Origin of the sequence: Pseudomonas fluorescens (genome assembly GCF_001623525.1) — a bacterium.
GTDB lineage: Bacteria > Pseudomonadota > Gammaproteobacteria > Pseudomonadales > Pseudomonadaceae > Aquipseudomonas > Aquipseudomonas fluorescens_Q.
On sequence record NZ_CP015225.1, the window covers coordinates 3722365 to 3837707 of the forward strand.

The following is a 115343-nucleotide window of genomic DNA, read 5'->3' on the forward strand; positions in this document are numbered from 1 at the left end:
GGTCGCTTCGATGATGTTGATGTCACCGGTCATGTCTGCGCCGCCGATGTTGACGGAGGTGAACCCGTCGCCCAGTGCGCCGATGTCGGTGCCGGTCAGTTCCAACGAACCGGGGGCATCGCCCGTGCTGCCGCCCACTGCGATGTCTTTGCTCGGCGTGTTGGTCTCAAGGGTGATGTTCCCATTGCCGGTGACACTGCCGACGCCGCCGTTGAAGTTGATGTCGTCCGCCTTGATGGCCAGGTTGTTGTCGGTGCTGTTGAGGCTGCCATTGAACGTAATGGAACTGCCTTGCAGGCCCTTGCTGCCCGAGGTGTCGGTCTTGATGTTGTCAACGTACAGCGAGCCACCGACCTGCTTGCCGGCGGTCTGGTCGAAACTGCCCGAGACGAAGACGAATTTGTACGTGCCGGCCTTGTCCGCCGTAGCCGTGTGGCTTTGCCAGTTCACCGCCCCCGTGCCGTTACCCGTTTCATTCAGGATGATCTGGTATTCGCCGGTATTGACGTTCAACAGGTAGCCGAAGACATCGTAGGTATCGCCGCCCGCGACCGGTTTGTAATCGAAGCTGACCTTTTCCCCGGCGGCCAGGGAGACCGTGCCCTCGCTCACGACCGAAGGGCCACGCATGATGCAGCCGGCGGGGGCGTTGAGGCAGTTGGAGGTATTCTCGGTCCCCAGCAGCAGCGCGGCGCCGCCATCCTCGCCTTGGCCAACGGCAGCGACCGGAGTGAGGGGTTTGTAATTCATGTCGCCCTGGTCGCCAGGGGAAACGCTCGGCGCATTGCCGTTCGTTGGCGAGGTCGTCGGCAACGTCGGATCATTCGGCGAGACCACGCCATCCACCACGGTGACGCCCGTGAAGAACTGGTCGATGGACGTCTTCCAACCGACCAGGCCATTTTCGAAGTCGGCGTTCAGGAATTGTGAAGTGCCCAGCTCAACCGCACCGGTGTAGACCTGCTCGCCGCGGGTGAAGACTTTTGCGCCGTTGATAAACGTCTTGCCGGTGCCACTGGTGGTCGCATACAGGGCGCCCAGCGCGCTGTTACCGCCGACCATGTCGCTGAAGATGATCGAGCCCGAACCGGCATCGACGCGCAGTTGGCGGTTGTTGGCCACCGCATCGGAGTCCACCACGCCGGCAAATACGACATTGCCGCCGTTGCTCTTCAAACTGACGTCGGTGTTGAGCGCGATTTTGCCGTTGAGAATCAACGCCAGGCTGTTGCCATTGCCTGCGCCGCTGGCGTCGATGTCACCGTTGAGGAAGATATTGCCGAAGACATAACGGCCTGTTGCGCCGTCGTCGTGTCCCGACTGCAACGTCAGCGTCCGGTCACCGCTGACGCTCTGCGGTGTGTAGTCGCCGTTCCAGTGAATGGTATTGTCGGCCTTGATTGCCACATCGGTGCCGCCGGCCAGGGCGGTGTCGATCGCGTCGAAACCGACCGTGGCGGCTTGGCCGTTGGCGCCGCCCGTCAGCCCTCCATTACCCGGCCCCACGGTGACACTGTCCGGGTCGAGCAACCACAAGCCACCCTTGCCGTTCTTGGCCGAAGCATCGGCGGCTTTGCTCACCGCCAACTTGGCACCGCTGGTCTCGATCTTGCCGCCGTCGCCGCCCTTGGCACCGCCGGTGGCTTTCAGCGTGCCATCCACCCGCGTCACGCTGCCCGGCTTCTTGGTATCCGACCAGGCCACCACGGTACCGCCCTTGCCGTTGTCGGTCGCCGATGCATCGAGCACGGCACCGGCGGCGATGGTGGTCTGGCTGGCCTGTTTGATCGCCGGGTCCTTGCCTTGCCAGCTACCGCCCACATAAATGTCGCCGCCGCCCTTGGCGCCGGTGGCGTCGAGCTCAGCGCCGCCGTTGATCGCGACATGCTCACCGGTCACGACAATCTTGCCGCCCTTGCCGGTCTCGGAGGACACATCGATTCGCCCGGCGACTTGCACACCGCCCTGATCCCCCATCAGCGTCACCACGCCGTTTTCACCGATATCCAGGGAACGGGCTTCGATCAAACCGGTGTTGTTGATCACCGTGCTCGCCAGGGTTTCCGCCGCACGGGCGGTCAGCAGGATCCGGCCGGCATCGGCACGAATGGCGCCGCCGTTTTCGATCAGCGCTTGAAGCGCACCTTCTTTCACTTCCAACTGCACCGGCCCGCCCAGATCGAGCGTCACGACACTGCCGGCGCCCAGCAGCACATTACCCTTGTTCGCGGTGATGCTGCCTTCGTTGACGATTTTTGCGGCGATCAGGGCAATGGTGCCGCCTTGCGCGGCATTGATGTTGCCCTGGTTGACCACCGAGGCGGCGCTGGTGCCACTGAAACGGTAGTTGCCCGCGAGGAAGTCTTCCGTGGTCATGCTGAGCGTGGACGCGACCAGGCCGCCTACATCAACCTGAGCACTGGGTGTGAACAGGACGCCGTTGGGGTTGACCAGGAACACCTGGCCGTTGGCTTTCAGCGCGCCCTGAATCACCGATACATCCGAGCCCAACACGCGGTTCAATGCGACAGACGCCGCGCCCGGCTGGACGAACTGGACGGTGTTGCCTTTGCCGATGGAGAAGCTTTGCCAGTCAATCGCGAGCTTATCGCTGCCCTGATGAATGGCCATGTTGTTGCCGTTCTGATGAATGCTGCCGTTACCCGCCACGATGTTGCCGCCGGAAGGCAACGCCCCCGCCGCGGCGACCGAGGCGAAGACACTGCCGCCTACGCCGATGACGAGACTGAGCGATGTACGGCTTTTGTCTTTGCCGTGACTCTTGACCAACTCGGATGCTACCTGCCACGCGCCCATCACGGCATTCCAGACGACTCGGTAAACTCTATTCATTTTTGTTCACTCATCCTTAATACGACGGGTCGTGCCATGACGACCAGGCGGTTCGCGTCGACAAATCAATGGAAAACCGCATCCGGACGGATGACGGCTTGAAAATCCCACAATGCTCCGTGCCATCATCTCTGCGGCTTGCCGATCGCGCTTTTGCTTGAGCGCCCGCGGCTTTTGATTGAAGGGATCGAATGAACTTTTTTCACGATGGGTGGGTAACGTGCATCGGGTGGAGGCTGGTCGCCTTCGTGGGCGAGCTATGCTGGAACGCTCCCATTTCGACCGGAAGTTCGGCAGCGTTCGATCGTTCCTCACACTCGGCGTGGGAATGCCGCCAGGGACGCTCCGCGTTCCGCTTCCGGTGGCGACGCAGAGCGTCACGGGATGCATTCCCAGCAGAGCGTGGGAACGATCGGATGGTGGGGGGTGATTGTCCATTTCGGTAGGGGTGCGGCTAAGATGACGCGCAGGGAAATCACAAGGAAGACAGGCGTGATGCAAGCGCAATTCGATCCGTTGGTTCATATCGATTGGAAAACACCGGGCGGCGACCTGCTCGGGCTGTTGCAGCATTACTATCCCGATATCGGTGTGTTTGCCGGTCCGGGGTTCGAGGCGTTGTTGGATGAGCTGTCCAACGAGATGCCCGAGGTCTGTTTCGAGGCACTGGCGCCGGTGTTGGCGGGCCAGGGTTATGACTTGTGGAACCTGGACGCCGGTGGCGATGATTATCGGCCGGTGATTGTCCCGGTCGCTCAACGCGAGGCGTTTGCCCGGCATTGGCAGGGCCAGCGCGGCGAGCCGAGGTTCACCGCGAGTTTGATCGAGCCGCCCAAACCTGCCGCCGTTGAACGCAAACCGGCCAAAGCCAAGCGCGGCAAGGTGAAGTGGCTGCAGGAAGTCCATGACTATCCCGGCGCCACCTATGTGCATGAATACAACTACCGCAACGGTTGGGCCGCCATTACCGAGCAGGACGAAGACCAGTGGCTGTGCTTTCTGATCGATTACAACCAGTGGCCGCCCATCGAGCAGGACATGCTCGAACACCGCACCGACGGCGTGGACGCCGCGGACTTGCAGCTCATCGATGCCGATGCCCAGCGCAGCCTGTGGAAACGTCGGGTGATGCGCGGCGATTACAGTGCGGATGACCGTTACCAATACGAGATTCGTCACGGCGATGAGATCACGGCGTTCGGACCTGCCGGGGTGCAGTGGCCGGAATTTGAACAGCCTTGCGTGGTGGTGGGCTCGGCGATATTCGAACGTCAGCGTATCTACGAACCCGAGCATTTGACGCTGATCTGGCGGATCACCGCCGACAGCAGCGAGGTGATTTTCGAGCACGCGGATGAACTGACGATCCTGCCCGTCGGCCCGCGCCGCTTGCTGTTCATGCAGCACAACGGGCCGTTGTGCTGGATCTGGAGTCAGGACGCTCCCCAGCAAACCATCGCCGCCAAACCAATGCCCGTCGAGGCTTATAAACTCAGGGCGGCAAGCGCGTATCTGGGGGGCGATGAAATTTTGCTGTTCAGCGAAGGCGCGCGGCAGAACGTCGAGCATTCGGGGTATCAGGAGACGGTGCTGTTGGCGTGGCGCTTCAACTTCGTGACCGGCGCTTCGACGAAGGCGCCGTTGGACGGTTTCGGCAGTGAGCTACGCCAGGACACGCGCCTGCTTGTCACGCAGCCCAAGCAGGTCATTACGTTGCGCACCTTTCATGGGCAGCTTCATGTTGCCCGGGGGCATGGGGATTGGTGGGTGTGGAACTACAGCGCCAATACGTTTGGTACACACACCCTGGCCTGGTTTTGGAATCAGGACAGCCATGAGGTGGTGAAGCTGTCTTCCAAGGATATTGCGCGGGTGAAGCCGGAGATTCGTTACTTGGCGGCGCAGGATCGGTATCTGGCGTTCGAGACGGAGTTTGTCGCGCGGTTGCCGGGGTTCAGTGAGATGGTCGAGGCCAAGGGGGGCGAGGTTTTGGTTTTTGAGTGAGGGACCTTTCCGCGCTCAGAAACACCGCAGCAGGTTGCCCCGCTGCGGTCTGTGGCGAGGGAGCTTGCTCCCGCTCGGCTGCGCAGCAGTCGTAAAACCTGCCGGCGCCGTTTTTCCTGATGCACCGTGGTGGATGGCCTTGGGGCTGCTGCGCAGCCCAGCGGGAGCAAGCTCCCTCGCCACGGGGTTCGCGGTGATTTCGAAGGCTCAGACCCGCAGCAACCCACGAAAGCCCCGCGCCGCGTAATACGACTGCACGCCATTGTGGTAGATGAACACCCGGCCATAACGGTAGTCGCCAAAAATCGCCCCATCGAGCGAGCGAAGCTCTGGAGGGGTTGCCAGCCAACTGGATGTCTTGGCATCAAACTCGCCGAGCGTTTGCAGGGCTCGGTACTGCTCTTCCGTCAGCAGGGCGATGCCCATTTCTTCGGCCATTTCGACGGCACTGCCTTTGGGCTTGTTCTCCTTGCGTGCGTCCAGGGCGGCGCGGTCGTAGCAGAGGCTTCGGCGACCGGACGGGCTTTCTTTGGCGCAATCGCAGAAGGTGACAACACCGGTTTTCGGATCGAGGCCGATCACGTCTGGCTCGCCGCCGGTGGCGTCCATGGCTTGGAGGGACGCCAGGGCATTGGGGTTGTTTTCGAGCCGGTTCTGGACGTCGGCCCAAGGGATGTCTGGGTGACGATTCAGGTTTTGTTCGAAGCGGGTTTTCAGGGTTTGGATGAGGTTGTCTTGTTCTTGTTTTTTCATGGTGTGGAAGTCCGTGGGTGATCGGTTGCCAATTCCGCGTCTGGTTCAAGAATACCTAGGATAGACATACGGCAGATTTCCCACAGACATGGTCGCTCCCACAGGGGGTCAGGCGTTGAACTGCTTGATCCAATCAAGGCCTGCCACGGTAGAGCTGATGGGACGGTACTCACAGCCGATCCAGCCTTGGTAGCCGCGCCGCTCCAGGTCTGCGAACAAGGCCGCAAAATCCATATTCCCCGTCCCCGGTTCATGACGCCCCGGGCAGTCGGCAATTTGCACATGGACGGTTCGGTCATAGAAGCGAGCCAGGACGTCCGCCGCGTCCCCGGTCAGCCGTTGGGCGTGGTAAAGATCGAGGATCAGCCCGACACTCGGGAACGTCTCCAACACCTGTTGTGCCTTGCTGAAGTCGGACATGTAGTAGTCCGGCATTTCCTGCACGCAGATGACTTCGATCAGCGGCCGCAAACCCTGGTCCTCAAGGTATTTGACGGCGTACTCCAGGTTGCGCCCATAGATAAGCGCGGCGTCTTCCTGGACCGTAACGCCCGACATGATGTGGACATCCGAACATGCCAGCGCCTTCGCATAGCGAGCCGCCTGGAGCAAGCCGCTGCGAAACGCCTCTTCCTGGCCGCGCAAAGCCGCGATGCCTTTGGTCACGCCAGCCGGTGCGGCGAACTGGATCAACGGCAGGTTATGTTGAGTCAGATGATCGGCTAGAAGACTGGCGTCGAACTCATAGGGCGACGGGAATTCCACCGCGCGAAAGCCCGCAGCGGCGGCAGCTTCGATGCGTTGTAGAAAAGGCACTTCATTGAATTGAAAACCGAGGTGAGCGTTGAACTTGGGCATTGGGTAAATCATCCATCCTGGGAAGAAACGAAATCATCCGTTTAGAACAACTTGCGCAGCGCCAGCACGGCACTGTCGGGCGTGGTCAATACTGGCAGACCGGAGCGAGCCCCGGCCTGTTCGGCAGCACTGGTCATCGAAAACTGGGCGAAACAGATCAGGTCGCAGCCCTCGACCCGGGCGGCCATTTCCACAATGGCAGCATCGTGAGCTTGTGGGTTGCCGTCTTTCAACGCCTGCAATGCCCCCGGAACGAAATAAGGCACCACTTCCACCGCGCGCCCACTGCGCTCTGCCGCTTGCTTGAACTCGGGCATCATCGAGGTAATGGTGGGTTCGAACGTTGCCAGCACAGCAATGCGCGATGCCTGGCTCAGCGCCTGGTCGATCATGGCTTCGTTCGGCTTGAGCACGGGAATGGCCACCTCGGGTTTAACCAGGTCGATGGCATCGCCAAACGCCGAGCAAGTAAACAGAATGGCATCCGCCGCGCTTTGTACGGCGTAGTGGGACAGCGCCAGGAAGCGCGCTTTCATGCTCGTGGTCAATTCCCCCTCTTCCACCCGGTCCTGGGGTAGCGAGTCCTCGAGCAGATTGATGATCCGTGCCTGCGGCCAATGCCGGGCAAAAGCCGCCGTGATGGGCTCGATCGCCAATGGGGTCGCGTGGATCATAAAAATGCGTGGAGCCTTCATGCTTATGCCATTCTCCAGATCATGTTTTTTGCACGGTATCAGAAGGCCCGATAGCGTGTGGAATTCCTGTGGCAATAAACAATGCGGCACTGAGCACATGAGGCCCGTATGAAGAACTTCACGATTCAACGTATCGACCACATCGTCCTGCGCGTAAAAGACCTCGAGCGCAGCCTCGCTTTCTATACGTCGGTGCTTGGTTGCGAGCTCAAGAAGCGCCGGGACGATCTTGGCATGCTTCATCTGGGCACCGGTGTTTCGATGATTGACCTGGTTGCCGTCGACGGGCCTCTCGGTCGCCAGGGTGGGCCGGCAGCGGGAAAGCAGGGGCACAATGTCGATCACCTCTGCCTGCGTATCGAGCCGTTTGATGAACCTGCCCTCCTCGCTCATTTGGCTTCAGCTGGACTGGAGGTCGAGAAAGCGCAGATGCGCTATGGCGCGGAAGGCAAGGGCTGGTCGATCTACTGCTTCGATCCGGATGGCAACCAGATCGAGTTGAAGGGCCCGGCGCTGGAGCCCTGAGCTTCAACTGGCAGGCAATCCCCTGTGCGGGCTTGCTCGCGAAGCGGTCTATCTGGATCGGTGATGTTGACTGTGCCGGCGTCATCGCGAGCAAGCTCGCTCCCACAGGAGGTCGGTGGTGGACGCAGTAGTGGCACTTCAGTAGCATTCACCCACTTTATCGATCCTTCAAGGATGCCTCATGCTCGCCCTGCCTCGCCGTCTTGTCCCGTCGTCAGCATTGTTCGCGTTATTCGTATTGCTCGGCGGTTGCAGCGTCAATGGCAGTTACCCCGATGCCATCGAACCGGACGCCGCCAAGTTGCGGTTCGTCGCCAATACCAGCAACGCCACGCTGGACTATTTCGACGCGGCCCATTGCGACGGGCAAACCACTGGCATCCTCAATAATATGCTGTTGAGCGATACCGCGCGGCGGGTGGGGATGAGCGTTCCGGCGCCCAAGGATGCCAGGGGTTATTTGGAGGTCAAGCTCAAGCCGGGTGAGCAGATTCACCTGCGCACCAACATGAACAGCGGTTATGCCGTGTGCGGCAAGGGCTTCAACTTTACCCCCGAGGCCAATGCCGAATACGAGGTGACCTTCAAGTCCGAGAAGAACCTCTGCCTGACTCAGTTGCAACGCCTGCAACGGGTCGACGGCAAGGACGTGCGCACACCGATCCCGATCCTGAAAAAGGACTTTCCCGCCTGCGCCGGTCGCAATGCGCTGTTTCCCAAAACCTACCCGGACACGCCCCATCGCCTGGAGCTGATGAACCGCGTCATCGAGAAAAGCCTGGTCGTCACCGTGAAAACCGATCCGGCCAAGGAAAAAGTCGAGAGTTATTCGCCAGAGAAACTGGACACCCTGATCAGCGAACGCAAGGCCAAGCTCGGCTTCGAGCTGCCGGCTGACTACTGGACCCTGTACCGGGAAAACCTGAAGACGTTTGGCGATGACATGGCGCAGAACAAGGCGCGCTCGATGGAACGCTTCAGGGACGAATACCAGGTGCGCCTGCGGCAGTTGAAGGACGAGCAGTTGGAACAGTGGGCGTTGCCCAAAACCGCCAATGCCAAGCCGGAAAAAGCCGAGATCGACCTGGACGTCGCGATGATGGTGGAGTACTTCCGAATCGGGAATGGGGTGACGGTCGAAGCGGTAGGTCATCACCTGGAGAGGATGGCGCAGATGGATGAGCGTTACGGGGTATGTGCAAAGTTTGCGGAATGCTGGAAGCGCAACTAGCAAGAGGATAGGCCACCGTCATCGCGAGCGGGCTCGCTCCCACAGGGGCTCGGTGGTGGACGCAGAAACCGTGGGCACCTGGGATCAAAACTGCGGTGGAGGTTATTGCGCCGTCAACTCGACCACACCCCGAACCCGTTGCAGCATATTGATCAAATGCAGGCGCATCGAAGCCCGCGCCGCTTCGGCATCACACCGCGCCAACGCCGCGTAGATCTGCTCGCGCTCACGCACCACCAACGCCCGATTTTGCCCCGTCACTGCCGGTCCGGCCTGTTGCACGACCGCGATCAAGCTATTGCCCACATGGGCCATGGCGTCGATGAAAAAACTGTTGCCCGTGCACCGGGCGATCTGCAGATGAAATTCAAAATCCGTCCGGGCGCTTTCATCATTGGCCGCCTCAAGGGCGTTCGCCGCGTCGAGCGCTTCGCGCATGGCCTGCAACTGTTGCGGCGTGGCCCGTTGTGCGGCGATGCCGGCGGCTTCCACTTCCAGGCTCAGGCGCAGTTCGATCACGGCCAGCGCGTCGTAGGCGCCACCCTTGACGTGTTTGCTGCCCTGGAAATCTCCTGGGCGAGCGGTGTCGACCACGAAGGTGCCGATGCCGTGGCGGGTCTCCACCAGACCTTCGGCCTGAAGCCGCGACATGGCTTCGCGAACCACCGTCCGACTGACGCCGCGCTCCTTGATGATGACCTGTTCGGTGGGTAACTTGCTGCCCGCAGGCAATTCGCCGGCCAGTATCTGCTGCGTCAGGTCGACCACCAGTTGCTGGGTCATGCTCAGGCGTCGATCGGGTGTGACACGGTCCATTGCACCTATCCATAAAAGCCAGACGATCGCGCATTATAGCCGCGACCTCGCGGCGAAACGCACTATAATGCCCGCTGATCACCCAAGAGCACGCCGATGACGGATCAAGCGTTATCTCCACTGAACAAGCCGCGACGCCTCGCCGAAACCCTGGTCGACCGCTTTGCCCAGCGCATGCGCGACGGCATTCTCAAGTGCGGCGAAAAGCTCCCCACCGAAGTGCATATCATGGAGGCCGAGGGCGTCAGTCGTTCGGTGGTGCGTGAGGCGCTGTCGCGCTTGCAGGCGGCGGGGCTGGTGGAGACGCGCCATGGCGTCGGTACCTTTGTGTTGGACATGCCGGCACCCGAGGGCTTTACCCTGGGGCCGGCGACGATTGCCACGTTGTCGGACGTGCTCAGCCTGCTGGAGTTTCGCCTGAGCCTGGAAGTCCAGGCCGCCGGCATGGCCGCCGAACGCGCAACGCCCGAGGCCCTGGCCGAACTGGCCCAGGCGCTGGAGGCGTTGCTGCAAGGGCCGGAAAAATCCGGCACTACCATCAACGCCGATTTCCAGTTCCATCTGAAAATCGCCAAGGCGGCCGGCAATTACTACCTGATCGACATCATGAAGCACCTGGGCACGAAGCTGATCCCACGTACCCGCATGAACTCCGCCTACTCCGGGCAAAGTGATCGCAGCGCTTACCTGCAAGGGATCAACGCCGAACACCAGCAGATCTTCGACGCCATCGCCAGCGGCAATGTCGACGCCGCGCGGGCGGCCATGTACCTGCATCTGAGCAATAGCCGCATGCGCCTGCGTGAAACCCAGCAACGGCAGGCGTTCTACAACGAGTAAGCCCAATGCTGTTCACTTAAGGTTTGCTGACTCACTGTGGCGAGGGAGCTTGCTCCCGCTGGACTGCGCAGCAGGCCCATTTTTGTGAGCGCTTCGCACTCAAGCGGGAGCAAGCTCCCTCGCCACGGATTCATCGCCCCCTTGAACGAGCAGTGCTGTCTGGGGGCGCTTGCTCTCACAATTTAGAAGAAGCTGTATTTAACACCGACCCGCAGCCGCAATTGGCGATCACTGTCGACCGAGTTGACTTTGATATCGCCCACTTCAAAGAACGGCGCCCAGCGTTTGTCCCACTGGTATTTAACCACGGCATTCTGTTCATAGTCGTCGGTACCGCCGTTATAGCGAATGTAGTCGGCATCGAAATAAGTCAATTGATATTCATAGGCCCACGGTCCTTGAGGGCCATAGTTGATATAAACATCGTAACGGTTGACCTTCTGATCGTCCTGGCCATTATGCGGCACGTCACGGTCGATCTGGTCGCGGTCAAGCTTGGCTGAATCAAAACGGTAGCGCCCGGCGATGCTCAGCTCTTTGGTCACGCGGTAACCCAGGCGCAGGCCCAATTTGTAGGTGGTGGACTCCTCGTCGCTATCCAGGGCCAGCGAAGGCGTCAGCGTCCAGCGGTCATCGATCTTGTGCTGGTAGTTGACGGTGAATTCATGACCACTGCCAACGGTATTGTCGAAGGCGACGTCTTGCCGGTCACCGGCGGTCTTGTATTTGAGTTCACCTTCCAGGCCCACGCCGTTGTCCAGTCGTATACCAAACTTGGCGCGGTCGGCGTGCATGCGAGTTTTCTCCGCATATTGGTGACGCACATTGATGTAGCCGGTATCGGCCACTGCAACAACCGAAGTGAACAATGAAGCGAGGGAAACTAATACAAGTGTCTTTTTCATGTTTTTTATTCTTGTTGGTTGAAAGGTTAGTTAGGGCAGACGCTAAATCACAGGCGAGCGCGTGCGCGGCATTGATACCTGGGCTCCAACGTTTTTTACGGGTTAAAACAAGTACAACTAATTAATAGAACCTCAAACAGCGATGGGCACGCGTTGTATATCCCGACTGGCTTGCACCAACAAACGGGTATACGCATGGGTGGCACCATCGCTCGCCAGCAGATGACTGTCGAGCGTCTCCACCACCCGGCCCTGCTGCATCACCGCCAGCCGATCACACAAATGCGCCACCACCGCCAGATCATGGGTGACCATCAGGTAGGTCAGCCCTTCCTGGCGACGCAAGTCGGCCAGCAGGTTGAGGATTTCCGCCTGCACCGAGACGTCCAGCGCCGAGGTCGGCTCGTCCAGCAACAGCACCCGGGGACGCAGGATCAGCGCCCGGGCGATCGCCACGCGTTGGCGCTGGCCACCGGACAACTGGTGCGGATAACGGAAGCGAAAGCTGTCGTTCAAGCCGACCTTGCGCAGGATCTCGCTGACCTTCTGCGCACGCCCGTCGATGCCGTGGATGCGCAGCGGCTCTTGCAGCGCGGCATCGATGGTGTAGCGCGGATGCAACGAGGCGTACGGGTCCTGGAACACCATCTGCACCGTGCGATAGTGATTCAGCGGCAGGTTGCGCGTCACGGCTTGGCCGGCGACCCGCAGTTGTCCGCTCCAATGCTGGTACTGCCCGGCCAGGCAGCGCAGCACGGTGGTCTTGCCCGAACCGGACTCCCCCACCAGGCCGAATGCCTCGCCTTCGGCGACACTCAAATCGACGTCGTGCAACACCGCGTTCAGTGCCGCGCCCGTGCCAAAACTGAGGTTCAGGCCGGCGATTTCAATCATGCTCATGACAGGCTCCTCAAGCATTCAACCAGTGTGGGTCGCGCTGCAGCACCGGCAACGTGGCGCGCGGATGGTCCAGGCTCGGCAATGCGGCCAACAGGCCTTGGGTGTAGGGATGGGTGGCGTTATCCAGGTCGGCGGCGGCAATCGACTCGACCACACGACCGGCGTACATCACCAGCACGCGATCACAGAAATGCCGTACCAGATTCAAATCGTGACTGATGAAAATCAGCCCCAGGTCACGTTCGCTGACCAACTCCTCCAGCACATTGAGCACCTGGCGACGCACTGACACGTCCAGCGCCGAAGTCGGTTCGTCGGCGATGATCACCTGGGGATCGGTGATCACCATCATGGCGATCATGATCCGCTGGCCCATGCCGCCCGAGACCTCGTGCGGGTACAGATCATAGACCCGCCGTGGGTCGCGGATATGCACCTTGGCGAGCATGTCCAAGGCGCGTTCGCGGGCTTCGCGATGGGGCACCTTGTGATGGGCCAGGTAGGCCTCGGCGATTTGTTCGCCGACGCGCACCACCGGGTTCAACGAGTACTTGGGGTCTTGCATGATCATCGACATGCGCGCGCCGCGAATCGCCTGGATCTGCTTTTCGCTGGCGGCCAACAGGTCGATGTCAGCGAAGCGCAAGGTCTTGGCGGTGACCCGCGCGGTCGGCGGATGCAGGCGTAAAAGACTGCGGCCAACGGTGGATTTTCCCGAGCCGGATTCACCAACGATGGCGAGTTTTTCCCGGCCCAGGGTGAACGACACGTCGCGCACCGCCAGGGAAGTTTTGCCGGCGTTGCGAAATTCCACGCACAAGTCCTGTACCGCAAGTTTTATCTCAGTCATGGCCTGTTCCTCAGGATTGGCTGCGTGGGTCGAGGACGTCGCGCAAGCCGTCGCCCAACAGGTTGAAGGCCAGGCTGACCAGCATGATCGCCGCACCGGGTGCCGCCACCAGCCACCAGCTTTCGAGCATGTAGCGCCGCCCGGTGGAGATCATCGCGCCCCACTCCGGCAGCGGTGCCTGGGCGCCGAGACCGAGAAAGCCCAGGGCGGCGGCGGTGAGGATGATGCTCGCCATGTTCATGGTCAGGCGGATGATCACCGACGACAGGCACATCGGGATGATGTGGCGCAGGATGATGCGGGTGCTCGACGCGCCCTGGAGCTGCACCGCAACAACGAAGTCAGCGTTGCGCAGCGGCAGTGTTTCGGCGCGGGCAAGCCGGGCAATCGGCGGCCAGGCCGTCAGTGCGATGGCGATCACCGCATGCTCCAGGCCCGGGCCGAGGGCGGCGATGAAGGCCAGCGCCAGGACCAGGCTGGGGAACGAGATGAAGATGTCGGTGATGCGCATGAACAGGCTGTCGACCCAACCGCCGAAGTAGCCGGAAACCGTGCCGACCAATAGGCCGATGGGGCCGACAATCACGGTCACCAGCAAGACGATGTACAGGGTGATGCGCGAGCCATACACCAGCCGCGCGAAGACATCGCGACCGTATTCGTCCGTGCCGAACCAGTGCACACCGCTGGGTGCCTGCAAGGCCCCGGCGAGGTTCTGCAACAGCGGATCGTGGCCGGCGATCCAGGGCGCGAAGACCGCGACCAGCATCAGGGTCGCGACGACGATCAGGCCGGCGAAGGTCATCGGGTTGCGCAGCAGGAAACGCAGCAGGCGCAAGGTACTGGCGGCCATCGCTGCGGTACTGGAGGCGGGCAGCGCGGCGGGTGCGCTGGAAGCCAGGGGCAGGTTCATTAGCGAGTCCTCGGGTCGAAGATCTTGTACAGCGCGTCGCTGATCAGGTTCAGCGTCACGAAGATGAGGCCGATCAGCAGCACGCAAGCCATCACCGCGTTCATGTCACCGAGCAGCAAGCTGCTGGTCAGGTACTGGCCGAAACCCGGCCAGGCGAACACGGTTTCGATCAGCACCGCGCCTTCCAGCAGGCCGCCATAGGCCAACGCGACGATGGTCAACAACTGCACGCGAATGTTGCCGAAGGCATGCCCCCAAACGATCCGCCGCTGGGACAAACCCTTGACCCGGGCGGTGATGATGTACTCCTGGGACAGTTGCTCAAGCATGAAGCTGCGGGTCATGCGGCTGATGTAGGCCACCGAGTTGAAGCTGAGGATCACCGCCGGCAACAGGATGTGCCGCAGGGCGCTGCGAAAGGCCTCCCAGTCGCCGGACCAGGCGGTGTCGATCAACAACAGCCCGGTGTGTTTCGGGATCAGCCCGTCATAAGCCAGGCCAATGCGCCCGACGCCACCGGCCCAACCCAGCCAGGCGTAGAACACCAGGAAGGCCATCATGCCGATCCAGAAAATCGGCGTGGAGTAACCGAACAGCGTGATCAGCCGGGCGACATGATCACCGGCACGGCCCTGATGCGTCGCGGCGTAGACACCCAGCGGCAAGCCCGCCAACACGCCGAACAGAATCGCCAGGGTCGCCAGTTCCAAGGTGGCCGGGAAGACCCGGGCAATGTCGGTGATGACCGGGTTGCCGGTCAGCAAGGCCATGCCGAAGTCACCGTGCAGCAGGTCGCCGAGGTAGATCGCGAACTGGGTCCACAACGGTTTGTCCAGGCCCAGCTCTTTGTACACCTGGGCGTAGGCCGAGGCGTCGGCGTCCGGGCCGACGATGGCCAGCACCGGGTCCAGGGGCATCACTCGCCCGATGAAAAAGGTCAGTAGCAGCAACCCCAGCAGCGTCACCGCCACCGAGCCGCCGCGCCGGGTCGCCGAAGCGGCCCGGGTGGTCCAGATTGAAAAGGATGCAGTCGACATGTTCATTCCTGCCTTGGCCCTGTGGCCGTCGATTTCAGCGCTGCTTGTAGACGTCCCGAAGACGCGTGGTGGCGGCGGTGTGGCCGATGTAGTTGCGCACGTCGGCGTGGATCACCACTTCGTCCACCATCTGTGAGACCGGCATGATCGCCCCGGCCTGTTGGTCGTAGAGGGTCTGGATCCGTGCGTAGATTTGGCGCTGGCGCTCGGGATCACGCTCGCGCTCGGCCTGCTCGATCAACTGATTGAGCTGCGGGTCGAAGAACGAGGTACGCCAGCCCTGGAAGTTGCTCAGCTTGGCTTCGGTGCGGTTGTCCGGGTTGTACACCAGGGCCCGCAGGCTCGAATGCGGATGACGCTCCGCCCCACCGCCGCCACGACCGACGAGGATGTCGAATTGGCGGTCGCGCATCGCGCCATAGATCTGGTTGCCGGTGCCGGTGATGATCGTCGCCTGGATACCGGCCTGGGCCAGCGTCGCTTGCAGGCTGGTGGCGATGTTGATGAACGGCGGATCGGTGAGCGATCGAATGGTCACTTTAAAGCCGTCGGCGTGACCGGCCGCCGCCAACAGGCGCTTGGCCTCGGCCACGTCCAGGCGATAGCCCGGGTCTTCCAGGCGTGCCGGCAGCCCCAACTGCAAGGGCCGCTGATTGATCACACCGTAATGCGGCATCACCACATCGTTGATGCCCTGGTAGTCGATCAACAGGCGAATGGCCTGGCGCACGCGAATGTCCTGGAACAACGGCTGTTGCATGCTCATCGCCACGTAGTACAGCGTGCCCCGGGCGATGCTCTGGATGCGCACCTCATCGACCTTGCCCAGGGCCTTGATGTCGGTGGCCGCCATGCCCCGGGCGACATCCAGGTCGCCGCGCTCGACCATCAGCCGCAGCGCCTGGGACTCGGTCATGTTGCGCATGATCACTCGGCGCAACTTCGCCGCGCCGCGCCAATAGTCGTCATTGCGACTCATCAGGATCACGTCGTTGGCGCGCCAGATATCGAGCTTGAACGCGCCGGAGCCGGCTGTGTGAGTCGCCAGCCAGGCCGCGCCCTGATCGTCGCCAACCTGATGTTGCAAGGCGACGCTGCGATCGATGATGAAGGCGCTGGGAGAAGTCGCCAGGGTGTTGAGCACCAGCATCGGGTCCGTGACGCGTGGCAGCTCCATGACAAAGGTGTGCGGCCCTTCGGCACGCATCAACTTGACGACGTTGTCGGCGGTGAAACCGTAGGCTTTCCAGGTCGAAGCCAGGGCGCGGTTGAGGGTGACCACACGCTGCAATGACCAGGCGACGTCCTGGGCAGTGAGCGGTGCGCCGGAGTGAAAACGCACGTCATCGCGCAATTGGAAGGTCAGGCGCATGCGGTCGGGGCTGATGTCCCAGGTTTTCGCCAGGGCCGGAATCAGCGTGTCCGGCTGCGCCGCATCCTGCTCCAGAAGCATGTCGTAGACGTTGGCGTTGACCTCGGCGACCTCCAGACCCGTCGCCGCGGCAGGGTCCAGGGACAGCAGGTTGATCATGCTCATGCCCACCACCAATTGGTCGGGGGGCGTTTCGCCTTGGGCCAGGCTGACGGGCACCTGCACTGCGTACAGGGCCACGGCGACACACAGCAGCCTGGTCAGGCGCTTGGGCCAGAGATTCATGGTTCAGTCCTTTCTTATATTTATAAAGACTTGTCGCCCGGGCAGCCATCGACCTCAGGCGTGGAACAGGATCAATGTCGAGACAGGGTGTTGGCTTCGATATACGCGAAGTTGATGTCCTCGCCCAACCCCGGTCGGTCGGACAGGTGTACAAAACCATCGGCGTCCATCGGGTCGACAATGCTGTTGAGGTGCGCCGGGACTTCTTCATAGTCGAGAAATGGGTGCAGCAGGCCGCGCTCGTACCAGCGGCAATTGCTGATCGCCCCGACCACCGCCAGGTTCGCCGCGCCGTTGCCGTGCACTTCGCAGTCCATGCCGAACGACTCGGCCAGGTGCGCCACCTTCAGGCACGGCCCGATGCCCCCGACCCCGGCCACACCAGCGCGCAGGATGTCACAGGATTTCTGGGTCACCCAACTGGCGCGGCTGTGGAACTTGCCGGCGATGCTTTCCGGGCCCAACACCGGGATGTCCAGGTTGGCGGCCAGCCAGGCATAGGACTCCGCCGAGTCTTCCATCATCGGCTCTTCGAACCAAGCAAAATTCAGCTTTTGCAGGGCCTTGCCGATGGTCAGCGCATCCATGCGGCTGTACCAGTGATAACCGTCGAGCATCAGCGCGATGTCCGGCCCCACCGCCTCACGCACGGCAGCGCAGGCCTGGATGTCCATTTGCGGGTTCGGCGCGAAGGAAATCGGCGGCATCCAGGTGTGCAGCTTGATGGCCTTGTAGCCGCGCTGGACCAGCTTTTCGGCGAACTGGCCGTACTCGTCCGGCGTGGACAACCCGCCCGGCAAATCGTCGCCACACATCGTCGAGCCGTAGGCCGGAACCTTATCGCGATAGCCACCAATCAACTTGTGCACCGGCAGCTTGAGCGCACGCCCGGCCAAGTCCCACAGCGCTTGCTCCACCAGGGCCAACGCCCGGTCGGTGAACTGCCCGGCACTGCCGCGCTGCCAGTGCGCGAGGTCTTGCCAGAGGCTTTCGCGATCCATCGGATCGCGACCGATCAGCACTTTGCGCACGAAGGATTCGATGATGTGCGGACGAATCAACTCAGGCGGGCCGAAGGCATAGCCCTCGGAGCCATCGTCGCAACCGATTCGCAGCAAAGCCATTTTGATCATGACCTCATCGCCTGGATGGGCATGGCCGGCGCTGTCCTGGGCACGGCGCGAAGGGGTGGAAAAGACTTCGACGTGAACGCCTGTGATTCTCATAGGGAGGAGTACCCAATTGTTATTGTTTATTTGTATGTCGTCATACAACGCGTCGGATTATTCTGACGTTCACGCCAGCCTGTCAACCCTGAAATTCAATAAAACATGCACCAAAATGAGAACCTCTTGAAAGAAGAGTTTATTTTTCGTGAAGAATTTTAATATGTCGTCATACCACAAGACACAAAAGAGAGACCACTTATCACGGGAGGGGATGATGACTTGAAGGGATAACAGATAGAGCTGAGGGCTAGAAAACCCCGTGGGAGCGAGCTTGCTCGCGATAGCGGTATGCCTGGGCCGATGAGGCTGAATGGGCCACCGTCATCGCGAGCACGCTCGCTCCCACAGGGGATTTGTAGCGAGCACAGAGTCTGTGAGCGCTACAAAAAATCAGGTCAGGAGGAGGTTGAAAATCAACTGGGAAATTTCGCCGATGTTGGTCTTGCCGGTGAATTCGAATTTCTTTTTGCCCAGGGAGGATGCCCCTGGGCTCCCCCGCCACACGTTTCTGCAACGCTGTGGCCGCCGTTAGATTCGGGGGTTGCGCCGGCGATTCCAGAGGACGCCGACCACCGCCGCGATGATCGCCACCCCGGCATTACCGAACAACCAGATTGCAAAGTTACGGCTCTGATCCGCCTCACTTTCGTAGAACGGTCCAAAGTAATTGCCGACCGCCACGAACACCAGATTGAACGCCCCAACGGCCAGGGCAATGATCAGGAGGACAAACAACGCGCCCTTGATGAAGTTCATATGACCCTCCAGAACCATATGTCTTTGGAGTCATGGAAATCTGAGAACGTCCCATCGATCGAAAAACCCATCTGTATGCGCACGTAGCTCATCCAATCCGTCAGGCGCCGGCCATTCCACAAGTCGATGTGATCACCACTGCGACCCGCGGTGGTTTCATTTGCACAACGCCAGAAGTCCTTGAAAAAAAAACGCCCTGCTGCGGCGTAGCCTAGCAGACGCCCGGGGCCCTCTCTTGGATAGGCATCCTGCAGCCGGCGTTTTTTCCCCTAGACTTGCCGTTGTCCGCTGTACGCCGGGTTTTGAATGAGCCCGTACGATAAAGACAAATAAAAAGGGAACCTCGCAATGCTCAAGCCAATATGGAAAACGCTCCTCTGCACCCTCGCCCTCAGTGCAGGGGGCAACGCGCTGGCGGCTGAACCGATAGTGATCAAGTTTTCCCATGTGGTGGGTGAACAAACGCCCAAGGGCCAGGGCGCGTTGATGTTCAAGAAGCTGGCGGAAGAACGGCTGCCGGGAAAGGTGAAGGTCGAGGTGTATCCCAACTCCACACTGTATGGCGATGACAAGGAGATGGAGGCGTTGCTCCTGGGGGAGGTGCAGATCATTGCGCGGTCGCTGGCCAAGTTCGAGCAGTACACCAAGTCGGTGCAGTTGTTCGACTTGCCGTTTTTGTTTGATGACATCCCCGCCGTGGACCGTTTCCAGCAGAGCCCCGAGGGCCAGAAGCTGCTCAAGTCCATGGAAAGCAAGAACATCACCGGCCTGGCCTATTGGCACAACGGCATGAAGCAGCTATCGGCCAACAAGCCGTTGCGCACACCCGAGGACGCCCGCGACCTGACGTTCCGGATCCAGACCTCCGCAGTGCTGGAGGAACAGTTCAAGGCGGTGGATGCCAAGGCTAAACCGATGATTTTCTCAGTGGTGTACCAGGGTTTGCGCACCGGTTTGGTCAACGGCACGGAAAACACCTATTCGAACTTCTACAACCAGAAACTCAATGAAGTGCAGAAATATGTCACCGAGTCCAACCACGGCATACTCGACTACATGTTGATCACCACCTCGGACTTCTGGAAAGGCCTGCCGCCGGATATCCGCAGCGAACTGGACAAGATCGTGGTTGAGTCCACCGCCTATGCCAACCAAGAAGCGGAGCGGTTCAACCAACAGGACAAGCAGCATGTGCTGGACGCCAAGACCACCGAGATCATTACCCTCACGCCAGAGCAGCGTAACGCCTGGCGCGAAAAAATGAAGCCGGTGTGGGCCAAGTTCGAACAGGAGATCGGGCCCGATCTGATCAAGGCGGCGCAGGCGTCCAACAAGGCCCAGTGACGTAACAAGACAGGGGATAACTTGAAGCCCCTGGCTGAACACTTCTGTTGTGGCGAGGGAGCTTGCTCCCGCTGGGGCGCGAAGCACCCCCAAAACCTGATACCGCGGTGTGTCAGGCAAACATTTGGGGGCTGCTGCGCAGCCCAGCGGGAGCAAGCTCCCTCGCCACAGGGTTACCACAACGCCTCCCTGTCCCCAGCAACCCGGCACATTGCGTTATGATCCCCCGCCTCTCCCTGAACAGAGCTTTTACCCGCGAATGCTGCCTTCCACTTCTGATATCACCGCCCTGCCCGCCGTCCTGGTCGGCCCACTGTTGCGACGGCTGGAGCCCACGCGGCTGGTGATGTGGCTGGTGGGCACGCGAGCATTGGCGATGACGTTGCGCGTGGCCGGCGTGGGTGATCTTGCACTGGATGCGACACGCTGCACCGTGGTGCCGGTGGGACAGCGGGCGTTTGTGCACTTGATCGATGTACGGCTCGCCAACCCCCTGCCCCGGGACGTGACGATTGACTACGACTTGCTGGTGGACGGCGCGCCCATCGCCGAATGGGCGCCGCACCTGCTGTATGACGGCGCACAGTGCCCGAATTTCATACTGCATTCGCGCATCGAGCAACTGGTCCACGGCTCTTGCCGCAAACCCCATTACCCAGCCAACGACGGCCTGCTCTGCGTCGACCGGCTGTTGGCGCAAGCCCCTGAGCAACGCCCGGCATTGCTGATGATGAGCGGCGACCAGGTCTATGCCGACGACGTCGCCGGGCCCATGTTGCGGGCGATTCATGCGCTGATCGAATGCCTGGGGTTGTTCGAGGAATGCCTGGAAGGTGCCGTGGTGGAAGACAGCGCCAGGCTCTATCAGCACCCGGCCAGTTATTACCATCGTGCCGATTTGTTGCCGGCACTGGAGAGTAACGAAACCCTGCGCGAGCGATTTTTCGGCGGGGCCCGCAAGCCGATTTTCACCAGCAGCAGCGCCGACAATCACCTGGTGACCTTTGCCGAGGTCATGGCGATGTACCTGCTAGTGTGGTCGCCCGTGCCTTGGACGCTGATCACCGTGCAGCCCCCCGAACTGACCGTCGAACGGCGCCAGCGCTACGACCTGGAACAGCAGCGCATCGATGCGTTCAAGACCGGTCTGGGCGGCGTGGCGCGAGTGTTTGCGCACCTGTCGTGCCTGATGATTTTCGACGACCACGACATTACCGATGACTGGAACCTGTCTGCGCAGTGGGAGGAAACGGCCTACGGCCATCCGTTCTCCAAACGCATCATCGGCAATGCGTTGATCGCCTACATGCTCTGCCAGGGCTGGGGTAACAACCCCGATGCCTTCGCTGACGTGCTCCCGCAAACCCTGGCCCTGAGCGACACCGCCCGAGACCGTTACCTCGACAGCGAACCCCAGGACCAACTGATCGACACTCTGCTGGGTTTCCAGCAATGGCATTACGTACTGCCGAGTACCCCGGCCCTGGTGGTGCTCGACACCCGCACCCGCCGCTGGCGCAGCGAGAACAACCTCAAGCAACCTTCCGGCCTGCTGGATTGGGAAGCCCTGAGCGAGTTGCAGCAGGAGTTGTTGGATCACCCGTCGGCGATTATCGTCTCACCGGCGCCGATCTTCGGTGTGAAGCTGATCGAGACCGTGCAGCGGGTGTTCAGTTGGTGCGGTTATCCACTGCTGGTGGATGCGGAAAACTGGATGGCCCATCGCGGCGCTGCCCAGGTGATCCTGAACATTTTCCGCCACTCACGTACGCCCGGTAATTACGTGGTGCTGTCCGGGGACGTGCACTATTGCTTCGTATACGAAGTGTTGATCCCGCACCGCAAGGGCGGCCCGCGCATCTGGCAGATCACCAGCAGCGGCATCAAGAATGAATTTCCCCCTGCGCTGCTGGAATGGTTCGATCGCCTGAACCGCTGGCTCTACTCGCCACGCTCGCCCCTGAACTGGTTCACCAAGCGCCGCAGCATGCGCATCGTCCCCCACACCCCGGAACACGCCGAAGCGGGCGAACGGTTGTGGAACAGCGCCGGCATTGGCCAGGTGTTCTTCAATGAACAGGGCCAGCCCGCGCAGATCTACCAGCACAATGCCAACGGCCAACCGCCGACGCGGATGCTGCCCCCAAAATCACCACCGACCTGAAAGCGCTGGCACCGCCAGCACCTACGCAAGCTGACAATCCGCTATCGCGAGCAAGCTCCCACAGGGAAGTGGCAGTCAGAACACCAATTGCAGCGACTGCTGACCTTCAAGGCTCAGGAGGAACTGTTTGGCCGCCAGGCCACCAGCGAAGCCGGTAAGGCTGCCGGAGCTGCCGATGACCCGGTGGCACGGGGCGATGATCGAGATGGGGTTGCGGCCATTGGCGGCGCCGACCGCCCGGACCGCCGTGGGTTGCCCCACCTGGATGGCGATGTCGCGGTAGCTGCGGGTTTCGCCAAAGGGGATGGTCAACAGGGCTTGCCAGACCCGGATCTGGAAATCAGTGCCCGCGAAGTCCAGCTCCAGCTCGAAACGACGGCGCTGGCCAGCGAAGTATTCCAGCAACTGACGCTCGGTTTCCTTGAGGACCGGATGCTGGGTGTCCTCCTCCAAAGGCCCCAGGCGCACCCGATTGAGCCGCTCGTTTTCCCAGAGGATGGCCGCCAGCCGTGTCTGTCGGGCGACGAGGATCAGTTGGCCGACAGGGGATTGGATGGTTTTGTACAGAGGCAACATCGAGGCATTCCTTGTCAAAGCCTTTGTGGCGAGGGAGCGTGCTCCCGCTGGGTTGCGAAGCGACCCTACACGTGGCACCGCGGTGTGTCAGATTATCAGTTGGGGCTGCTTCGCAGCCCAGCGGGAGCAAGCTCCCTCGCCACGGGGATCTCATCGACCGCAATATCTTACTCAGCCCAACAACCCCAACGCCTTCGCCCGCGCCACTGCTTGGGTGCGACGCTCCACACCGAGCTTGCTGTTGATATGGCTGGCGTGGGTCTTGACCGTGTGCAACGAGATGAACAATTGCTCGCTGATCTCTTGGTTCGAACAGCCTTGGGCAATCAGTTGCAACACCGCCCGCTCGCGACTGCTGAGGGTTTCGACCGGCGCCGCCGGGTCGGCAGGCTGGGCCACCGTCGAGGGCAGGCGTTCGAGCAGATGCTCACGCAAGGTACTGGGCGGTGCCTGCAGCAGCTGTTCGCGCAACCATTCACGGTGCTCGCCGAACAACCATTCGAAGGGCTGCAACACCCCGCCGCTGGCAGCTTCGAAAGCCTGGGCCAGGGTGCGACGGGCTTCGGCTTCACGCCCGATGCTCAGCAGCAAGGCGACTTTCTGGTTGAGCGCCATCACGCTGAGCATCTGCCGGCCACTTTGCTGACCGTGTTCAAGCAAGGCATCGAGCCGTCCTTGCGCGAGTATCGGTTGGCCCCGGATGGACTCCAGCACCGCCTGTTGCAACTCGACATGCAGCGGCAGTTGCGGGTGGAATTCCGGTGGCGCGGCGGCCCGTTCGCCCGTGTAGGTCTGGCCCAGCCGGGCCAGCCAGGCTTCGGCCAGGTCGGTGCGACCCTGGGCCAACCAGAGTTCGCACTTGACCAGGGTGATCATCGCCAGATAGTAGATCGGCGGAACGTCCCAGATGTGCATCAGGCGCTCGGCTTCCGCCAGTTCGGCGAAGGCCCGGGCGAACTCGCCGCTGTAGCCTTCGATACGCGCGATCACGCAATGGCCGATCAGCACGCTGATGTCGCGGCAGGCGCGGGCTTCGGTGAGGCCCGCCTGCAGGCGCGCAAGGCCGGCCTGAGGCTGCATGCGCAAGGTCAGCAAAAAACCTTCGTACATGATCAAGCGCGCCCGCACCGCATAAAGCCGCTGGGGCGACAGCTTGTGCAAACGTTGCAGGCCCTGGTGCACTTCATCCAGCGCCCGCAGGATCTCTCCCCGCGCCTGCAGGACCCGGGCACGATCATAATGGGCCAGGGCCTCGAACAGTGGATTTCCGACCCGTTGCGCCAGCTCCAGGGAATCGCGGTTCAGGTTCCGGGCGCGCCACAGGTCGCCGTCGGCAATCGCCAGGTTCGACAGTGTGGACAGGCACATCAGGCGCTGGCCGTAGCGTTTTTGCGGCAGGCTCTCCAAAGCTTCGCTGCAATACCGCACGGTGGTCTCGCGATCCCCCCGGCCACGGGCGACGATCCCGCTCAGGGCCAGCCATTGGGCGAGCATGGATTTTTGCGCAGTGGCCGAGGGGGCCGGCAGGAAACGACTCAAGTGCGCCGCCAGCTCTTCGGCAGCGTCCAACTGGCAGGCCAGCCCTAACGCCCAGCTGTAGAGCACGATCAGCCGCGGGGTGCTGATGAGCAGGCTGTCGGGCAAGTCCATTTTCCAGCGCAGCAACATGCCGACGTTCTGCTCGGCCAGCAGTTGCTCCTCCGAGAGGTTCTGCACCAGGTTCGCCGCCACGTCCAGGTGCCCGGCCCGCAGCGCCTGCTCCACGGCTTCGTCGATCAGGCCCTGGGCGTTGAACCAACGGCAGGCCCGCAGGTGCAGGGTCGCGGCCGGGACCATGGCCGGTGCGCTGGGGCGACTGCGCAGCAGGTCGGAAAACAGGTGGTGATATCGATACCAATGGCCGTGCTCGTCCAGCGGTACCAGGAACACCTGGTGGGCCGCCAGGTAACGCAGGATTTCGGCGCTGTCATGGGCCTCGCGCACGGCGTCGCACAGTTCGCTGCAAAAGCGTTCCTGAGGGGCCGTGTCGTAGAGAAATGCCTGCACCTCGGCGGGCAGGCAGTCGATGACCTCTTCAAGCAGATAATCGCGAATCAGCCCTTCGCCGCCGTGCAAGGCCTGGGGCAGCAGGCCTTCGGTACCGGCTTCGGAGGCGGCCAGCAACCAGAAACGTAGCCCGGCCACCCAACCTTCACTGCGCTGGATAAGATTTTCCAGCGCCTCACCGCGCAACGAACTGCTGTGATGCTGGAGCAGGGTCAAGGCTTCTTCATGGGTCAGGCGCAGGTCCTGCTCATTGAGTTCGAGCAACTGCCGCGACAGGCGCAGGCGCGCCAAATGCCAGTCCGGGCGCTGGCGGCTGGTGACAAGGACCAGCAACCCGTCGGGCAGGTGATTGAGGAAAAACTGCAGGCAGCGATCCAGCACAGGGCTTTGGGCCAAATGGTAATCGTCGAGCACCAGCAGCAAGGGCTCGTGGGGCGATAAGTGCGTGGACAGTTCGTCCAGCAAGCCGTCGAGCCATTCTTCGAAGGCAAAGGGTTGATGACGTTGGCGCATTTTCAGCAACCCCAGCGCCCGACCGCCCAGTTGCGGGAAAAAGGCCTGGAGCCCTTCGAGCAACCGTTCAAGGAAGCGGCCTGGATCGTTGTCCCGGGCGCTGAGCCCCAGCCAGAGGCTTTGCCAATGGGCCGGCAGGCTCTGGCAGAACTCCACCGCCAGGGAGCTTTTACCGAACCCCGCTGGGGCACTGACCAACAGCAACCTGCCTCCGAGCCCTGCGCTCAAACGCTCGCACAACCGCGGCCGCATAACATGGCCGTCGGGCAAGGGCGGGCGGTAGAAACGCCCGTCCTGTACCGCGATGGCTGCGCGGGCAGAATCCGGAAGTGAAGACAAATCAGTCATGGCCGGCTCTTGTAGGAATGCGGGTGGCGGCGTTGCAGATGTCCGCAGACTAGCGGTAAACGAGGAGGTATTGAAGGGAGTGCTACAAATGGCTACAAAAAGACTACAAGCCGACCGACTTGAAAAAAATCAGGCAGCCACCGCTTTTGTGGCGAGGGAGCTTGCTCCCGCTGGGTTGCGAAGCAACCCGCAAGGCAGCGACTGCGTTGTACCTGACACAATGAAAAGGCTGGTTTGGGGCTGCTGCGCAACCCAGCGGGAGCAAGCTCCCTCGCCACAGGGTTTTGTGTTGACTGATCGAACAAAAAAAACGCCCCGAACCAGTCGGGGCGTTGTTTCGAGGATGCGGCCTCGGGTGCAGCGGTTTAGCGGATGCCGTCCTGACGCAGGGCGTTCGGGGTGAAATCGGCGGTGGTGGCGGTGAAGCCGAAGTCGTAGGCCGATTTCTCTTCGTTCTTCATGCCCAGCGCCAGGTAGCGGCCGGACTGCAGGTCGTAGAGGGTTTCCAAGGCGTACCACGGCACTTGCTTGTCGTAGTAGTTCTCGGCATGGGCCTCGGCCACGCGCCACAGTTGGCCACGGCCGTCGTAATGGTCGATTACCGCCGCTTGCCAGGTGTCTTCATCGATGAAGAAGTCACGCTTGGCATAGATGTGGCGCTGGCCTTCCTTCAGCGTCGCGGTCACGTGCCAGACACGACGCAGCTCGTAGCGGGCCAGGTCCTGATTGATGTGGCCGGCCTTGAGGATGTCGGCGTACTTGAGTTGCGGCGAATCGATCTTGTAGCTGTTGGAGGCGATGTACAGCTCTTTCTTGCCTTCCAGCTTCCAGTCGTAGCGATCCGGCGCGCCGTTGTACATGTCCAGGTTGTCGGAGGTACGCAGGCCGTCGGCGGCGGTACCCGGGCCGTCGTAGGACACCTGCGGGGCACGGCGCACACGGCGCTGACCAGCGTTGTAGACCCACGCCGAACGCGGTTCCTTCACCTGGTCGAGGGTTTCGTGCACCAGCAGCACACCACCGGCCAGACGCGCCGGCGCGGTCACTTGCTGCTTGAAGTAGAACAGGATGTTGCCAGGGTTGGCCGGATCGAAATCCTTCATCTTGTCGCGGAACACGAACTGGTCGCGGAAGTACACCAGGCTGTACGAACCGTTGGGCTGCGGGGTGGCCTGGGTGACCAGGCGCGTTACGCTGCCACCACGATAGCGGGTGATGTGGTTCCAGATGACTTCCACGCCGCTCTGAGGAATCGGGAACGGCACAGCCGTCTCGAAGTTTTCCAGGCCGTTACCGCCGGAGACCAGCTTGGTGTTAACCGCGTTTTTCTTGATGGAGGCGAACACCGCGTCCGGCACGGTGGCACCGCGATGGGTCGGGTAGACCGGCATCTTGAAGGTTTCCGGGTAACGCTTGAACATCGCGTACTGACCCGGCGCGAGCTTGTCCTTGTACTGGTCGACGTTCTGCGCGGTGATGGTGAACAGCGGTTTTTCACTGGCGTATGGGTCGGCGAGGAAGCCCTTGCTGTCCACGGAACCGGCATTCTTGGCCATGGGTTTCCAGGCCGAGATCGAGCCGTCGGCATTGCCGGCCATCTCGGCGCCCATCGGCGTCAGGCTCTTGCCCAGTTTATCGGCCTCGGCCGCAGGCACTGCCGCCATGACGCTGGCGGCCAGCAGGGAGAGCCCCAGAACACCGGCCTGCAACAGATTCTTTGTTATTTTCATAGTGTGTCGTCCTGAAATACGGTGCTTAGAAGGTCACGCCGACGCTGAGCGCCAGGAAGTCGCGATCGTCTACGGTGCTGAAGTCGCCACCAAAGAAGTTGGTGTAGGCCAGGCTGGCGTTGTAGGTGTTCTGGTACTCGGCATCGAGCCCGAGGCTGACGGCTTTGCGGCCTTCCTCGAAGTTGCCGCCAGGGCCTGGCGAGTAGCCTTTGACGTCATGGGACCAGGCCACGTTGGGCTTGAGGTTCACGCCAGCGATCACGTCCGGGTATTCCCAGATGGCGCGAGCGCGGTAGCCCCAGGAGGTGGAGGTGGTGAAGCCGTCGTTGTTGCAGTTGCTGTTCACGTCGTTGATGGTCTGGCCGCCGCCTGTGGCGGTAGAGCTATTGAGCGCGTTACAGGCTCCGCTGGGCAGTTGACCCGGACCAAAGACAGGGTCACGACCGTAGCGAACATCCGACTTGCTTTCCAAGCCTCCAACATGAGTCACGCCGACTTCACCTACCAGTGTGAGGCGACTGGCGCCCATGACCTGATCCAAGAAGTGAGTGAAGGTGGTCTGGAACTGAGTGACTTCCTTGCGGCGATAACCATGCAGATCCTGGCCTGGCACTCCCTGGAGCAGCGAAGCATTGCCCAACACAGGACCACCGATCGGGCGAACGCCGGCGAACAAGATATCGGTGCTGCTCAACTGCACCGGCGCGTTCGGCCGATAGCTGATCTCACCGCTCCACGCCGTACCGGTTGGCAGGGTGGTGGAGAAACTCAAGCCGTAGAGACGGATATCTTCCGGATATTCGACGAAATATTGGGAATTACCCGCGACGATCAGTGGCGCCAGCGGCGAGCCAGTGACCGCGTCGTAGACTGACTGAGGCGCGCCGGTGGCACTGAAGATCGGCGCACGGCTGTGGTAGTTCATGAAGTACGCACCGAACTCGGTGTCCAGCGGCTCGAACATGTACTTCAACGACGCGCCCCACTGGCCGCTGTCGCGAGCATCACGGTCCGGGCCACGCCGTACCAGCACGCCTTCTTCGTTGATATCGACACCCTGGCCTTCCAATATCGGAAGAAGGACCCCCGGGAACGGAATGCTTGAACGCTTGTTCAACACCCGCAGGTTATCGGTACACCCATCAGCAATCACATCCGGCTGGGAGAAGAACGTACCGCAGTTATCCACCACGGTCTGGTCCCATTCAATCTGGTAGAACGCCTCGGCCGACAGGTTGTCGGTCAGGCTCTGGGACACGTAGAACATGTTGACCGGGATCAGGCCTTCCTTGATCTCGGCGCCAGGACGACGGAACGCGGACACGTCGACCGGGTTGATGGAGTTGATGCCGCCCTGGATGAACGTGCTTTCACCCCAACTGACCACCTGCTTGCCCAGGCGCACGGAGCCTGGCTGATCGGCAATGGCATAGTTGTGGTAGACGAATGCATCGAGGATCTGCCCGCCGGAGGACTTGGCGCCTTCCTTGCGGTTGCTGTCGCTGATGTCCTTGTACAGGCGGTGTTCGTCCTTGAGTTCGAAGTCGTACCAGTACTTGCCGCGCACGAACACACCGGTATCGCCGTACTTCAGTTCCAGGTCATGGATACCCTTGAAGATCTTCGAGAAGGTTTCCCCTCGCTTGAAATTCAAGTGGCCGTCATCGGAGGTCTGCGACAAACCCTTGCCGCCATTGTTGACACCGATCAGGTCCTTGTTGGCGTTGGCCGTGGACCAGCTCGCGCCGACCGACAGGGACGAGTCGAACTGGCCTTCGATTTCACCGATGTTGAAACTGACGCCGAATGCTGGCCCGGCGAGCGAAGAGGCGAGACTGACCGCCAGAGGCAGTTTTGCCCGGCGCCAGAACGTGGTTGCTGAGGTCATCGACGCTACTCCATGTGCATTATTGTTATGGCAGTGGACATTTCAAGAACACCTCGATGGCTGGGAGCGGCAGCGTCCCGGCATCCATCAAGGTCGCATCGCCCTTTCGTGCGTGCGCCCCGTTCCTGAGAATCCGTGAGCGGACTATAGCCAGCAGGTAGTACGGCTTGATCCCTCTAAAGTGTGATTTGCAGCCCTCAACCACTCTGGGACAGTCCTTTCGCCAGGCCGACAGGTGTCGGCACGGCAAGGATGGCTGAAATTTGCGGTTTGACAAGTCAAGCGCTTGCTTGGTGGGGCTGCCGTGCCCTTTCGGGCACGGCAAAAAGGCCTAAAGCGTGGACAGGAAGGTGCTGTTGTTGCTCTGCCATTCGGTGATGTCGACGCGGATGCGCTTTTTGTCGAGCTTGCCGACGCTGGTCTTGGGAATTTCCGTAACAAGGGCGATCTGGCTCGGGATCGCCCACTTGCTCAAGTGCCCCAACTCGACGAACGGCTTGAGGTGCTCCTTGAGTTCGCGAGCCCCGATCTCATGCCCTTCTCGAACCACCAGCAAGGCAAACGGCCGCTCACCCCACTGCGGATCGGGGATGCCGACCACTGCTACTTCGCGTACCGCCACGTGACGGCTGATGAGGTCTTCCAGGTCCAGGGAGGAGATCCATTCGCCACCAGTCTTGATCACGTCCTTGATGCGATCACGGATGTCGATGAAGCCCATGTTGTCCAGCGTGGCGACGTCGCCGGTGTGCAGCCAGCCGCCGGCCCAGAGCTCGGCGCCCTTCTGCGGCTCGTTGAAATAGCCCTCGGTGAGCCACGGCGCGCGCAGCACCAGTTCGCCCTGGGTCTCGCCGTCGGCCGGCAGGAAGCGCCCCTCGGTGTCGACGATCGCCGCTTCCACCAGCGGGCCTGGCACGCCGGCCTTGATCCGGTAGGTGGTGCGCTCGTCTTCGCTGCCGGCCATCAGTTCCTCATTGAGGTGGGCGCAAGACACCAGCGGGCCGGTTTCCGACATGCCATAGGCGGCAGTGAGCTGAATGCCCCGCGCCTTGGCCGCTTCGTACAGGCTGCGATTCAGCGCGCTGCCGCCGATGACGATCTTCCAGCCACCGAAGTCGGTGTCCTGGGCGCCCTTGGCATTGAGGACCATTTGCAGGATGGTTGGCACGCAATGGGAAAAGGTGACCTTTTCCTTGCGCCACAGCTGAACCAGGAATTCGGGGTCGTAGCGCCCCGGGTAGACCTGCTTGAGCCCGAGCATGGTCGCCACGTAGGGCAGGCCCCAGGCATGGACATGGAACATCGGCGTGATGGGCATGTACACGTCGTTGGTGCCCAGCAGCCGCACGCTGTCGATGGCCCCCATGATGGTCGCCACGCCCATGGTGTGCAGCACCAGTTGCCGATGGGTGAAGTAAACGCCCTTGGGGTTGCCCGTGGTGCCGGTGGTGTAGAACGTGGTGGCGACGGAGTTTTCGTCGAAATCCTGGAAGTCGTAGGTGGGCGCCGCGGCGGCCAGCAATTGCTCGTATTCACCCACCAGGTTCGGCAGCTCGGCAGTTTTTTCCGGCAGGTCGGTCAGCAGCAGGGTCTTGTCCACCGTGGTCAGGTGCCCGGCTATCGCCTGGTACAAGCCGACGAACTCGCTGTTGACCAGCACGAAGCGGTCCTCGGCGTGGTTCATGGTGTAGACGATCTGCTCCGGTGACAGGCGCACGTTGATGGTGTGGATCACCGCGCCGATCATCGGGATCGCGAACATGCATTCCAGGTAGCGATGGCTGTCCCAGTCCATCACCGCCACGGTATCGCCAGCCTTGACCCCCGCCTCGGTCAATACGTTGGCCAGGCGCGCGACCCGTTCGATCAGCGTCGGATAGCTGTAGCGCAACTGGTCGCGGTAGATGATCTCGCGGGTTTTCTCGTAACGCGTACCGGACATCAGCAGCCGCTTGATCAGCAGCGGGTATTGATAGGCGCCTTCGGCTGGGGGAATAACGCGAGTCTGCAACATAAGAGTCCCTTTTCTGACTGCACGGTCTTGGCTGGAAGCAAGCACTCTAGAGCGCTTGTACACAGATCAAATCAGCCAAAGGAATGATTTGATCCGCGCGCAAATACTAGCCTTGAGCCATCTAGCCCCCAGGTTTCGCAAGCATGGCGCAACCAAACCTTGTCTCATCGGGATCCAACAGCGAGCACAAGTATCACGCTTGTTACAAAAACCTGCGGGGAAATGCCCTGGCAGGTCTCCAGCATGCCACCACTTTTTGACAGAAAATGTCGATCGTGGCCCCTTCCATCCGCGTGGAAGCGATCAAAGGACAGCGCGCAACGGTCAATGCGCTTCGGTAAACGCCAGCTTCACCCCAATGGCGACGAGCACCGCGCCCATGGTCCGGTCGAACCAGTGACCCATGCGCGCAAAACCGGCGCGCACCCGTTGCTGGCTGAACAGCAGCGCCACCAGGCAGAACCAGGCGGCCGTCGCCACCGCCAGGTACACACCGTAACCGGCCTGGACAGCCAACGGCGTGTGTGGGTTGATCACCACGGTGAACAGCGACAGGAAAAACAGCGTCGCCTTGGGGTTCAGGCCATTGGTGACGAAGCCCGAGGTGAACGCGCCGCGAGGAGTACGTTCACCGGCCTCCTTGTGCAGGTTGTCCTCGGTGGGCTTGGCCGGTTGCGCCCGCAGTGCCTTGAAGCCGATGTACAGCAGGTACGCAGCGGCGGCCCATTTCAGCGCGTTGAACAGCACGATCGATTGCGACACGATCAGGCCGATACCCAACAGCGAATACCCGACATGCAGGAAAATCGCCGTGCCGACGCCCAGCGCCGTCCAGGTTCCGGCACGCCGGCCATGGGTCACGCTTTCGCGCACCACCACGGCAAAATCCGGCCCAGGGCTGGCAACGGCCAGCAGGTGGATCAGGGCGACGGTGAGGAATTCGGCGAGGTACATGGTGGAGCTCCTTGGCTAACGCAATCTCGAAACAAACATCAACTTTTTGGAAAGTGGGTATGTGGCGAGGGGATTTATCCCCGCTGGGCTGCAAAGCAGCCCTGATACTTGAATACTCGGTGTGTCAGGCAAAAATCATTTCCAGAGCTTTTGGGACTGCTTCGCAGTCCAGCGGAGATAAATCCCCTCGCCACAAGGTTCTTCATGATCCCGCCAATATCGCACAAGACCAAAGCTATAACCCATCTGGTAGGCTCGCCACATTACGCCTTCGATTCTTGAGATAAAAGGTACAGCTGATGACGAACACCGCCCGCGCAGTCTTCCTCGACCACCCTTCCCTGGACCTTGGCGACCTGGACTTGGGCCCGCTGCGCAACTGCTTCAGCGACCTGCAACTGTTCGCCCGGACCACGCCGGAGCAGGTCATCGAGCGGCTCAAGGGCGCCACCGTGGCGATCACCAACAAAATCGTGATCGATGCACAGGCCATGGCGGCCAGCCCCGAACTGAAGCTGATCCTGATCAGCGCCACTGGCACCAACAATGTCGACCTGGCCGCCGCCCGCAGCCATGGGATCACGGTGTGCAATTGCCAGGGTTACGGCACACCGTCGGTGGCCCAGCACACCATCATGCTGTTGCTGAACCTGGCGACGCGCCTGGCCGATTATCAAAAAGCGGTGGGTGAAGGTCGCTGGCAACAGGCTTCGCAGTTCTGCCTGCTGGACTATCCGATTGTCGAGCTGGCAGGCAAGACCCTGGGTTTGCTGGGCCATGGTGAATTGGGCAGCGCCGTCGGGCGGCTGGCCGAAGCCTTTGGCATGCGTGTGCTGCTGGGGCAGATCCCCGGGCGCCCGGCCCGCCCTGACCGCTTGCCGCTGGAGCAGTTGTTGCCGCAAGTCGATGCCTTGACCCTGCACTGCCCGCTCAACGAGCACACGCGGAACTTCATCGGCGCTCGCGAACTGGCGCAGCTCAAGCCCGGCGCATTCGTGGTCAACACCGCCCGTGGCGGCCTGATCGACGAACAGGCCCTGGCCGAAGCCCTGCGCAACGGTCACTTGGGGGGCGCCGCCACCGACGTGCTCAGCGTGGAGCCGCCGGCCCAAGGCAACCCGCTGCTGGCCGGCGATATTCCACGCTTGATCGTCACACCGCACAACGCCTGGGGCAGCCGCGAGGCGCGGCAACGGATCGTCGGGCAAATGAGCGAAAACGCCCTGGGCTTTTTCAGCGGTACAGCGCGGCGTGTCGTCAGTTGATAAACTGCCGCACTTTTTTTTACCCGCTTTATCAAGGAGCAGACCATGGATCCGCGCAGTGAAGTACTGCTTCGTCAGGCCGAGTTATTCCAGGGCTCGGTGTTGTTGGCCGGCCTGCCCGCCGACGATCTGCTCGGCCGTTTGCCAGAGGCCCATGGCTGGTGCTGGCATGCCGGCGATCAGGCGGCGCTGGACGCTCGCTTTCCCGAGCGCAGCCACTTTGGCGTGACCGTGCCCGAGCGTGGGTTCGACACAGCCGTGGTGTTCCTGCCCAAGGCCAAGGACCTGACCGACTACATCCTCAATGCCGTGGCGGCGCGCCTGGCCGGTCGCGAGGTGTACCTGGTGGGGGAAAAACGCAGCGGCATCGAAGGCGCGTCCAAGCAGCTCAACCCGTTCGGCAAGCCGCGCAAACTCGACAGTGCGCGGCATTGCCAACTGTGGCAAGTCACCGTCGCCAACGCACCCGAGGCCACGCCCCTGGAAAGCCTGGCCCAGACCTACGAATTGCCCCTGGCCGAAGGCCCGCTGAAGGTCATCAGCTTGCCGGGGGTGTTCAGCCACGGTCGCCTGGATCGCGGCAGTGCGCTGCTGTTGGAACACCTGGATAAACTGCCCAGCGGGCACTTGCTGGACTTCGGCTGCGGTGCCGGGGTGCTGGGGGCGGCGGTCAAGCGGCGCTACCCGCACAACACCGTCACCCTGTTGGACGTGGACGCATTCGCCGCCGCCAGCAGTCGCCTGACCCTGGCTGCCAACGGTCTGGAAGCCGAGGTGCTGACTGGTGATGGGATCGACGCCGCGCCGATGGGTTTGAGCGCGATTTTGAGCAACCCGCCATTCCATGTCGGCGTGCATACCGACTACCACGCAACGGAAAACCTGCTGCGAAAAGCGGCCAAACATCTGAAAAATGGTGGCGAACTGCGGCTGGTTGCCAATAGTTTCCTCAAGTACCAGCCACTGATCGAGGAGCATCTGGGCGTCTGCGCCATCAAGGCCGAAGGCCAGGGCTTTCGCATCTACCGCGCCAAACGCGGTTGAAATCTTTTAGGCAACAGCACTTGCCCAATCGGATTTGCCTAGGCAGAATCCGCTCCGTCCTAGGGGAGTAGTCTCCCGCGAGCGCCATGCTCGCCCGGCATACGTCAACATACTTGGTCAGCAGACCATGGCGTATGCGGCCCAAGCGTCCACGCAGATGGTCGCTGGGTTTGACAAGACCTATGACACGCACACCTTACCCGGGGCGGGAAGGCTGTACGTGTCATAGCCGTGTCGACCCGCCCCTTTAGGAATTCCTGATGCTGGACTCACTCCTCGTACCTACCGCTATCGTTGCGCTGGCCGAAATTGGCGACAAGACGCAATTGCTCGCACTTATCCTGGCCGCTCGCTTTCGCAAACCCTGGCCGATCATCGCCGGCATCATTGCCGCAACACTCGCCAACCATGCAGCCGCCGGGGCAGTAGGGGCCTGGGTCAGTGGATTTTTCTCCGATGCGGTGCTGCACTGGATACTGGCGGCAAGCTTCACCGCCACGGCGCTGTGGACCCTGGTCCCGGACAAACTGGACGATGAGGAAGCGAACACGGCCCGCAAGTTCGGGCCGTTCCTGACCACGCTCATTGCGTTCTTCCTGGCGGAAATCGGCGACAAGACGCAGATCGCCACGGTGATGCTCGCCGCGCAATACCCGGAGTTGTGGTTGGTCATCATCGGCACCACCGTGGGCATGTTGATTGCCAACGTGCCGGTAGTGCTGGCGGGCAATTTCGCCGCCGAGAAGCTGCCCCTGGCCCTGATCCGCCGCCTGGCCGCCTCGGCATTCTTCGTCCTGGCGATCGTGGCGGTGTACAAGGCGATGCAGAGCAGCGGATGGGTTTGATCAGGTTGATGCAGGTTCTGTGGCGAGGGAGCTTGCTCCCGCTGGGTTGCGAAGCAGCCCTAAGCTTTTGCGGCCGCTACGCGACCGAGCGGGAGCAAGCTCCCTCGCCACAAAAAACAGCTTTTACCGCATGACGATGCTTATTTCTTGGCCTGCTGATAAAGCGGCATCACCTTCGGAATCGCCGCCTGCAATGAAGCGATACGGCTGCTCGACGACGGGTGGGTGCTCATGAACTCCGGTGGCGCGCCTTCCGAGGCCTTGGCCATCTTGTTCCACAAGGTGATCGCCGCGTTCGGGTCGTAGCCGGCGCGGGCGGCCAGTTCGAGGCCGATCAGGTCGGCTTCGTTCTCGTTGCCACGGCTGTTGGGCAAGGTCATGCCATAGTTGGCGACGGTGTCGGCCAACGCCAGGCTGTCCTGGCCCAGGCCGAACAAGGCACCAGCGCCCTGCTTGGCCATCTCGATGCCATAGGCCTTGGACATCGCTTCGCGCCCGTGCTCGCGCAGGGCGTGGGCGATTTCGTGGCCCATGATCGCGGCGATTTCAGCGTCGGTCAGCTTCAACTGGTCGATCAGGCCGGTGTAGAACATGATCTTACCGCCAGGGCCGCAATTGGCGTTGAGTTCATCGCTCTTGATCAGGTTCACTTCCCAGTTCCACTGGGCCGAATCCGGGCGGAACATCGGCGCCTGGGCAATCAAGCGATCGGCAATGACCTGGATGCGCTTGGCATCGTTACTGGTCTTGTCCAGCGCGCCCTGGGCGCTCGCCTCACCCATCGTCTTTTGATAGGACTGGGCGTACATCTGGTTGACCTGATCGGTCGACAGCATGCTGAACATGTACTGCTTGCGCTCCACGCCCACGGCTCCGCCGCTGGTGGTATTGACCGACTGGCAACCGGTGAGCAGCAGCGCCGCGCTCAGAGCACTCACCATCAATGTCTTGTTCATGTAAAAAAGCTCCCTGGAAACGTGGGCGTATCCTAGGCCTTGATCTGTATCGGCGCCAGATACATAACGAAGGATTACAGGTTTTTCTGACAGACCCCACCCAGTCCATTTGCGACACCTACGCAGCTAAAACAGTCACCCGACGAACAGCGCCTCATGCCGCGCCACAGAAACGCCGATAACGGCTCCAGACGTCATTTCCGCGTCCGGAGCCTTTATGAAATTCAGATCGATCCAGTTTTCCGTGGCCGCCCTGGCCGGTGCCATCGTGCTCAGCGTGGTGGGCGCCCTCGTGCTGTACTCGTTGTTTGCCGGCGCGCGCACCCAGGAGATGGTGCAACAGCGGACCAAGGCCCAGTTCGAACAACTCATCGAGCAACGTCTCACTGCCCTGGCCCGCACCCAGGCGAGCCTGATCCAGCGGGAACTGGAAGCCCCGCTGCTGCTCGCCCGCGGCCTGGCTACCAGCAACGCCTTGATGGGCATGAACGGCACGGACGGCAACCCGCAATTGAAGGTGCCCCGCGAGCAAATGATCAGCCTGTTGCGCGAAACCGTGGTGCGCAACCCGAAGATCCTCGGTGCCTACATCGCCTGGGAACCGAACGCCATCGACCACGACGACGCCAACTATGTGAACAGACAGGTGGTGGGCATGGAAACCAACGGGCGTTTCCTGCCGTGGTGGTTCCGTAACCAGGACGGGTCCCTGGGCCTGGAAAAACTCGCCGACGTGACCGACCAGAAACTACTTTCCACCGGCATCCGCGCCAGTGAGTACTACCTGTGCTCCCAGGACAGCAAGAAAGCCTGCGTGATCGACCCGGCGCCCTATCGCGTTGGCAGCACGATGACCATGCTCGCCTCGTTCATCGAACCGATCATGATCGATGGCCAGTTCCAGGGTATCGTCGGCGCCGACCTGTCGGTGAACTTCATCCAGGACATGCTCGTGGCCGCCGATGGCAAGTTGTACGACGGCGCCGGGGAAATGGCCTTGCTCTCCAGCAATAATCGACTGGTGGCCTTCACCAAGGACCCGAGCAAACTCGGAGAAAAGGCCAGCGACCTGCTGGACGCCAGTGCACTGGATAACCTCGCCAAGCTGGGCGACGGCGAAGTGCGCTATGACATCGACGAAGCACACGGGCATATCGAGGTGTACATGCCGTTCGGCATCGGCGAGACCAACGCCCGCTGGACGCTGATGCTGCAGCTGCCACTGAACGCGGTCATGGCCGACCTGCAAGCGCTGCAGAAAGACCTCGACCATCAGCGCCAGGCCGATATCTTCGGCATGGCGATAGTGGGCCTGGTGATTGCCGGCATCGGTCTGCTGGTGATCTGGCTGGTGGGCCACGGCATTGCCCGACCGCTCAAGCAAATGGTGGCGATGCTCGATGACATCGCCCAGGGCGAAGGCGACCTGACCCGCCGCCTGGTGAGCGACCGCGCCGATGAGCTGGGGGCGATCGCCAGGGGCTTCAATACCTTCCTGAGCAAGTTGCAGGGCATGATCACCCAGGTGGTGACCTCGGTGCAGAGCGTCAGCGATTCGTCGGAGCATACCGCCGATATCGCGATCCGCACCAACCAGGGCGTGCACAAGCAGATGTCAGAGATCGATCAAGTCGCCACTGCCGTGCACGAAATGACCGCCACCGCCCAGGACGTGGCCCGCAACGCGACCCAAGCCGCCCAGGCCGCCAGCCATGCAGACCAGGCTGCCAGCCAGGGCATGCAGATCGTGCGGGACACTTCCACCTCCATCGGTGCCCTGGCCGTGGAAATCGGCAAGGCGGTGGGCGTGGTACAGACCCTGGCCAAGGACAGCGAGAACATCAACGCGATCCTCACCGCCATCCGCGGAATCGCCGAGCAGACCAACCTGCTCGCCCTCAACGCCGCCATCGAAGCCGCCCGGGCCGGTGAACAGGGCCGTGGTTTCGCGGTAGTCGCCGATGAAGTGCGCAACCTGGCGCAGAAGACGCAACAGGCGACCGAAGAAATCCAGACGATGATCCAACAGTTGCAACAAGGCACCCGGGATGTGGTGCGGGTGATGGAAGACAGCCAGACCCGCACCGACGAAAGCGTGCAGCATGCGGCGAAAGCGGCCCAGGCCCTGGAAACGATCACCCAGGCCGTGTCGGTGATCAACGACATGAACACCCAGATCGCCAGCGCCGCCGAGGAACAAAGCGCCGTAGCCGACGACATCAACCGTAACGTGATCAACATCGGGCAAGTGGCGAACGAAGTCGCCAGCGGCGCCGACGAATCCAGCGCGGCCAGCGCCGGGTTGACCAAACTGGCGGAGCAGCAGCGGCGGTTGATCAATCAGTTCAGGGTCTGATCCGAAGGCCCCATCGCGAGCAGGCTCGCTCCCACAGAGGGATTGGCGGTGGAACGCCGACAGTGCGAACACCCCAAAACAACTGTGGGAGCGAGCTTGCTCGCGATGGCGTCGGTTCAGCCAACATCGAAGCGACTGACACTACGCCTTCGCGGGCAAGCCTGCTCCCACAGGGGATTTGCAGAGTTTCAGAGTTCGCCGAGGGCTTCGATCAGGGCCTGGTTCTGCTCCGGTGTACCGATGCTGATCCGCAGGAATTGGGCAATCCGCTCCTGCTTGAAGTGCCGCACGATCACCCCCTGTTCCCGCAGTTTCGCCGCCAACCCGGCCGCATCGTGCCGAGGATGGCGGGCGAAAATGAAGTTGGCCGCCGAAGGCAGCACTTCAAAGCCCTTGGCTTGCAGTTGGGCCACGACCCATTCACGGTGCTCGATGACTAACCGGCAAGTCCGATCGAAATACTCGCGATCATCGAACGCCGCCGCGCCGCCGACATTCGCCAGGCGATCCAGCGGGTAGGAGTTGAAGCTGTTCTTGATCCGCTCCAGCGCTTCGATCAGCTCCGGATGGCCCACCGCCAGGCCCACGCGCAGCCCCGCCAGGGAGCGGGACTTGGACAAGGTCTGGGTCACCAGCAGGTTCGGATAGCGATCCACCAGGCTGATGGCCGTCTCGCCGCCGAAGTCGATATAGGCCTCGTCGACCACCACCACCGAATCCGGGTTGGCCTTGAGGATCTGCTCGACCGCTTCCAGCGCCAGCAGGCAGCCGGTCGGCGCGTTCGGGTTGGGGAAAATGATCCCGCCATTGGGTTTGGCGTAGTCTGCCGGGTCGATCTGGAATTGCGCGTCCAGCGGCACCGCATCGAACTGAATGCCGTACAGCCCGCAATACACTGGATAGAAGCTGTAGCTGATGTCGGGGAACAACAGCGGCTGGTCATGTTGCAACAGGCCGTGAAAAATGTGCGCCAGCACTTCATCCGAGCCATTACCCAGGAACACCTGGTTGCTCTGCACGCCGTAATAGCGGGCCACGGCGCCTTTGAGCAGGTCGCTGTTGGGATCCGGATACAGGCGCAGGTTGTCGTTCAGCTCGGTCTGCATCGCCGCCAGGGCCTTGGGCGATGGGCCGTAGGGATTCTCGTTGGTGTTGAGCTTGACCAAGCGGGTCAGCTTCGGCTGTTCACCCGGCACGTAGGGCACCAGATTCTTGACGAACGGGCTCCAGAATTTACTCATTTCAGTTCCCCTGCCCTTCAATGGATGGCTCGTCAAGAATGCGGTACTCGGCACTGCGCGCGTGGGCGCTCAGCGATTCGCCACGGGCCAGCACCGAAGCGGTCTTGCCCAGTTCGGATGCGCCCTGCTCGGAGCAGAAGATGATCGACGAACGCTTCTGGAAGTCATACACCCCCAGCGGCGACGAGAAGCGCGCGGTGCCGGAGGTCGGCAACACGTGGTTGGGACCTGCGCAGTAATCGCCCAGGGCCTCACTGGTGTGGCGCCCCATGAAGATCGCACCGGCGTGACGGATCTGCGGCAACCAGGCCTGCGGGTCGGCGACCGACAACTCCAGGTGTTCCGGCGCGATACGGTTGGCGACTTCGATGGCCTGCTCCATGTCGCGGACATGGATCAGCGCCCCACGGCCGTTGATCGAGGTGTTGATGATTTCGGCGCGGTCCATGGTCGGCAGCAGCTTATCGATGCTGGCGGCGACCTTGTCGAGGAACTCGGCGTCCGGGCTGACCAGGATCGCCTGGGCGTCTTCGTCGTGCTCGGCCTGGGAAAACAGGTCCATGGCGATCCAGTCCGGATCGGTCTGGCCGTCGCACACCACGAGAATTTCCGAAGGGCCGGCAATCATGTCGATGCCGACCTGGCCGAACACGTGGCGCTTGGCGGTGGCGACATAGATGTTGCCCGGGCCGACCACCTTGTCGACCCGTGGCACGCTTTCGGTGCCATAGGCCAGCGCAGCCACGGCCTGGGCACCACCAATGGTGAACACCCGGTCCACGCCGGCAATGCAAGCGGCGGCCAGCACCAGCTCGTTGATTTCACCCCGCGGGGTCGGGACGACCATGACCACCTCGGTCACGCCGGCGACCTTGGCCGGGATCGCGTTCATCAGCACCGAGGACGGATAGGACGCCTTGCCACCCGGCACGTACAGGCCGGCGCGGTCCAGCGGCGTGACCTTCTGGCCCAGCACCGTGCCGTCGGCTTCGGTGTAGCTCCAGGAGTCCTGTTTCTGCCTTTCGTGATAGTCGCGCACCCGCGACGCGGCTTTTTCCAGGGCTTCGCGCTGGGGCACGGTGATCCGGGTCAGGGCCAGTTCCAGGCGCTCGCGCGGCAGGATCAGGTCGGCCATGGACGCCACTTGCAGGCCGTCGAACTTCTGGGTGAATTCCACCAGGGCGGCATCGCCACGCTCGCGCACAGCCTTGATGATGTCCAGCACCCGCTGATTGACCGAGTCGTCAGACACGCTTTCCCAGCTCAGCAGATGATCCAGATGATGTGCGAAATCCGGGTCGACAGCGTTGAGTCGGCGAATCGAAGTGGGAGCGGTCATAGCGAAGGCCTCATTAATGGCAAATGCTCAGGCGCCCTAAGCTACCAGTCCATTCGCGTGGGCACCTGAGAAAATTGGCTATGACACGGATAGACGGGCGCGACTCAAGGTCGCGCAGGTGAATCAGCCGCGGTGTCGCGATTCCACTGCCTTGCGCAGGGTATCGATCAGAGCCTGGATACGGGCGTGCTGCATTTTCATCGAAGCCTTGTTGACGATCAGCCGGGAGGTGATGTCGGCGATGAAATCCTGGGGTTCCAGGCCATTGGCCCGCAGGGTGTTGCCCGTGTCGACCACGTCGATGATCTTGTCCGCCAGGCCGATCAGCGGCGCCAGTTCCATCGAACCGTACAGCTTGATGATATCGACCTGACGGCCCTGCTCGGCGTAATAACGCTTGGCAATGTTGACGAACTTGGTCGCCACGCGCAAACGCCCCTTGGGCTCCGGCGCGCCGACTTTACCGGCGGTCATGAGCTTGCAGCGGGCGATCTGCAGGTCCAGGGGCTCGTACAGGCCCTGGCCGCCGTATTCCATCAGCACGTCCTTGCCGGCAACGCCCAGGTCGGCGGCGCCATGTTCCACGTAGGTCGGCACATCGGTGGCACGCACGATCAGCAAGCGCACATCGGCCTGGGTCGTGGGGATGATCAGCTTGCGGCTCTTGTCCGGATTCTCGGTCGGCACGATGCCCGCTTCAGCCAGAAGCGGCAGGGTGTCGTCAAGGATGCGGCCCTTGGACAGTGCGATGGTCAACATGGGAAACGTCAGTCCTTATCAAGGTACTCATGCCCGGTCGCAAGCGGCGCCGGACACACATCGAGGGTGCAACCACCCTCGATAAAACGAAATCAACGGACGCGTCCCTGCGCCCATGCAGCCGGAACTAGCCCGGCACGCGGCGGATCTTGGCGCCGAGCATCTGCAGTTTCTCTTCGATGCACTCATAACCACGGTCGATGTGGTAGATGCGATCGATCAGGGTATCGCCTTCGGCAACCAGGGCCGAGATGACCAGGCTGGCCGAGGCCCGCAGGTCGGTGGCCATCACTGGCGCGCCCTTGAGCTTCTCGGTGCCGGTCACGATGGCCGTGTTGCCTTCCACCTGGATCTTGGCGCCCATGCGGTGCAGTTCGTAGACGTGCATGAAACGGTTTTCGAAGATCGTCTCGATCACCGCACCCGTGCCTTCGGCAATGGCGTTGAGGGAGATGAACTGCGCCTGCATGTCGGTCGGGAACGCCGGGTACGGAGCGGTCCGCACGTTGACGGCTTTTGGCCGCTTGCCGTGCATGTTCACTTCGATCCAGTCTTCGCCGCAGGTGACTTCGGCACCGGCTTCCTTGAGTTTCTCCAGGACGGCTTCAAGGATGGTCGGATCGGTGTCCTTGACCTTGACGCGGCCACCGGTGACCGCAGCGGCCACCAGGTAGGTGCCGGTTTCGATCCGGTCCGGCATCACTTTGTAGGTGGCCGAATGCAGGCGCTCGACGCCATCGATGGTGATGGTATCGGTGCCAGCGCCGCTGATCTTGGCGCCCATGGCGATCAGGAAGTTCGCCAGGTCGACCACTTCAGGCTCGCGTGCGGCGTTTTGCAGCACGCTACGGCCCTTGGCCAGTGCGGCGGCCATCATGATGTTCTCGGTCCCGGTCACACTGACGGTATCGAAGAAGAAGTGCGCGCCGCGCAAGCCGCCTTCCGGCGCCTTGGCCTTGATGTAGCCGCCTTCGACGTCGATTACCGCGCCCATGGCTTCCAGGCCGCGAATGTGCAGGTCCACCGGGCGCGAGCCAATGGCGCAACCGCCAGGCAAGGCGACTTCGGCTTCACCGAAACGGGCGACCATCGGGCCCAGTACCAGGATCGACGCACGCATGGTCTTCACCAGCTCGTACGGGGCGACCAGGGTCTTGATGGTGCGCGGGTCGATCTCGACGCTGAGCTTCTCGTCGATCACCGGCTCGATGCCCATGCGGCCGAACAGCTCGATCATCGTGGTGATGTCGTGCAGGTGCGGCAGGTTGGCCACGGTCACCGGGCCATCGCATAGCAGGGTCGCGGCCAGGATCGGCAGGGCGGAGTTCTTTGCCCCGGAAATACGGATTTCGCCATCAAGACGAACGCCGCCGGTAATAATCAGTTTATCCATAAGAATCTCGAGGCCCTTGGGCTCAGGTGCGCTCGGCCCAGGCCGCGCTGCTGAAAAATTTCATCGTGACCGCGTGGATGCTGCCATCGGCGATCCATGGGTTCAAATGGGCATAGATGCTCTGCTGACGCTTCACTGGGCTCAACGCCGCCAGTTCATCGCTGATCACGTTCAGCTGGAAGTTGCAGCCTTCGCCTTCAACTTCCACCTGCGTACCAGGCAGCTTTCCTTCTAGGAAGCTCTTCACTTCTACAGCCTGCATGCTCAACCTCAATCGGCGCCCTGTGCGCGCGGGTCGCACATCATACAAAAAAGCCCCGCGCCTGCGAACCCCGCGAAGCAGGACTCTGACGAGTAACGCTGGCCACTTGCTTGCGTGAATCATCATGGCGAGGGCGCTTGCTCCCGCCTGGCTGCAAAGCTGTCCCAATAAAAGCAGGGGCCGCTGCGCGGCCAGCGGGAGCAAGCTCCCTCGCCACAATGGGTCAGGGGTGCGCCAACAACTCGGTCAGCTCGCTGACCTGGGCTATTTCGCGCATGTCTTCGGGCATCCCACGGATGCTCCACGTTTTGCCGGCAGCCTTGGCGTCCCGCATGAAGCACAGCAGCAGCGACAGGCCGACGCTGCTGGACTTCTGCACCGCCGAGCAGTCAATGACCACCTCGGCGGCACTGATGGACTTGATCAGCGCCTGGCCCTCCTTGCGCAGGGCCGGGCCCGTGCGGTAATCCAGCACGCCACTGAGCATCAGCACGCCAGCCTCACCCAGACGAACGGCCGATTCACTCACCGACTCGATCATTGCGCCTGCTTCTCTTCGGCTTCTTCGGCCACTTCCTTGGCCTTGGCGACCTCACCGGCCCAACCGTTGATGGTCTTGTCCAGATCGTTGCCATTGCGCTGCATCGCGTCGGCGAACTGATCGCGGAACAGCTTGCCGATGTTGATGCCATTGATGATCACGTTGCGCACCTTCCACTCGTCGTTGATTTTCTCAAGAGTGTAGGAGACAGGGTAGATCGCGCCGTTGTTACCCTTGACCTGCATGTCGACGCTGGTGCGGGTGCCGCTTTCGTCCTTGGCCGGCGAAACGGTGATGCCCTGGTTGTTGTACTCAAGCAAGGCGTTGCCATAGAACTGCATCAGGCTGCGCTTGAAGTTCTCCTGGAAACGAGTCATCTGTGCCGGACTCGCCTTGCGCGAGTACTTGACAGTCATGATGCTCCTGGAGATGCCGTCGGCGTCCACAACGGGGCCGACGATGCCGTTCAGCGCGTCATAGAACGCACTTGGGTCCTGCTTGTACTTCTCTTTGTTGGCGGAAAGGTCCGCCAACAGCCGGGTCGTCGTGTCCTGGATGATGTCATGGGCCGAAGGCGCAGCCACGGCGTTAGCCATCAACGGCAGCGCGGCAAGCAGCACCAACAGGCCACGTCGCAAGATAGAGATCATTCAAAAGCTCCTCATTTGGCGTCTTTGCTAACGGTATTGAGCAGGAATTTACCGATCAGGTCCTCGAGCACCAGGGACGACTGCGTGTCGTGGATGACACCACCGTCCTTGAGCACGGAGTCTTCCCCACCCACGCTGATGCCAATGTACTTCTCACCCAGCAGCCCAGCCGTGAGGATAGATGCAGTGGAATCAGTCGGCAGGTTATCCACGCGCTTTTCCAACTGCAGCGTCACCCGACCGGTGAAATCCTCGCGATTCAGATCGATTGCCGTGACCTTGCCGATAGTGACACCGGCCATGGTCACCTTTGCTCTGACCGTCAAACCGGCGATATTGTCAAAGTTGGCATAAAGTTTATAAGTATCGGTGCTTGCCGTCGGCGCCAGTCCACTGACCCGCAGGGCCAGCAGCAGCAAAGCCAGGATGCCAGCCAGCAAGAAAAGGCCGACACCGATTTCCAGGGTGCGGTTTTGCATCAGAAATCTCCAAACATCAAGGCGGTCAGAATAAAGTCGAGGCCCAGGACCGCCAGCGAGGCGTACACCACGGTCTTGGTTGTGGCACGGCTGATCCCCTCTGACGTGGGCTCACAGTCATAGCCTTGAAACACGGCGATCCAGGTCACGACGAAAGCGAATACGGCACTTTTGATCACGCCATTGAGGACATCGTCGAGGAAGTCGACGCTGTTTTGCATGTTCGACCAGTAGGAACCCTCATAGACCCCCAGCCAGTCGACAGCCACCCACGAGCCGCCCCAGATCCCCACGACGCTGAAAATCATCGCCAGCACCGGCAGGGAAATGAAACCGGCCCACAGGCGCGGGGCAATGATGTACTTGAGCGGGTCGACACCAATCATTTCCAGGCTGGACAACTGCTCGGTGGACTTCATGTTACCGATTTCGGCCGTCAGCGCCGAACCGGCACGCCCGGCGAACAGTAGCGCCGTTACCACGGGGCCGAGCTCACGCAGCAGCGTCAACGCAACCATCTGCCCGACCGCCTGCTCCGAACCGTAGCTGGACAAAATGCTGAAGCCCTGCAGCGCCAGCACCATGCCAATGAAGATCCCGGAGACCACGATGATCACCAGGGACATCACGCCCACCGAGTGCAACTGCTTGACCAGCAGGCCAAAACCGCCGCCCGTCGAGTTGCGACCGAGCAAGGCGTGCATCAGGAACAGCGAGGAGCGGCCCAGTACCGCCACCACATCGATACCCGAGCGACCAAACAGGCGAATTCTTTCCAACAGTGATTTCTTGCGCATCAGCGCTTCCCCAGCAGATCGGTACGGTAATCCGTGGCCGGAAAATGGAACGCCACCGGCCCGTCCGGATCACCCTTCATGAATTGGCGAATGCGCGGATTGTCAGAATCCGCCAGTTCCTGAGGCGTGCCCTGCCCCAGCACCTGGCTATCGCCAACCACATAGATATAGTCGGCAATGCTCGCGGTTTCGGCCAGGTCGTGGGAGACCACGATGCTGGTGATGCCCAGCGCATCGTTGAGCAGGCGGATCAGGCGCACGAGCACCCCCATGGCGATCGGGTCCTGCCCGACGAAGGGTTCGTCGTACATGAGGATCTTCGGATCGAGGGCAATCGCCCGCGCCAGCGCGACCCGCCGCTTCATGCCGCCGGACAGCTCGTCGGGCATCAGGTCGAGGGCGCCCCGCAGCCCGACGGCCTGCAACTTGAGCAGGACGATGTCGCGGATCATCTCTTCCGGCAGCTCGGTATGGACCCGCAACGGGAACGCCACGTTCTCGAACACATCGAGATCGGTAAACAGCGCGCCACTCTGGAACAGCACGCCCATGTGCTTGCGCGCATCGAACAGGTCGCTGCGAGACAACTGGGGAAGATTCTGACCATTGACCCAGACTTCGCCTGCGCTGGGGCGCAGTTGTGCCCCGATCAGCCGCAACAGCGTGGTCTTGCCACACCCGGAAGGTCCCATGATGCCGGTGACCTGGCCGCGCGGAATGCGAATATCGATGTCATTGAAAATGCTGCGCGTCCCTCGCTTGAAGGACAGTCCCTTCAGCTCGACCGCGTAGGCGTTGTCGGCACTCATCTAAACTCCTTGCGATGCAGCCTCACATTCGAATGCCCTGGGCAGCCGACAAGCGCCGGTACCGCCGGGCATGCGAACCGGCGGCGAACTATATCACTGCAACGGCCAAGCGCCCAAGGCCAACGCCCCGCCTGTTAAGCCTGGCTTAAGGTTAAAAGCCACATTTTATGTCGAACCTTGCGGCCTCCCGAACAAAGCATGACGAACTTACGTGAGGGAATTGTTCATTGCCGCTATAATCGCCGCCTTTTCATCGGGCTATACGATTTCTGACATGAGCCAATCCAGCGACCTGATTCAATCGGCACAACGTACCATCCGCCTCGAGCTCGAAGCCGTGCAAGGCTTGCTGCCCCATATCGACGCTAATTTCGTACGCGCCTGCGAGATGATTCTGGCCAGCAAAGGCCGGGTGGTCGTGGTCGGCATGGGCAAGTCCGGGCACATTGGCAACAAGATCGCCGCCACCCTCGCCAGCACCGGCACCACGGCCTTTTTTGTCCATCCGGCCGAAGCCAGCCACGGAGACATGGGCATGATCACCCGGGACGACGTCATCCTGGCCCTGTCCAACTCCGGCTCCACCAATGAGATCATAACGCTGCTGCCGCTGATCAAGCGCCTGGGCATCCAGTTGATCAGCATGACCGGCAACCCGGGCTCGCCGCTGGCCAAGGCCGCCGAAGTCAACCTCAATGTTCATGTCGAACACGAAGCCTGCCCGCTGAACCTGGCACCGACCTCCTCCACCACCGCGGCCCTGGTCATGGGCGACGCCCTGGCCGTGGCGCTGCTCGAAGCCCGGGGCTTCACCGCGGAAGATTTCGCCTTTTCCCATCCCGGTGGCGCCCTCGGCCGTCGCCTGCTGCTGAAAGTCGAAAACGTGATGCACGCTGGCCAGGATTTGCCACAAGTGCTGCGCGGCACGCTGCTCAAGGACGCCCTCATGGAAATGACCCGCAAAGGGCTGGGCATGACGGTGGTCCTGGAGACCGACGGCAAGCTCGCCGGGATCTTCACCGACGGCGACCTGCGCCGCACCCTGGACCGCACCATCGACATCCACAGTGCGACCATCGAGCAAGTCATGACGCCCCACGGCAAGACCGCCCGCGCCGAGATGCTCGCCGCCGAGGCCCTGAAGATCATGGAAGACCACAAGATCAGCGCCCTGGTGGTCGTCGATGACGAAGACCGTCCGGTGGGCGCCCTGAACATGCACGATTTGCTGCGTGCGGGAGTCATGTAAATGAACACAGACCTGTTGCAACGCGGCCAAGCCATCAAGCTGGCGGTTTTCGATGTGGACGGCGTGCTGACCGACGGTCGCCTGTACTTCCTTGAAGACGGCAGCGAGTTCAAGACGTTCAACACCCTCGACGGCCAAGGCATCAAGATGTTGATGGCCGCCGGCGTGCAGACCGCTATCATCAGCGGCCGCAAGACCCCTGTGGTCGAGCGGCGCGCGAAGAACCTCGGCATCCCGCACCTTTACCAGGGGCGCGAAGACAAACTGGTGGTGCTGGACGAGCTTCTGGGTCAACTCAACCTAAGCTATGAACAGGTGGCGTACCTCGGTGACGACCTGCCAGACCTGCCGGTGATTCGCCGGGTCGGCCTGGGCATGGCGGTCGCCAACGCGGCCAGCTTCGTCCGCGAGCACGCCCACGGCGTCACCACGGCGCGAGGCGGCGAAGGGGCGGCCCGCGAATTCTGTGAACTGATCCTGCGCGCCCAGGGCCACCTCGAAGCGGCCAACGCCGCGTACCTGTGAGCCATTTATGCTGAGCAAGAAGATTCGCACCATCGTGGTGTTCGGCTGTATCGCGGCGATTTTTGCTGCGGTGGGCTACTGGAACATCAGCCCCGAACGGTTTCTCGACCGGCCTGCGGCCCAGATCGAGGAAAAGATCGACTGGTACGCGACCAACACGCATACCCTGCAGTACCTGCCCGACGGCAAAGTGCAGTACGAGATGACGTCCGACAAGGTCGACCACGTAAAGGCCACTGACATTACGCTGGTCACCAAGCCCGATCTGAACATGTTCCGCGGCACCGAGTTTCCGTGGCATGTGCAGAGCGAGCATGCCGAAGTCAATTCCGGCGGCACCGAAGTGGAACTGATCGACTCGGTGCGCATCGCCCGAACCGACGAGAAAAACCGTACGACCATCATCACCAGCACGCGCATGACCGTGTTCCCACAGCAAGAATATGCGCAGACCGAGCAACCCGTTAGAATCGACGGCGCCGGGGGTGTATCGACCGGCACGGGAATGAAAGCGTATTTGAAGGAAAGCAGGATACACCTGCTATCGAACGTAAGAGGACAGTATGAAGCTCGCTAAAACCCTCCCTATTTTGCTCAGTCTGGGCGCAGCAGCACTGGGAAGCGCGAGCGCCTGGGCTCTTCCCGACGACCGCAACCAGCCTATCCGCATCCAGGCCGACGACGCCCAGCTCGACGACAAGAATGGCGTGGCCACCTATAAAGGCGACGTGATCATCACCCAGGGCTCGATGAAGGTCACCGGCAATACCGTGACCATCACCCGCACCCAGTCCGGCGACATCGACGTGGTGACCTCGGTGGGCAACCTGGCCTATTTCGAGCAGTTGCAAACCGCAGGCGATACCAAGCCTGTGCAGGGTTACGGGGTAACCATCCAGTACCACGCCTCCCAGGATCGCGTCGTCCTGATCGACCGCGCCAAGGTCGTCGACAAGGACAACAACGTGACCCAAGGCGAGAAAATCGTCTACGACACCAACAAGAAACTCGCCAGCGCCGGTCGCGCCACCGGCAGCAAGGTGACCGAGTCGCGTCCGCGGATCGACATGGTGATCCAACCGAAAAAGAAAACCGACGAGCAGAAGGCCCAGTAATGGCAACTCTGAAAGCTCAGCACCTGGCCAAGAGCTACAAGAGCCGTCAAGTCGTGCGTGATGTCAGCCTGTCCATCGACAGCGGCCAGATCGTCGGCCTGCTCGGCCCCAACGGCGCGGGCAAGACCACCTGCTTCTACATGATCGTCGGCCTGGTCCAGGCCGATCAGGGTCGCGTACTGATCGACGACGTGGATGTCAGCCACCAGCCGATGCACGGCCGGGCGAAGGCAGGTATCGGCTATTTGCCGCAAGAAGCATCGATCTTCCGCAAACTGTCGGTTGCCGACAACATCATGGCGATCCTCGAGACCCGCAAGGAACTCGACAAGGCCGGTCGTCGCCAGGAGCTGGAAAGCCTGCTGCAGGAATTCCACATCAGCCATATTCGCGACAACCTGGGCATGAGCCTGTCTGGCGGTGAGCGGCGTCGCGCGGAAATTGCCCGCGCCCTGGCCACCGCACCGAAGTTCATCCTGCTCGACGAACCGTTCGCTGGCGTGGACCCGATCTCGGTAGGTGATATCAAGCAGATCATCCATCACCTCAAGGCCAAGGGGATCGGCGTGCTGATCACTGACCACAACGTGCGCGAGACGCTGGATATCTGTGAAACCGCCTACATTGTCAACGATGGCCAACTGATCGCCGAAGGCGACTCCGCAGCCATCCTGGCCAATGAGCTGGTCAAGGAAGTGTATCTGGGCCATGAGTTCCGCCTGTAATCACAAGTGTCTGGCGAATTGTCCGAGCGTCGTTTAATTTTATTGTGGCGACGCTCTAGGCAAACACTTCAGTTTCAGGCATATAATTTGCTTAAGTTTGGCGCTTCGGCGCCCTGTAGTGGATGGCGCATGTGCGCCGGCTAATAAGGTGTTAAGCCCCTGCCATGAAACCATCGCTAGTCTTGAGAATGGGCCAGCAGCTGACGATGACACCGCAGCTGCAACAGGCCATCCGCCTGCTCCAATTGTCGACCCTGGACCTGCAGCAGGAAATCCAGGAGGCCCTGGAGTCCAATCCGATGCTCGAACGCCAGGAAGAAGGCGACGACTTCGACAACACCGATCCGCTGGCCGACAACGTCGAGCAGAAGACCAACACCGAAATCCCGGAACCGACCTACCAGGAAACCGCCCCGACGGTGGACAACCTCGAGGACGGCGAATGGAACGAACGCATCCCCAACGAACTGCCCGTGGACACGGCCTGGGAAGACGTCTACCAGACCAGCGCCAGCAGCCTGCCAAGCAGCGATGACGACGAGTGGGACTTCACCACCCGCACCTCTGCGGGCGAAAGCCTGCAAAGCCACCTGCTGTGGCAGTTGAACCTGGCGCCGATGTCCGACACCGATCGCCTGATCGCCGTGACCCTGATCGACTGCATCAACAACCAGGGCTACCTGGACGAGACCCTCGAAGAAATCCTGGAAGCCTTCGACCCCGAGCTCGACATCGAGCTGGACGAGATCGAAGCCGTCCTTCATCGCATCCAGCAGTTCGAACCGGCCGGCATCGGCGCCCGCAACCTGGGCGAGTGCCTGTTGCTGCAACTGCGCCAGTTGTCCGCCAAGACGCCGTGGCTGGCCGAAGCCAAGCGGCTGGTCACCGATTACATCGACCTGTTGGGCGGCCGCGACTACAGCCAGTTGATGCGGCGCATGAAACTCAAGGAAGATGAGCTGCGCCAGGTCATCGAACTGGTGCAGAGCCTCAACCCGCGCCCCGGCTCGCAGATCGAATCCACCGAACCCGAATATGTAGTCCCCGACGTGATCGTGCGCAAGCACAATGATCGCTGGCTGGTGGAGCTCAACCAGGAGTCGGTGCCCAAGCTGCGGGTCAACGCCCAGTACGCCGGCTTTGTGAAGCGTGCCGACACCAGTGCCGACAACACCTTCATGCGCAACCAGTTGCAGGAAGCGCGCTGGTTCATCAAGAGCCTGCAAAGCCGCAACGAAACCCTGATGAAAGTTGCCACCCAGATCGTCGAGCATCAGCGCGGCTTCCTGGAGTACGGCGATGAAGCGATGAAACCGTTGGTCCTGCATGACATTGCCGAGGCAGTGGGCATGCACGAGTCGACGATTTCCCGGGTAACCACCCAGAAATTCATGCATACCCCTCGGGGTATCTATGAATTGAAATACTTTTTCTCCAGCCACGTCAGCACCTCCGAAGGCGGCGAATGCTCATCCACGGCCATCCGCGCGATCATCAAAAAACTGGTGGCCGCGGAAAATCAGAAAAAGCCGTTGAGTGACAGCAAGATCGCTGGTTTACTGGAGGCACAAGGCATTCAGGTGGCCCGCCGCACCGTCGCCAAATACCGCGAATCCCTCGGGATCGCGCCTTCGAGCGAACGTAAGCGGTTGATGTAACAGGCCACGCCACAGCGTTCCAGTGGCAGGCATTTCTGCCTGCCGCTTTATGCACTGGCAACGAAGGAGAAGCTGTATGCAAGTCAACATCAGTGGACACCAACTGGAAGTGACCGAACCCCTGCGCACCTACATCGGCGAAAAACTCGACCGATTGGAGAGGCATTTCGACAAGATCACCAACGTGCAAGTCACGATGAACGTCGAGAAGCTGCTGCAGAAAATCGAAGCCACGCTGCATATCCCCGGCGGAGAAGTGGTTGCCAACGCAGAGCACACAGACATGTATGCCGCGATTGACCTGCTGACCGACAAGCTGGATCGCCAACTCAAAAAGCATAAGGAAAAGACCCAGAGCCTCCTCCAGGGCGCAACCGGTCGTTAACCCCCCCAATCCATGATCCGACTAGAAACCATCCTGACCCCCGGCCGTTCCCAGGTGAACGCGCCGGGCGGCAGTAAAAAGAAAGCCCTCGAACACATTGCCAACCTGATCCACCGCGAGGTACCGGATCTGGAAATGCAGGACGTCTTCGAGGCCTTGGTTGCCCGTGAAAAACTCGGCTCCACCGGTTTTGGCAACGGCATCGCCATTCCCCACTGCCGTCTCAAGGGTTGTGCCGCGCCGATCAGCGCGCTGTTGCACCTTGAAACTGCTATAGATTTCGACGCCATCGACGGCGCCCCGGTCGACCTGCTGTTTGTATTGCTGGTACCGGAAGCGGCGACCGATGCGCACCTCGAGCTGCTGCGCCAGATTGCCAGCATGCTGGACCGCAAGGAAGTGCGCGAAAAACTGCGCAGCGCACCGAGCAACGAAGCGTTGTACCAGGTTGTCCTGGACGAGCAGAACGGTCATTAAAAATGCGCATGATCATTGTCAGTGGTCGCTCCGGCTCCGGTAAAAGCACGGCCCTCAACGTGCTTGAGGACAGCGGCTACTATTGCATCGACAACCTGCCCGCCGGCCTGCTGCCGGAACTGGCCGAGCGCGCCCTGATCCACACCGAGCTGGCACAGCCGCTGGTGGCGGTGTCGATCGATGCGCGTAATCTGCCAAGCCACCTGTCGCGTTTTCCTGAACTGCTTGAGGAAGTGCGCAGCCGGCATATCCAATGCGACGTGCTGTACCTGGATGCCGATGAAGAGACACTGCTCAAGCGTTTTTCCGAAACCCGCCGACGCCACCCACTGAGCAATGCCAACCGTTCGCTGGCCGAAGCCATCGAGGATGAAAGCCAGCTATTGGGGCCGATCGCCGACCTGGCAGACCTGAAGGTCAATACCACGCACCTGAACCTGTATCAGTTGCGCGACACCATCAAGCTGCGCCTGCTCAACCAACCCGAGCCGGGCACGGCGTTCCTGGTGGAGTCGTTTGGTTTCAAGCGTGGCATGCCCGTAGACGCCGATCTGGTGTTCGATGTGCGCTGCCTGCCCAATCCTTATTGGAAACCGGAGTTGCGCGCTCAGTCCGGGCTCGACCAACCGGTGATCGACTACCTGGCCGCCCAGCCGGATGTCGAAGAAATGTACCAGGACATCTCCAGCTACCTGCTCAAATGGCTACCCCGCTTTGCCGCGAGCAATCGCGCCTATGTCACGATCGCCATCGGTTGTACTGGCGGTCATCACCGCTCCGTCTACCTGACCGAACGCCTGGGTCAACTCCTGCAACAATCCCTGAAGAACGTCCAGGTTCGCCACCGCGACCTCAGCTAAAGGATTCACATCGCGATGCCTGCTCAGGAAATTGAAATCATCAACAAGCTGGGTTTGCATGCCCGAGCGTCGGCCAAGTTCGTCGGAGTCGCGGGCCAGTTCAAGGACACCACCATCAGGGTGGGTCGCACACCCGAGACCGCGGTCGACGGTAAAAGCATCATGGCGATGATGATGCTCGCCGCCGGCAAGGGCACCAAGATCCACCTGCACACTGAAGGCGATCGGGCGCAGGAAGCGATGGATGCCCTGGTGGACCTGATCAACAGGTACTTCGACGAAGGCGAATAACCCCCCTGTGGTGAGGGGATTTATCCCCGCTGGGGTGCGAAGCGCCCCCCCAAAAAAGCCCATGCAATCAACCAGGGCCACCGCGAGAGTAGGTTTTGGGGCTGCTTCGCAGCCCAGCGGGGATAAATCCCCTCGCCACAGATTGATCCTGCCCCACAGATTGTCCCCCTGCCCCACAGATTGTCCCCCCTGCCACACAGATTGATCCCTGCCCCACAGATTGTCCCCCTGCCACACAGATTGATCTCTGTCCCACAGACTTTCCCTGTCACGCCAACGCCGTATCCATCACCATCATCAGGCAAAACCCCACCAGCAACCCGAGGCTCGCCAGCTTGTCATGGCCATTGCGGCGCGATTCGGGAATGACCTCGTGAGTCACCACCAGCAGCATCGCCCCGGCCGCCAGCGCCAGCCCCAGGGGCAGCAGCATCTCGGCCAGGCTCACCAACCAGGCGCACAACAGCGCGAACACTGGCTCGACCAGCCCTGACGCAGCGCCAATCGCGAACGCCTTGAGCCGCGACATCCCGGCCGCAGCCAGCACCAGCGCGATCACCAGCCCTTCAGGGACATCCTGCAAGGCGATCCCCATCGCCAGGCTGTCGGCATCTGGCATGCCGCCACCCGCCGATACGCCAACGGCCATCCCCTCAGGAATGTTGTGAGCCACGATGGCAAACACAAACAGCCAGATCCGCGGGGGCAATGATCGGACGTCCGGGCGCCTCTACCAGCCTTGCAGGGCTGGCTGACACTTTACGGTCGACCAGGTACAACCCGAATGCCCCCAGCAGGATACCGAAGCTGATCAGGCCACTGGCCGCCCAAGGCGTGAGCCCCAGCTGTTCGGCTGCGGCAATGCCCGGCACGATCAGCGAAAACGCCGTCGCGGCCAGCATCACGCCAGCCCCGAAACCGAGTAACGAATCACTCACGGCCTGGGGCATGCGGCGGATCACCAGCACCGGCACAGCGCCCAACGCCGTGCCCAAGGCGCAAAGCCCACCGCCCTGCAGGGCACGCAACAGTTTCGGCTCCAGGTCCAGCCACGCCAGGCCCTGGGCTACCAGCAATGTCATCCCGGCCAACAATAACAGCGATCCCAAGGCGTAGCGGAACATCCGTCCGCTCCCTATCGCCAGCGTTTCAGTATCCATAGTCAGCCTTGGATTGTTTATGAGGCACTCAGGCCAGCGCAGCCCGGTAACGGCGTGCGACTTCCGGCCAGTTGATCACGTTGTAGAACGCGTTGATGTATTCCGGCCGACGGTTCTGGTACAGCAGGTAATACGCGTGCTCCCAGACGTCCAGGCCCAGGATCGGCGTATGGCCGTTCATCAACGGGCTGTCCTGGTTGCCGCTGCTTTCCACCACCAATGTCTTTTGCGGGGTCACGCTCAACCAGGCCCAACCGCTGCCGAAACGGGTCAGCGCCGCCTTGGTGAATGCTTCCTTGAACCGTTCGAGCCCACCCAGTTGCGCTTCGATCGCGGCGGCCAGGGCCCCCTCTGGGTGTCCACCGCCCTGGGGCGCCATGACCTCCCAGAACAACGAATGGTTGGCATGGCCGCCGCCCTGGTTGATCACCGCGGCCCTGAGGCTTTGCGGCAATTGCTCGATGCTGGACAGCAGTTTTTCGACCGGCCATTCGGCGTATTCGGTACCGTCCACCGCCGCGTTGAGGTTGTTGATGTAGGTCTGGTGATGCTTGGTGTAGTGGATTTCCATGGTTTGCGCATCGATGTGCGGTTCCAGGGCATCGTAGGCGTAGGGCAATGCAGGCAAGGTAAAAGCCATTTTCAATGAACTCCGTAATGAACAGGGGCATCGCGCTGCTGGGGCGAAGCGGCATTGCAACCCAGCAGGCGCTGGGTACGAGGGTATTCACCGTGTTCGCTGATGAACGTCAGCAGTTCGACATAGGTCTTGTGGCTCTGACGCAACGCAGCAGCACGCAGGGCCGGCGCCATGCGCTCGTCCTGCAGGGTCTGCAACAACCGCTGGTGGATGGCGCAGAGGTACTCGGCGCTCTCCTCCGGCTGGTTCAGGCGCAAGTGCAGGTCCGCCAGGTTGTGATGGGAGACGACGCACGCGGCCACGGCTTCGTCGGCATCCGACCAACGCTCGAACAGCACCTGGGCCAGCGCCAGGGCTTGCAGGTAGGCTTCGCGGGCATCTACCAGCTCGCCCAGCATGAAACAGCGGTTGGCCCGTTCAATCGTACGTTTCCAGTGTTCCATGATGAGTCCTCCACACAGGTGTCGGGGGTTACACGCCGCCGGCGGTGAGCTTCTCCGGGTCCAGCAGGACTTCGAGTTCGCTGCGTGTCAGGTCGGTGTGCTCCAGGGCGACATCAATGACCGGCCGACCTTGCTGGTAAGCCTTCTTGGCGATTTCAGCGGCCTTCTGGTAACCAATGATCGGATTCAGCGCGGTCACCAGGATCGGATTGCGCGACAACGCTTCCTTGAGCCGGGCCTCGTTGACCTTGAAGGTGGCGATGGCCTTGTCCGCCAGCAAGCGGCTGGCAGTGGACATCAGCGCGATGCTGCTCAGCAGGTTCTGGGCGATGATCGGCAGCATCACGTTCAATTCGAAGTTGCCCGATTGACCGGCGATAGTGATCACCGTGTCGTTGCCAATCACTTGGGCCGCCACCATCGCGGTGGCTTCAGGAATGACCGGGTTGACCTTGCCGGGCATGATCGAGGAGCCCGGCTGCAAGCCTTCGAGTTCGATCTCGCCCAGGCCCGCCAGTGGCCCGGAGTTCATCCAGCGCAGGTCATTGGCGATTTTCATCAGCGACACCGCCGTGGTCTTGAGCTGTCCGGACACCGCCACGGCGGTGTCCTGGGAGCCGATCAGCGCGAACAGATTCTGGCCTGGGGTGAACTGCACCTGGGTCAGTTGCGTCAGTTGTTGGCTGAACAGCTCGGCGAAGCGTGGATGGGCGTTGACCCCGGTGCCGACCGCCGTACCGCCCTGGGCGAGGGATTGCAGGCTCGGCAGCAGGTCCTGCAAGTGGCCGATATTGGCCTTGAGTTGCTGCGCCCAGCCGTCGAGCACCTGGCTCAGGCGCACCGGCATGGCATCCATCAGGTGGGTGCGACCGGTCTTGATGAACGGGTGCACCTCCTCGGCCTTGCGCTCAATCACCTGCACTAGGTGCAACAGCGCCGGCAGCAGTTGCTCATGCAAGGCCAGCGCAGCGCTGACATGAATGCTGGTAGGGATGATGTCATTGCTGCTCTGGCCGCAATTGACGTGGTCGTTCGGATTAACCGTTTCCCCCAACAGACGACTGGCGAGGGTGGCGATCACTTCGTTGGCGTTCATGTTGGAACTGGTACCCGAGCCGGTCTGGAAGATATCCACCGGGAAGTGGTCCATGAATTGGCCTTCGAGTAGCCCTTGGGCGGCGTCGACAATGGCCTTTCCCTGTGCAGGGCTGATTTGTTCCAGCTCTACGTTGGCCCGAGCGGCAGCCGCCTTGGCCAGGATCAGGGCGCGGATGAACTGCGCCGGCATACGCTGGCCGCTGACCGGAAAGTTATCCACTGCGCGCTGGGTCTGGGCGCCATAGAGGGCATCCACCGGGACTTGCAGCTCGCCCATGCTGTCGCGTTCGATACGGGTATTACTCATCGGGAGATCCTTGCACCAGTTCAATAAGAGGAATCGACGGCTCCAGGGCGCAGGTCGCCAGCGCCCAGGCATGACTCTGCCAACGCTTGAGGCGGCAGCGGCACAGTGATTGTTGTTCGAGCTCACGCAGAGGACGCCAGGCCTGGTCGAGGCAGAGATTGCGCCAATGCCACGGCAGCGCGACGTCGGCGGCGGTGTCGAGCAGCAAGCGGAACGCGGTTTCGGAAATCATCCACGGCGAAGTGGCGGTGCAGCAGGCCAGATAACGGCCTTCGGCCAGGTAATGCTCGATCAGCCGCGGCTCGTCCGGACTCATCGCACAACGGATCTGGCGACTCATCCAGCGCCAGCTTTCAAGGTAGGGTTGCTCGTGCAGGGCAGAACTCATGACCGGGGCTCACTCGGCGAATGAGATTCATTATTAGATGATAATAAGAAGCAACACAACTGTAAGCCCGTACAAAATTCACCGTGGCTAGGGAGCTTGCTCCCGCTGGTCTGCGAAGCAGACCCTGTTTATCAGGGTTGTCATGTCTTTGCGGTGCTGCTGAGATTTTTGCGGCTGCTGCGCAGCCGAGCGGGAGCAAGCTCCCTCGCCACAGGGGTTTCTGCGAACATGAAAAAGGCGCGTCACCCGCTAGGATGACGCGCCTTTTTTACTGCGATTGAAGGTCAGCTACCCGCCACCGTCATCCGCTCGATCAACACCGAACCGGTGCGGATGTTGCTGCGCAGTTCCAGATCGTTGCCCACCGCTACGATCTGCTTGAACATGTCGCGCATATTCCCGGCGATGGTCACTTCCTGGACCGGGAACTGGATCTCGCCGTTCTCGACCCAAAAACCCGCCGCGCCACGGGAATAGTCGCCGGTGACCATGTTCAGGCCATGGCCCATCAGTTCAGTCACCAGCAGGCCACGCCCCATGCGCCGCAGCAAGGCGGCCTGGTCTTCTTCGCCATGGGTCACGAACAGGTTATGCACGCCACCGGCATTGGCGGTGCTCGGCATGCCGAGTTTGCGGCCCGAATAGGTGCCGAGGATGTAGGACACCAACTCGCCCTTTTCCACGAACGGCTTGGCGTAGGTGGCCAGGCCGTCGCCGTCGAACGCGGAGCTGCCCATGGCCTGCATCAGGTGCGGACGCTCGTCGATGGTCATCCATTCCGGGAACAGTTTCTGCCCCAGCGCGCCCTCGAGGAACGACGACTTGCGGTACAGGTTGCCGCCGGACACCGCCGACAGGAAGCTGCCGAACAAGCCGCCGGCCAGCTCGGCCGAAAACAACACCGGCACTTCACAGGTCGGCACCGGCCGCGCGCCCAGGCGGCTGGCCGCCCGTTGTGCGGCTTTCCGGCCAATGCTCACCGGGTCCGCCAGCAAGGTGCCCTGGCGGTTCACGTCGTACCAGTAATCGCGCTGCATCTGGCCATCGGCTTCGGCGATCATCACGCAACTGAGACTGTGGCGAGTCGATGCATAACCGCCGATGAAGCCGTGGCTGTTGCCATAGACCCGGCAGCCCTGGTGGGTATTGAGCGTCGTGCCGTCGGCATTCTTGATCCGGCTGTCGGCCTCGAATGCCGCCGCTTCGCAACGCAGTGCCTGTTCGATGGCCTGCTCGGGGGTGATGTCCCAGGCGTGAAACAGGTCGAAGTCGCGCAGCTCCTTGCACATCAGCGCAGCATCGGCCAGGCCCGAGGCTTCGTCTTCGGAGGTGTGCTTGGCAATAGCCAGTGCCGCGGCGACGGTTTCGCGAATGGCCTCCGGACCACTCGCCGAAGTGCTGGCCGAGCCCTTGCGCTGGCCCACGTACAAGGTGATGCCAAAGCCCTGGTCGCGATTGAATTCGACGGTTTCCACCTCGCGCTGGCGCACCGACGTCGACAGGCCCTGCTCCAGCGATACAGCCACTTCACAGGCACTGGCGCCCTGGCGCTTGGCCTCGGCAAGGATCTGCTCGACTTGCTCCTGCAGTGCCGGCAATGCTTGCGGGCCGACGCTTTGAACTGCACTCATGGTGTTCTCCACTCAAATTCTTCTTTCGGTGATGGCCTTCGAGCGACCGGGCCGGACAAGCGGCCCCCGACTGGTTATCATGGCGGCGTTTCTTTGCGGACTGCCACCATGGTTGATTCTTACGACGACTCCCTCTACGAGGGTGAAAAAAGCAAATCCCAGGTCAAACGCGAGCTGCATGCTCTGGTTGACCTCGGCGAGCGACTGACAACACTCAAGCCTGACTTGCTGGCCAAACTGCCTTTGACCGACGCCTTGCGCCGGGCCCTGGCCGATGCGCCCAAGCACACCGCGAATATCGCGCGTAAACGGCACCTGCAATTCATCGGCAAGCTGATGCGCGATCAGGACACTGACGCCATTTTGGTCCTGCTCGATCAACTCGATGCCTCCACCCGGCAATACAACGAACGTTTCCACAACCTGGAGCGCTGGCGCGATCGCTTGATCGCAGGCGACGACGGCACCCTGGAAAAATTCGTCATCGACTACCCGGAGGCTGATCGTCAGCAATTACGCTCCCTGATCCGTCAGGCCCAGCACGAACTGGCGCAGAACAAGCCACCGGCCTCGAGCCGTAAAATCTTCAAGTACATCCGTGAGCTGGACGAAACCCAACGCGGCTTGCGCTGAACCTCCCAACTTCACCAGAAACCATTACCGTGGCGAGGGAGCTTGCTCCCGCTCGGTCGGTCCGACGCCTCGGGCGCAGCGACCGCATTGGGGCTACTGCGTAGCCCAGCGGGAGCAAGCTCCCTCGCCACGGGGCCGCTGAATATTTTCATGCGCCCGTGCCACCCACGGTAATCGCGTCGATCTTCAAGGTCGGCTGGCCGACGCCCACCGGCACCGATTGCCCGTCCTTGCCGCACGTGCCCACACCGCTGTCCAGCGCCAGGTCGTTACCGACCATCGACACCTTGCTCATCGCCTCCGGCCCGTTGCCGATCAGGGTCGCGCCTTTGACCGGCGCGGTGATCTTGCCGTCTTCGATCAGGTAGGCCTCGCTGGTGGAGAACACGAACTTGCCACTGGTGATGTCCACCTGGCCGCCGCCGAGGTTGGCGCAATAGATACCTTTTTTCACCGAGGCGATAATTTCCGCCGGATCGCTTTGACCACCGAGCATGTAGGTGTTGGTCATGCGCGGCATGGGCAGGTGCGCGTAGGATTCACGGCGACCATTGCCCGTGCGGGCCACGCCCATCAGCCGGGCATTGAGCTTGTCTTGCATGTAGCCCTTGAGCACACCGTTCTCGATCAGCGTGGTGCATTCGGTCGGCGTGCCTTCGTCGTCGACGCTCAGGGAGCCACGACGCCCGGCCAGGGTGCCGTCATCGACGATGGTGCAGAGTTTCGAGGCAACCATTTCCCCCATGCGCCCGCTGTAGGCTGAGCTGCCCTTGCGGTTGAAATCGCCTTCCAGGCCGTGACCCACCGCTTCGTGCAGCAGCACGCCGGACCAACCGGACCCCAGCACCACCGGCAACGTACCGGCCGGGGCCGGAATGGCCTCGAGGTTGACCAGCGCCTGGCGCAGCGCTTCGCGGGCGTAGCCCATGGCACGGTCTTCGCTGAGGAAATAACGATAATCGGTGCGTCCGCCGCCGCCATGGCCACCGCGCTCACGGCGACCGTTCTGCTCGACGATCACGCTGACGTTGAACCGCACCAGCGGCCGCACGTCCGCCACCAGACCGCCGTCGGTGGAAGCCACCAGGATCCGCTCCCAGACCCCGGCCATGCTCACCGTCACTTGTTGGATACGCGGATCGAGGGCACGGGTGGCGACGTCGATGCGCTTGAGCAGCTCGACTTTTTCGGCGCGGCTCATGACTTCCAGCGGGTTATCCGGCGCATACAACTGCGCCACGTCCTGGCTGCTGAACGCCTGGACCGTGCCGTTCTGCCCGGCGCGGGAGATCGAGCGGGCCGCACGGGCCGCGGCACCGAGGGCCTCCAGGGTGATGGCGTTGCTGTAGGCAAAACCGGTTTTTTCCCCGGACTGGGCGCGCACACCCACGCCCTGGTCAAGGTTGAAACTGCCTTCCTTGACGATGCCGTCTTCCAGCGACCAGGACTCGGAGATCTGCCCTTGGAAATACAGGTCGGCCGCATCGATGCCCGGGCCGGCCAGGTCGCCCAGCACGCCTTGCAGGCTCTCCAGGGTTACGCCGCCAGGGGCTAAGAGGTGTTCACTGACTGAGGACAACAACCCGCTCATATGTTTTACGCCTTGAATTCGTCGTCTTGGACAGGTCGCGGTGAAGCGCCCTGCGAGAAAAAGCGCCGATGGCTAGCCACCGGCATGCGCGCCCGGATGGACGCCTGTTCGCTGCTGTCGCGCTCGGCCAGCAGCACGGCCTCACCTTGATCCTGTTGTGCCAGCACATGGCCCCACGGGTCGACAATCGCGGCATGGCCAAAGGTTTCCCGCGGCCCCGGATGCACGCCGCCCTGGGCGGCCGCCAGCATGTAGCACTGGGTCTCGATGGCCCGGGCGCGAATCAATACCTCCCAATGGGCCGCGCCGGTCACCGCGGTAAACGCCGACGGCGCCGTGATCAGTTCGGCCCCGGCAGCCCGCAACTCGCTGTAGAGCTCCGGAAACCGCAAGTCGTAACAGACCGTCAGGCCGACCCGGCCCACGGGGGTATCGGCAACCACCACGTTAGCGCCATAAGCATAGTCATCCGACTCGCGATAGCGCCCGCGATTGTCCGCCACATCCACATCGAACAAGTGCAGCTTGTCGTAGCGCGCCACGATCTGGCCCTGATCGTCGACCAGCAACGAACAGGCGTGGGACCTGGCCTCGGGCTGGTCCACCGGTGGCAACGGCAACGTGCCGGCCACAATCCATAACTTGAGGTCTCGGGCGACCTGTTTCAACCAGGGCAGGATCGGTCCCTGACCAAAGGCTTCGGCACGACCGATATCGGCAATGTCCCGCCGTCCCATCGCCGCGAAATTCTCCGGCAGCACGGCCAGCCTGGCGCCGCCTGCGGCAGCCTGCTCCAGCAGCGCACGAGCACGGGCCAGGTTGGCGAGCACATCGCTCTGGCTGACCATTTGAATCACTGCGACGGACATGGCAGTTCCCCGTTGTTTGGTAGTGCCCCTGTGGGAGCGAGCTTGCTCGCGATTGCGGTGGATCAATCAACAAAGATGTTGGATGTACCGGCCTCATCGCGAGCAAGCTCGCTCCCACAGGGGATTGTCATCGTCTGTCAGAACGGCTTATCAAAGGTAATCTTCGGCTCTTTCCACGGGCCCTTGACGTCGTATCTTACGCTGGCGAAACGCGCCACGCGGTCGCCGATCAGTTTGTCGATCAAAAACAGCGCGCCACCCACCGCCGGGGCACCGACGATCAGCGCGGCGATTGGCAGGTTGTTGGTCACCGGCAGCGTCACCAGCAGCTTGGCGTCGACCCGGTCGGCCACCATGTCCAGCGTGCCGTTGAGTTCCAGGTTGCTCGACGGCCCGGTCAGGGTAATGGGTTCGCGGGTCACGTACACACCGTCGCTCGCCACCAGCAGTCCCTTGACCCGGTCGTAGCTAAGCCCCTTGCCGAACAGGTCGGAGAAGTCCAGGCGCAAGCGTCGGCCGATGGAGTTGAAGTTCAGCAGGCCAAATACCCGCAACGCCTGGGCGCTGCCTTCCACTTCGACAAACTGGCCCTTGCTCAGCGACGCGTCGAGGCTGCCGGAAAAACGCTTGGTGGCGACCCACGCTGGCGAGCCGGGCCAGCGGCCATCGACATCCAGGCGGAACGTCTGGCTGGTCACGCTTGGGGCATAACCCCAGCCCTTGAGCACGTCGCCCAGGTTCTTGCCGCCGATACGGCCCTTGTACCAACTGCTGGTGGAACCGGGCGCGCCTTCCCAACCACCACTGCCGTTCAACACCATGCCCTTGAGGCCCATGTCCAGCTCGTTCAGCGCGATGCCCTTGGCGGTCGGTCGTACTTTCAACGACCACGCACCGATGAGATCAGGGCCCTGGAACAATTGGTCGATGGCAATATCCATGGCCGGGATTTTGCCGGGATCGACCGACGCCAACGGATCCGGTGAGTTTTCATCCGCCTGGACCGTCGGGTCTGTGGCCGGCAGGCGCACATAATCAAGCTTGATACCAATCGGGGCGGCCTTTGCGTCCGGCAGGCTGACATTGCCCTTGGCCTGCTGGCTGTCGAGCCGCAAGGCCCAGGCGTCCGGCCTGCGGTCCAATTGCACCGATGCCTGGTCCAGGGTCGTACCCATGGCCGTGAGCTTGCCGACAGTCAGATCGACGCTGCTGAGCAGTTGCTTGGCACTGCCGCCCGGATCCTGGCCGGCGTACTTGTTGACCAGGTCCTGCCAGGGACTCACGTCCAGTGCAGGCAGTGTGCCGCGCAGTCGCAGTCCCTTGGCCCCGGGTAGAACGGCATCGCCGGCCCCCAGCAACAATTCGCCACGACCATCGGCGACTTTCCCGCTCGGCGCGGCGTAAGTGAAATTGGCCAGATCGCCATAATCGAGCCAATAACGCCGCTCCGGCCCTTGCAGGGTCATGCGAAACACCGTGTCGCGCCCGACATCGGCGGCCATGCCGAAGGGTGCCGGCAGGTCCACCGCCACGCCCTTGAGGTTGGAACTGACCGACAACTGGCTGTCGGCGCCGTCGAGGATCACTTGCAACTGGTACGGCACGACACCGGATACCGGCAACGGCTGGGTGACATTCAGCCAACTGGTGAGTTTCTTGATCTCCACCTGCCCGGACGCCGAGACTCGTGTGTTGAGCGCTCCGGCGCGGCCTTCGGCGAAGATCTGTGCGGTCACGGGTCGGTCGAATGCCCGGGCACTGATGCCCTTGCCGCTCAAGCCCTTGTTGCTGTCGAAGCGGAAATCGCCCTTGAGTTGGGTCAGTTCCAGTACCGGCTCGCTGAGCTTGAGACGGGCCTTGTCGGTGGCGAAATCCACCAGGATCTTCGGTTGTTCGCCTTTGACCAGGGGGATGTCAAGCTTCACGCTGCCTTGCAGGTCGCCCTCGCCTTCCCAGCCGGCAAATGTCTCGGCGGTCCCGATCGGCGCGGTCTGGAGGATTTTCAGACCGTCCCCCAGTCCTCCAGCGAACCCGCCGTCCAGAAACAGATGAACGCTCTGCCCGCTGGGTACATGGGGAATGTTCACCGAAACATCCTTGACCTGGGTATCGAGCAATTGTCCTTGGCTGGCGAAGATGCGTACGCCGCTGTCTTCGACGAAGACATCACCGCTGACCTTGCTGACCGAAGGCCAGCCCGGCTGGAACGCCAGTTCGGCGTCATGCACCTTGAAAAACAGGCTGATACTGCGTGCCGCGTCTTCGGCACCGTGATTGAGCGAGCCTTGATACTGGAAGAAGCCCTCGTCCACCGCGCCCTTGACGATGGCCGTGCGCAGCCACTCATCCAGCGCCGGGCTGAGGACCGCCGGCAGGTACTTGGCGGTGTAGCGTCCGTCACCATCCACCAGGCCAACCCGCAGGTCCATGTAGTCTTCCTGGCTGTGGTCGAAATGCAGGCGGATCAGGAAATCGCCAGCAATCCGGCCCTCCTCGCCCAGCACCTTCAAATACGGCGCGATCAGGGTGAAGCCTTGCTTGTCGAGCTTCCAGGTCAACCGGGCGTTGGCCTGCAGATACTGCCAGGGCTTGGCGAAAATCGGGTCCAGGTGCAGGGAAAAATCCTTGCTGTCCATGCGCAGCTCGCCGCCACCGAGGTCGCCGCTCAGACTCCCCGATACATTGCGCGCAGCCGGGGCGCCGCGATAGGCGTCAAAGCCCACGGTGTCCAGGTTGGTGGCGAAGCTGATTTTCTGGTCACCGGTGTTCTGCGGCCGGTAGTCCAGCAGCACGTTGCGCAGGCCACCGGTCACCTTGAGACGGTCGATGGTCGTCGCCAGGCCTTCAGGCAACGGTGCCAGGGCGTTGAGCAAAGGCGTAAGCGGGGTCAGGTCGAGGCGATCGGCCTGCAGGTGCCAGCGCTCCTCGGCCTTTTCGGTGGCAGCACTCTGTTGCAGTTGCAGGCGCGATTCCCAGCGGGTTTCGCCCAGGTTCATCGCCAGGGAATCGAAGGTCGCGGTAAATCCCTGGTCACCACGCTGGAAGTATCCATTGAGCGCCAGGTTATGGATCTGCACCGGCTTGCGCTCGGCGTAGGCACCCAGGATGTCAGGAGCGTTCAAGCGCATGGCCGCGCTTTGCACCGTACCGCCGCCCCAACTCAGCCAGAACTCGCCACCGGCCTTGATCCGGGAAAAATTCCATTGCTGGGTCAGGCGTTTGGGCAGCCATTTGGACCAGTCGCTTTGCGGCAGGCTCAGGTACGCATCGGCCTGGCCGTTCTTCCAGTCACTGGCGCGGATCCGGGTGCGCAGGTTGATCGCCACCGGCTGACCGTCAGGCAGGGTCAAGCGCACGTCCAGCCGTTGACGGATGGCGCCGGTGCGCAAGCTCAAACCGACGTAGGTGAGGGTCAGCGGTGGTTGCTCGACAGGTTGCAACGTCACCTGGCTATCGAGCAGCGAGAACCTGGAGACCACCTGCATGCGTTCGAGCAATTGCTGCGGATCGAGGGGCTGGTCGTCCTTCACCGGCAGGCCTTCCAGGGCCCACTTGCCGTCGGTGCCCTCCTTGAGGCTGATCTTCAGGCCGCTGACTTCCAGGTGGGCAATACGCACCTGACGTGCCAGCAAGCTGTCCCACAGGTCAGGCACGACTCGCACCTGATCCAGGTGCAAGGCGTTGGGGCCTTCGCCGACCACCACGTCGCGCGCAGCCAGGATTGGCGCCAGGGCGCTCCAGCTACCGTCGAGGCGTCCGATGTGCACAGGCATGCCCAAGGCAGCGCCGGCCCGGGTCTCGACCTCGGCGCGATATTCGGCCACCAGCGGGACCAGCTCGCGACCGAGGCTGACGTACAACGCCAGCAACACCAGCAGCAGGGCGCACAGCCCCAGCCCCCAGCGAGTCAGCGCCGCCAAAATGCGTGTCAGACGCTCCATGTCAGTGGGCTCCCCTGGCAAAGACGATCAAATCCGCGGGCCCGCCGCTTCCCAAGCGCTTCAGAGCAACACCACGTCGTATTGTTCCTGGGAATACATGGTTTCCACCTGGAAGCGAATCGTGCGTCCAATAAACGCTTCCAGCTCTGCGACATTGCCTGACTCCTCGTCGAGCAGGCGGTCCACGACTTTCTGGTTCGCCAACACTCTATAGCCAGTCGCCTGATAGGCGCGCGCCTCCCGGAGAATTTCGCGGAAGATTTCGTAACACACGGTTTCCGGGGTCTTGAGCTTGCCGCGGCCCTGGCAACTGCTGCACGGCTCGCACAGCACCTGTTCGAGGCTTTCGCGGGTGCGCTTGCGGGTCATCTGCACCAGGCCCAGCTCGGTGATACCGATGATGTTGGTCTTGGCGTGGTCGCGTTCAAGTTGTTTTTCCAGGGTCCGCAGCACCTGGCGCTGGTGCTCTTCATCTTCCATGTCGATGAAGTCGATGATGATGATCCCACCCAGGTTGCGCAGGCGCAGTTGCCGGGCAATGGCGGTGGCGGCTTCCAGGTTGGTCTTGAAGATGGTTTCTTCCAGGTTGCGATGGCCGACGAACGCCCCGGTGTTGACGTCGATGGTGCTCATGGCCTCGGCCGGGTCGACCACCAGGTAACCGCCGGACTTGAGCGGCACCTTGCGCTCGAGGGCTTTCTGGATTTCGTCTTCGACGCCGTACAGGTCGAAAATCGGCCGTTCGCCAGGGTAATGCTCGAGGCGGTCGGCGATTTCCGGCATCAGTTCGGCGACGAACTGTGTGGTTTTCTGGAAGGTTTCCCGGGAATCGATGCGGATTTTCTCGATCTTGGGGCTGACCAGGTCGCGCAAGGTCCGCAGCGCCAGGCCCAGGTCTTCGTAGATCACGCTGGGGGTGGCGATGGTCTTGATCTGCGCGGCGATCTGGTCCCAAAGCCTGCGCAGGTAGCGGATGTCCATGAGGATCTCATCGCCCCCGGCCCCTTCGGCGGCGGTGCGCAGGATGAACCCACCGGCTTCCTTGATGCCTTCTTTTTCCACGCAGTCGCTGACCACCTGCTTGAGACGCTCGCGCTCGGCCTCGTCTTCGATCTTCAAGGAAATGCCGACATGGGCGGTGCGCGGCATGTACACCAGGTAGCGCGACGGAATAGACAGTTGCGTGGTCAGGCGCGCGCCCTTGGAGCCGATGGGGTCCTTGGTGACCTGCACCACCAGGCTCTGGCCTTCATGCACCAGCGCGCTGATGCTCTCCACGGCCGGCCCTTCGCGCATGGAAATTTCCGACGCATGGATGAATGCCGCGCGGTCCAGGCCGATGTCGACAAAGGCCGCCTGCATGCCCGGCAGCACCCGCACCACCTTGCCTTTATAGATATTGCCGACGATGCCACGCTTTTGCGTGCGCTCGACGTGGACCTCTTGCAGAACACCGTTTTCAACCACCGCCACGCGCGATTCCATCGGCGTGATGTTGATCAGGATCTCTTCACTCATGGCAGGGTCTCGTTCAGGCATGTTCACGATTATGGCCGCATCAAGTCAGACGGCGCTCAGCGCGCGCTCAAGGTTTGCCAACAGGGTATGCCGAAATGGCCCAGTAGTTCTGCGGTTTCGCACAGCGGCAGGCCAACCACGGCTGAATAACTGCCTTCAAGCCCGGCGACGAATACCGCACCCAACCCTTGAATACCATAGCCGCCGGCCTTGTCCCGGGGTTCACCGCTGGCCCAGTAGGCCGCCGCTTCCTGTTCCGTGATCGACCGAAAGCGCACCAGGCTGCGCACAACGCGGGATTCACAACGCTGCCCTCCCAGTATGGCAATGGCGGTCAATACTTCATGTTCGCGACCGGACAGGCTCAAGAGCATCGCCATGGAATCGGCCTGGTCCACGGGTTTGCCGAGAATTCGCCCGTCCAGTACCACAGCCGTATCGGCGCCCAACACGCAGCCATCCATGCCGGCGTCCAGGGCTCGCCGACCCGCCTCGGCCTTGCCGCGCGCCAGGCGCTCGACATAGGCCGAAGGGGTTTCGTGGTCCAGGGGAGTTTCGTCGATGTCCGCGCCGACGGCGGTAAAGGGCACGCCGATCTGCGTGAGCAGTTCACGCCGACGCGGCGAACCTGAGGCGAGGTAAAGCGGTTTCATCAAGACATCTCCCTCTCAAAGCACAGCCATCCAGACAAAAACAGCTTTTGTGGCGAGGGAGCTTGCTCCCGCTGGGCTGCGCAGCGGCCCCAACTTTTACGGTCGCTACGCAACCGAGCGGGAGCAAGCTCCCTCGCCACAGGGATGTAAGTCATCAGAAAAAGTGTAGGTATCCTGACCGAATCAGTTGATTTTGAAACGCAGGCGCAGGCCACGCAAACCGAAGCTGACCCAGGGCCAGAGCAAGGCGCTGACCAGGGCTGGCAAGACCAGCGCCAGGGTCGGCTGGCGGTTGCCAGTCAGCGCGCTGAGCCACAACTGCACCAGTTGCGCCAGGCCGAAGATCACCAGGATCACCAGGCACTGCTGCCACATAGGGAACATCCGCAGGCGTTGTTGCAGCGACAGCACCAAGAAGGTGATCAACGTCAGGATCAGCGCGTTCTGCCCCAGCAACGTGCCATAAAGCACGTCCTCGGCCAGGCCCAGGCACCAGGCGGTGACCATGCCGACCTTGTGCGGCAAGGCCAGCGCCCAGAAGGCCAGCAACAGGGCCAGCCACAGTGGGCGCAGGATTTCCATGAACTGCGGCAGCGGCGAAACGCTGAGCAACAGGCCGATGGCGAAGGTCAGCCAGACCATCCAGCCGTTACCGGATTGGGTACTGCTCATTCTTCTCGTGCTCCCCTGGGGGCTGGCGCGGTGGCCGGCGTGGAGGCTGGCGGTTTGGCGGCGGGCCGGGCTGGTTGAGCAGGCTGCGCGGCGGGCGCGTGGGTGGCCGAGCGGGTCGGTTTCACAGCAGGCGCGGCGGGCGCGGTGGCTGGGGTTGCCGCCGGCGTGGTGGCCGGAGCCGCCGTCGCGGGTGCAGGCACTGGTGGTTTTGGCACCGCGGCCGGGACAGGCGCCGGCACTGCGGTCACTGGGGCGACCGAGTCGCCGCCCTGGCGGTCCTGGGCTTCCTGGGCCACGGCGGCATCGTTGGCACGTTCTTCGGGCGTGCGGTTGTCGCTGAATACCAGCAGCAAGTACCGGCTGCGATTCAATGCCGCCGTCGGCACCGCGCGAACGATGGCAAACGGCTGGCCGGAGTCATGGATGACTTCCTTGACCGTCGCCACCGGATACCCGGCCGGGAAGCGCTGGCCGAGGCCGGAACTGACCAGCAGGTCGCCTTCCTTGATATCGGCGGTATCGGCCACATGCCGCAGCTCCAGGCGTTCCGGGTTACCGGTGCCGCTGGCGATCGCCCGCAGGCCGTTGCGGTTGACCTGCACCGGAATGCTGTGGGTGGTATCGGTCAGCAACAACACGCGGGACGTGTAGGGCATCAACTCCACCACCTGGCCCATCAGGCCACGGGCGTCGAGCACCGGCTGGCCGAGGACCACGCCGTCGCGCTCGCCCTTGTTGATGATGATACGGTGGGTGAAGGGGTTGGGGTCCATGCCGATCAACTCGGCCACTTCGACCTTCTCGTTGACCAGCGCCGAAGAATTGAGCAACTCGCGCAGCCGAACGTTCTGCTCGGTGAGGGCCGCCAGCTTCTGCATGCGCCCCTGCAACAGCAGGTTTTCGGTCTTGAGTTTTTCGTTTTCGGCGACCAGTTCGGTCCGGCTGCCAAACTGGCTGGCGACACCTTGCCACAAGCGCTGCGGCAGGTCGGTGATCCAGTAGGATTCCATCAACACCAGCGACATCTGGCTGCGTACAGGCTTGAGCAGCGTGAAGCGGGCATCGACCACCATCAGCGCGACCGATAGCACGGTCAGCACCAGCAGGCGCACACCCAATGAGGGGCCTTTGGCGAAAAGCGGTTTAATAGGCCGCTCCTCCCAGGCAAATGTTTTCTTTATTCATACGGCATCAAACCGGCCTGGATACGAATGACAGAAGATAAACGCCAACGGGCAGCACTGCAAAGTGCTGCCCGGGAGCGAACAACATAGACCACTTCAGCAAAACTTATTCGCTGGAGAGCAGGTCCATGGTGTGCTTGTCCATCATTTCCAATGCTCGGCCACCGCCGCGGGCAACGCAGGTCAACGGGTCTTCGGCAACGATCACCGGCAGGCCGGTTTCCTGGGCCAGCAGCTTGTCGAGGTCACGCAGCAACGCACCACCACCGGTCAACACCAGGCCGCGCTCGGCGATGTCCGACGCCAGCTCCGGCGGCGACTGCTCCAGGGCGCTCTTGACCGCCTGGACGATGGTCGCCAACGATTCTTGCAGCGCTTCGAGCACTTCGTTGGAGTTGAGGGTAAAGGCCCGTGGAACGCCTTCGGCCAGGTTGCGACCGCGTACGTCAACTTCACGCACTTCACCGCCCGGGTAGGCCGTGCCGATTTCCTGCTTGATGCGCTCGGCGGTGGATTCGCCAATCAGGCTGCCGTAGTTGCGACGCACATAAGTGATGATCGCTTCGTCGAAACGGTCGCCGCCCACACGTACGGATTCGGCGTAGACCACACCATTGAGGGAGATCAGCGCGATTTCAGTGGTACCACCACCGATGTCGACGACCATCGAGCCGCGGGCTTCTTCCACCGGCAGGCCGGCACCAATGGCAGCGGCCATTGGCTCTTCGATCAGGAACACTTCACGGGCACCGGCGCCGAGGGCCGATTCACGGATAGCGCGTCGCTCTACCTGGGTGGACTTGCATGGAACGCAGATCAGCACACGAGGGCTGGGCTGCAGGAAGCTGTTTTCGTGAACCTTGTTGATGAAGTACTGCAGCATCTTTTCGCAGACGCTGAAGTCGGCGATCACGCCATCCTTCATTGGGCGAATGGCCGCGATGTTGCCCGGTGTACGGCCCAGCATGCGCTTGGCTTCCGTACCGACAGCCACGACACTTTTCTGGTTACCGTGGGTGCGGATGGCCACGACCGAGGGTTCATTCAGGACGATACCGCGCTCGCGCACGTAAATAAGGGTGTTGGCAGTGCCCAGGTCAATGGAAAGATCGCTGGAAAACATGCCACGCAGTTTCTTGAACATGGGAAAGGGACCCTAGGCAACGCGTGGGTAAAAAAGTGCGGCAAACTCTAACAACGACAGGGATTTTGGGCAAGGCGCCAATATGTTAAATTGGCCGCTTTTCTGTGCACCAAACCCCACAATCGCGGCCAGTGCCCTGTGTCATAAGTGCGCTCCTTCTTTGACGAGTGGCTATTGTCGTCAGGCAAGGCGCCGCGACGAGTCATAGCCTGCTATGGCGAGAAGCGGCAACGCAGCATGACGGCAATAGACGCCGTCAAAAAGGAACAGCACTTGTGATACAGGGCACTAGGGCCGTAGAAATGCGGTAGTGTTCCGACAATCTAACACACGGACAGACTGCGTCCGTTTTGTTTTCCACTGGAGAATCCCATGGCGCTTGAACGCTCCGACGTGGAAAAAATCGCTCATCTGGCCTGTCTGGGCCTCAATGAAGCCGATCTTCCACACATCACTTCTGCCCTGAACAGCATTCTGGGGCTGGTCGACGAGATGCAGGCGGTCAATACCGACGGCATCGAACCACTGGCACACCCACTGGAAGCCAGCCAGCGCCTGCGCGCCGACGTCGTGACCGAGTCCAATCACCGCGAGGCCTACCAGTCCATCGCACCAGCGGTCGAAAACGGCCTGTACCTGGTTCCGAAAGTCATCGACTAAAGGGAAAGAGCCTCTCATGCATCACATGACCCTGGCCGAGATCGCCCGCGGACTCGCCGATAAAAAGTTTTCTTCCGAAGAGCTGACCCAGGTCCTGCTGGCGCGCATCGCCCAGCTCGACCCGCAGCTCAACAGCTTCATCAGCCTCACCCAGGAGCTGGCCCTGAGCCAGGCCAGGGCCGCCGATGCCCGGCGCGCCAATGGTGAAACCGGTGCCCTGCTCGGTGCGCCGATTGCCCACAAGGACTTGTTCTGCACCCAGGGCATCCGCACCAGCTGCGGTTCGAAGATGCTCGACAACTTCAAAGCCCCGTACGATGCCACGGTGGTCGCCAAGCTGGCCGCCGCCGGCACCGTGACCCTGGGCAAGACCAACATGGACGAATTCGCCATGGGCTCGGCCAACGAGTCGAGCTACTACGGCGCGGTGAAAAACCCGTGGAACCTGGAACACGTACCGGGCGGCTCGTCCGGTGGTTCCGCCGCCGCCGTGGCCGCACGCCTGTTGCCGGCCGCCACCGCCACCGACACCGGCGGTTCGATTCGCCAACCAGCGGCGTTTACCAACCTCACCGGCCTGAAGCCGACCTACGGTCGCGTCTCGCGCTGGGGCATGATCGCCTACGCCTCCAGCCTCGACCAGGGCGGCCCGCTGGCCCGCACCGCCGAAGACTGCGCGATCCTGCTGCAAGGCATGGCCGGCTTCGACCCGAACGACTCCACCAGCATCGATGAGCCCGTGCCGGACTACAGCGCCAGCCTCAACGGCTCGCTGCAGGGCCTGCGCATCGGTGTGCCGAAGGAGTACTTCAGCGCCGGCCTCGACCCGCGCATCGCCGAGCTGGTCCACAACAGTGTCAAAGAGCTGGAGAAGCTCGGCGCGGTCATCAAGGAAATCAGCCTGCCGAACATGCAGCACGCGATTCCGGCGTACTACGTGATCGCCCCGGCGGAAGCGTCCTCGAACCTGTCGCGCTTCGACGGTGTGCGCTTCGGCTATCGCTGCGAGAACCCGGAAAACCTGATCGACCTGTACAAGCGCTCCCGTGGCGAAGGCTTCGGTGCCGAAGTGCAGCGCCGGATCATGGTCGGCGCCTATGCGCTGTCCGCCGGCTACTACGACGCCTACTACCTCAAGGCGCAGAAAATCCGCCGCCTGGTGAAGAACGACTTCATGGCGGCCTTCAACGAGGTCGACATCATCCTCGGCCCGACCACGCCGAACCCGGCCTGGAAGCTCGGCGCCAAGAACAGTGACCCGGTCGCCGAGTACCTGGAAGACGTCTATACCATCACTGCCAACCTCGCCGGCTTGCCGGGCCTGTCCATGCCGGCCGGTTTCGTCGATGGCCTGCCGGTGGGCGTGCAACTGCTCGCGCCGTATTTCCAGGAAGGCCGCCTGCTCAACGTGGCTCACCAGTATCAGTTGAACACTGACTGGCACACCCGCACCCCAACCGGCTTCTGAGGAGAAACACATGCAATGGGAAGTCGTGATCGGGCTGGAGATTCATACCCAGCTCACCACCCGGTCGAAAATCTTTTCCGGTAGCTCCACCACGTTCGGCTCCGAGCCCAACACCCAGGCCAGCCTGGTCGACCTGGGCATGCCCGGCGTGCTGCCGGTGCTCAACGCCGAAGCGGTGCGCATGGCGGTGATGTTCGGCCTGGCGATTGACGCCGAGATCGGCCAGCACAACGTGTTCGCCCGCAAGAACTACTTCTACCCGGACCTGCCCAAGGGCTACCAGATCAGCCAGATGGAACTGCCGATCGTTGGCAAGGGCCACCTGGACATCGCCCTGGAAGACGGCACGGTCAAGCGCGTCGGCATCACCCGGGCGCACCTGGAAGAAGACGCCGGCAAGAGCCTGCACGAAGAGTTCAACGGTGCCACCGGCATCGACCTGAACCGTGCCGGCACGCCACTGCTGGAAATCGTTTCCGAGCCGGACATGCGCAGCGCCAAGGAAGCCGTGGCCTACGTCAAGGCGATCCATGCGCTGGTGCGCTACCTGGGCATCTGCGATGGCAACATGGCCGAAGGCTCGCTGCGCTGCGACTGCAACGTGTCGATCCGGCCTAAAGGCCAGGTTGAGTTCGGCACGCGCTGCGAGATCAAGAACGTCAACTCGTTCCGCTTCATCGAGAAGGCGATCAACAGCGAGATCCAGCGCCAGATCGAACTGATCGAGGACGGTGGCAAGGTCATCCAGCAGACCCGCCTGTACGACCCGAACAAGGACGAGACCCGTCCGATGCGCAGTAAGGAAGAAGCCAACGACTACCGTTACTTCCCCGACCCGGACCTGCTGCCGGTGGTCATCGAGAACGCGTTCCTCGACGAGGTGCGCGCCACCCTGCCGGAACTGCCGCCGCAAAAACGCGAGCGCTTCCAGGCCCAGTTCGGGCTGTCGAGCTATGACGCCAACGTCCTGGCCACCAGCCGCGAACAGGCCGATTATTTCGAGAAAGTCGTGAGCATCGGTGGCGACGCCAAGCTGGCGGCCAACTGGGTGATGGTGGAACTGGGCAGCCTGTTGAACAAACAGGGCCTGGAAATCGACCAGTCGCCGGTCTCGGCCGAGCAACTGGGCGGCATGCTGCTGCGGATCAAGGACAACACCATTTCCGGCAAGATTGCCAAGATGGTGTTCGAAGCCATGGCCAATGGCGAGGGCAGCGCCGACGAGATCATCGAGAAGCGCGGCCTGAAGCAGGTCACCGATACCGGCGCCATTTCCGCCGTGCTCGATGAAATGCTCGCGGCCAACGCCGAGCAGGTCGAACAGTACCGCGCGGCAGACGAAGCCAAGCGCGGCAAGATGTTCGGCTTCTTCGTCGGCCAGGCCATGAAAGCCTCCAAGGGCAAGGCCAACCCGCAACAGGTCAACGAACTGCTCAAAAGCAAGCTCGAGGGCTGATGGACATGGAGCCAGTACCTGTATCTGGCTCATTCCCCTGTGGCGAGGGAGCTTGCTCCCGCTGGGCTGCGCAGCAGCCCCCGTATCTGGCAGCAGATTGTTGGGGGCCGCTTCGCGCCCCAGCGGGAGCAAGCTCCCTCGCCACAATGATCCTCACAACCACACTGATGTGGGAAACCCTTTGATGAAGCGTCTCCTCGGCGCCTGCGCCCTGCTGTCCCTGCTGGCCGGTTGCGCCAGCCAGAGCGGGACGGTCGATCCTCACGGCTACGACCAGACCGGCGTCGCCTCCTATTACGGTGCAAAACACCACGGCAAACGCACCGCCAGCGGCGAGCGTTTCAACCAGAACGGCCTGACCGCCGCCCATCGCCAGTTGCCGTTCGGCACCCGGGTGAAAGTCACCAATCTGAAAAATAACGACAGCGTCGTGGTCCGTATCAACGACCGCGGTCCGTATACTCGAGGCCGTCTGATCGACGTATCCCGCGCAGCAGCCGAGCAACTGGGCATGCTACGCAGCGGCACCGCACGGGTACGCGTGCAAGCCCTCGACGATTGATAGACGGAGCCCGGCCATTTCCCTGATTACCGCCCTACCGCTGCTCAGCCTGATCGAATTGCTCGGTGGCCTGTTGTTGCTGATCAGCGGCGCCGAGCTGCTGGTGCGGGCTGCAATAGGCCTGGCGGTTCGCTTGCAAGTGCGGCCGCTGATCATCGGCCTGACCGTCGTCGCCTTCGGCAGCAGCGCGCCACAAATGGCCGTCAGTCTGCAGGCGACTATGGCGCAGAACGCCGACATCGCTGTGGGCAGCGTGATCGGCAGCAGCATCTTCAACATCCTCGTCACCCTCGGGCTGTCAGCGCTGATCATTCCGTTGCGCGTCTCGCGCCAATTGGTGCGCCTGGACATCCCATTGATGATCGGCGCCAGCCTGCTGGTGTTCGTGTTGGCCTGGAATGAGGAACTGACGCAACTGGACGGTGTGCTGCTGCTGATGGCCCTGGCGGTGTACCTGGGCCTGTTGCTGCGCCAATCGCGACACTCAGGACGACCGCACCCCGTGGGTGTCGATGTGGCGCAAGGGGCGTGGCCCAAGAGCCTGGCGATGATCGTGCTGGGCCTGGCAATGCTGATTTTCGCCGGCCACCTGCTGCTGGGCGCAGCGGTGGAAGTGGCGATGGACCTGGGGCTTTCGGAGCGCATCATCGGCCTGACCATCGTCGCCGTCAGCACCTCGCTGCCGGAACTCGCCACCTCGTTGATCGCCGCCCTGCGCGGCCAACGGGACATTGCGGTGGGTAACGTCATCGGCAGCAACCTGTTCAACCTGCTCGGGGTATTGGGGATAACCGCCCTCGCCGCTCCCACGCCACTGTCGGTCTCACCGAACGCCCTGGATTTCGACCTGCCGGTGATGCTCGGCGTAGCGGTGCTGTGCCTGCCGGTGTTCTATTCCGGCTACCGCGTCACTCGCGCCGAAGGCCTGCTGTTTTTGGGCTTGTACCTGGCCTATGGGCTACACGTGGTGTCGTTCACCACCGGCATGCCCCTGGCCGGCCAACTGGAACGGCTGATGCTGTTCTATGTGCTGCCGGCCCTGCTCGCATTTTTGCTGTTCACCTCCCTGCGCGCCTGGCGCCGCCAACACCACAAGAGGGATTTGCCATGACCGACACTCCAAAGACCGGCCTGGACATGCGTCGCCAGGTCATGGGCGACGCATTCGTCGACCGCGCCCTGGGCAACGCCACGGAATTTACCCAACCGCTGCAGGATTTCGTCAACGAGCATGCCTGGGGCAGCGTCTGGAGCCGCGAAGGCCTGCCACTGAAGACCCGCAGCCTGATCACCCTGGCCGCCCTCACTGCCCTCAAGTGCCCGCAGGAATTGAAAGGCCACGTGCGTGGCGCGCTGAACAACGGCTGTACGGTGGAAGAGATTCGCGAGGCGTTGCTGCATTGTGCGGTGTACGCGGGCGTACCGGCGGCGATCGATGCGTTTCGGGCGGCGCAGGAAGTGATCGATACTTATCAGAAGCCCGAGTAAAGGCCTGAGCCTTGCGGTAGCAGGTCAGGCGTCTTCGCGAGCAAGCCCGCTCCCACAGCCGGGTGCACCGGCCGTTAGCCCCAGATCCGAGCGCTCTCAGCCTGGAAGAATTCCACCCGGTGCGCTCCCAGGTAAGCTTGAGCGCGCCCCTTCAGCAAGACATTGTCTTCACTGTCCTTATCGCCGTAGACACTCACAAAAACCTTGCTTACCGAGCTCTGTTTTATCTGATCGAAGATGTGTCGGTCATTGTCATCGAACGAATGCCCATAGATAAACAACACCCCTTGCAACCGGCCCAATCGTTCAAAACAATAACTGAGATAGGGGTTGTGCTGAATTCTGACCTTCTTTCGCTCATGTGTAGGTTCTGAGACAAAGGTGGGGAACTTCCTGTTTTCCATGTTCCATTTCACTTGCTCAATGATCGACTCGCCCTGATCCGAACACGCGTGCTTTCTGATACCGCCCTGGGTGTCGTAGATGTGCAGCCCGCCATGGAGGAAATGAACATTCTGGGTTTCAGGGCCCTCCCACGGCCCGCCTCGAAACCCATCGTCCGTGTAATATTCCGGCTCGAGACCAAACTGGTTTCTCGCCCAATAAAACAACAAGTCATAATTGAGCGTGAACACATTGCTGAAGGGCTTGAGAAATTTCCTCACCGAAACATATTGCTCATCCGTCACTTCACGAGGCAATTCCGGGTGGGTGGCCGATATCACCTCAATCAGAGCGTTTTTGACGGCTTCCTGATCGGCCTTGATCTCTTCAATCAGATCCGGGTCGGCATTGTAGATCCTGAGGATATCTTCCGCGGCAATCAGCCGTTTCATGACTTTCTCAAAATCATATGTTTTGAACGTATCGAAGATACGTCGGATCACCCGATGCCTTTCGCCGAAGTGCGCGCTGGAAAACAGACTCTTGTAACTGAAAACATCTTTGTTCCAGGCTTGAGAAAACCCATTTGCCAACAAAATGGAACGCTTGCCGCTGTAATCGACGAAGGAAAAAGCCTCTTCGAAAGTGATCATATAGTCTTCCTTGTGTCGGTCTGATTAAGTCCCAACACAATGATACCAATGAGCCACCACTCTTAACCATCCAGAAGATCGTGGGCTAGATCCACCCACCCCACTGCAACACAAAGATCCCCAGGTTGGTGGTAATCGCCGCCATCAGCGTGGTGATGACGATGATCGCCGCCGCCAGTTCATGGTTGCCATCGGCCGCGCGGGCCATGACGTAACTGGCGGCGGCGGTGGGGCTGCCGAAGTACAGGAACAGAATCCCCAGCTCCGCACCGCGAAAGCCCCAGAGCCAGGCCCCGAGGGTGGTCAGCAGCGGCAGGCCGACCATTTTAACCAGGCTCGAACTCAGGGCCATCTTACCGCTCTTGCGCAACGCCGCCAGCGACAGCGTGCCGCCGATGCAAATCAGCGCCAGGGGCAAGGTCATTTGCGACAGGTATTTGGCCGAGGTTTCGAACCAGTTCGGCAGGCCGATGTGCCAATAAGCGAACGGTGCAGCGACGATCACGCTGATGATCAGCGGGTTGCTGATCACGCTTTTGCAGATGCTCCACGGATCGGACTTGATCACCGGGCTATAGACCGCCAGCACGATGGTCGACAAGGTGTTGTAGAACAGGATCACCAACGCCGCGAGGATCGCCCCCAGGGAAATCCCGTAGTCGCCGTACATGCTCGCCGCCAACGCCAAGCCAATCACGCCGTTGTTGCCGCGAAACGCACCCTGGGTATAGATGCCGCGATCCTCTCGCGGGCAACGCCAGATCGACCAGCCCCAGGCCATGGAAAAACTCACCAGGGTGGCGATGGAGAAATAAATCAGCAGGTCCGGCTGCAACGCCGCGTGCAGGTCGGCATGGAGGATGCCGAGGAACAACAGCGCCGGCATGGTGACGTTGAACACCAGGGACGAGGCGATGTGGATGAAGTTGTCGTTGATCCAATAGATGCGCTTGAGCAACACCCCCAGAAACAGCATGGCAAACACCGGTGCGGTGATGTTCAGGGTTTCGAGGAAAATTGCCAGCATGCCGGGGACCTTGAGAAGGGTGTCGTTAGGTGGCTAATGATAAGCCACTCACGGCACTGGCGTCTGGTGAACTGATCGTTCCCACGCTCTGCGTGAGAATACAGCCAAGGACACTCCGCGTCCCAAGATCCGAACGCGGAACGTCCGCAGAGGCATTCCCCCGCGGAGCGTGGGAACGATCAACGACAACGCTAGGTCAGGTAATCGGCGCCGGGTTGAACAAGGTGATGTCGTTGTGCAACTTGTGCCGCTCGGCCCAGGTCTGCTTCTTGCCGCTGGCCACGTCCAGGTAGTAGTGGAACAGCTCCCAACCCAGTTCCTCGATGGTCGCGCGTCCAGTGGCGATGCGACCGGCATCGATGTCGATCAGGTCCGGCCAGCGCTGGGCCAGTTCGGTGCGGGTCGAGACTTTCACTACCGGGGCCATCGCCAAGCCGTACGGCGTGCCTCGGCCGGTGGTGAACACGTGCAGGTTCATCCCCGCCGCCAGTTGCAACGTGCCGCAGACAAAATCGCTGGCCGGTGTGGCGCAGAAGATCAGGCCCTTTTGCTTGAAGCGTTCGCCCGGGCCGAGCACACCGTTGATCGCGCTGCTGCCAGACTTGACGATCGAGCCCAGGGATTTTTCGACGATGTTCGACAGCCCGCCCTTCTTGTTGCCTGGCGTGGTGTTGGCACTGCGATCGGCTTCGCCCTTGGCCAGGTAGCGGTCGTACCAGTCCATTTCCCGCACCAGCTCCTGGGCGACTTCCTGGGTTTGCGCCCGGGAGGTCAGCAGGTAGATCGCATCGCGCACTTCGGTGACTTCGGAAAACATCACCGTCGCCCCCGCCCGCAGCAGCAGGTCCGAGGCGTAGCCGAGCGCCGGGTTGGCGGTGATGCCGGAAAACGCATCGCTGCCACCGCACTGCATGCCCAGGATCAGCTCCGACGCCGGCACGGTTTCGCGGCGGCGCTGGTCGAGTTTCTTCAAGCGGGTTTCGGCCAGCTCCATGATCTGCTCGATCATTTCGGTGAAACCGTGACTGGAATCTTGCAAGCGATACAACCACGGCTCGCTGAGATCCACTGAACTGTCGTTTTCGTGCATCACCTGCCCGGCCTGCAATTTCTCGCAGCCCAGGCTGATCACCAGTGCCTCGCCGCCCAGGTTCGGGTTGCGTGCCAGGTTGCGCACGGTGCGGATCGGGATGTACGCATCGGTGGCGGTGATCGCCACGCCGCAACCGTAGCTGTGGGTCAGCGCCACCACGTCATCGACGTTCGGGTACTTGGGCAGCAGCTCATCCTTGATGCGCTTGACCGCGTGGTCCAGCACCCCGGTCACGCACTGCACCGTGGTGGTGATGCCCAGGATGTTGCGCGTGCCGACGGTGCCGTCGGCGTTGCGATAACCCTCGAAGGTGTAGCCCTCCAGCGGCGCATCGGCCACCGGCACATCGGTGGACAGCGGCAGGCTGTCCAGCGGCGGCGCGGTGGGCATGCGCAACTGGTCTTCCTTGACCCAGCTGCCACGGGGAATCGGTTGCAACGCGTAGCCAATGACCTGGCCGTAGCGAATCACCTCGCCACCCTGGGGAATATCTTCCAGGGTGACCTTGTGGCTCTGGGGGACAAAGTCCACGGTAACCAGGCCGTCCGGGAACTCGGTCCCGGCCGGTACGCCTTGGTCATTGACGACGATCACCACATTGTCCCGCTCGTGCAGGCGGATGTAACGCGGCGAATCGGCATGTTCAATCAGTTGCATTGATGCCGCTCCTTCAGGATTTAGCTTCAGACAGGCTGGAGATGCCGGCATCCTTGGCCGTTGGTTCCTTGAGCACCACACGCTTGATCGGCCCAACGATGACCAGGTAGCTGAACACCGCCATCAGCGCGTTGCAACCGACGAACACCAATGCCCATTTGAACGAACCGGTGGAGCTGATGATGTAGCCGATGACGATTGGCGTGGTGATCGACGCCAGGTTGCCGAAGGTGTTGAACAGGCCACCGCTCAGACCGGCGATCTGTTTTGGCGAGGTGTCGGACACCACGGCCCAGCCCAGCGCGCCCACGCCTTTACCGAAGAAGGCCAGGGCCATGAAGCCCACCACCATCCATTCGATGTCCACGTAGTTGCAGGCCACGATGCTGCTGGAAACCAGCAGGCCGGCGATGATCGGCGTCTTGCGGGCGAAGGTCAGCGAGTGGCCCTTGCGCAGCAGGTAATCGGAAATCACCCCGCCAAGGACACCGCCGATGAAACCGCAGATCGCCGGCAAGGACGCGATGAAACCGGCCTTGAGGATGGTCATGCCGCGTTCCTGCACCAGGTACACCGGGAACCAGGTCAGGAAGAAGTACGTGATGCCGTTGATGCAGTATTGGCCCAGGTACACGCCGAGCATCATGCGGTTGGTCAGCAGTTGACGGATGTAATCCCACTTCGGACCGTCGGCTTTCTTTTCCTTGCCCTTGTCCTGGTCCATGTCGACCATCGCGCCGTTGGCGGCGATGTGATTGAACTCGGCTTCGTTGATCATCGGGTGCTGGCGCGGGCTGTAGATCACTTTCAGCCAGATCAGCGAGAACACGATACCGATCACGCCCATCACGATGAACACGTGCTGCCAGCCGAAACGGTAGACGATCCAGCCCATCAGCGGTGCGAACAACACGGTGGCGAAATACTGCGCCGAGTTGAAAATCGCCGAGGCGGTGCCGCGTTCTGCGGTGGGGAACCAGGCGGCGACGATCCGTGCGTTGCCCGGGAAGGACGGCGCTTCGGCCAACCCCACCAGGAAGCGCAACATGAACAGCGCAACCACGGCCGTGGACATGCCGAATTCACCGACATAGCCTTGCAGCACGGTGAACAACGACCAGGTGAAAATGCTCAAGGCATAGATTTTTTTCGAGCCGAAACGGTCGAGCAGCCAGCCGCCAGGAATCTGCCCAGCCACGTAGGCCCAGCCGAAAGCGGAGAAGATATAACCGAGGGTAACGGCATCGATGCCGAGGTCTTTTTGCAGGCTGGAGCCTGCGATCGCGATGGTGGCACGGTCGGCATAGTTGATCGTCGTCACCAAAAACAGCATGAGCAGGATCAAATAGCGGACGTGCGTCGGCTTGGTCGCTTGCATGTAGAGGTACTCCCACTATTTATTTTTATGCGGGTTAGCAGATTGTGACGCCAGGGCGGGATCATCCGCCCTGGCGGTGTCGCACTTACGATCCGATGTAAGAAGTTTTAACCACGGTGTAGAACTCTTGCGCGTAGCGGCCTTGCTCACGCGAACCATAGGACGAACCTTTGCGACCGCCGAACGGCACGTGGTAATCCACGCCGGCGGTCGGCAGGTTGACCATCACCATGCCCGCCTGGGAATGGCGCTTGAAGTGGTTGGCATACTTCAGCGAGGTGGTAGCGATACCGGCGGACAGACCGAACTCGGTGTCGTTGGCCATTGCCAGCGCCGCCTCGTAGTCGGCCACGCGCACGACGTTGGCCACAGGGCCGAAGATCTCTTCGCGGCTGATGCGCATCGAGGCTTCGCTGTCGGCGAACAGGGTCGGCGCCAGGAAGTAACCTTCGGTGTCGCAGGTCACCAAGCCACCACCGCTCACCAGCCGCGCACCTTCGCTCTGGCCAATGTCGATGTACTTCAAGTCCTGGCTGAGCTGGGCTTCGGAAACCACCGGGCCGATGTCAGTGCCGGCCTTCAACGCATGACCGACCTTGATCGACTGCATGCGCTCGGCCATCGCCGCGACGAACTTGTCGTGAATGCCAGCGGTGACGATCAGGCGACTGGAGGCCGTGCAACGTTGACCGGTGGAGTAGAACGCGCTCTGCACCGCCAGTTCGACGGCTTGCTTGAGGTCGGCGTCGTCGAGGATGATCTGCGGGTTCTTGCCGCCCATCTCCAACTGAACCTTGGCTTGTCGCGACACGCAGTTGACCGCGATCTGCCGGCCCACGCCCACGGAACCGGTGAAGCTGATGCCGTCGACTTTCGGGCTGTTGACCAGAATGTCGCCGACCACACGGCCGCTGCCCATCACCAGGTTGAACGCACCGGCCGGGAAACCGGCGCGGGAAATGATTTCCGCCAGGGCCCAGGCACAGCCCGGCACCAATTCGGCGGGTTTGATCACCACGCAGTTGCCGTAGGCCAGGGCCGGGGCGATTTTCCACGCGGGAATGGCAATCGGGAAGTTCCAGGGGGTGATCAGGCCGACCACACCCAGGGCTTCGCGGGTGACTTCGACGTTGACGCCCGGACGCACCGACGGCACGTAATCGCCGGACAGGCGCAGGCATTCACCGGCGAAGAATTTGAAAATGTTACCGGCGCGGGTCACTTCGCCGATGGCTTCGGGCAGGGTCTTGCCCTCTTCCCGGGCCAGCAATTGGCCGAGTTCTTCACGGCGGGCGAGGATCTCGCTACCGACTTTGTCCAGCGCATCGTGACGGGCCTGGATGCCTGAGGTCGACCAGGCCGGAAACGCGGCGCGGGCGGCTTCGATGGCGGCATTGACTTGCGCTGCGTCAGCCTTGGCGTATTCACCGATGACATCGGACAGGTCAGACGGGTTGATGTTGGTGCAATAGTCAGCACCGGCCACCCACTGACCGTTGATGTAGTTATCGAAACGCTTTGAATCTGCCACGGATGCTCCTCCTAACAAAAAGCCTGTCTAGTCCCAAGATCATTCCCACGCGCTGCGCGGGGACGCCTCAACGGACGCTCCGCGTTCGGCTTAAGGGACGCAGAGCGTCCCTGGCTGCATTCCCACGCAGAGCGTGGGAACGATCAAGCCTTACGCAAAAGCCGCTGATCGCTCAGCGGCCTTCTCGGGTCTGTTATTGCTTGCCTTGCTTGTCGATCAGCGCGGCCAGGGCTTCGTATTCTTCTGGCAGCAGATCGGTCAGCGGCGTGCGCACAGGACCTGCGTCGTAGCCGACGATTTTCGCGCCGGCCTTGACGATGCTCACCGCGTAACCGGCCTTGCGGTTGCGGATGTCCAGGTAAGGCAGGAAGAAGTCGTCGATGATTTTGCCGACGGTCTCGTGATCGTCGCGGGCAATGGCGTGGTAGAAGTCCATCGCGGTTTTCGGAATGAAGTTGAACACCGCCGAGGAGTAGACCGGCACGCCCAGGGCCTTGTAGGCCGCGGCATAGACTTCAGCGGTCGGCAGGCCGCCCAGGTAGCTGAAACGATCGCCGAGGCGACGACGGATCGACACCATCAGCTCGATATCACCCAGGCCATCCTTGTAGCCGATCAGGTTCGGGCAGCGCTCGGCCAGGCGTTCCAGCTGAGTGGCGTTCAGGCGGCAAACGTTGCGGTTGTACACCACCACGCCGATTTTCACCGATTTGCACACGGCTTCAACGTGGGCGGCGACGCCGTCTTGGCTGGCTTCGGTCAGGTAGTGCGGCAGCAGCAACAGGCCCTTGGCGCCCAGGCGCTCGGCTTCTTGAGCGTATTCGATGGCCTGGCGAGTGGCACCGCCAACACCGGCAAGAATTGGCACGCTGGTGGCGCAGGTATCGACGGCGGTCTTGATGACTTGCGAATACTCGCTGGCGGCCAGGGAGAAGAATTCACCGGTGCCGCCTGCTGCGAACAGCGCAGAAGCGCCGTACGGGGCCAGCCACTCGAGACGCTTGATGTAGCTGGCGCGATTGAAATCGCCTTGGGCAGTGAAATCGGTGACCGGGAACGACAGCAGGCCAGACGAGAGGATGGACTTCAGTTCTTGTGGATTCATTATTCGAACACCCTGGGACGCAAAATGTGTATGAAATGGTTAAGCTTCGGCCAGAAGTTGTAGGTCATCGTACAACTTAAAATACACACGTCAACTGCATTTCGTCTTTTGTCAGGTGTGAGAGCACAGGGAGCGCTCGCAAAGCCTTGTAAATCGGGCCGTCTGGCGGAATTGGAAAGCAATGAAACTTGCGGGCGAGTGCCCAGGACCGCTCATCGCGACTGTCAACTCTGTCAGTAGGCGACGTTACGGGACGGAGGCATAACGGCAGTGTGGCCGTGCAACGCCCGGCCGTGGTCCTTTTCCGAAACCTTTAAAGTGAGTCGCCCGTACGCGACGATCAGGGCCGCCTCACAAGGAGTGACATCATGGCGAAGACGTATGCGAAACCGACGCTCAGGGATTTTCCAGCCACAGGGGAAGTCACGGTCAGCTTGTCAAAGACAAAGACGTTAACCGTGAAAATTCCGGATGCAGATTTCGACCGCTACTCGAACGCCCAACTGACTCTGGGCGTCGGCTCGACACATCCAACTTCGGTAGGCGCGTTTACATCTCTGACCGACGGCGAGGAAGGTACGCCACGCAAGGGGGTGACAGTGACGCTAACCCATGCCGACTTGACAGCTTACGTCGGCCAATTGGTTGAGCTTCGTTACGTGGTGAGTTACGAGAGCTGGGATCCCGATACATCCGAGCCGCAAATGTTGCGGATCAGTGCGTAGGATTGGCGCCTACGATTTGTCAGACAGGCAAACAGATCGAAAACCGGACACCGCTCTCTTTGCCGAGGGGATGCTTTTTGTGGCGAGGGAGCTTGCTCCCGCTGGGGCGCGCAGCGGCCCTAGAGCCCGGCGACACGGTGGATCAGGTTGATTGAGTGAGCTTGAGAGGGGCTGCTGCGCAGCCCAGCGGGAGCAAGCTCCCTCGCCACAAAAGCTCAAAAGCTCAAAAGCTCAAAAGCTCAAAAGCTCAAAAGCTCAAAAGCATCCCGCTCGACCAACCGATTTGCTCTTGAAACTGACACTGATTCGAGGCATTCCCTTAACCCGCGCCGTGCCCAATTCCCCGTGGCGAGGGAGCTTGCTCCCGCTGGGGCGCGCAGCGGCCCTAGAACCCGGCAACGCGGTGGATCAGGTTGATTGAGTGAGCTTGAGAGGGGCTGCTGCGCAGCCCAGCGGGAGCAAGCTCCCTCGCCACAAAAGCATCCTGTCACCAGCGTCTTCAGCCCTGCGCCTGCGCCTCTTCATGGGCCTGGCGCAGCCTTTCACGGCTGTTGGTCAGGTGCAAACGCATGGCCGCACGCGCCGCCTCGGAGTCCTGGCGGGCGATGGCGTCGTAGATCTCCTCGTGCTCACGGCTCAGGCGGTTCATGTAGCGCTGCTGGTCATCGTGGGCCAGGCGCGCCGAGTTCACCCGGGTACGCGGAATGATGCTGGTGCCCAGGTGGGTCATGATGTCGGTGAAGTAGCGGTTGCCGGTGGACAGAGCGATTTCCAGGTGGAAGGCGAAGTCCGAGGCCACCGCATCGCTGGCGTGGGCGGCGCTTTCGTTCAAGGCGTCGAGGGCGGCGCGCATGGCGGCCAGTTGCTCGTCGCTGCGTCGCTGCGCCGCCAACCCGGCGGATTCCACTTCCAGGCTGATGCGCAACTCCAGGATCGCCAGCACGTCACGCAAGGTGACCACGGTGGCCGGGTCGATGCGAAAACCGCTCGGACTCGGCGTGTCCAGCACGAAAGTGCCGATGCCATGGCGGGTTTCCACCTGGCCGGCCGCCTGCAAGCGGGAAATCGCCTCGCGCACCACGGTTCGGCTGACGCCATGGGCTTCCATGATCGCCGACTCGGTGGGCAATTTATCGCCGCGCTTGAGCAGGCCGTCGCGAATCTGCTCGGTCAACACCGTCACCAGCTCCTGCGCCAGGCTGCGGCGCTTGCGGGGAAAGCGTGGTACTTCGATCGGGTTTTCCATGGGGCTGTGTCTCGGTAAACGGCTGAATGGCAACATCATAGCGCAACGTGGTTGTACGATCACCGTCCCACCGGACAGCCCTCGTTGAGGGTGACCGTTGTGGCGAGGGGATTTATCCCCGTTGGGCGCAACGCGCCCCATCAAATCACAGGCCCCAATCCAGACCAATCAAGGGGCTGCTACGCAGCCCAGCGGGGATAAATCCCCTCGCCACAACAATGTTCGGCGATGGTCATCAAGCGGTCACAGTACGCTCCACCAGTTGGCCATTTTCGATACGCACATGTCGCGGATGGAAACGTTTCAAACTGCTTCGGTGGCCAACGCTGACGATGCTCAGGCCCGGCAACTGGTCGATCAGCGCCTGGTACAGCGTGGCTTCGTCTTCTTCATCCATCGCCGACGTGGCTTCGTCCATGTACAACCATTGCGGTGCATAAAGCAATGCACGGGCAAAGGCCAGGCGTTGTTGCTCGCCGGGCGAGAGCATGCGCTGCCAGTGGTTGCTTTCATCCAGCCGCGCAATCAGGTGCGGCAGGCGGCAGGTTTCCAGCACCTGGACATAACGTTCGTTGGGGTAGATATCGCCGGCCTGTGGATAACTCAATACCTCACGCAGGCTGCCAATCGGTAGATAAGGCTTCTGCGGCAGGAACAGGTAACGCGCGGCCGGAAGCCGGATCGTCCCGTGCCCCGCCGGCCACAAATGCCCCATCGCCCGCAGCAGGGTCGATTTACCGCTGCCCGAACGGCCACTGAGCATCACCCGCTCGCCCGGTTCCACGGTCATGTCGGCGTTATCGAGCAGATGGCGACCATCGGCCAAGTCCAACCCCAAGTGCTGAACCTTCAACCCATCGCCCTGGTTTTGTACGTCAATGGCCGGCACGCGGTCTTCGTTGTCGCTCATGGCCTGGCGGAAACTCAGCAGACGATCGCAGGTGGCGCGCCACGCGGCGAGGTCGGCGTAGGCGCTGATGAACCAGCTGAAGTTCTCCTGCACATTGCCGAACGCCGAGTTGATCTGCATGAGCTCGCCCAATTGGATCTTGCCGGCGAAATAACGCGGCGCGGCGACGATGAACGGGAAGATGATCGCGATCTGGCCGTAGCCGGAGGTGAAGAACGTCAAGCGCTTGGACACCCGCATGATGTCCCAGAAGTTGTGCCAGACCAGGCCGAAACGCCCGCTCAGGCGACGGTTCTCGTTCGGTTCGCCGTTGTACAACGCAATGCTCTCGGCGTTCTCTCGCACCCGCACCATGGAGAAACGCAGGTCGGCTTCGAAACGTTGCTGGTTGTTGTTCAGACCGATCAGGCGTCGGCCGATCAGGTGCGTCAACCAACTGCCCACCGCCGCATACACCAGGGCACACCAGAACATGTAACCCGGGATGGTGTAGCCGAGCACCTCGATACTGCCCGACACGCCCCACAAAATGATCGAGAACGACACCAGGCTGACCACGGTGCGCAGCAATCCCAAGCCCAGGCTCAGGGTGTTGGTGGTGAAACTGTTGAGGTCTTCGGAAATCCGCTGGTCCGGGTTATCGGTGTAGCCGCCCTGCTCCAGCCGGTAATAGTTCTTGTCACTGAGCCAACGGGCGAAATGCTGCTCGGTGAGCCAGGCCCGCCAGCGGATAGTGAGCATCTGCGTGAGGTACAAGCGATAAACGGCGCCCAGGATCGCCACCGCCGCGATACCACAGAAGTACAGGATCAACTGCCAGAACGCCGCGCTGTTCTTCTCCTGCAGGGCGTTGTAGAAATCCTTGTACCAACTGTTGACCCACACCGAGATCGCCACGCTGAACAGCGAGAGTGCGATGACGGCAATTAACAGCGTCCAGGCCTTGCCCTTCTCCTCACTGCGCCAGTACGGCGTGGTCATTTGCCAGACACGGCGGAAAAACTGGCCGCGCACCGCGTCATTGACCGCGGAATATTCAGCGTTCTGATTCATGGTTAAGGCTCAATAGGGAAAAGAACTAGTGTCATGTTTCGCAAATACGTTTCTTTTTGACGAGTGGCTGTTGTCGTCAGGCAAGGCGCCGCGACGAGTCATAGCCCGCTATGGCGAGGAGCGGCAACGCAGCATGACGGCAACAGACGCCGTCAAAAAGGAACAGTATTTGTGATACATGACGCTGGGGCCGATCATAAAGCAACGGCCCGATGTGTCGCGAGGGTGGACAGCATTCGTTCAGCGCAGGTTCAGCGACGCACGGGTCGCTTTTGCAATTTGCGCTGCAAGGTCCGCCGGTGCATGCCCAGGGCTCGGGCCGTCGCAGAGATATTGCCTTCGTGCTCGGTCAGCACCCGCTGGATGTGCTCCCACTGCAGGCGATCCACCGACATGGGGTTTTCCGGCACCAGGGTGTCGAGGTCGGCGTGCTCGGACAACAGCGCCGCCAGTACATCATCGGCGTCCGCCGGTTTGCACAGGTAATTGCAGGCACCGCGCTTGATGGCCTCGACCGCGGTGGCGATGCTCGAATAACCGGTGAGGATCACCACGCGCATCTCCGGGTCCAGCTCCAGCAGCTTGGGCAGCAGTACCAGGCCGGAATCGCCGTCCATCTTCAGGTCCAGGGCGGCGTAGTCCGGCAGGTCGGCCTGGGCGATGGTCAGGCCTTCTTCGGCAGAACCTGCGGTGCTGACGCGAAAACCGCGGCGGGACATGGCCCGGGCCATGACGCGGGTGAACGTGGCGTCGTCATCCACCAGCAACAGGTGCGGCAGTTCTTCGCCGTCGACTTGGATCTCGTCACTCATATTCGTCTCCTCGGTCGGCATGGGGCAGGCGCAGCTCGGTGAGCGTGCCGCCTTCCTCATGGGGGTAGAGTTTCACCGAGCCGCCGGCGCGTGTCACGCTGGCTTTGCTCAAAAACAGGCCCAGGCCGAAACCTTTGCCCTTGGTGGTATAGAACGGCTTGCCGATCTGCTCGGCAATCGCCAGCGGCACACCGGCGCCGTGGTCGCGAATACTGATGGTCAGCTCATAGGCATTCCAATCCAACGCCACTTCCAGCCCTTCGGGGCAAGCGTCGGCGGCGTTGTTCAGCAGGTTCAGCAGCGCCTGGGTCAGGTCCGGCGGCGGCGCCATGCGCGGTACCACGCCCTTGCCCAGGCATTGGAAGCGATAACTGGCTTCCGGGCGCATCAGGTGCCAGCGGTTCAGGGCATCGTCGAGCCAGAAGGTGACTGCTTGCATGTCGATGTCCAGCCGGCGGTTAGCCTCGGCCGCGCGTACCAAGTATTGCAGCGTTTCCTTGCAGAGCTTGACCTGATCCTGCAACACGCTGAGATCTTCCTGCAATGCTGGATCATGATGATCCTGGCGCATCTCCTTGAGCAGCACGCTCATGGTCGCCAGCGGCGTGCCCAATTCATGGGCGGCACCGGCGGCCTGGGTCGCCACGGCCAGCAATTGCTCGTCCCGCAGGCCCTCTTCACGGCGAATGGCCCGCAGTTCTTCCTGGCGGCGCAGCTCCTCGGCCATGCGCGCGGCAAAAAACGTAATGACTGCCGCGGCCAGGGCGAAACTCAGCCACATGCCGTAGATCTGCAGGTTTTCCCGAGCGATGGGAAAGGTTTCCAGCGGGTAGAAACGCGCCAGCAGCAAGGTGTACAGCGCCAGGGCGATGCCGGAAAGAATCAGCGAAAACCGCCACGGCAACGTCACCGCGGCGATGGTCAGCGGCACCAGGTAATAAGAGACGAAGGGGTTGGTGGAGCCGCCGGAGAAATACAGCAGCGCGCTGTGGATAAACAGGTCACAGGCCAGTTGCACGGCGTATTCAAGCTCGGTCACTGGCCACGAGGTGCGCAGGCGGACGGCCGTCAGCGCGCAGAGCACACTGGAACAGACCAGGGTGATCGCCAGTTGCAGCCAGGGCAGCGGCAGCAGGTCGAACCAATAGGCGAGCCCCACCGAGCCGGCCTGGGCCGCCAGGACCAGAATGCGGATGAATGTCAGGCGCCAGAGGTTCTGGCGAGAGGCGGATGTCATTTGCAAAGGGGCGAGCATGAGCTCTCCTGATGAGCGCTCCAGGCGAATCGCACGGAGTATAACCAAGGCGCGGCTTGCAGCGGCAGCTATGCGGCAAAGCGCCACAGTTCCAAATGTCACCTTTCCCCCTGTGGCGAGGGAGCTTGCTCCCGCTGGGCCGCGAAGCGGCCCCAACAGCAGCGACTCAATCTGTCTGACACACCGAGGTGTCAGGTTTGGGTCTGCTGCGCAGCCCAGCGGGAGCAAGCTCCCTCGCCACAGGGGATCTTCATTGGCTTCAGGTATCTGTATAGAAGTTGTAACTGTGCGAACCCACCCATAAAAGCTAGAGTCTTATCCTTCACGCAGGCCCGGACATCACCCCTGCGCCTCATCCCAAGGAGCTTTCATGCACACGTTCAGTCGCCCCGCTGCCCTGCTTGCCCTCAGCCTCGGCACCCTCGCCAGCCTGCCGGCCCTGGCCGCCGATGAGCTGCACTACAACCAGATTTCCCTGCGCGCCGAAGTCAGCCAGGAAGTGGCCCGCGACCTGATGATCGTGACCCTCTACACCGAAGAACAGAACACCGACCCGGCCAAACTCGCCGCTGCTGTCAGCACCACGGTGAACAAAGCCATAGGCCAGGCCAAAGAGATCAAGGACATCACCCTGCGCCAGGGCAGCCGTAACAGCTACCCGATCTACGATAACAAGGGCCAGAAAATCACCGGCTGGCGTGAACGCGCCGAACTGCGTCTGGAAAGCGCCGACTTCGCTGCCCTGTCCAAACTCACCGGCGAGTTGCTCACCGATATGAAAATGGCCGGCATGGACTTCGCCATCTCCACCGCCACCCGCCAGGGCAGCGAAGATGCCTTGCTCAAGGATGCGGTCAACGCCTTCAAGGCCCGCGCCCAACTGGCCACCGAGGCCCTGGGCGGCAAGGGTTACAAAATCGTCAACCTGAACCTCAATACCAACGGTTATCCACAACCGTTCATGCGCGCGCCAACGATGATGATGAAAAGCGGTTCCATGGATGCTGAATCCGTGACGCCTGACGTGGAAGCGGGTACCAGCAAGGTGACGATGACGGCGGATGGGGTGGTTGAGGTGTCGCTGTAGTTATGATGGGCAGCGGCTCAGCCAGTTCTCTGCTGGCTGAACGCTAACCTCCAGCATCGGCGCTCCCCGTGGCGAGGGAGCTTGCTCCCGCTGGGCTGCGCAGCAGACCTAAACCCTGGCACCGCGGGGTGTCAGATAAATGCAGTCGCTGCTTTTGGGGCCGCTTCGCAGCCCAGCGGGAGCAAGCTCCCTCGCCACAGGACGGTGCCCGACCTTAGGTGGGCGGGCAGGCCGAACTGGCCGGTGCCTCGACCTGATCCAACGCCTTGTCCACCAGCAACTGGCACAGCTCCACCAACTGATGAATCCCCAACGCCACGCTCCGGCGCGTGCCCTCCACTTCGAAAGCCAGGTCCTCGGCCATGGCTTTTATCGAGGCCAGGGTTTCGGAAGTGCTGGTGAGCAGCGTATCGGTGTCGGCTTTGGCGGTGACTGAAAACAGGCTATCGATGCGCTGATCGGTGCTTGGCTCTGGTTTTTTTGGATTCAGGTAATGATCAAGGGCGCGTTCGGCGGCGGCGCGGTCTTTGAGTAGGTCTTCGATGGCGTCGAAGCCGGAAAGGGGATTGGTTTTGTTGAAGGGTGGATCGGGGACTGACTTATCCATTGATTTGTACCTATTTAGTGATGAGAACCATCACTTGCCGTTTCTCACTCGGCAAAGTGGTGGCAGCTGTGTGCAGGGGTGAGAAATCCGAGAAATAGGTACTCGGCCAGACCGAGGCCTGCCCGCACACAGCCGCCATAATGCATCTACTACAGGCAGCGGATAAGCTGGCGGCAATTATGCAGGTACAGAGGCTGGATGCCTATTATTCGGGTTTCTCACGCCCGGTCGCTGAATGGCAGCGACAGGAAAAAGAGTAGAGAGCCCACTTCCGAGGGACAACCTTAAAAGCTTGTCGGATGTTTCGTTCTGGAGAGCGGATCCTTCCGACGCACCTGAATGATTTATGCAGCCTTCCGCCCCGCCGCAAACCCCGTGGCGAGGGAGCTTGCTCCCGCTGGGCTGCGCAGCAGACCCAACCCCGGCGCCGCGTTGTGTCAGATGAATGGAGTCGTCGCCTTTAGGGCCGCTTCGCGCCCCAGCGGGAGCAAGCTCCCTCGCCACGGGGTTGGTGTTCGGCTGAGCAGAGGCGTATTGCCTCAACCTCCGCAGGGTTCTTTCTCAGAAACGGATTCGCAGAATAGTTTTTGACATTTCCAAAAACAGCGCGAGAAAGCTGTCCACGTTTTATGGAATGTGGACAGCGACAAATTCGACCACCTTGAAAAGTCAAAATATTTTCCTTAGGTATGAAATGCTCAGATTTCACACTTGGGCTTTCAAGCCGCCTTCGCGGGCGAGCCCGCTCCCACAAATTGGATCGGAGTACGACCGTGGGAACCAGGCCGGCTATCAGGCCGCCTCGCGGTGGACGTTGATCTCGGCGCCCCGTCAACCATGTGTCCGGTCCGTACACGCTTTTCGAAAGTGACCCGCCGTCAGGGCGGAACCCTAAGTAGCCGTTACCGCAGGAATGGATATGTACCTGGTCAACAAAATCCAGGCCGGCTGTCAGGCCGCCTCGTCGAAAAGCGCTATACCCAAACCCAACAGCTCCCCTCACTTTTCGATATTTCCAACACCCCCACCCGCAACGCTACTCTCCTGAAAACCGTCACCACCCCCAAGGGATTTCATGGACAGAACCACCTTCAAGCCCCTCCTGCTCACCCTAGCCCTGATCAGCAGCGCCCCAATGGCCCAAGCCGCCACCACCCTGGTCTACTGCTCCGAAGCCAGCCCCGCCGGGTTCGACCCCAGCCAATACACCAGCGGCACCGACTTCGATGCCTCGGCCGAAACCGTCTTCAACCGCCTCACCCAATTCAAGCGCGGCGGCACCGAGGTCGAACCCGGGTTGGCCACCCGCTGGGACGTATCCGCCGATGGCCTGGTCTACACCTTCCACCTGCGCGAAGGCGTAAAATTCCACACCACCGACTACTTCAGCCCCAGCCGCGACTTCAACGCCGACGACGTGCTGTTCACCTTCCAGCGCCTGCTCGACCCACAGCACCCGTTCCGCCAGGCCTACCCCACCGAGTCGCCGTACTTCACCGACATGGGCCTGAACACCACGATCAAAAGCGTCGAGAAAGTCGACGAGCACACCGTGCGCTTCAACCTGAACAACGTCGACGCGGCCTTCGTGCAGAACCTGGCGATGAGTTTTGCCTCCGTGCAGTCCGCCGAATACGCGGCGCAGTTGTTGAAGGAAGGCAAGGCCGGCGACCTCAACCAGAAACCCATCGGCACCGGGCCGTTCGTGTTCAAGCGCTACCAGAAGGACTCGCAGATCCGCTACGCCGGCAACACGGCGTACTGGAAACCCGAGGACGTGAAACTCGACAACCTGATTTTCTCCATCACCCCGGACGCCGCCGTGCGCCTGCAAAAGCTCAAGCGCGGCGAATGCCAGGTCAGTGGTTACCCGCGCCCGGCCGACATCGAAGTGATGGAGCAAGACCCGAACCTGCAGGTGCTCAAGCAACCGGGGTTCAACCTGGGTTTCCTGGCCTACAACGTCACGCACCCGCCCCTGGATCAGCTCAAGGTCCGCCAGGCGCTGGACATGGCCATCGACAAGCCGGCGATCATCAAGGCCGTTTACCAAAGTGCCGGGCAACTGGCGCAAAACGCCTTGCCACCGGCCCAGTGGTCGTTCGATCCCAATATCAAGGACGCGCCCCATGACGTGACCAAGGCCAAGGCGCTACTCAAGGAGGCCGGAGTTGCGCCCGGTACAACCATCGATTTATGGGCGATGACGGTGCAGCGCGCCTCCAACCCCAATGCGCGAATGTCTGCGCAGATGATCCAGCAGGACTGGGCCAAGATCGGCATCAAAGCCAACATCGTCAGCTATGAATGGGGCGAGTACATCAAGCGCGCAAAAAATGGCGAACATGACGCAATGATTTACGGCTGGACCGGCGACAACGGCGACCCGGACAACTGGCTGGGTGTGCTGTACAGCTGCGCGGCGGTCAAGGGCAGTAACTACGCCAAGTGGTGCGACCCGGCGTATGACCAACTGATCCAGCAGGCCAAAGTCTCGACCGACCGCCAGCAACGGATCGATTTATACCGGCAAGCGCAGAAAATCCTCAAGCAACAGGTGCCGATCACGCCCATCGCTAACTCCACGGTCTTCCAGCCAGTAAACAGGAAAGTGGTGGATTTCAAACTCAGCCCATTCGGCCTGACACCCTTCTACGGCGTGGGTTTGACGAAGTAGCACCCGAGCCAAACCGGTGCGCCGCGGCTGCGCGACGCACCGACAAAGGGCGATTTTGGCGCCAAAAAAACACCCGCAAACGGTCAACTGCGTCAGAAGTTACACGAATGCGACATTAAGGTACGTTCGTGCCACTGTTTCAGACTTGCAACCGCTCTGGATCTTGCATTGGGTATGGGGCCTGCATAAGTATCCGCAGGACGACTCACGAGGTCGCCCTCAAATCCAAAAATGACAACAAATCATGAGGCCAACATGCTTAAACAAGCGGTCATTCCGTTTTTAGTCGGCGCGAGCTTATTAGCCAGCGCACCTTTCGCCCAAGCCGCGACTAACCTGGTGTTCTGCTCCGAAGGGAGCCCGGCCGGTTTTGACCCGGGTCAGTACACCACCGGAACCGACTTCGACGCCTCCGCAGAGACCATGTTCAACCGCCTGACCCAGTTCGAACGCGGCGGCACCGCTGTGATTCCTGGCCTGGCAACCAAGTGGGATATTTCCGACGACGGCCTAACCTACACCTTCCACCTGCGTGAAGGCGTCAAGTTCCACACCACCCCGTACTTCAAGCCGACCCGCGAATTCAACGCCGACGACGTGCTGTTCACCTTCAATCGCATGATCAGCAAGGATGACCCGTTCCGTAAGGCATACCCGACCGAATTCCCGTATTTCACCGACATGGGGATGGACACCAACATCACCCAGATCGATAAAGTCGACGACCACACCGTCAAGTTCACCCTCAAGGATGTCGACGCCGCGTTCATCCAGAACATGGCCATGAGCTTCGCCTCGATCCAGTCCGCCGAATACGCCGCCCAGCTGCTCAAGGAAGGCAAGGCCCCCGACATCAACCAGAAGCCGGTCGGCACTGGCCCGTTCGTGTTCAAGAGCTACCAGAAAGACTCCAACATCCGCTACACCGGGAACAAGGACTACTGGAAGCCTGACGACGTGAAGATCGACAACCTGATCTTCGCCATCACCACCGACCCGTCGGTGCGCATGCAGAAGCTGAAGAAGAACGAGTGTCAGATCACCCTCTTCCCACGTCCGGCCGACCTCAAGGCCCTGAAAGAAGACAAGACACTGAAGATGCCTGACCAGGCTGGCTTCAACCTGGGCTACATCGCCTACAACGTGATGGACAAGATCAAGGGCAGCAACGAGCCGAACGTCCTGGCCAACCTGAAGGTCCGTCAGGCACTGGACATGGCGGTCAACAAGCCGCAGATCATCGACTCTGTCTACCAGGGCGCCGGCCAGCTGGCGGTCAACGCCATGCCGCCGACCCAATGGTCCTACGACACCACCATCAAGGACGCCAAGTACGACCCTGAGAAAGCCAAGGAGCTGCTCAAGGAGGCCGGCGTCAAGGAAGGCACCAACATCACCCTGTGGGCGATGCCGGTCCAGCGTCCGTACAACCCGAACGCCAAGCTGATGGCCGAGATGCTGCAGTCCGACTGGAAGAAAATCGGCCTGAACGTCAACATCGTCAGCTACGAATGGGGCGAGTACATCAAGCGCTCCAAAGGCGGTGAGAACCAGGCGATGATCATCGGCTGGAGCGGTGACAACGGTGACCCGGACAACTGGCTCAACGTGCTGTTCGGCTGCGACTCGCTGGCCGGCAACAACTTCTCCAAATGGTGCGACAAGAAATTCGACGGTCTGGTCAAGGAAGCCAAGCGCACCACCGACCAGGCCAAGCGCACCGAACTGTACAAACAGGCACAACACGTCCTCAAGGATGCCGTGCCCATGACACCTATCGCTCACTCGACGGTGTATCAACCCATGCGCGCCAACGTGCAGGACTTCAAGATCAGCCCATTTGGCTTGAACTCCTTCTACGGCGTCAGCGTCAGCAAATAAGGTGACCCGTGGCGAGGGAGCTTGCTCCCGCTGGGCTGCGTAGCAGCCCCTTTTGCAAGCGCGATGGCAATGTACCCACAACGCCATCGCGAGCAGGACTCGCTCCCACGGCATGCCGTTGCTTTAAGCCAAGACTCAGGAAATCGCCTACATCCAAAAGCACTGCATACCACAGCAGTTGGTTTAGGACGTATCGCCTTTTCCCACAAGTCTTTCAGGCATTACGCATTTACCGCCTGGCCCACGACTCCTACCGTCGGGGCCTGGACGGCTTGCTGATCCTGCGGCATCGCGACGCAATGGAATGAGCTCAGTGTTCCGGGTCCCCGGAGGGACAGCGGTTCACTGTTAAAACACCCCGAACGAGAGAGGGAGCGTCATGCGCCATACCTTGGTTTTATCCGCATTGCTGGGCACCGGCCTGTTGGCCGCCACATCCGCAGCCCAGGCCGCTGGCGGCAGCCTGGTGTTCTGTTCCGAAGGCAGCCCTGCCGGTTTCGACACCGCGCAATACACCACGGCCACCGACAACGATGCCGCCGAGCCGCTGTACAACCGCCTGGCCGAGTTTGAAAAAGGCGCGACCAATGTCGTCCCTGGCCTGGCAACCCGCTGGGACATTTCCGAAGACGGCTTGAAGTACACCTTTCATCTGCGCGAAGGGGTGAAATTTCACACCACCGACTACTTCACGCCGACCCGGGATTTCAACGCCGACGACGTCCTGTTCACCTTCAACCGCATGCTCGATCCGCAGCATCCGTTCCGCAAGGCCTACCCCACCGAGTTCCCGTACTTCAACGGCATGAGCCTGAACAAGAACATCGCCAAGGTGGAAGCGACCGGGCCGTTGACCGTGGTCATGACCCTCAACAGCGTGGACGCCGCGTTCATCCAGAACATCGCCATGAGTTTTGCCGCGATCCTCTCGGCCGAATACGCCGACCAACTGCTCAAGAACGGCAAGCCGAGCGACATCAACCAGAAGCCGATCGGCACCGGGCCGTTCGAGTTCAAGAGCTACCAGAAAGACTCCAACATCCGCTACGTCGCCAACCAGCAGTACTGGGCGCCGGAGCGGGTCAAGCTGAACAACCTGATCTTCTCCATCAACACCGACGCCTCGGTGCGGGTGCAGAAGCTCAAGGCCAACGAATGCCAGGTCACCCTGCATCCGCGTCCGGCCGACGTACCAGCCTTGAAGAACGACCCCAAGTTGCAACTGATCGAGAAGCCCGGTTTCAACCTCGGCTACATCGCCTATAACACCCGCCACAAGCCGTTCGACCAGGTCGAAGTGCGCCAGGCACTGGACATGGCGGTAAACAAGCAAGGCATTCTCAACGCCGTGTACCAGGGCGCGGGGCAACTGGCGCAGAACGCTATGCCGCCGACCCAATGGTCCTACGATGACACCATCAAGGACGCTCCCTACAACCCGGAAAAAGCCAAGGAATTGCTCAAGGCCGCCGGGGTCAAGGAAGGCACCGAAATCACCCTCTGGGCCATGCCCGTGCAGCGCCCGTACAACCCCAACGCCAAGTTGATGGCCGAGATGCTCCAGGCCGACTGGGCCAAGATCGGCCTGAAGGTGAAGATCGTCAGCTACGAATGGGGCGAGTACATCAAGCGCACCAAGAACGGCGAGCATGACGTCAGCCTGATCGGTTGGACCGGCGACAACGGTGATCCGGACAACTGGCTGGGCACGCTGTACAGCTGCGATGCCATTGGCGGCAACAACTACTCCATGTGGTGCGACCAGGATTACGACAAGCTGATCAAGCAGGCCAAGGTCGTCACCGACCGCGACCAGCGCACCGTGCTCTACAAACAGGCCCAGCAGTTGCTCAAGCAGCAAGTGCCGATCACCCCTGTTGCCCATTCGACGGTCAACCAGCCGCTGAGTGCCAAAGTCGAAGGGTTCAAAGTCAGCCCCTTCGGTCGCAATGTCTTTTCGGGCGTCAGCCTGAACCCATAACCGTTAGCCACACAGCGCGGGCTTCCTTTGGAAGCCCCGTGCCGACGTCTTGCCACAATTCGCCGATCAGGCGCCAAGCAAACGTTTGCAAGCTGTGAATGAGTTGTAAACCGATAGCCGGATCACCCAAAAAGACCGGCATAAAAAAGCAAGAAAAGGAGCGTTACGGATGAAACTGAACAGCACCGCAATACTGGCCTTGGCCATCAGCAGCGTTACCGCCACGGCGTACGCAGAATCGCAGAGCCAGGCGTTCAATCCAGTGACCGTCAAGACCACCAGCGCTCAATCCGAAGCCACCGGTTTCGTAGAAGGCCAGTCGGTCAGTGGCAGCACTCGCAACTGGTATTCCAACGAATTGCGACGCCGCGGTAGCACCTTCAGCTACACACGTGACGGCGTTACACGCAGCGATTCGCGCCGGACCAACTGGGTTCAGGGCACCATCCTGAACTACACCTCCGGCTTCACCCAAGGTACCGTTGGCTTCAGCACTGAAGTCGCGGCCTATAACGCGATCGCGTTGCTCGGCGACCACGATGACATCATGGGCGGTTCCAACCGTACCCTGGCGCACTCCGACGGCGACGCCGTCGACCAATGGAGCAAACTGGGCCTGGCGAACGTCAAGGCACGCGTTTCCAACACCACCCTGACCGCCGGTCGTCAAAACTTCAGCAGCCCGATGGTCGACGTCATCGGTAACCGTGCCCTGCCTTCGAGCTTCCAGGGCGTGAGCCTGCACAGCGAAGAACTCGAAAACCTGGCATTCGACGTCGCGACCTTCGACCGCAACTCCCCCCGTACCGAGCAAAGCCTCAACAAGTTCCGCTCCGAATACGGCAGCTCCTCGGCCGAAGCTGATCATGTGAACACCGCCGGTATCACCTACCAGCCGTTCGCCAGCCTCACCACCAGTCTGTGGGGCACCCAGGCCGAAGACCTGTGGAACCAATACTACTTCGGCGCCAGCCACGTATTGGGCGACAGCTCGGTGCTGAGCCTGACCACCGGCCTGAACTACTACAGGACTGTGGATTCGGGCAAAAGCAAACTGGGTGATATCGACAACAACACCTACTCCCTGTCGTTTGGTCTGACTCACCAGGCCCACAGCCTGACGTTCTCGTATCAGGAAGTGGACGGTAACGAGTACTTCGACTATCTGCACGAAACCAACGGCATCTATCTGGCCAACTCCCTGCTGTCGGACTTCAACGGCCCGAACGAGAAATCCTTCCAGATCGCCTACGGCCTGAACATGGCCGAATACGGCGTGCCTGGCCTGAAGTTCAACATCTACCAGGCTCGCGGCTGGGGCATCGACGGTACGCATTACAACAGCACCGGCTATACCGATGTGAGAACCATGGACGGTGAACATCATTACGAATACGGCATCGGTGCGTCTTACGCCGTACAAAGCGGCCCGCTGAAAGCCACCGCGGTACGCGCGACCTACACCACGCACCGCGCCAGCGAAAACCAGGCTGATGGCAACCTCAACGAGTTCCGCCTGGTCACCACCATCCCGTTCAACATTCTCTAAACTGCCACCGGGCGGTCGACTCACAAGGTTGACCGCCCGGTCTTTTGCCATTGACCCGATTGCAGAGGATTGACGATGAACATGAACCCCCTACGCGCCGCCATCGCCGCCGCATTGCTGAGCGTCGCCGTTGGCGCCACGGCCAAACCCCTGGTGGTTTGCACAGAAGCCAGCCCGGAAGGCTTCGACATGGTCCAGTACACGACTGCAGTCACAGGCGACGCGGTGTCCGAAACCATCTTCAATCGTCTGGTGGGCTTCAAGCCCGGCACCACCGAAGTGATTCCGGCCCTGGCCGAATCCTGGGACATCAGTGACGATGGCCTGACGTACACCTTCCACCTGCGCAAGGGCGTCAAGTTCCACACCACCGAATACTTCAAGCCGACCCGCGACATGAACGCCGACGATGTGGTCTGGAGCTTCCAGCGCCAGCTGGACCCGAATCACCCGTGGCACAAACTGTCGAGCGTGGGCTTCCCTTACTTTGAGAGCATGGGCTTCAAGGAGCTGCTCAAAAGCGTGGAGAAAGTCGACGAACACACGGTCAAGTTCAGCCTGACCCGCCGCGAAGCGCCATTTTTAGCCGACATCGCCATGGCCTTCTCCTCGATCTACCCGGCCGAATACGCCGACCAATTGCTCAAGGCCGGCAAGACAGGCGATCTCAACAGCAAGCCAATCGGCACCGGCCCGTTCGTCTTCCAGCGCTACAACAAGGACGCTCAGGTGCGCTTCAAGGCCAACCCGGACTACTTCCTCGGCAAGCCGCCGGCGGATGCGCTGGTATTGGCCATCGCCACCGACAACAACGTGCGCATGCAGAAGCTCAAGACCAACGAGTGCCAGATCGCGCTGTACCCCAAACCCGATGACATCCCTGGCATCAAGAAAGACCCGAACCTGAAGGTCGCTGAACTGGACGCAATGACCGTCTCCTACACCGCCATGAATACCAGCCACAAATACATGAGCGACGTGCGGGTGCGCAAAGCCATCGACCTGGCCTTCGACAAGGAAGCCTACGTCAACGCGCTGTTCGGCAAGGGCAACGCCACCGTGGCGGTCAACCCGTACCCACCGACCCTGCTGGGCTTCAACCACGACCTGAAGAACCCGCCCCGCAACCTCGACAAGGCCCGCGAGCTGCTCAAGGAAGCCGGCGTGCCGGAAGGCACCGTGTTCACCCTGTTCACCCGCAACGGTGGCGGCCCGACCAACCCCAACCCGATGCTCGGCGCGCAGATGATGCAGGCGGACCTGGCCAAGGTCGGGATCAAGGTCGACATCCGCGTGATGGAATGGGGCGAAATGCTCAAGCGCGCGAAAAACGGCGAGCACGACATGGTGTCCGCCGGATGGGCGGGCGACAACGGCGACCCGGATAACTTCCTGACGCCTATGCTCAGTTGCGAGGCCGCCAAGAACGGCGAAAACTACGCGCGCTGGTGCAACGAGAAATTCCAGGCGCTGATCGACCAGGCCCGCGCCACCGTGAACCCCGAGGAGCGCGCGAAGCTCTATGAACAGGCCCAGGTGATTTTCAACCAGGACCAACCGTGGATCAGCATGGCCCACACCCGCATGTTCACGGCAATGCGCAACAACGTAGAGGGTTATGTGATTAGCCCGCTCACCACCAACAACTTCGCCACCACCCAGGTGAAGTAGATAAGAAAACGCCCGGCATCCTTTATCGAGGGCTGCCGGGCACGCCTAACCGGCTGATGAGGTACACCTGAAGATGTTTAGTTTTATTGCCCGCCGACTGGGATTGTTGATCCCCACGTTCTTCGGCATCACCTTGCTGACCTTCGCGTTGATTCGCATGATCCCCGGTGACCCCGTGGAAGTGATGATGGGCGAACGTCGGGTCGATCCCGAAATGCACGCTCAGGCAATGGAACGCCTTGGCCTCAATAAACCGCTGTATGCCCAGTACCTGGACTACATCGGCAAACTGGCCCAGGGCGATCTCGGCGAATCGCTGCGTACCCGTGAAAGCGTATGGACCGAGTTCAGCTCCCTGTTTCCCGCGACCCTGGAACTGTCCATGGCCGCCCTGTTGTTCGCCGGTATCCTGGGCCTGCTGGCCGGGGTGATCGCGGCACTCAAGCGAGGATCCCTGTTCGACCATGGGGTAATGGGCGTCTCCCTGGCGGGTTACTCGATGCCAATCTTCTGGTGGGGCCTGATCCTGATCATGTTCTTCTCGGTGTCCCTGGGCTGGACCCCGGTGTCCGGGCGGATCGACCTGCTCTACGACATCGAGCCGAAAACCGGCTTCATGCTGATCGACACGCTGTTGGCCGACGAGCCAGGCGCGTTCCTCGATGCCCTGCATCACCTGATCCTGCCGGCCATCGTGCTGGGCACCATTCCGCTGGCGGTGATCGCCCGCATGACCCGCTCCTCGATGCTCGAAGTGCTGCGCGAAGACTACATCCGCACCGCCAAGGCCAAAGGCCTGTCGCCGTCGCGCGTGGTGTTCGTGCATGGCCTGCGCAATGCGCTGATCCCGGTGCTGACCGTGGTCGGCCTGCAAGTCGGCACGCTACTGGCCGGTGCGGTCCTGACCGAAACGATCTTCTCCTGGCCGGGCATCGGCAAGTGGCTGATCGAAGCCATCGGCGCCCGGGACTATCCCGTGGTGCAGAACGGCATCCTGTTAATCGCCTGCCTGGTGATTCTGGTCAACTTCGTCGTGGACATCCTCTACGGCTTTGCCAACCCACGCATCCGTCACCAGCGCTGAGATCAAAACCATGAGTACTCCAACTACCGCGGTAGCAGTCGATCAAAGCCTGCTGTACCCGTCCCCGTACAAAGAATTCTGGCACGCGTTTTCCCGCAACAAGGGCGCCGTGGCCGGGTTGCTGTTCATGATCCTGATCGTGTTCTGCGCGCTCTTCGCGCCGTGGGTCGCGCCTCACGACCCGAGCGAGCAGTACCGCGACTTTCTGCTGACGCCGCCGGCCTGGCTCGAAGGCGGGCAGATCCAGTTCCTGCTGGGCACCGACGAACTGGGCCGCGATTTGCTGTCACGGCTGATCCAGGGTTCGCGCCTGTCGCTGCTGATCGGCTTGTCGTCGGTGGTGATGTCGCTGATCCCGGGCATCCTGCTGGGGCTGTTCGCCGGGTTCTTCCCGCGCATCCTCGGCCCGACCATCATGCGCCTGATGGACATCATGCTGGCCCTGCCTTCGCTGCTGCTGGCCGTGGCGATTGTCGCCATCCTCGGCCCTGGCCTGATCAACACCGTGATCGCCATCGCCATCGTCTCGCTGCCGTCCTACGTGCGCCTGACCCGCGCCGCGGTGATGGGTGAGCTGAACCGTGACTACGTGACCGCCGCCCGCCTGGCCGGTGCCGGCCTGCCGCGCCTGATGTTCATCACCGTGCTGCCCAACTGCATGGCACCGCTGATCGTCCAGGCGACGCTGAGCTTTTCCTCGGCGATCCTCGACGCCGCCGCCCTGGGCTTCCTCGGCCTGGGCGTCCAGCCGCCGACCCCGGAGTGGGGCACCATGCTGGCCTCGGCCCGCGACTACATCGAACGCGCCTGGTGGGTGGTGAGCCTGCCTGGCTTGACCATTTTGCTCAGCGTGCTGGCAATCAACCTGATGGGCGACGGTTTGCGCGATGCGCTGGACCCGAAACTCAAGAATGCCGCCTGAGGAGATTCCCATGTCACTGCTAGAAATCAAGAATCTCAACGTTCGCTTCGGCGACGCCACCGCCGTCCCGGTGGTCGACGGCCTCGACCTGACCGTGGAAAAAGGCGAAGTGCTGGCCATCGTCGGCGAATCGGGCTCGGGTAAATCCGTGACCATGATGGCGCTGATGGGCCTGATCGAGCACCCCGGCATCGTCACCGCCGACGCGCTGAACTTCGACGGCAAGAACATGCTCAAGCTGAGCAACCGCCAGCGTCGGCAGATCGTCGGCAAGGACCTGGCGATGGTCTTCCAGGACCCGATGACCGCGCTCAACCCCAGCTACACCGTGGGCTTCCAGATCGAAGAAGTGCTGCGCCTGCACCTGAAGATGTCCGGCAAGGCCGCCCGCAAGCGCGCCATCGAACTGCTGGAAAAAGTCGAGATCCCCGGCGCTGCCAGCCGCATGGACGCCTACCCTCATCAGTTGTCCGGCGGTATGAGCCAACGGGTGGCGATTGCCATGGCGATTGCCGGCGAGCCGAAACTGTTGATCGCCGACGAACCGACCACCGCCCTGGACGTGACCATCCAGGCGCAGATCATGGACCTGCTGCTGGCCCTGCAAAAAGAGCAGAACATGGGCCTGGTGCTGATCACCCACGACCTGGCCGTGGTCGCCGAAACCGCCCAGCGCGTGTGCGTGATGTACGCCGGCCAGGCCGTGGAAGTGGGCAAGGTGCCCGAGCTGTTCGACATCCCGGCCCACCCGTACAGCGAAGCACTGCTGGCGGCGATTCCGGAGCACAGCATGGGCGCCGCGCGCCTGGCGACGCTGCCGGGCATCGTGCCCGGTCGCTACGACCGTCCGCAGGGTTGTCTGCTGTCGCCGCGCTGCCCGTACGTGCAGGATAACTGCCGCGTACAACGCCCCGCCCTTGATCCGAAAACCGCCAGCCTCGCCCGCTGCTTCTACCCGTTGAACCAGGAGGTGGCGTGATGGCCGTCGTACTTACCGCCCGTGACCTGACCCGTCATTACGAAGTGTCCCGCGGCATGTTCAAGGGCCATGCGACCGTTCGCGCCCTCAATGGCGTGTCGTTCGAATTGGAGGCCGGCAAGACCCTGGCCGTGGTGGGTGAATCCGGTTGCGGCAAATCCACCCTGGCCCGGGCCCTGACGCTGATCGAGGAACCGTCCGCCGGCTCCCTGAAAATCGCCGGCCAGGAAGTCGCCGGCGCCAACAAGGCCGAACGCAAGCAACTGCGCAAAGATGTACAGATGGTATTCCAGAGCCCTTACGCCTCGCTCAACCCACGGCAGAAGATCGGTGATCAACTGGCCGAGCCGTTGTTGATCAATACCAAGCTGTCAGCGACTGAGCGGCGCGAAAAAGTCCAGGCGATGATGAAGCAGGTGGGCTTGCGTCCTGAGCATTACCAGCGCTACCCGCACATGTTCTCCGGCGGCCAGCGCCAGCGCATCGCCCTGGCCCGCGCCATGATGCTGCAACCCAAGGTGCTGGTGGCGGACGAACCGACGTCGGCGTTGGACGTGTCGATCCAGGCCCAGGTGCTCAACCTGTTCATGGATTTGCAGCAGGAGTTCAACACCGCCTACGTGTTCATTTCCCACAACCTGGCGGTGGTACAGCACGTGGCCGACGACGTGATGGTGATGTACCTCGGTCGTCCGGTGGAAATGGGCCCCAACGAGTCCATCTACAGCCGCCCGCTGCACCCATACACCCAGGCGCTGCTGTCGGCCACCCCGACCATCCACCCGGACCCGAACAAGCCGAAGATCAAGATCGTCGGCGAACTGCCCAACCCGCTCAACCCACCGTCCGGCTGCGCCTTCCACAAGCGCTGCCCGTATGCCACCGAGCGCTGCAAGACCGAAGAACCGGCCTTGCGACCGCTCGATAATCGGTTGGTGGCGTGTCACTACGCCGAGCGGTTCCTCGCCGGCGCGGCGTAAGGCAAAAGGCAGATAGAGCACTTGTGGCGAGGGAGCTTGCTCCCGCTGGGCCGCGAAGCGGCCCCTCTTCTTGGGCCTACTGCGCCCGAAGCGCCGGACCGGTCCAGCGGGAGCAGGCTCCCTCGCCACAGAAGTAAATCTTCGCCTTGAGCAGTGCTCCTGGTATGAAAAAACCCTCCAGCCCCGACTGAGTCTCAGTTTGGGCTGGCGGGGTTTTCTTTTTTCGGGAACGCCCATACAACATTGCATGACAACCGCCATACCGGCTCACTCGTGCCGTGCTTCACCGCTAAACTGCGAGAACCATGAATATCCAAAGGAGCAAGACATTGAACAAGGAACTTCCAACAGACTTTGAGCACTTCGTCGAGACACTGACGCGCTTGAGCAACAAGAACGGCTTGACCCTGGGCCGGCTGAATCGCCAGGAACTGGCGGTAATACTTTTGTACATCAGCTGCGCGCTCAAGCCCGGCGAACGCTATAGCGAACGTGAAGCCACCGCGCGGCTGGATCAATGGAAAACCCAATACGCCCCCATGCTGCGAAGCGATGTGGTGGAGCTGCGGCGTACGCTGATTGATGGCAACTATTGGATGCGAGAACCCGAAGGACGCGGTTATGAACTCGACGCGACCATTGTCGGCCATCCGCTGTTCATCCGGCTCGGTGAGGAGCGTCTGGAAAGGCGCATAGCCGAACAACTGCTAGCGGCTGCCCGCGCCCGCGAAGAACGCAAGAGAGCGGCGTTGCAAGATTCCCCCCGCTAAGCGTGTGACAAAGGATCAGGGAGGGGAGCTCCTGGCGTTCTCCTCCCCGGATCGCACCTATTGCACTCTGACAAACACGGCCTGCTCGGCAAGCGAACTCTGCGCATCCGCAGTGTGAAGCTCGGGAGCCCATCGGACAAAATTGCTCAGCACCCGTCCCTGCCCGCTACCGGACAGCAGCAGGTGCATGTAAAGCCGGCTGTCAGACGAAGGGGCGACAACATCATCGGCGAACACGCGAAGGACCGGCTGACATAAAACGATGCCGCAAGCACCCAACCGTGAATTGCGCGACAGCAGATAGTTGTCGTGACTGTCGAGTAGTGGGGCCTGGGCAAGTAATGTCGCGACGCGGTCATACAGCGCAGCCTCGCTGCAACGGTCGACATCATCGATCGCAATCAGTCGGGAGCCTTCCTTGACGACGTGTTGCCAAACAAATCGACTGCCCTGAAGAATGCTCGAAGCGTGCTTCAAAAAGGCCACGATCCAGCCGACGTCCGGATCGCTGCCATTGACGATACCCTCGGGCCAGCTAAGCGCTGTTTGCGTCTGCTCCCCCGTGTGCACCGGCATTGCCCCGATATTCTGCGGATCCAGCCACGCGGCCACGGCCCGCAAGCGTGCCTCCGCAGCCTTGAAGTGCGTCGCCGATTCCATTGATAACCTGGACTGCGGCACGGCAGGACTTTGCGCCGGCAAATGGGCATTGAACCTGAAACGGTCGACGATTGAGGCAGGCAACTCAACCTCATCGCCATGCAACAGCTGATGCTTGACTGCCGCATTGAAGCCGTCCAGATACCCGAGGATATTACTCTGCTCCATTCCCTGGCGATGCAGATAAAACAGACTCCATTGCTCAAAGCCGAACTGTGGCAACCACGTGGAGTTTTGTGCGGTAAGGAAAAACCGCTCGGTAATGGATGCAGCCAGTTCGCTGTCCATCGTGTCGTGCGCCCAGTCGAAGCCCGACCCGGTGATGCCGTACTTCTCCCGATCATTCCAGATGGGTGTCAGCGGGTCGCAATACCACACCTGCGCTCGGAAGGTGTCCGGCCGAAAGGTTTCGATGAAGTCCAGGCTCTCTTGCACCGTGTCGATGGTTTCCCCTGGAAAGCCAATGATGAACGAGGCGTGCGTCGCAATGCCCACCGAGCGGAATGCACTGATGGCCTGTTCATAGTTCTTGCGACGTGACGTCTTGCGCATCAATGCAAGCATCTTGTCGGAGGCAGACTCGATCCCCAGAAAAACGCCTTCGCACCCTGCGCGCGCCATCAGTTCTATGGTTTCCGGGTCGCCCTGATCAGAGCGATAGAAGGAGTTCCACTTAAAGTTGTACTGGTTGTCGATCATCATCTGCATGATTTCTCGGAAGCGCTGCTTGGGCACATTGAATGTGTCATCCAGGAACGTCAGCGTATCGACGGTGCCGATCGCCTTTACCGCGTCCAGTTCGCGTTCTACATCACGGGTGGACAAGTAGCGGTACTTACCGGCCCGCTGGGGAAAACCGCAGAATGCACAGGAGTATGGGCACGACTTGGCTGTACGCGTGGACAAAAAACGTCCGATGCCGCGCGGTTCGAACAACTTGTAATTGACGAAGTTTTCCTTCAGCTCGTTGTATTCCGGCTCATCCGCACCGAACACCCACGTATCACCGTCCCATACCGCTGTGCGGCTCAAGCCGATGACTGAACGGTTCTGGTTGAGCGCCTCCAGTACCTGGCGAAGTGTGTCCTCCCCTTCATTGCTGTTGATATAGATATCACCACCAAGAACACTCAAGTAGTCACCGAGCAGCTCGCGATCATGGGCCTTGAACAGACCGCTGATATAGGGCCCGCCGATGATGATCTGCACCTCAGGGGCAAAGGAGCGCACGAAGTCCACAATCTCCTGCACCGGATGGGGCATCACATAGAGGGTCGTGGTGATGACCACCGCGTTGATCGTCCCGGATGTCAGTTTTTGCGCCAGAACGTCCTTCTCTTTCTGAAAAAGGTTGACGTAGTCAAAGGCAATGCCGTGCTTGTCGAGATAGGTCCCCAACACCATCACAACCGGCCATAGAAAGTCGGCATTGTTCAGGTCCAGGTCAGCTAGCCCCTGCAACTCACGCGTCTTGTTCAGCACGCCCAATGCATGAAACCGCGAGCCCTCATAATTGATAAACGCCAAGCGCAGATCCCGTTTCGCTGCCGCTTCAGGTGCAAGTTGATCGAGCATCTGACAGTAGTCGTCAAACGAGAAATCATTGAAGCCGATGATCATGCATTTTTTAATAGGCATCGGGTCATTCCTCCCTGGAATGGAACGAGCAAATACTCGCGTTTCTACTGCTTGATGACTTCAGCCGTGGGACGTGGCCCACCGTCGCGTGTCCGGAATGAAGTCCGCGATGTTGGTATAGGCCCCAGCCTCCATACATTTGTCGACGAACAGTTGGCCCACCACAAGATCCAGGACACCCAACCCAAACGGCGAGAAAATCAGCGGACGCGAACGGTTGATCAAGCTCGGGTTCTTCAGGACTTGCGCGAGCGTGCCGTGCACAAATGAGCGATCGCCGTACTTCTGTTCCGTCAGATGGGGAGAAGTATTGGCTTTCATGCAATGTTCCACATCGTCGAATACGTTGAACGCATGCCAGATGATGTCCGGGCTGATATCGCGCAGCGAGACATTCAGAATGATCTGTCCGGGCGCAAAGACATCGTCTCCCGATACATAAGGCGTGCCTGCGTTGGTGGCGAAAACAACGATATCGGCAGCGCTGATAGCAGACTTCCAGTTCTCGACGAAACGCGCTTCCTGGCCTGTCCCGGCCTCTATGTGATGACGAAGCTCAGCGGCCGACCCCGCGTCCAGATCACAGACATTTACCTGACCGAACCTCCAGCCATCGGCCATGAAAAAATCAAAGATTGCGCGGGAAATCACCCCGGCGCCGACGAATGTAATATTCACCGCCTCCTTCGGATCCGCCACCAGCGCCCTTGCAGCGAGCACTGCAGACGCCGCGGTCCTGGCCGCACTGATTTGCGAGGCTTCAAGGCATGCCACCGGGTAACCCGTTTCGTAATCGTTGAGCAACAGGACGGCCGAGGCACGCTGTAGATTTTGCTCAATGTTCTTCGGATAACTGGCAATCCACTTAATGCCCGAAATGGGCGTGTCGTTGGCAATGGCAGCTGGCAAAGCGATGATCCGATCCGATTGACGTTCTTCGAATCTCAGGAAATAACTGTCGGGGTTGTTGGTCAGGCCGGCATCGTGCTGCAAGTAGGTTTCTTCGACCAGACGCAGAATGTCCTCGCGCAACGAAGGCATCAGATTGGCGATCTGCGCGCCAGAAACGACGGTCAATGCGTGGGACGATAGGTGTCGGGAGTCTTTCATGGAAGGTCTCATTGAATGGCATCGTGTTGTAAAACCGCTGTGTCACGAGCGCTTCCTTCGGCCTCCAGGAGACTGAATTGATCTAACGTTTCGTTCAGCAGATGTTTTAGTTTCAGCATGTTTTCAGGCGAGATTCTGTCGGCCTGGTACTGCAGCTTGATAAAGCAATGATCAGTCGTGACAGGTACCCACAAAAATAGCGGCCACGGCTGATAGTCGGGAAGCTGGACCTGGGAGACAGCGACACCTTCAAGGTCCCAGCTTTCAAACGGGCTTTCGGCACCGATATGAATAGGCAAGCTTTGTCTGATTTCGGATTCGGCCATGATTTCACCGATAGAAAGACCGACGCTGTCGAAGGTTTCGTAGAGTGAGTCGGCGACATTGAGGATGTGAGCCTGCAACGACAATTTCGAGTCAACGCGTATTCGCAATGGAATGCGCGCTGACAAGTAGGCGACGACAGTCTGCGTGCCTTCCGTCCAACGCGGCGTCACATTGGTCTGGATCAAAAAATCGTCCGTCGCGCAAAAATGTGCGAGAGCGATAGACGCCGCCGCGGTGTAAACCACAAAAGGCGTTACATCCAACGTATTACAAAGTCGGTTGATGGCCCCATGAATCTCCACACCGGGAGTCATTACATCGAAGGTCGACTTGGCTTGCGCGCTCTCGCCGATGAGCAAACCCGGAATCAGCGGGATCTTCGCGTCCTTGAGATAGTGTCGCCAGAACAGCGCCTGACGCTGATGCTCATCCTGCTCCAACGGCGTTGCCAGCGTTTCATGATCGAAAGTGAGCGGCTCCAGCAACGGTTCCGACGCGGCGGATATCAAACCGTTGTAGGCGGTCGCCAGATCGTCGAGGATGACCTCCAGCGACCATGAGTCGACAACGATGTGGTGAATGATCAGTGCAAACAGGCAACGATCCTGCCCGAGCTTTTTCAGATAGGCCCTGAACGGTATATCCACCTTCATATCGAGCGGCCGTCGGCACAAGTTCTCGATACAGTCTTCCAGTCTGGACAACTCGAACGGTTCACCATCGACGCTCAGTACGTCAGTTACCTCGGTTGCGGGAAACCGTCGAGGGCCTTCTTCCGTTTCGTAGAAGTGGGACCGCAGTTGTTCGTGACGATTGACCACCGCGTCCACCGCTCGGCTGAACTGCGCGATGTTCAATGGCCCGTCCAGTACAAACCCAATGCTCACGCAGGCCGTTTCCGCGAGGTCGTAGGCGCTGGACGCGCTCCAATAATAGCGTTGGTATGGGTTCAGTCCTTTGCCCGCCATTACCTACCCCTCCATCAGACAGGCCATTTTTGCCAGTGTCGGAGCGCCAAACACGCGCTTGAGATTGATTTGAATACCACTGCGTTTCATCAGCGCGACGAGACGCATCGCCAAGAGGGAGTTACCACCCAACGCAAAGAAATTCGCCTCACGGTTTTCAATCGGACGCCCTAGAATCTGTGCCCAGATCAGCGCCAGGGTTTCTTCCTGAGGGGTCATTGCCTTCGGGGCCCCGCCCTCCTCCACCAGGTCGCCCAACTGCGCGATCAACGCTGCCCGATCGACTTTACCCGCCGGATTGCGCGGCAGTTCATCCAGAACGACGATCCGCGCAGGCATGAAATAAGCGGGCAACTCGGCGCTGATCCGGGCCCTCAGCTCAGGCTCCAGCCGCCCATCGTCAGCCTTGTCAGACGGCGTCACAAAAAGCGAGATCCTCACGCCCGAAGTGCCGGCATCGACGCAACAAGCGTGGCAGCTTCTAATCAGCCGCGAAGCCATGGCACAGGCCTCGATCTCGGCCAGCTCGACACGGTTTCCGTTGATCTTGACCAGATCGTCCTTGCGTCCCTCGAACAGGATGCCTGCGTTCACATCGCGCCTGGCGAAATCCCCGGTTCGAAAGCTCAAGCTGTCGTCGCCGGCCAAGCCACGGATAAACCGTGCATCGCTCAGGTCCGGATTGCCCAGATAGCCCAAGGCAACACCCACTCCGCTGATGTAGATCTCGCCGAGTTCGCCATCCGGAACGTCCTCCAGCGCTTCGTCAAGGAGGCGCACCGTGACGTTGGAGATCGCTTGGCCAATATCCGCTGGAGAGGTGTCGAGGGAGCACAACTTCACTGTTGTAGCGACCGTCGCCTCAGAAGGCCCATAGGCATTGATCAAACGGGTCTTGCTCGCCCAGTTGACAATGACTTCCTTGTTGCACCTCTCGCCGGCCACGATCAATGTACTCAGGCTGATCGGTAACTCGGACGGCAGCAACGACACCAGTGACGGAGGCAACGTGGCGACATCGATGCGACGATTGCACAGCAGGTTTTGCAGATTGTCGAAATCCCACAGCTCGTGGTCAGCCACGGCAACCAGACAGCCACCTGCAAACAGGGTCATGGTGATTTCGGCAATGATCGCGTCGAAACAGACCGGGGAAAACATCAGCACCCGACTGCCCTGCGTAATGCCATACGTCAGCGCATGATGGGCAAGGTTAGGGATGCCCCGGTGCGAAACCATCACCCCTTTCGGTTGCCCAGTAGAGCCCGAAGTGAAAATGATGTACGCCAGGTCTTGTGGCGCTATCCGCGGTTGTTCGAAGTGCAGGGACTGCGCCGTATCCCGAGCCTGGCCGAGGGTCACGACCTTTTCAGCGACCAGGGCAGGATTGTTGCCAACGATGTACCCATCAGGGACCAGAACCAGCTTCGCATTGGCAGCGTCCAGCTGTACGGACAAGCGGGCTGGGGCGGCGTCCAGGTCCATGAGGATGAAGGCTGCGCCACTCTTCATGACACCTAGCAAGGCCACCAGCAGATCCTTGCCGCGCGGACAACCAATGACCACTACCGCGCCTGCACCAATCGCGTTGTGTGCCAGGTAGGCCGCGATTCGCTGACTGTCGGTGTCCACTTCGCCATAGGTATGCAGAACACCGCCATCTTCTATGGCGGGTTCTCCCTTGAAATCGTGACTAACGCGGGCCCACTGATCGAGAAATATCTGTGTTTGCGCAGCGTCGCTCGGGGGGAATTGAAGTTGTGACAAGCTAGATTCCTTCTGCTCTGAGAAAACATCAACCAACGCACCGCCGAGACTCAACCCACCATCGCGTGTTGATACATCTGGCTACCAAAGTTGGCGTCACACCACTTATCCGAATAGATCGTTTCGAGATACCGCTCACCCATATCGGGGCTGATCACGACAACTTCGTCGCCCGCCGGAATCTGTTTCCTCAGGCGCTTGACCGCAACCAGTACGGTCCCCGTGGACCCCCCGAGCAGCAGTCCGTAGTCCTGCGCAACACTGCGACACATGCGGATCGTCTCGACCTCATCAACGAACTCGATATGCTCGACTAGATCCCGCTCGAGAATTTCCGGGCGCCGACTCGTCCCCAAACCGGGAATGAGCCTCTTCTTGGGTACCTCCTGAAAGTTGATCGAACCCACGGTATCGACGGCAATCAGTTTTACCTCTGGCGCTTTTTCACGCAGATATCGCGCGCAGCCGATAAGCGTCCCGGTGGTACCGGCACCGACAAACAACCATTTGCAGTTGGGGTGCTGCTGCAGGATTTCCGGCGCAGTCCGGTTGTAGTGCGCCAGTGGGTTGGCCGGGTTGGCGTACTGGTTGGTCCAGAAATACCTCGGATCCTGACGGATCATTTCCTGAATCAGCGTAATGCGCGCGCCGAGAAAACCGCCATTTCGGTCGCGGGTGTCACAGACAATGACTTCGGCGCCGTAAGCCTTCATCAGGTTGACACTGACCTGATTGACGTTGGGATCGGTTATGCAGGTAAACGGATAACCGCGCTGCGCACAAATCATCGATAACGCAACACCGAGGTTTCCCGAGCTGGACTCGATCACTTTTCGTCCGGGCGAAAGTAGCCCCAGACGCTCACTTTCTTCGATCAGCGATATTGCAGTCTTGAGTTTTATCGACCCGGCCGGATTCAACCCTTCGATC

Annotated in this window: 98 protein-coding genes, 3 pseudogenes and 1 riboswitch (2 of these 102 only partly in view); of the genes and pseudogenes, 40 read left to right on the forward strand and 61 right to left on the reverse strand. The window is 61.1% G+C overall.

From position 1 onward, the window contains the following. Positions 1 to 2853, reverse strand: partial view of a filamentous hemagglutinin N-terminal domain-containing protein gene (locus TK06_RS16095; RefSeq protein ID WP_086936661.1) — the 5' end (the start) only. Its footprint begins 4812 nt before the window's first position; 2853 of the gene's 7665 nt are visible here — the first part of the coding sequence; its start codon is at positions 2851 to 2853; the stop codon falls past the left edge of the window. Between the two features lie 495 nt (positions 2854 to 3348). Here TK06_RS16095 and TK06_RS16100 point away from each other — a divergent pair, with 495 nt between their 5' ends. Continuing rightward, complete coding sequence (locus TK06_RS16100) at positions 3349 to 4857, forward strand: hypothetical protein (protein WP_063322877.1); 1509 nt, start codon at positions 3349 to 3351, stop codon at positions 4855 to 4857. Positions 4858 to 5064: 207 nt separating this feature from the next. Here the strand turns inward: TK06_RS16100 and TK06_RS16105 are convergent, their stop codons facing one another. The 3 genes from TK06_RS16105 to TK06_RS16115 form a co-directional block, all read right to left on the reverse strand. Continuing rightward, entirely contained in the window at positions 5065 to 5610 is a 546-nt protein-coding gene (locus tag TK06_RS16105; RefSeq protein ID WP_063322878.1) for a DUF4256 domain-containing protein, read from the reverse strand. A gap of 108 nt (positions 5611 to 5718) precedes the next feature. After that, positions 5719 to 6468, reverse strand: coding sequence for a hydroxypyruvate isomerase family protein (locus tag TK06_RS16110; protein WP_063322879.1), 750 nt, complete (start codon positions 6466 to 6468; stop codon positions 5719 to 5721). Positions 6469 to 6509: 41 nt separating this feature from the next. Beyond that, a complete protein-coding gene (locus TK06_RS16115; RefSeq protein WP_063322880.1) occupies positions 6510 to 7163 on the reverse strand; it encodes a hypothetical protein in 654 nt (217 codons plus the stop codon). Between the two features lie 108 nt (positions 7164 to 7271). Between TK06_RS16115 and TK06_RS16120 the strand changes: the two genes are divergently transcribed. Then, complete coding sequence (locus TK06_RS16120) at positions 7272 to 7688, forward strand: VOC family protein (RefSeq protein ID WP_063322881.1); 417 nt, start codon at positions 7272 to 7274, stop codon at positions 7686 to 7688. 181 nt (positions 7689 to 7869) lie between these two features. Next, positions 7870 to 8919, forward strand: a complete 1050-nt coding sequence (locus TK06_RS16125) for a hypothetical protein (protein WP_063322882.1) — start codon at positions 7870 to 7872, stop codon at positions 8917 to 8919. 102 nt (positions 8920 to 9021) lie between these two features. Here the strand turns inward: TK06_RS16125 and TK06_RS16130 are convergent, their stop codons facing one another. Further along, positions 9022 to 9735, reverse strand: coding sequence for a FadR/GntR family transcriptional regulator (locus TK06_RS16130; protein ID WP_063322883.1), 714 nt, complete (start codon positions 9733 to 9735; stop codon positions 9022 to 9024). A gap of 96 nt (positions 9736 to 9831) precedes the next feature. Between TK06_RS16130 and TK06_RS16135 the strand changes: the two genes are divergently transcribed. Next, entirely contained in the window at positions 9832 to 10575 is a 744-nt protein-coding gene (locus tag TK06_RS16135; protein ID WP_063322884.1) for a FadR/GntR family transcriptional regulator, read from the forward strand. 182 nt (positions 10576 to 10757) lie between these two features. On the opposite strand, the gene TK06_RS16140 is transcribed toward TK06_RS16135, so the two are convergent. From TK06_RS16140 to TK06_RS16175, 9 genes and pseudogenes are all read right to left on the reverse strand, one after another. Further along, entirely contained in the window at positions 10758 to 11480 is a 723-nt protein-coding gene (locus TK06_RS16140; protein WP_063322885.1) for an oligogalacturonate-specific porin KdgM family protein, read from the reverse strand. Between the two features lie 132 nt (positions 11481 to 11612). Beyond that, entirely contained in the window at positions 11613 to 12380 is a 768-nt protein-coding gene (locus tag TK06_RS16145; RefSeq protein ID WP_063322886.1) for an ABC transporter ATP-binding protein, read from the reverse strand. A gap of 10 nt (positions 12381 to 12390) precedes the next feature. Beyond that, complete coding sequence (locus tag TK06_RS16150; protein ID WP_046063877.1) at positions 12391 to 13230, reverse strand: ABC transporter ATP-binding protein; 840 nt, start codon at positions 13228 to 13230, stop codon at positions 12391 to 12393. Between the two features lie 10 nt (positions 13231 to 13240). After that, the gene (locus TK06_RS16155) at positions 13241 to 14143 is read right to left on the reverse strand and encodes an ABC transporter permease (RefSeq protein ID WP_063322887.1); all 903 of its coding nucleotides are present in this window, start codon (positions 14141 to 14143) and stop codon (positions 13241 to 13243) included. Continuing rightward, positions 14143 to 15180, reverse strand: coding sequence for an ABC transporter permease (locus TK06_RS16160; RefSeq protein ID WP_025211956.1), 1038 nt, complete (start codon positions 15178 to 15180; stop codon positions 14143 to 14145). The genes TK06_RS16155 and TK06_RS16160 overlap by 1 nt, the downstream gene beginning before the upstream one ends. A 34-nt stretch (positions 15181 to 15214) precedes the next feature. Continuing rightward, entirely contained in the window at positions 15215 to 16837 is a 1623-nt protein-coding gene (locus TK06_RS16165; protein ID WP_063322888.1) for an ABC transporter substrate-binding protein, read from the reverse strand. Positions 16838 to 16908: 71 nt separating this feature from the next. Beyond that, positions 16909 to 18063, reverse strand: coding sequence for a mandelate racemase family protein (locus TK06_RS16170; protein ID WP_063322889.1), 1155 nt, complete (start codon positions 18061 to 18063; stop codon positions 16909 to 16911). A 393-nt stretch (positions 18064 to 18456) separates the two neighbouring features. Beyond that, positions 18457 to 18546: pseudogene (locus tag TK06_RS33490) on the reverse strand (PH domain-containing protein); the annotation flags it as partial. A gap of 48 nt (positions 18547 to 18594) precedes the next feature. Then, entirely contained in the window at positions 18595 to 18822 is a 228-nt protein-coding gene (locus TK06_RS16175; protein ID WP_063322890.1) for a hypothetical protein, read from the reverse strand. 348 nt (positions 18823 to 19170) lie between these two features. Between TK06_RS16175 and TK06_RS16180 the strand changes: the two genes are divergently transcribed. Next, a complete protein-coding gene (locus TK06_RS16180) occupies positions 19171 to 20166 on the forward strand; it encodes a TRAP transporter substrate-binding protein (protein WP_063322891.1) in 996 nt (331 codons plus the stop codon). A 259-nt stretch (positions 20167 to 20425) separates the two neighbouring features. Next, positions 20426 to 22330, forward strand: a complete 1905-nt coding sequence (locus TK06_RS16185) for an alkaline phosphatase D family protein (RefSeq protein WP_063322892.1) — start codon at positions 20426 to 20428, stop codon at positions 22328 to 22330. Positions 22331 to 22405: 75 nt separating this feature from the next. Here the strand turns inward: TK06_RS16185 and TK06_RS16190 are convergent, their stop codons facing one another. The 6 genes from TK06_RS16190 to TK06_RS16215 all read right to left on the reverse strand — a co-directional run bounded on the left by TK06_RS16190 (position 22406) and on the right by TK06_RS16215 (position 32399). Then, complete coding sequence (locus TK06_RS16190) at positions 22406 to 22906, reverse strand: methylated-DNA--[protein]-cysteine S-methyltransferase (protein ID WP_063322893.1); 501 nt, start codon at positions 22904 to 22906, stop codon at positions 22406 to 22408. A gap of 171 nt (positions 22907 to 23077) precedes the next feature. Continuing rightward, positions 23078 to 25813: a LuxR C-terminal-related transcriptional regulator gene (locus TK06_RS16195; protein ID WP_063322894.1), complete on the reverse strand. Its 2736-nt coding sequence runs from the start codon at positions 25811 to 25813 to the stop codon at positions 23078 to 23080. A 365-nt stretch (positions 25814 to 26178) separates the two neighbouring features. Then, the gene (locus TK06_RS16200; protein WP_063322895.1) at positions 26179 to 27543 is read right to left on the reverse strand and encodes a DUF1329 domain-containing protein; all 1365 of its coding nucleotides are present in this window, start codon (positions 27541 to 27543) and stop codon (positions 26179 to 26181) included. A 25-nt stretch (positions 27544 to 27568) separates the two neighbouring features. Then, positions 27569 to 29431, reverse strand: coding sequence for a DUF1302 domain-containing protein (locus TK06_RS16205; RefSeq protein ID WP_063322896.1), 1863 nt, complete (start codon positions 29429 to 29431; stop codon positions 27569 to 27571). A gap of 331 nt (positions 29432 to 29762) precedes the next feature. Further along, positions 29763 to 31445, reverse strand: coding sequence for a fatty acid--CoA ligase (locus TK06_RS16210; protein ID WP_063322897.1), 1683 nt, complete (start codon positions 31443 to 31445; stop codon positions 29763 to 29765). A 324-nt stretch (positions 31446 to 31769) separates the two neighbouring features. Further along, positions 31770 to 32399, reverse strand: coding sequence for a LysE family translocator (locus TK06_RS16215; protein WP_063322898.1), 630 nt, complete (start codon positions 32397 to 32399; stop codon positions 31770 to 31772). Positions 32400 to 32698: 299 nt separating this feature from the next. Between TK06_RS16215 and TK06_RS16220 the strand changes: the two genes are divergently transcribed. The 3 genes from TK06_RS16220 to TK06_RS16230 all read left to right on the forward strand — a co-directional run bounded on the left by TK06_RS16220 (position 32699) and on the right by TK06_RS16230 (position 35553). Further along, positions 32699 to 33664 (forward strand): 2-hydroxyacid dehydrogenase, encoded by a 966-nt coding sequence (locus TK06_RS16220; protein WP_063322899.1) that lies wholly within the window; start codon positions 32699 to 32701, stop codon positions 33662 to 33664. Between the two features lie 45 nt (positions 33665 to 33709). After that, complete coding sequence (locus TK06_RS16225) at positions 33710 to 34708, forward strand: class I SAM-dependent methyltransferase (protein ID WP_063322900.1); 999 nt, start codon at positions 33710 to 33712, stop codon at positions 34706 to 34708. Positions 34709 to 34757: 49 nt separating this feature from the next. Continuing rightward, positions 34758 to 34880: riboswitch (yybP-ykoY riboswitch) on the forward strand. Between the two features lie 88 nt (positions 34881 to 34968). After that, positions 34969 to 35553 carry a TMEM165/GDT1 family protein gene (locus TK06_RS16230; RefSeq protein WP_063322901.1) on the forward strand — a complete coding sequence of 195 codons (585 nt, stop codon included), beginning with the start codon at positions 34969 to 34971 and terminating at the stop codon, positions 35551 to 35553. Positions 35554 to 35693: 140 nt separating this feature from the next. On the opposite strand, the gene TK06_RS16235 is transcribed toward TK06_RS16230, so the two are convergent. Next, positions 35694 to 36509, reverse strand: coding sequence for a M48 family metallopeptidase (locus TK06_RS16235; protein WP_063322902.1), 816 nt, complete (start codon positions 36507 to 36509; stop codon positions 35694 to 35696). Between the two features lie 1297 nt (positions 36510 to 37806). Between TK06_RS16235 and TK06_RS33495 the strand changes: the two are divergent. After that, positions 37807 to 38007, forward strand: a pseudogene (locus TK06_RS33495) (HAMP domain-containing protein); the annotation flags it as partial. A gap of 114 nt (positions 38008 to 38121) precedes the next feature. Further along, positions 38122 to 38865, forward strand: coding sequence for a methyl-accepting chemotaxis protein (locus tag TK06_RS33500; RefSeq protein ID WP_371856178.1), 744 nt, complete (start codon positions 38122 to 38124; stop codon positions 38863 to 38865). 188 nt (positions 38866 to 39053) lie between these two features. Here the strand turns inward: TK06_RS33500 and hisC are convergent, their stop codons facing one another. The 10 genes from hisC to TK06_RS16290 form a co-directional block, all read right to left on the reverse strand. After that, a complete protein-coding gene (gene hisC, locus TK06_RS16245) occupies positions 39054 to 40106 on the reverse strand; it encodes a histidinol-phosphate transaminase (protein WP_063322904.1) in 1053 nt (350 codons plus the stop codon). Between the two features lies 1 nt (position 40107). Beyond that, positions 40108 to 41445: a histidinol dehydrogenase gene (hisD, locus tag TK06_RS16250; protein ID WP_063322905.1), complete on the reverse strand. Its 1338-nt coding sequence runs from the start codon at positions 41443 to 41445 to the stop codon at positions 40108 to 40110. Positions 41446 to 41568: 123 nt separating this feature from the next. Further along, positions 41569 to 42204, reverse strand: a complete 636-nt coding sequence (gene hisG / locus TK06_RS16255) for an ATP phosphoribosyltransferase (RefSeq protein ID WP_003197870.1) — start codon at positions 42202 to 42204, stop codon at positions 41569 to 41571. Positions 42205 to 42331: 127 nt separating this feature from the next. Beyond that, on the reverse strand, positions 42332 to 43597 hold the full coding sequence (gene murA / locus TK06_RS16260; RefSeq protein WP_003197868.1) for a UDP-N-acetylglucosamine 1-carboxyvinyltransferase: 1266 nt from the start codon (positions 43595 to 43597) through the stop codon (positions 42332 to 42334). Positions 43598 to 43619: 22 nt separating this feature from the next. After that, positions 43620 to 43859, reverse strand: a complete 240-nt coding sequence (locus TK06_RS16265) for a BolA family protein (RefSeq protein WP_007953556.1) — start codon at positions 43857 to 43859, stop codon at positions 43620 to 43622. 223 nt (positions 43860 to 44082) lie between these two features. After that, positions 44083 to 44388: an STAS domain-containing protein gene (locus TK06_RS16270; protein ID WP_063325164.1), complete on the reverse strand. Its 306-nt coding sequence runs from the start codon at positions 44386 to 44388 to the stop codon at positions 44083 to 44085. Between the two features lie 8 nt (positions 44389 to 44396). Then, positions 44397 to 45050, reverse strand: coding sequence for an MlaC/ttg2D family ABC transporter substrate-binding protein (locus TK06_RS16275; protein WP_063322906.1), 654 nt, complete (start codon positions 45048 to 45050; stop codon positions 44397 to 44399). Positions 45051 to 45061: 11 nt separating this feature from the next. Further along, positions 45062 to 45529: an outer membrane lipid asymmetry maintenance protein MlaD gene (gene mlaD, locus TK06_RS16280; RefSeq protein ID WP_063322907.1), complete on the reverse strand. Its 468-nt coding sequence runs from the start codon at positions 45527 to 45529 to the stop codon at positions 45062 to 45064. Next, positions 45529 to 46326 carry a lipid asymmetry maintenance ABC transporter permease subunit MlaE gene (mlaE, locus tag TK06_RS16285; protein ID WP_046063856.1) on the reverse strand — a complete coding sequence of 266 codons (798 nt, stop codon included), beginning with the start codon at positions 46324 to 46326 and terminating at the stop codon, positions 45529 to 45531. The genes mlaD and mlaE overlap by 1 nt, the downstream gene beginning before the upstream one ends. Beyond that, positions 46326 to 47135 carry an ATP-binding cassette domain-containing protein gene (locus TK06_RS16290; protein WP_063322908.1) on the reverse strand — a complete coding sequence of 270 codons (810 nt, stop codon included), beginning with the start codon at positions 47133 to 47135 and terminating at the stop codon, positions 46326 to 46328. Before TK06_RS16290 ends, mlaE begins: the two co-directional genes overlap by 1 nt. 274 nt (positions 47136 to 47409) lie before the next feature. Here TK06_RS16290 and TK06_RS16295 point away from each other — a divergent pair, with 274 nt between their 5' ends. The 10 genes from TK06_RS16295 to TK06_RS16340 all read left to right on the forward strand — a co-directional run bounded on the left by TK06_RS16295 (position 47410) and on the right by TK06_RS16340 (position 54420). Beyond that, positions 47410 to 48384 (forward strand): KpsF/GutQ family sugar-phosphate isomerase, encoded by a 975-nt coding sequence (locus TK06_RS16295; RefSeq protein WP_063322909.1) that lies wholly within the window; start codon positions 47410 to 47412, stop codon positions 48382 to 48384. Further along, a complete protein-coding gene (locus tag TK06_RS16300; protein ID WP_063322910.1) occupies positions 48385 to 48909 on the forward strand; it encodes a KdsC family phosphatase in 525 nt (174 codons plus the stop codon). A gap of 7 nt (positions 48910 to 48916) precedes the next feature. Then, positions 48917 to 49486, forward strand: coding sequence for an LPS export ABC transporter periplasmic protein LptC (gene lptC / locus TK06_RS16305; protein WP_063322911.1), 570 nt, complete (start codon positions 48917 to 48919; stop codon positions 49484 to 49486). After that, on the forward strand, positions 49473 to 50024 hold the full coding sequence (lptA, locus tag TK06_RS16310; protein ID WP_063322912.1) for a lipopolysaccharide transport periplasmic protein LptA: 552 nt from the start codon (positions 49473 to 49475) through the stop codon (positions 50022 to 50024). The genes lptC and lptA overlap by 14 nt, the downstream gene beginning before the upstream one ends. Next, a complete protein-coding gene (gene lptB / locus TK06_RS16315; RefSeq protein ID WP_063322913.1) occupies positions 50024 to 50749 on the forward strand; it encodes an LPS export ABC transporter ATP-binding protein in 726 nt (241 codons plus the stop codon). The genes lptA and lptB overlap by 1 nt, the downstream gene beginning before the upstream one ends. Positions 50750 to 50913: 164 nt before the next feature. Then, positions 50914 to 52407 (forward strand): RNA polymerase factor sigma-54, encoded by a 1494-nt coding sequence (locus TK06_RS16320; RefSeq protein ID WP_063322914.1) that lies wholly within the window; start codon positions 50914 to 50916, stop codon positions 52405 to 52407. Positions 52408 to 52483: 76 nt separating this feature from the next. Continuing rightward, positions 52484 to 52792, forward strand: a complete 309-nt coding sequence (gene hpf / locus TK06_RS16325; RefSeq protein WP_003178005.1) for a ribosome hibernation-promoting factor, HPF/YfiA family — start codon at positions 52484 to 52486, stop codon at positions 52790 to 52792. Between the two features lie 12 nt (positions 52793 to 52804). Further along, the gene (ptsN, locus tag TK06_RS16330) at positions 52805 to 53269 is read left to right on the forward strand and encodes a PTS IIA-like nitrogen regulatory protein PtsN (protein WP_003197847.1); all 465 of its coding nucleotides are present in this window, start codon (positions 52805 to 52807) and stop codon (positions 53267 to 53269) included. Positions 53270 to 53271: 2 nt separating this feature from the next. Beyond that, positions 53272 to 54129, forward strand: coding sequence for an RNase adapter RapZ (gene rapZ / locus TK06_RS16335; RefSeq protein WP_003197845.1), 858 nt, complete (start codon positions 53272 to 53274; stop codon positions 54127 to 54129). A gap of 15 nt (positions 54130 to 54144) precedes the next feature. Beyond that, entirely contained in the window at positions 54145 to 54420 is a 276-nt protein-coding gene (locus tag TK06_RS16340) for an HPr family phosphocarrier protein (protein WP_063322915.1), read from the forward strand. A 268-nt stretch (positions 54421 to 54688) separates the two neighbouring features. Here TK06_RS16340 and TK06_RS16345 read toward each other — a convergent pair. The 6 genes and pseudogenes from TK06_RS16345 to pmbA form a co-directional block, all read right to left on the reverse strand. Then, a pseudogene (locus TK06_RS16345) lies at positions 54689 to 55580 on the reverse strand (ZIP family metal transporter). Between the two features lie 28 nt (positions 55581 to 55608). Then, the gene (locus TK06_RS16350; protein ID WP_063322916.1) at positions 55609 to 56220 is read right to left on the reverse strand and encodes a superoxide dismutase; all 612 of its coding nucleotides are present in this window, start codon (positions 56218 to 56220) and stop codon (positions 55609 to 55611) included. Positions 56221 to 56222: 2 nt separating this feature from the next. Continuing rightward, positions 56223 to 56663 (reverse strand): hypothetical protein, encoded by a 441-nt coding sequence (locus TK06_RS16355; protein WP_063322917.1) that lies wholly within the window; start codon positions 56661 to 56663, stop codon positions 56223 to 56225. Between the two features lie 28 nt (positions 56664 to 56691). Beyond that, on the reverse strand, positions 56692 to 58068 hold the full coding sequence (locus TK06_RS16360; RefSeq protein ID WP_063322918.1) for a class II fumarate hydratase: 1377 nt from the start codon (positions 58066 to 58068) through the stop codon (positions 56692 to 56694). Next, on the reverse strand, positions 58061 to 58456 hold the full coding sequence (locus TK06_RS16365) for a hypothetical protein (RefSeq protein WP_063322919.1): 396 nt from the start codon (positions 58454 to 58456) through the stop codon (positions 58061 to 58063). Before TK06_RS16365 ends, TK06_RS16360 begins: the two co-directional genes overlap by 8 nt. A 284-nt stretch (positions 58457 to 58740) precedes the next feature. After that, positions 58741 to 60087 (reverse strand): metalloprotease PmbA, encoded by a 1347-nt coding sequence (gene pmbA, locus TK06_RS16370; RefSeq protein WP_063322920.1) that lies wholly within the window; start codon positions 60085 to 60087, stop codon positions 58741 to 58743. A 108-nt stretch (positions 60088 to 60195) separates the two neighbouring features. Here pmbA and yjgA point away from each other — a divergent pair, with 108 nt between their 5' ends. Continuing rightward, entirely contained in the window at positions 60196 to 60720 is a 525-nt protein-coding gene (gene yjgA / locus TK06_RS16375; RefSeq protein ID WP_014336624.1) for a ribosome biogenesis factor YjgA, read from the forward strand. Between the two features lie 148 nt (positions 60721 to 60868). Here the strand turns inward: yjgA and tldD are convergent, their stop codons facing one another. The 8 genes from tldD to mreB all read right to left on the reverse strand — a co-directional run bounded on the left by tldD (position 60869) and on the right by mreB (position 72292). After that, positions 60869 to 62311: a metalloprotease TldD gene (tldD, locus tag TK06_RS16380; RefSeq protein WP_063322921.1), complete on the reverse strand. Its 1443-nt coding sequence runs from the start codon at positions 62309 to 62311 to the stop codon at positions 60869 to 60871. A 5-nt stretch (positions 62312 to 62316) separates the two neighbouring features. Beyond that, the gene (locus TK06_RS16385) at positions 62317 to 63180 is read right to left on the reverse strand and encodes a carbon-nitrogen hydrolase family protein (RefSeq protein ID WP_063322922.1); all 864 of its coding nucleotides are present in this window, start codon (positions 63178 to 63180) and stop codon (positions 62317 to 62319) included. 137 nt (positions 63181 to 63317) lie between these two features. Beyond that, a complete protein-coding gene (locus TK06_RS16390; protein WP_063322923.1) occupies positions 63318 to 67121 on the reverse strand; it encodes a YhdP family protein in 3804 nt (1267 codons plus the stop codon). 60 nt (positions 67122 to 67181) lie between these two features. Then, positions 67182 to 68639, reverse strand: a complete 1458-nt coding sequence (gene rng, locus TK06_RS16395; protein WP_063322924.1) for a ribonuclease G — start codon at positions 68637 to 68639, stop codon at positions 67182 to 67184. 56 nt (positions 68640 to 68695) lie between these two features. Next, complete coding sequence (locus tag TK06_RS16400; RefSeq protein WP_063322925.1) at positions 68696 to 69292, reverse strand: Maf family protein; 597 nt, start codon at positions 69290 to 69292, stop codon at positions 68696 to 68698. A 183-nt stretch (positions 69293 to 69475) separates the two neighbouring features. Further along, positions 69476 to 69964, reverse strand: coding sequence for a rod shape-determining protein MreD (mreD, locus tag TK06_RS16405; protein ID WP_003197820.1), 489 nt, complete (start codon positions 69962 to 69964; stop codon positions 69476 to 69478). Beyond that, positions 69961 to 71112 (reverse strand): rod shape-determining protein MreC, encoded by a 1152-nt coding sequence (mreC, locus tag TK06_RS16410; protein WP_086936664.1) that lies wholly within the window; start codon positions 71110 to 71112, stop codon positions 69961 to 69963. Before mreC ends, mreD begins: the two co-directional genes overlap by 4 nt. 142 nt (positions 71113 to 71254) lie before the next feature. Then, a complete protein-coding gene (mreB, locus tag TK06_RS16415) occupies positions 71255 to 72292 on the reverse strand; it encodes a rod shape-determining protein MreB (RefSeq protein ID WP_002555108.1) in 1038 nt (345 codons plus the stop codon). Positions 72293 to 72664: 372 nt separating this feature from the next. On the opposite strand from mreB, the gene gatC reads away from it, so the two are divergent. The 6 genes from gatC to TK06_RS16445 all read left to right on the forward strand — a co-directional run bounded on the left by gatC (position 72665) and on the right by TK06_RS16445 (position 77926). Further along, positions 72665 to 72952: an Asp-tRNA(Asn)/Glu-tRNA(Gln) amidotransferase subunit GatC gene (gene gatC, locus TK06_RS16420; RefSeq protein WP_003197816.1), complete on the forward strand. Its 288-nt coding sequence runs from the start codon at positions 72665 to 72667 to the stop codon at positions 72950 to 72952. Between the two features lie 16 nt (positions 72953 to 72968). Continuing rightward, positions 72969 to 74420 (forward strand): Asp-tRNA(Asn)/Glu-tRNA(Gln) amidotransferase subunit GatA, encoded by a 1452-nt coding sequence (gene gatA / locus TK06_RS16425; protein ID WP_063322926.1) that lies wholly within the window; start codon positions 72969 to 72971, stop codon positions 74418 to 74420. Between the two features lie 10 nt (positions 74421 to 74430). Then, the gene (gene gatB / locus TK06_RS16430; protein WP_063322927.1) at positions 74431 to 75876 is read left to right on the forward strand and encodes an Asp-tRNA(Asn)/Glu-tRNA(Gln) amidotransferase subunit GatB; all 1446 of its coding nucleotides are present in this window, start codon (positions 74431 to 74433) and stop codon (positions 75874 to 75876) included. A gap of 184 nt (positions 75877 to 76060) precedes the next feature. Next, entirely contained in the window at positions 76061 to 76438 is a 378-nt protein-coding gene (locus TK06_RS16435) for a septal ring lytic transglycosylase RlpA family protein (protein WP_063322928.1), read from the forward strand. 49 nt (positions 76439 to 76487) lie between these two features. Next, the gene (locus tag TK06_RS16440) at positions 76488 to 77549 is read left to right on the forward strand and encodes a calcium/sodium antiporter (protein ID WP_063322929.1); all 1062 of its coding nucleotides are present in this window, start codon (positions 76488 to 76490) and stop codon (positions 77547 to 77549) included. Continuing rightward, positions 77546 to 77926, forward strand: a complete 381-nt coding sequence (locus TK06_RS16445) for a carboxymuconolactone decarboxylase family protein (protein WP_063322930.1) — start codon at positions 77546 to 77548, stop codon at positions 77924 to 77926. The genes TK06_RS16440 and TK06_RS16445 overlap by 4 nt, the downstream gene beginning before the upstream one ends. A 74-nt stretch (positions 77927 to 78000) precedes the next feature. Here TK06_RS16445 and TK06_RS16450 read toward each other — a convergent pair whose 3' ends face one another. The 6 genes from TK06_RS16450 to kdgD all read right to left on the reverse strand — a co-directional run bounded on the left by TK06_RS16450 (position 78001) and on the right by kdgD (position 85754). Further along, positions 78001 to 78963 carry a DUF4917 family protein gene (locus TK06_RS16450; protein ID WP_063322931.1) on the reverse strand — a complete coding sequence of 321 codons (963 nt, stop codon included), beginning with the start codon at positions 78961 to 78963 and terminating at the stop codon, positions 78001 to 78003. Positions 78964 to 79048: 85 nt separating this feature from the next. Then, positions 79049 to 79990, reverse strand: coding sequence for an AEC family transporter (locus TK06_RS16455; protein ID WP_063322932.1), 942 nt, complete (start codon positions 79988 to 79990; stop codon positions 79049 to 79051). Between the two features lie 196 nt (positions 79991 to 80186). Beyond that, entirely contained in the window at positions 80187 to 81740 is a 1554-nt protein-coding gene (garD, locus tag TK06_RS16460) for a galactarate dehydratase (RefSeq protein WP_063322933.1), read from the reverse strand. A 13-nt stretch (positions 81741 to 81753) separates the two neighbouring features. Then, positions 81754 to 83118 carry an MFS transporter gene (locus TK06_RS16465; protein WP_063322934.1) on the reverse strand — a complete coding sequence of 455 codons (1365 nt, stop codon included), beginning with the start codon at positions 83116 to 83118 and terminating at the stop codon, positions 81754 to 81756. An 85-nt stretch (positions 83119 to 83203) separates the two neighbouring features. Then, complete coding sequence (locus TK06_RS16470) at positions 83204 to 84649, reverse strand: aldehyde dehydrogenase family protein (protein ID WP_063322935.1); 1446 nt, start codon at positions 84647 to 84649, stop codon at positions 83204 to 83206. A gap of 193 nt (positions 84650 to 84842) precedes the next feature. Further along, complete coding sequence (kdgD, locus tag TK06_RS16475) at positions 84843 to 85754, reverse strand: 5-dehydro-4-deoxyglucarate dehydratase (RefSeq protein WP_063322936.1); 912 nt, start codon at positions 85752 to 85754, stop codon at positions 84843 to 84845. 368 nt (positions 85755 to 86122) lie between these two features. On the opposite strand from kdgD, the gene TK06_RS16480 reads away from it, so the two are divergent. Further along, on the forward strand, positions 86123 to 86479 hold the full coding sequence (locus TK06_RS16480; RefSeq protein ID WP_063322937.1) for a hypothetical protein: 357 nt from the start codon (positions 86123 to 86125) through the stop codon (positions 86477 to 86479). Between the two features lie 499 nt (positions 86480 to 86978). Here the strand turns inward: TK06_RS16480 and TK06_RS16485 are convergent, their stop codons facing one another. The 4 genes from TK06_RS16485 to TK06_RS16500 form a co-directional block, all read right to left on the reverse strand. Continuing rightward, the gene (locus tag TK06_RS16485; RefSeq protein ID WP_003197797.1) at positions 86979 to 87725 is read right to left on the reverse strand and encodes a FadR/GntR family transcriptional regulator; all 747 of its coding nucleotides are present in this window, start codon (positions 87723 to 87725) and stop codon (positions 86979 to 86981) included. 235 nt (positions 87726 to 87960) lie between these two features. Continuing rightward, entirely contained in the window at positions 87961 to 89688 is a 1728-nt protein-coding gene (locus TK06_RS16490) for an ABC transporter ATP-binding protein/permease (protein WP_063322938.1), read from the reverse strand. A gap of 251 nt (positions 89689 to 89939) precedes the next feature. Continuing rightward, entirely contained in the window at positions 89940 to 90500 is a 561-nt protein-coding gene (locus TK06_RS16495; RefSeq protein ID WP_003177957.1) for a response regulator transcription factor, read from the reverse strand. Next, entirely contained in the window at positions 90493 to 91755 is a 1263-nt protein-coding gene (locus TK06_RS16500) for an ATP-binding protein (protein WP_063322939.1), read from the reverse strand. The genes TK06_RS16495 and TK06_RS16500 overlap by 8 nt, the downstream gene beginning before the upstream one ends. A gap of 370 nt (positions 91756 to 92125) precedes the next feature. On the opposite strand from TK06_RS16500, the gene TK06_RS16505 reads away from it, so the two are divergent. Next, entirely contained in the window at positions 92126 to 92842 is a 717-nt protein-coding gene (locus tag TK06_RS16505; RefSeq protein WP_063322940.1) for an SIMPL domain-containing protein, read from the forward strand. 214 nt (positions 92843 to 93056) lie between these two features. Here TK06_RS16505 and TK06_RS16510 read toward each other — a convergent pair whose 3' ends face one another. Further along, positions 93057 to 93449, reverse strand: coding sequence for a DUF6124 family protein (locus TK06_RS16510; protein ID WP_063322941.1), 393 nt, complete (start codon positions 93447 to 93449; stop codon positions 93057 to 93059). 1075 nt (positions 93450 to 94524) lie between these two features. On the opposite strand from TK06_RS16510, the gene TK06_RS16515 reads away from it, so the two are divergent. The 10 genes from TK06_RS16515 to TK06_RS16560 all read left to right on the forward strand — a co-directional run bounded on the left by TK06_RS16515 (position 94525) and on the right by TK06_RS16560 (position 107943). Then, positions 94525 to 96126 (forward strand): ABC transporter substrate-binding protein, encoded by a 1602-nt coding sequence (locus TK06_RS16515; RefSeq protein WP_063322942.1) that lies wholly within the window; start codon positions 94525 to 94527, stop codon positions 96124 to 96126. 255 nt (positions 96127 to 96381) lie between these two features. Continuing rightward, entirely contained in the window at positions 96382 to 98007 is a 1626-nt protein-coding gene (locus TK06_RS16520; protein ID WP_063322943.1) for an ABC transporter substrate-binding protein, read from the forward strand. A 379-nt stretch (positions 98008 to 98386) separates the two neighbouring features. After that, complete coding sequence (locus tag TK06_RS16525) at positions 98387 to 99988, forward strand: ABC transporter substrate-binding protein (RefSeq protein WP_063322944.1); 1602 nt, start codon at positions 98387 to 98389, stop codon at positions 99986 to 99988. A gap of 169 nt (positions 99989 to 100157) precedes the next feature. Beyond that, complete coding sequence (locus TK06_RS16530) at positions 100158 to 101537, forward strand: OprD family porin (protein ID WP_063322945.1); 1380 nt, start codon at positions 100158 to 100160, stop codon at positions 101535 to 101537. 75 nt (positions 101538 to 101612) lie between these two features. Continuing rightward, the gene (locus TK06_RS16535; protein ID WP_063322946.1) at positions 101613 to 103208 is read left to right on the forward strand and encodes an ABC transporter substrate-binding protein; all 1596 of its coding nucleotides are present in this window, start codon (positions 101613 to 101615) and stop codon (positions 103206 to 103208) included. Positions 103209 to 103281: 73 nt separating this feature from the next. After that, positions 103282 to 104292 carry an ABC transporter permease subunit gene (locus TK06_RS16540; protein WP_063322947.1) on the forward strand — a complete coding sequence of 337 codons (1011 nt, stop codon included), beginning with the start codon at positions 103282 to 103284 and terminating at the stop codon, positions 104290 to 104292. A gap of 10 nt (positions 104293 to 104302) precedes the next feature. Further along, on the forward strand, positions 104303 to 105214 hold the full coding sequence (locus TK06_RS16545) for an ABC transporter permease subunit (protein WP_063322948.1): 912 nt from the start codon (positions 104303 to 104305) through the stop codon (positions 105212 to 105214). Positions 105215 to 105224: 10 nt separating this feature from the next. Continuing rightward, positions 105225 to 106193 (forward strand): ABC transporter ATP-binding protein, encoded by a 969-nt coding sequence (locus TK06_RS16550; RefSeq protein ID WP_063322949.1) that lies wholly within the window; start codon positions 105225 to 105227, stop codon positions 106191 to 106193. After that, positions 106193 to 107173, forward strand: a complete 981-nt coding sequence (locus TK06_RS16555; protein ID WP_063322950.1) for a peptide ABC transporter ATP-binding protein — start codon at positions 106193 to 106195, stop codon at positions 107171 to 107173. The genes TK06_RS16550 and TK06_RS16555 overlap by 1 nt, the downstream gene beginning before the upstream one ends. Before the next feature lie 329 nt (positions 107174 to 107502). After that, on the forward strand, positions 107503 to 107943 hold the full coding sequence (locus TK06_RS16560; protein ID WP_063322951.1) for a DUF2087 domain-containing protein: 441 nt from the start codon (positions 107503 to 107505) through the stop codon (positions 107941 to 107943). 57 nt (positions 107944 to 108000) lie between these two features. On the opposite strand, the gene TK06_RS16565 is transcribed toward TK06_RS16560, so the two are convergent. The 5 genes in view from TK06_RS16565 to sbnA are tightly spaced (at most 60 nt apart) and all read right to left on the reverse strand, a layout consistent with a single transcriptional unit that may run on beyond the window. Further along, positions 108001 to 110241: a PhpK family radical SAM P-methyltransferase gene (locus TK06_RS16565; RefSeq protein ID WP_086936666.1), complete on the reverse strand. Its 2241-nt coding sequence runs from the start codon at positions 110239 to 110241 to the stop codon at positions 108001 to 108003. A gap of 60 nt (positions 110242 to 110301) precedes the next feature. Next, positions 110302 to 111351, reverse strand: coding sequence for a 2,3-diaminopropionate biosynthesis protein SbnB (gene sbnB, locus TK06_RS16570; protein WP_063322953.1), 1050 nt, complete (start codon positions 111349 to 111351; stop codon positions 110302 to 110304). A gap of 8 nt (positions 111352 to 111359) precedes the next feature. Then, positions 111360 to 112646: a condensation domain-containing protein gene (locus TK06_RS16575; protein ID WP_063322954.1), complete on the reverse strand. Its 1287-nt coding sequence runs from the start codon at positions 112644 to 112646 to the stop codon at positions 111360 to 111362. Positions 112647 to 112649: 3 nt separating this feature from the next. Next, positions 112650 to 114467, reverse strand: a complete 1818-nt coding sequence (locus TK06_RS16580) for a non-ribosomal peptide synthetase (protein WP_086936667.1) — start codon at positions 114465 to 114467, stop codon at positions 112650 to 112652. Continuing rightward, a protein-coding gene (gene sbnA, locus TK06_RS16585; protein WP_086936668.1) for a 2,3-diaminopropionate biosynthesis protein SbnA crosses the window boundary here: on the reverse strand, positions 114464 to 115343 show its 3' portion. Its footprint extends 74 nt past the window's final position; 880 of the gene's 954 nt are visible here — the last part of the coding sequence; its start codon lies off the right edge, out of view; its stop codon occupies positions 114464 to 114466. Before sbnA ends, TK06_RS16580 begins: the two co-directional genes overlap by 4 nt.

Excerpts from the sequence above, each read along its gene's own strand:
- TK06_RS16100 (WP_063322877.1), top strand. The coding sequence starts at position 3,349 with ATGCAAGCGCAATTCGATCCGTTGGTTCATATCGATTGGAAAACACCG.
- TK06_RS16105 (WP_063322878.1), bottom strand. The coding sequence starts at position 5,610 with ATGAAAAAACAAGAACAAGACAACCTCATCCAAACCCTGAAAACCCGC.
- TK06_RS16110 (WP_063322879.1), bottom strand. The coding sequence starts at position 6,468 with ATGCCCAAGTTCAACGCTCACCTCGGTTTTCAATTCAATGAAGTGCCT.
- TK06_RS16115 (WP_063322880.1), bottom strand. The coding sequence starts at position 7,163 with ATGAAGGCTCCACGCATTTTTATGATCCACGCGACCCCATTGGCGATC.
- TK06_RS16120 (WP_063322881.1), top strand. The coding sequence starts at position 7,272 with ATGAAGAACTTCACGATTCAACGTATCGACCACATCGTCCTGCGCGTA.
- TK06_RS16125 (WP_063322882.1), top strand. The coding sequence starts at position 7,870 with ATGCTCGCCCTGCCTCGCCGTCTTGTCCCGTCGTCAGCATTGTTCGCG.
- TK06_RS16130 (WP_063322883.1), bottom strand. The coding sequence starts at position 9,735 with ATGGACCGTGTCACACCCGATCGACGCCTGAGCATGACCCAGCAACTG.
- TK06_RS16135 (WP_063322884.1), top strand. The coding sequence starts at position 9,832 with ATGACGGATCAAGCGTTATCTCCACTGAACAAGCCGCGACGCCTCGCC.
- TK06_RS16140 (WP_063322885.1), bottom strand. The coding sequence starts at position 11,480 with ATGAAAAAGACACTTGTATTAGTTTCCCTCGCTTCATTGTTCACTTCG.
- TK06_RS16145 (WP_063322886.1), bottom strand. The coding sequence starts at position 12,380 with ATGAGCATGATTGAAATCGCCGGCCTGAACCTCAGTTTTGGCACGGGC.
- TK06_RS16150 (WP_046063877.1), bottom strand. The coding sequence starts at position 13,230 with ATGACTGAGATAAAACTTGCGGTACAGGACTTGTGCGTGGAATTTCGC.
- TK06_RS16155 (WP_063322887.1), bottom strand. The coding sequence starts at position 14,143 with ATGAACCTGCCCCTGGCTTCCAGCGCACCCGCCGCGCTGCCCGCCTCC.
- TK06_RS16160 (WP_025211956.1), bottom strand. The coding sequence starts at position 15,180 with ATGTCGACTGCATCCTTTTCAATCTGGACCACCCGGGCCGCTTCGGCG.
- TK06_RS16165 (WP_063322888.1), bottom strand. The coding sequence starts at position 16,837 with ATGAATCTCTGGCCCAAGCGCCTGACCAGGCTGCTGTGTGTCGCCGTG.
- TK06_RS16170 (WP_063322889.1), bottom strand. The coding sequence starts at position 18,063 with ATGAGAATCACAGGCGTTCACGTCGAAGTCTTTTCCACCCCTTCGCGC.
- TK06_RS16175 (WP_063322890.1), bottom strand. The coding sequence starts at position 18,822 with ATGAACTTCATCAAGGGCGCGTTGTTTGTCCTCCTGATCATTGCCCTG.
- TK06_RS16180 (WP_063322891.1), top strand. The coding sequence starts at position 19,171 with ATGCTCAAGCCAATATGGAAAACGCTCCTCTGCACCCTCGCCCTCAGT.
- TK06_RS16185 (WP_063322892.1), top strand. The coding sequence starts at position 20,426 with ATGCTGCCTTCCACTTCTGATATCACCGCCCTGCCCGCCGTCCTGGTC.
- TK06_RS16190 (WP_063322893.1), bottom strand. The coding sequence starts at position 22,906 with ATGTTGCCTCTGTACAAAACCATCCAATCCCCTGTCGGCCAACTGATC.
- TK06_RS16195 (WP_063322894.1), bottom strand. The coding sequence starts at position 25,813 with ATGACTGATTTGTCTTCACTTCCGGATTCTGCCCGCGCAGCCATCGCG.
- TK06_RS16200 (WP_063322895.1), bottom strand. The coding sequence starts at position 27,543 with ATGAAAATAACAAAGAATCTGTTGCAGGCCGGTGTTCTGGGGCTCTCC.
- TK06_RS16205 (WP_063322896.1), bottom strand. The coding sequence starts at position 29,431 with ATGACCTCAGCAACCACGTTCTGGCGCCGGGCAAAACTGCCTCTGGCG.
- TK06_RS16210 (WP_063322897.1), bottom strand. The coding sequence starts at position 31,445 with ATGTTGCAGACTCGCGTTATTCCCCCAGCCGAAGGCGCCTATCAATAC.
- TK06_RS16215 (WP_063322898.1), bottom strand. The coding sequence starts at position 32,399 with ATGTACCTCGCCGAATTCCTCACCGTCGCCCTGATCCACCTGCTGGCC.
- TK06_RS16220 (WP_063322899.1), top strand. The coding sequence starts at position 32,699 with ATGACGAACACCGCCCGCGCAGTCTTCCTCGACCACCCTTCCCTGGAC.
- TK06_RS16225 (WP_063322900.1), top strand. The coding sequence starts at position 33,710 with ATGGATCCGCGCAGTGAAGTACTGCTTCGTCAGGCCGAGTTATTCCAG.
- TK06_RS16230 (WP_063322901.1), top strand. The coding sequence starts at position 34,969 with ATGCTGGACTCACTCCTCGTACCTACCGCTATCGTTGCGCTGGCCGAA.
- TK06_RS16235 (WP_063322902.1), bottom strand. The coding sequence starts at position 36,509 with ATGAACAAGACATTGATGGTGAGTGCTCTGAGCGCGGCGCTGCTGCTC.
- TK06_RS33500 (WP_371856178.1), top strand. The coding sequence starts at position 38,122 with ATGTCAGAGATCGATCAAGTCGCCACTGCCGTGCACGAAATGACCGCC.
- hisC (WP_063322904.1), bottom strand. The coding sequence starts at position 40,106 with ATGAGTAAATTCTGGAGCCCGTTCGTCAAGAATCTGGTGCCCTACGTG.
- hisD (WP_063322905.1), bottom strand. The coding sequence starts at position 41,445 with ATGACCGCTCCCACTTCGATTCGCCGACTCAACGCTGTCGACCCGGAT.
- hisG (WP_003197870.1), bottom strand. The coding sequence starts at position 42,204 with ATGTTGACCATCGCACTGTCCAAGGGCCGCATCCTTGACGACACCCTG.
- murA (WP_003197868.1), bottom strand. The coding sequence starts at position 43,597 with ATGGATAAACTGATTATTACCGGCGGCGTTCGTCTTGATGGCGAAATC.
- TK06_RS16265 (WP_007953556.1), bottom strand. The coding sequence starts at position 43,859 with ATGCAGGCTGTAGAAGTGAAGAGCTTCCTAGAAGGAAAGCTGCCTGGT.
- TK06_RS16275 (WP_063322906.1), bottom strand. The coding sequence starts at position 45,050 with ATGATCTCTATCTTGCGACGTGGCCTGTTGGTGCTGCTTGCCGCGCTG.
- mlaD (WP_063322907.1), bottom strand. The coding sequence starts at position 45,529 with ATGCAAAACCGCACCCTGGAAATCGGTGTCGGCCTTTTCTTGCTGGCT.
- mlaE (WP_046063856.1), bottom strand. The coding sequence starts at position 46,326 with ATGCGCAAGAAATCACTGTTGGAAAGAATTCGCCTGTTTGGTCGCTCG.
- TK06_RS16290 (WP_063322908.1), bottom strand. The coding sequence starts at position 47,135 with ATGAGTGCCGACAACGCCTACGCGGTCGAGCTGAAGGGACTGTCCTTC.
- TK06_RS16295 (WP_063322909.1), top strand. The coding sequence starts at position 47,410 with ATGAGCCAATCCAGCGACCTGATTCAATCGGCACAACGTACCATCCGC.
- TK06_RS16300 (WP_063322910.1), top strand. The coding sequence starts at position 48,385 with ATGAACACAGACCTGTTGCAACGCGGCCAAGCCATCAAGCTGGCGGTT.
- lptC (WP_063322911.1), top strand. The coding sequence starts at position 48,917 with ATGCTGAGCAAGAAGATTCGCACCATCGTGGTGTTCGGCTGTATCGCG.
- lptA (WP_063322912.1), top strand. The coding sequence starts at position 49,473 with ATGAAGCTCGCTAAAACCCTCCCTATTTTGCTCAGTCTGGGCGCAGCA.
- lptB (WP_063322913.1), top strand. The coding sequence starts at position 50,024 with ATGGCAACTCTGAAAGCTCAGCACCTGGCCAAGAGCTACAAGAGCCGT.
- TK06_RS16320 (WP_063322914.1), top strand. The coding sequence starts at position 50,914 with ATGAAACCATCGCTAGTCTTGAGAATGGGCCAGCAGCTGACGATGACA.
- hpf (WP_003178005.1), top strand. The coding sequence starts at position 52,484 with ATGCAAGTCAACATCAGTGGACACCAACTGGAAGTGACCGAACCCCTG.
- ptsN (WP_003197847.1), top strand. The coding sequence starts at position 52,805 with ATGATCCGACTAGAAACCATCCTGACCCCCGGCCGTTCCCAGGTGAAC.
- rapZ (WP_003197845.1), top strand. The coding sequence starts at position 53,272 with ATGCGCATGATCATTGTCAGTGGTCGCTCCGGCTCCGGTAAAAGCACG.
- TK06_RS16340 (WP_063322915.1), top strand. The coding sequence starts at position 54,145 with ATGCCTGCTCAGGAAATTGAAATCATCAACAAGCTGGGTTTGCATGCC.
- TK06_RS16350 (WP_063322916.1), bottom strand. The coding sequence starts at position 56,220 with ATGGCTTTTACCTTGCCTGCATTGCCCTACGCCTACGATGCCCTGGAA.
- TK06_RS16355 (WP_063322917.1), bottom strand. The coding sequence starts at position 56,663 with ATGGAACACTGGAAACGTACGATTGAACGGGCCAACCGCTGTTTCATG.
- TK06_RS16360 (WP_063322918.1), bottom strand. The coding sequence starts at position 58,068 with ATGAGTAATACCCGTATCGAACGCGACAGCATGGGCGAGCTGCAAGTC.
- TK06_RS16365 (WP_063322919.1), bottom strand. The coding sequence starts at position 58,456 with ATGAGTTCTGCCCTGCACGAGCAACCCTACCTTGAAAGCTGGCGCTGG.
- pmbA (WP_063322920.1), bottom strand. The coding sequence starts at position 60,087 with ATGAGTGCAGTTCAAAGCGTCGGCCCGCAAGCATTGCCGGCACTGCAG.
- yjgA (WP_014336624.1), top strand. The coding sequence starts at position 60,196 with ATGGTTGATTCTTACGACGACTCCCTCTACGAGGGTGAAAAAAGCAAA.
- tldD (WP_063322921.1), bottom strand. The coding sequence starts at position 62,311 with ATGAGCGGGTTGTTGTCCTCAGTCAGTGAACACCTCTTAGCCCCTGGC.
- TK06_RS16385 (WP_063322922.1), bottom strand. The coding sequence starts at position 63,180 with ATGTCCGTCGCAGTGATTCAAATGGTCAGCCAGAGCGATGTGCTCGCC.
- TK06_RS16390 (WP_063322923.1), bottom strand. The coding sequence starts at position 67,121 with ATGGAGCGTCTGACACGCATTTTGGCGGCGCTGACTCGCTGGGGGCTG.
- rng (WP_063322924.1), bottom strand. The coding sequence starts at position 68,639 with ATGAGTGAAGAGATCCTGATCAACATCACGCCGATGGAATCGCGCGTG.
- TK06_RS16400 (WP_063322925.1), bottom strand. The coding sequence starts at position 69,292 with ATGAAACCGCTTTACCTCGCCTCAGGTTCGCCGCGTCGGCGTGAACTG.
- mreD (WP_003197820.1), bottom strand. The coding sequence starts at position 69,964 with ATGAGCAGTACCCAATCCGGTAACGGCTGGATGGTCTGGCTGACCTTC.
- mreB (WP_002555108.1), bottom strand. The coding sequence starts at position 72,292 with ATGTTCAAGAAACTGCGTGGCATGTTTTCCAGCGATCTTTCCATTGAC.
- gatC (WP_003197816.1), top strand. The coding sequence starts at position 72,665 with ATGGCGCTTGAACGCTCCGACGTGGAAAAAATCGCTCATCTGGCCTGT.
- gatA (WP_063322926.1), top strand. The coding sequence starts at position 72,969 with ATGCATCACATGACCCTGGCCGAGATCGCCCGCGGACTCGCCGATAAA.
- gatB (WP_063322927.1), top strand. The coding sequence starts at position 74,431 with ATGCAATGGGAAGTCGTGATCGGGCTGGAGATTCATACCCAGCTCACC.
- TK06_RS16435 (WP_063322928.1), top strand. The coding sequence starts at position 76,061 with ATGAAGCGTCTCCTCGGCGCCTGCGCCCTGCTGTCCCTGCTGGCCGGT.
- TK06_RS16445 (WP_063322930.1), top strand. The coding sequence starts at position 77,546 with ATGACCGACACTCCAAAGACCGGCCTGGACATGCGTCGCCAGGTCATG.
- TK06_RS16450 (WP_063322931.1), bottom strand. The coding sequence starts at position 78,963 with ATGATCACTTTCGAAGAGGCTTTTTCCTTCGTCGATTACAGCGGCAAG.
- TK06_RS16455 (WP_063322932.1), bottom strand. The coding sequence starts at position 79,990 with ATGCTGGCAATTTTCCTCGAAACCCTGAACATCACCGCACCGGTGTTT.
- garD (WP_063322933.1), bottom strand. The coding sequence starts at position 81,740 with ATGCAACTGATTGAACATGCCGATTCGCCGCGTTACATCCGCCTGCAC.
- TK06_RS16465 (WP_063322934.1), bottom strand. The coding sequence starts at position 83,118 with ATGCAAGCGACCAAGCCGACGCACGTCCGCTATTTGATCCTGCTCATG.
- kdgD (WP_063322936.1), bottom strand. The coding sequence starts at position 85,754 with ATGAATCCACAAGAACTGAAGTCCATCCTCTCGTCTGGCCTGCTGTCG.
- TK06_RS16480 (WP_063322937.1), top strand. The coding sequence starts at position 86,123 with ATGGCGAAGACGTATGCGAAACCGACGCTCAGGGATTTTCCAGCCACA.
- TK06_RS16485 (WP_003197797.1), bottom strand. The coding sequence starts at position 87,725 with ATGGAAAACCCGATCGAAGTACCACGCTTTCCCCGCAAGCGCCGCAGC.
- TK06_RS16490 (WP_063322938.1), bottom strand. The coding sequence starts at position 89,688 with ATGAATCAGAACGCTGAATATTCCGCGGTCAATGACGCGGTGCGCGGC.
- TK06_RS16495 (WP_003177957.1), bottom strand. The coding sequence starts at position 90,500 with ATGAGTGACGAGATCCAAGTCGACGGCGAAGAACTGCCGCACCTGTTG.
- TK06_RS16500 (WP_063322939.1), bottom strand. The coding sequence starts at position 91,755 with ATGCTCGCCCCTTTGCAAATGACATCCGCCTCTCGCCAGAACCTCTGG.
- TK06_RS16505 (WP_063322940.1), top strand. The coding sequence starts at position 92,126 with ATGCACACGTTCAGTCGCCCCGCTGCCCTGCTTGCCCTCAGCCTCGGC.
- TK06_RS16510 (WP_063322941.1), bottom strand. The coding sequence starts at position 93,449 with ATGGATAAGTCAGTCCCCGATCCACCCTTCAACAAAACCAATCCCCTT.
- TK06_RS16515 (WP_063322942.1), top strand. The coding sequence starts at position 94,525 with ATGGACAGAACCACCTTCAAGCCCCTCCTGCTCACCCTAGCCCTGATC.
- TK06_RS16520 (WP_063322943.1), top strand. The coding sequence starts at position 96,382 with ATGCTTAAACAAGCGGTCATTCCGTTTTTAGTCGGCGCGAGCTTATTA.
- TK06_RS16525 (WP_063322944.1), top strand. The coding sequence starts at position 98,387 with ATGCGCCATACCTTGGTTTTATCCGCATTGCTGGGCACCGGCCTGTTG.
- TK06_RS16530 (WP_063322945.1), top strand. The coding sequence starts at position 100,158 with ATGAAACTGAACAGCACCGCAATACTGGCCTTGGCCATCAGCAGCGTT.
- TK06_RS16535 (WP_063322946.1), top strand. The coding sequence starts at position 101,613 with ATGAACATGAACCCCCTACGCGCCGCCATCGCCGCCGCATTGCTGAGC.
- TK06_RS16540 (WP_063322947.1), top strand. The coding sequence starts at position 103,282 with ATGTTTAGTTTTATTGCCCGCCGACTGGGATTGTTGATCCCCACGTTC.
- TK06_RS16545 (WP_063322948.1), top strand. The coding sequence starts at position 104,303 with ATGAGTACTCCAACTACCGCGGTAGCAGTCGATCAAAGCCTGCTGTAC.
- TK06_RS16550 (WP_063322949.1), top strand. The coding sequence starts at position 105,225 with ATGTCACTGCTAGAAATCAAGAATCTCAACGTTCGCTTCGGCGACGCC.
- TK06_RS16555 (WP_063322950.1), top strand. The coding sequence starts at position 106,193 with ATGGCCGTCGTACTTACCGCCCGTGACCTGACCCGTCATTACGAAGTG.
- TK06_RS16565 (WP_086936666.1), bottom strand. The coding sequence starts at position 110,241 with ATGCCTATTAAAAAATGCATGATCATCGGCTTCAATGATTTCTCGTTT.
- sbnB (WP_063322953.1), bottom strand. The coding sequence starts at position 111,351 with ATGAAAGACTCCCGACACCTATCGTCCCACGCATTGACCGTCGTTTCT.
- TK06_RS16575 (WP_063322954.1), bottom strand. The coding sequence starts at position 112,646 with ATGGCGGGCAAAGGACTGAACCCATACCAACGCTATTATTGGAGCGCG.